A 111,237-nucleotide genomic window follows, 5' to 3' on the forward strand; every position below is an offset into this window, starting at 1 on the left:
CGGTGTCGCGCTGATGCCGGGTTCGGCGTTCGGCCCCAGCGGCGAGGGCTTCGTCCGCGTGTCGTTCGCGACGTCACCGGAGGTTTTGGAGGCGGCGTTCGCGCGGATGGGCCGGGCGCTGGCCGAGCGGTAGGTAAGCGAGGGGCCTTGTTCAGGTCGGGCGGCGGCGCCCCCTTGCGCCGTACGCGCCGCCGCCCTTCCTCACCCGCCGGCACCGACCAGGGAGACGGCGGGAACTCGTGGTCGGCGCGTATCAGGCCCGCATGGGCCGCCCGCTCCTCGTCGGCCTGCGGAGATCCACCAGGGTGCACTTGCGCAGACTCCGGAGCAGCTGGCCGCCGACCGTCCACCGGATCCGCGGCGAGTCCAGCTCGACGACCCCGCGGCCCCGCGCCACGATGCGCCCGCGGTCCAGGCCGAAGTGCCGCCCGTGGACCGCGACCGGCTCCGACTCGCGGACCCGTACGGCGACGCACCCGGCGGCGAGGTGCGGGCAGGCGGTCATCGCCTCCCGGGCGTGGCGCAGGCAGACCGGCGGGTGCGTCGTCATCAGGCCGGAGGGCCAGCCCGCCCAGTCGCCGCGGTTGTCCTCCAGGACCCACAGCATCCCGTCGTCGTTCTCGTCGGCCCTCTCCCCGCACACCTGGCAGGCGAGGTCGCGCATCACCGCGAGCTGTCGCCGCGGGTGCACCTCGCCGAAGTGCGGGCGGCCCTTGCCCGGAGCGTCGACGCACCGCTTCCACAGCACACCGTGGGCGCGGTCGTCCGGCTTCTCGTCGACGTAGGCGAGGCCGGGGACCACGACCGAGAACATGAGCGGGGAGGACGGCACCGTCTCTCCGCTCCACGCGGCGATGTACGGCACCGTCGCCGGCCGGGTGAGTGTCATGACGCGCCTCCGAACTTTTCACGGAGGATTCCGGCGAACGGGCAGGGTTGGACGCGCGGCGAGGAATTTATGTGCGGCGAGGCATGTCAGTGCGCGGGCGGTTCGGCGAGCGCGTCAAAGAGGACGGCGGCCGTCACGCGTGCTGCGGGACGCGCAGGCCGAGCAGGCTCAGGGCGCCCCGGGTCGCCGCGTCGAAGGGCTCCGTGCTCTCCGCCGAGCGGGCCATGACATAACCGCCCTGGACGACCGCGGCGAGCATCGCGCCGACGGCCTGCGGGTCGAGGCCCGCGGGGAACTCGCCGCTCTCCTGCCCCTCGGCGACGAGGTCGGCGAGGCGGCCCCGCAGCCAGGCGAAGACCTCGTCCAGCGGGGCCCGCAGGGTCTCGTTGTCGATGACGTCGGCGTCCATCGTCAGGCGGCCGATGGGACAGCCGCGGAGCACGTCACGTTCGCGTTGAAGGTACGAGGCGATGCGGCGGCCCGCCGTGCCGGGCCCCGAGAAGTGGGCCTCGGCCGTCTCCTTGAGGTCGTGCGCGCTGCGCCGCATCGCGGCGAGGGCGAGCCCCGCCTTGCCGTCGAAGTGGTGGTACATGCTGCCGACCCCGACACCGGAGCGCGCCTGGATGGCCTTGGGGCTGGTGCCGGCGTAGCCGCGCTCCCACAGCAGTTCCCGGGTGGCTTCGATCAGACGTTCCGCACTCGACATGACGGCACTGTATCCACGGTGAGCGGGGCACCCGATCAGCATTTTCGATACCGCCCATCAGGCGTTTCGCTGCGCCCGGCGCCGTACCGAGAGGGCGAGGAGGGTGCCGGTGGCGAAGGCGGCGGCGGCGATCCCCGCGGAGAGGCGCAGGCCCGAGGTGAAGGTGTCCGAGGCGGCGGCGAAGGTGCCGAACAGGGCGACGCCGACGGCGCTGCCGACCTGCCGGGAGACGTTGAAGACGGCGGAGGCGATACCGGCGCCTGAGGCGGGCGCGGCCTCGATGATCGCGGCGGTGGCGGCGAGGGCGGTCATGGTCTGGCCGAGTCCGGTGGCGATCAGGGCGAAGAGGAGCACCGGGTAGGCGGTGTGGGGGCCCGCCATGACCCAGCCGACGAAGCCGGTGGTGCCGAGGGCGAGGCCCGCGGCCATCGGGACGTAGGGGCCGGTGCGGGCGGCGATCCGGCTGAAGAGGGGGGCGGCGATCAGGCCCATGCAGACCGACGGGAGCAGGGCGAGCCCGGTGGCGAGGACGCTGTAGCCGCGCTCCTGCTGGAAGTAGAGGGTGGTCAGGAAGAGCATGCCGTAGTAGCCGAGGCTGATCAGCAGGCCGATGGCGGCGGTCGAGGTGAAGGCGCCGGAGCGGAACAGGGACGGCGGAAGCAGCGGGGCGCGCTCGGTGCGGCCGGTCTTCTCACGGGTTTCGAGGGTGCGCTCGACGAGGGCGAACGCGGTCAGCGCGGCGACGCCCAGGGCGAAGGCGGTCAGGACGAGCGGGGAGGTCCAGCCGTGCGAGCCCGCCTCGTTGAGGCCGCCGGCCAGGGCGACGAGGCCGACGATGCCGAGGACCTGGCCCAGCGGGTCCATGCGGCGGGCGTTCGCCTTGCGGGGCGAGGCCGGGACGTGGCGCAGGGTGAGGAACACGGCGAGGGCGCCGACGGGCAGGTTCAGCCAGAACACCGAGCGCCAGTCGAACCCGGAGACGAGGAGTCCGCCGACGGCGGGGCCCGCGCCGAAGGCGATCGAGGCGACCGCGCCCCAGATGGCGATGGCCCGCGCACGCAGGGCCCGGTCCGGGTAGGTGACCTGGAGCAGCGCGAGCGAGGCGGGCACGAGCAGCGCGGCGCCCGCGCCCTGGCCGAGCCGTCCGGCGATCAGCACGCCCGGCGAGGCGGCGAAGCCGCAGGCCAGCGAGGCGGCGGTGAAGACGCCGAGGCCGGTGAGGAACATCCGGCGGTGCCCGAGCCGGTCGGCGAGCCCGCCGCCGAGCAGCAGCAGCCCCGCGAAGACGGTGCTGTAGCCGTCGACGATCCACTGCATCGCGGAGGCGCCGGTGTCGAGCGAGGCGCGGATGTCGGGGATGGCGACGTTGACGACGGTGACGTCGAGCATGACGAGGAAGTAGCCGAGGCTGAGCGCGATCAGCGGGCCGAGGGCGAGGGCGGGCTTGGGAGCGGCCTTCTGCTGCGGGGCCGGGGCCGGCGCCTGCGCCGTAGGGCAGGCGGCGCTCCCGGTGCTCCCGGGGCTGGGGGTGATCTCCGTGGTGGTCATGGATCCAGCTTCAGGGCCCATTGTTTTGATGCGCGACGAAGTGTCGTTGTCCTAGGCTGGGACCATGCCGAACGCGAGCCGTGGACCGGCCCCCTCCCGTGTCGCAGCCCTCTCCCGTGTCGCCACCCCCTCCCCTGCCGCCGACCGGGAGGGCGAACCGCTCAAGCACCAGACCGACATCGCGCGGGCCGCCGCCCTGATCGCCGATCCCTCGCGGGCCCGCATCCTCAAATGCCTGGCCGACGGCCGCGCCCTGCCCGCGGGCGCGCTCGCGGGCGAGGCCGGGATCAGCGCGGCCACGGCCAGTGTGCACCTGGCCAAGCTGGTGCAGGGCGAGTTCGTCACCGTCGAACAGCAGGGCCGCCACCGCTACTACCGGCTGGCGGGGCCTGAGGTGAGCGCCGCCCTGGAGTCCCTCGCCCTGATCGCCCCGCCGCTGCCCATCACCTCCCTCAAGCAGAGCAGCCGCACCAACGCCCTGCACCGCTCGCGCACCTGCTACGACCATCTGGCCGGACAGCTCGGCGTCGCGGTCATGCGGGCGCTGCTCGAACGCGGCGTCCTCGCCGGCCACGACGGCATCCACCGCCCCCAGGAGGCGGTGCGCGACCGCCCCTCGTCCTACGGCCGCGACCTCCAGTACCGCATCACCGACGACGGCCACCGCCAACTCGCCGACCTCGGCGTCGACACGGACCACCTCCCGCCCCGCCGCCCCGCCGTCCTGTACTGCGTCGACTGGAGCGAACAACAGCACCACTTGGCGGGCGGCCTCGGCGCGGCCCTCACGGACCGGCTGTTCACGCTGGGCTGGGTGCGCTGGGGAGCGGCCCCGAGGGTCGTCCATCTGACGGACGAGGGGGCGACGGGGTTGCGCGATGCGCTCGGGCTTGAGCTGGCGGTGTGAGGGCGGGGCGTTCCGGGACGGCGGCGCTCCACCGTGAGGCCCGCATCTCAGGCCGACGTGCTCAGGCCGACGTGCTCATGCCCTGCTGGGAACGGTTGGTCTTGGCTCCCGGGTCCCTGACGGTGATGGTGCGGGGGTCCACGGCCTCGCCAGGGGCACCTTCGGTGTAGACCCCGTCGGGTTCGCTGTCGCGATCGTGCGGCAGGAGGTAGAAGACACGACGCCGGTACAGCCCGCTGTCCGGATCCGCTTCGGCAGTCTCGTCGAGGACGGCGTAGCCGACCATGCGTCCGTCACGGCCGTACGGCGGCTTGTTGCCTCGGCGCTTCGTCTTGTCCAGGGCCTGACGCACGTAGTCGAGCGGGGCCGGGTCTTCCAGCCACACGATGTCGCATTCGTGTGTGAGGTCGCTCCGTGTCAGCAGCGAGCTCATGGCTGCAGCCTCTCCTGTTCGAACCCGGCGGGCGCGGGTTGCGGCGGCACGCGAAGGTGAGCACGTCGGATGCCGTGTGCTGCCATCGTACGGCGACCATGACACCCGGGCGGGATCGGCGGGCCGGGTCCTGGGTCATTCAGTGTGGGCCAGGGCGAGGCCGGGGTAGAACTTGCGGCCGTTCGACTTGATCATGTCGGTAGGTGAGGCGAGGCCGAGCTCCTGGCGGACCCGGTTGGCGAAGACGCGGGCGGTGGCGGGGCGGATGCCCTCGCCGGCGTGGCACCAAGCGCTGTACTCGGTGTGGAGCAAGCCCTGCTCAACACGCAGTTCGCCGCTGTCCGTCGCGGCGCTGCCGCGGGTGCAGCACTCGGACAGGAAGCGGCCGATGTGGTCCTCGGTGGAGGCGTAGGCGCTGGTGGCCAGGCGGACCCGGTCGGGGCCTTCGAGGGGGTCGCGGGTGGTGAGATAGCGGCGGGCGCCTTCGATCAGCCACTGCAGGATGCCGGGACCTTCATCACGGACGAGTTCAAACGCCAGGTTGCCGATCTTGCGGTGCTCGGGGACGACCCGCTCGAAGGGCAGCAGGCGGATCCGGCGCCAGAACGCGAAGCCTCCGGTGGAGACTTCGGGGCGGTGGTTGCCCAGCAGCCACAGGTGATGGGTGGGAGTGAAGGAGAAGTAGTCCTGGCGCATACGGCGGGCCTTGATGCGGTCGCCGCCGGTCAGCAGGCGCACGCGGGCCTCGTCGAACTTGTCGTTGGGCTTGAGTTCACTGCACACCACCAGGCGCCGCCCGTGCAGCTCGGTCAGCTCGGTGGAGTGTTCGGAGAAAGCACCACGGTCCATGAGGAAGCCGGGCGGGGCGGCATCCGCGTAATCGCCGAGAATCTGAATCATGGTGTCGAGGAGAACGGACTTGCCGTTCTTTCCCTCACCGTGCAGGAACGGCAGGACCTGGGCGCCGACATCCCCTGTGATCGAGTAGCCGAGCAGCAGGTGCAGAAAGTCGATCATCTCCCGGCCCTCGGCATCCTCGCCGAAGGTATCCGCCAGAAACCTGTGCCAGCGCGGCGTCGCCATCGCCTCGGGCGCCACACTGGTGGCTCTCGAGTGGACGTCTCGGGCCGGGTCGGGCTTGCGCAGCGTCCCGGTGCGCAGGTTCACCACCCCGCCCGGGGTGCACAGCGCGTACGGGTCGCCGTCCAGCATGTCGGGGTCGATGGAAAGTTCGGGGAAGGCGCGGGCCTGGGTGAGCATCGCCTTCATCCCGGTGGTCGCCAAGGCCCGCCGTTTGTGCAGGACGAGCTCGCGTTCACCGAACAGGCCGCTGGGGTCGGTCACGGCCAGGTCCTCGGCCATGTCCCCGGCCGCATGCAGGGCGATCTTCTCTCCTGCGGTGCGCTTCCAGCGGTAACCGTCCCAGGTGAACCAGCCCAGGCCCTCGGCGTGGCGGAGCTGTTGGCCGTGGAGGCGGACGAACAGCTTGGCGTTGCCGCGGTCGGTGAGGGAAGTCGGCAGCAGCCCCTGAGGCAACGGCAGGGGCGCAGGCGCGAGGCCCTGTGCGGCCTGGATCGGCAGTAGCCCCGCCCCAGGCGCAGAGCCTGCGGCTTCAGCCTGCTGCCGGTGGATCTGCCGGGCGGCTGCCTGGACGTCGAACGGGAGGGACTCGGCACTGCTCACGCCCGCCCTCCACAGCCACGGGGGCCGCACGCCCCTGAGTGCAGTACCGCGAATCGCACGCCGTTCGTCTCCTCAACCCTCGTCCCGCCTGACGGAGCAGCCGGTCTCCTGCAGGAACCGGAGGGACCGAAGGGACTGTGTTTCCGTATCGGGCACGAGCGTAGGGCTGAGGGGAGCCCTCAGAGCGCAACTTCTGCGACGCGTCACCCATTTGTGGATGCCAGTCCCTTGAGTCCCTGCGGCGTACCAGATGGTGAGGTCAAGCCCCGTTCTGTCGCGCTGAGCGGGGTGATCGTGATGGCCGCTTCGGTCCCTTCCACAAGGGAGCGAAGCCGGGAACATGGCGCTGCAGCAGGCCGAGACCGCTCACGGCCCGTACCCGAGCGGACGGAGGGAAGGCCAGGGACTGTCCGCAAGGGACCTGCCGCCCCTTCGGTCCCTGCGTGTCGCGCCAGGTCAGGGCCTTGAGCGCGCCTGAACAGGGACTGAAGGGACTCAACTCCCCAATGATGAGCGGATCCAGCAGTGATGAGTCGGGTATGCGCGTGCGCACACGTCACGACCTCTTAGTTCACTCATCATTGCGAAGTTCGGTCCCTTCAGTCCCTGCGGCGCAAACTGTAAGTCCTTGACCTGCAGTTTCGACACGTGGGCCGCACAGGGACCGTAGGCGCCCGAGCCCCTTGCCGGCCCCTGGCAGGTGCATCAGTCCCTGGCGCCTCCACTTTGGCGGAGATGTGGCTCGCCGATGGCGTAGGGGGACGCGGGCGGCTCCTCCGACAGCCGATGTGCGGGGTGCCGGGCCGCCGTGAGGATCGCCGTATGGAACCCGTCTACGTACTCTCCGATCCCGAGCGTGAGCAACTGACCGCCGTGCTCGACTCCGTGGCCAAGAACCCGTACGAGGACTACGAGGACTTCTCCCGGGCCGTCGGCGACGTCATCGCCCGTGGTGAGGTGCCCGCCTTCTTCACCGACCTCTGCGCCCGCATCCACGCGGACCGCGCGAGCGGCGCCCGCGACGCGCACGTGCTGCGCAACTGCCCGCTGGACGCGGAGATCCCGCTGCTCGACCTCGACGACCCGGTCGCGGACAAGCACGCGAAGAAGAAGACGTTCGTCGGCGAGGCGTTCCTCGAACTCTTCGCGCAGCTGGTGAGGACCCCGCTGCTGTCCTACGCGACCCGGTTCAACGGGGACTTCTTCACCGACGTCGTCGCCATCAACCGCTACAGCGGCATGCAGACGGGCTTCAGCGACAGCGAGCTCGTCTACCACAACGACCGCACCGCCCACCCGGTCCGCGCCGACTTCATCTCGCTGCTCGGCATGCACTGCCCCGAGGGCGAGTTCATCTACACCGGGTTCGTGGACGGCCGCGACCTCCTCGCGCACCTCAGCGACGAGGAGCAGGCCGAGCTGCGGACGGCGCAGTTCGTCACGCCGTTCGACGTCTTCTCGCGGGACAACAACAAGGATCTGACGGTCTCCGACGTGCATCCGATCCTCGAGAATCATCACAGCTTCCGCTATCTCGATACCTGCACGACCGCCGCGCCCGACGCCCCCGTCGCGGCGAAGGACGCCCTGCTCGCGCTGAAGAACGCCATCGTCCGCGCGGACAAGACCCGCCACCGCATCCGCACCGGCGACCTCTTCACCTTCGCCAACCAGGACGGCCTGCACAGCCGCGACAAGATGGAGATCAACGACGCGGCCGCCGCCCGGCAGCGCTGGCTGCTCAAGACGTACGCCTTCCGCGACGAGGCGGCGGCCGAACGCCACGCGGACCGCTGGCTCGACGGGGTGCGCGGCCGCGTCGGCGACTGACACCCTTCCCCCGAATCTCCGGCCGGCGGTGCCTCCCCCGACCGCCGCCGGCCGGAACACCCCTCTACAGCCACGGCGGCAGGTCCTCGTCCAGCGCCCGACGCATGAGCAGGACCGCCTCGAGCCGGTTGCGGACGCCGAGTTTGGCCAGCGCGTGCGAGACATGGCTCTTGACCGTGGCCGCGGTGACCTTCAGGCGTTCGGCCGTCTCCTTCGTCGACAGACCCTCGGCGAGGCAGGTCAGGACCGCGCGCTCGCGTTCCGTCAGGTCGCGCAGGCGCAGGCCCGCCGAGCGGTCCGGGCGCGGCGGGCGCGGGGGCCGCTCCGGCGCCCTGTGCGCCCCCGGCCACAGGCCGATGAGCTGCGGCGAGACGACCGTGTGCCCGGCCGCCACCGCGCGGACCGCCGCGGCGAGCCGGCCGACCTCGTGATCCTTGACCAGGGCGCCCGCGCAGCCCGCCGACAACGCGGCCGCCAGCGAAGGACCCGTCCACCGGGTGTCGAGCAGCACGACCCGCGCCCCCTTGTGCAGCAGCTCCGTGACGACGGGCGCCGGACGGGGTGCGGCCAAGCCCGCAAGCACGACGACGTCGGCCTCGCTCAGCGGCCAGCGGTGCAGCGGCCGCGCGCTGTCGGCTGTGCCCGCGACCGTGATCCGGTCGGCGCCCGCGAGGGCCCCGGCCAGGACGTGTCGGGACACCGGGTCGGCGTCCGCCAGCAGGACGGACACCTCGGCCGGTTCCGGCGCGCACAGCAGGAACTGGCCGTCGTCGGCGTTGCGTACGGTCCACTCGGTCCATTCCATAGCCGCTCCATAGCCGCTCTCCTGTTGTTCCTCGCGCATAAGTGCCACGGCGGCGGCCGGGGCCGCATGGGGCCGGTCCCGGCCGCCGGCGTGGTCAGGCCGCCGCGAGCGGCTGGGCCACGAGCTCGCGGGCCAGCCGCTCCCTGAGCACGGAGATGTCCTCGCAGTCGCCGCCGGTACGTTCGGCGATGTGCGCGCGGTACAGCTCGGCCAGCTCCGCCTCGCTGACCTCGACGCGCAGTTCGCCGAGGATGTGGCGGAGCACGGCCCGGCCCGAGTGCCGGCCGATGAGGAGCGAGCGCTCGCGGCCGAAGCGGGCGGGCTCCACGTACTCGTAGGTGGCCGGGTTGCGCAGCATGCCCTGCTGGTGGATGCCGGCGGCGGTGCCGAAGGCGTACGTCCCGAAGATCGCCTTGTTGCGGGGCTCCTCCAGGCCGATGTGGCCGCGCAGCGCGGTGTACGCCTCGTACATGGCGGAGACGTCGATGTCGGTGTGCATGCCGAGGACGACGCCCTTGTACGAGAGGAGCGCGGCCAGCTCCTCCAGGGGCGTGTTGCCCGCGCGTTCGCCGATGCCGCCGAGGGTCGCCTGCACCTCGTCGGCGCCCGCCTGGAGACCGGCGACGGCGTTGGCGAGGGAGAGGCCGAAGTCGTCGTGGCAGTGGGTGGCGATCCGGATCGTGTCCGGCAGCCAGGAGCGGAACGCCGTGATGAGCGCGGCGTACTCCTGGGGCAGGTTGCAGCCGGAGGTGTCGGCGACCGCGAAGCAGGTGGCGCCCGCCTCGACGGCGCCGTCCACGATGGCGTGCAGCAGCTCCTCCTCGCCGCGGCTGGCGTCCTCGATCCCGACGGACACCTCCTCCACGCCGAGGGAGCGGGCGTGGGCGACGGTGTCGGCGACCTCCTCGACCGCCTGCGCGCGGCTGATGCCCCGCTTGTGCTTCAGGTGCATGTCGCTTCCGGTGGCCATGATCTGCACCTGGTGGCGGTCGGTGCCGCCGGCCGCCACGGCGGTGTCCACATCGGCGCGCACCGCCCGGCAGAAGGTGGTGAACCTGGCCGACGTCAGCTTTTTTGATATCAGCTCGGTGGCCTCGAACTCGCTGGGCGACGAGGCCGGAAATCCGGCCTCGATGTAATCCGCGCCGAGGGCTTCCACGCGCAGCGCCATGTCGAGTTTCTGGTGCGGGTTCATCGCGTTCGCGGGGGCTTGTTCGCCGTCCCTGAGCGTGGTGTCGAATATCGAGATCCGACGTGATTCCGCTGTGCCTGACATCGTGTCCCTTTCCTGTACGGGGCCGCTCGCGCAGCTGAACCCAGCCGAATCTAGGCGGCGTTGAGCGGGGGCAGGCGGCGCGGAGGTGGCCGGTAAGGGCCATGGCCCCGTTGGGTCCGACGCGGTCACGGAGACAGTCACGTAAGCGGTCACGGAATCGACCGGGGAATCGACCGTGGTCGCTTTCGGTGGCATGTCGCGGCCACGGCACCGTTGTGTCAGATCAACCCATTGCCCGATGGTGGAGGTGGAATGCGAAAGTTTTCCCGGAGGCGTTCGAGGCGCCGGCGTTCACATCGCCGGCTTCGATGCGCTGGAAGGCGCCGCCTCTCCTTTCCTTTCCCCGTACCGAGAGAAGGATTTCTCCCATGCGTATGTCCCGCCCCCACACCGCAGGCGCCGCCGCGAAGCTGGCCCGTCTCCTCTCCGTGTGCGCCGTCGCCGCCGCGCTGTCGGTGGGCGTGGTCGCCGCCGCGCAGTCCGCCCCGGCCGAGCGGACGCACGCGACGGCGGCGGCGAACGCCCCCGGGGACCTGATCTGGGGCTGAACGCCCCCTGAGCAAAGGGGCGTTCAGCCCTTTCAGCCCGTTCAGCCCCAAAGCGGTGCGGGCGGCGGGGCGAGCGCCCCGTCCGTCGGCCGCACCGGACCGGCACCGTCACCGTCGCCTTCGCGCAGGGTGAGGCCGGGCGTGTAGTTCACGTAGTGCGCGCCCGGCGCCGCCTGGAGCGCGGCGGCCCACGAGCGCGGCGTCGCCGGGGGCGAGCCGAGCAGCACCAGCAGGCCCAGTTGGTCGGCCTGTTCCATGAGACGCAGGGCGGTGGTGAGTCCCCCGACGGCGTCGAGGGTGAGCCGTACCCCGTCGTAGCGGGAGACCAGCGGGCCGACGTCGCGGTCGTCCCCGTACGCCGTCCTCGTGATGATCGGGAAGGGCCGGCGCAACGTGCTGAGCACCCCGGACTCGGTCTCCGGCAGGGGCTGTTCGAGCAGCCGCACCCCGTGGTCGTGCAGGACGGGCAGCATGGTGCGCAGCCGGTCCACGTCCCAGGCCCCGTCGGCGGCGGCCATCAGCCACGCGTCGGGGCGGCGCCTGCGCACCGCGGTGAGCCGGGCGAGGTCGTCCTCGACGGCGCGGGCGCCGAGCTTGACCCGCAGCGCGTCGAAGTCCGCGCTCGCATCCAACTCCGCCTTGAGAGAACTGAGTTCGCCGCGTTCGACGGTGTGGACGAGCGGCACGGACCGGGGCCGCGGCGCACCCACCAGGTCCCACACCGGCTGCCCCGTGCGCTTGGCGAGGAGATCCCACAGGGCGGTGTCGAGCGCGCTGCGCAGCGGGCCCGCCGGGAGCAGCGCGGGCAGTTCGGTGGGGCTGACCATGCGGAGCAGCGCGGGGTGCGCCCGGTCCAGTTGGCTGCGCAGGGCGGCGGGCCGGTGGGCGGCGACCCCGGGGCGCAGGGTCGCCTCGCCGTGGCCCGTGCTGCCCGCGTTGCGCGCGGTGATCCGTACGACGGACCAGGCGCCGGGCCACGACGCGGGGCGCAGCGGCCGGGCGGGCAGGATGTCGCACTCGACGCGCAGCGGTGTCCCGGTGAGGGACCGAAGCAGTGCGGGGTCGAACACGTGGGCTCCTGAGGCTGCCGGAGTGGCGGAGCCTCATCATGGCCAGTGGCCCGGCGCCGTCGCCAGGAGCCGGGCACGGCACCGTGCGGCGTGTCCGGTTGCGGTCAGCGCGGAGCCGACTCGGGCATTGCGCGGTCGACACGGGCAGCGCAGGGTCGATTCGGGCAGGCAGCGGGCAACACGGTCAGCGCGGCCCGTCGGACGTGCCCTGGTCGCCCGGGTCGCCTTGGTCGAGCAGCCCCATCTTCGCCGCGGTGATACCGGCCTGGAACCGGCTCTCCACACCGAGACGCGCCATGAGATCGGCCATGACCCGGCGCAGCGTCCGTACGGACACGCCGAGTTCGCGGGCTATCGCCTCGTCCTTGCGGCCGGTGGACATCAGGCGCAGGACCCACAGCTGCTGGGAGGTGAGCCCGGCCTCGGGGGTGGACTCGGCGGCGCTGAGCGGGGCGGCGGAGGCCCAGCACATCTCGAACACCTTGACCAGCAGGGCGGTGACGGCCTCGCCGCGCAGCACCATCATCGCGTTCCTGGAGTTGGTGTGCAGGGCGGGCACCAGCGCCTGGACGCGGTCGACGAGGATGAACCGGAACGGGACGACGTGGGCGATGCGCACCCGCGCCCCCGCCGCCTGCAACTCCTGCAGATGGTTCATCGAGTGGATGATGCGGGTCATCGGCCGCAGGTGGATGCTGCGCATGGTGACCCCGCGATCGAGGACGCGCCGGTCGCGCCGCAGCCCCTCGGCCAGGGCCTCCGGCGCCATCACTGGCCCGGGGTGCATGCTCAGGATCTCGGAGGTCGCGATGTCGGCGGTGTCGCCGAGGACGCGGGCGATCCGGTCGGGGTCGGTGACGACCTCACTGTCGAGACCGCTGCTGCGCGCCGCGTGCAGCGGCAGGAACGCCTCGCGCATCGCGTCGATCTGCTGACGGGTGGAGCGGATCTCCTCGGTCAGCCGGGCCGCTGCCGTCTCCTGCGAGGTGAGCAGGCGGAGCAGGGCGGCCTCGGGCGCGGTGGCCCGTGCGCTGGGCTCGCCGTCGGCGCTGTCGTCCGCGGCCTCGATGAGCAGGCCGAGGCGGATCAGTTCCTGCCGGGCCGGCTCCAGCTCGGCCGCGGTGGCGTCGAGTTGTTCGCAGGCACTGCGCAGGGACCAGTTGCTGCGTGTCGAGGCGTACTCGAACAGCCGCAGGGCCTGGGGTCCAAGGGTCGGCACGCTCATGGCGTCCGCCGCCTTTCCGCGCCGGGTCCGGGCGCGTCGTCGCCGGGTGTGGGGGATCCGTCCTGGCTCATCGGACGAGGCCTCAGCGAATGAGGCTTCAGCGGATGAGGTCTCTTCGGGCGAGGTCTCTTCGGGCGAGGTCTCATCGGGTGTGGTCCAGGAGGTCCCAGAGCCCGTTGAGCCGCGTGCGGCGGTCGGAGCCCGACCGGTCGCCCGCGAAGACGGTGGTGATGAGCAGGTCGGTGAAGGTACGGGCGGGCAGGGCCGCCGTGAGGTGCCCGTCGTCCTCCGCCTGTTGCGCCAGTACGGCGACGTGGGCGGTGACGGCGGCGAGCAGGTCCCGCTCCCCCGGCTCCGGCCGCCGGTCGGCGGCGAACCGGGCGGCGGCGCGGACGTGCGGGTCGCGTTCCATGCAGCGCACCAGCCGTTCAGCCAGCGCCCGGAGCCGTCCGAGCGGGTCGGGACGGGTCGCGGCCACGTCCGCGCGGAGGGTCTCCCAGCGGTGCAGAGCCTCGTCGCGGACGGCTGCGGCCAGCTCCTGCTTGGACGGGAAGTGCCCGTACAGGGCGCCCTTGGTCATGCCGATCCGGTCGACCACGTCGGCCAGCCGCGCCCCGGAGTAGCCGAGCCTGGCGAACTCCTGGGCCGCGGCGCGCAGGAGCCGGCGACGGGTGCGCTGGGCCCGGAGCTGGCTCATCGCGGGCCTCCCGCCGCCGTGTCCGCTGTGCCGCCCCGGCACGGTGAATGCTGCATGAGAACAAAATACCCTCCCGAAGGTATTTTTTCTGCGGATGGATCTGGCCCACAGCGGCCACGGGGGCCCTGCGGGCCGGAACCGGGTCAAATGGGGCGCCGGAACGGGGAGCTGAGCCGCCCGGAGCGGGGTCGGCACTGGTCGCCGGAACCGGATCGGCGCGGGGTCGCAGCCGACGCCGGTCCCAGGTCCGAGCCGGGTTGGATCCGGGCTGGAACCAGGCACCGGGCCTCGCCGGATCCGGGCGCCGGAGCCGGGTCGGAGCTGGTTCGGAGCCGGTTCGGGGACACCAGAACAGGATCCGAGCCGAGACGCCATCGCGTGCCGGACCCGATCCGAGCCGAGCCGGAACCCGGTCGGAGCCGGACGCCGGACCGGATCAGAGCTGGCCGGAGCCGGGTCAGAGCCGGGTGCCCGGACCGGATCGGAGTCGGGCCGGAACCGGGCCTGGCCGGAACCGGATTGGCACCGGATCAGAGCCGGGCCGGGACCTGTCCTGGCCCGGTCAGCCGACCGGTACTGCCTCGGCGGCCCCCCATCGCGAACCCGGAGCCTGTTCCAGGAACCGCCAGCCGTGCGCCAGCCCGTGATCGGTGAGCACCGGGTCATCGCCGACCACAACCGCGTGGCCGACCAGGCTCAGCATCGACAGGTCGGTGCTGTGGTCCCCGTAGGCGTGACAGTCCTCGGCCCGGGCCCCGAGGCGCCGCAGCAGCGCGGTCACCGCCTCCTTCTTGGCGTCGCCGATCATGGACCGGGTCACGTCGCCGGTGAGCCGGCCGTCCGCGTCGGTCACCTGCTCGGTGGCCAGGACGTGGTGGGCCCCGAGGTCGTCGGCGACGGGCTGGACGAGCAGCCGGCCCGCGCCGGTGACCAGGGCGATCTCATCACCGTACGCACGATGCTCGTGCAGGCGGCGCAGCGTGCCCGGCAGATAGGCGCGGGGGCCGCGCCGGTAGCGGGCGTACCAGCGACGGGCGGACTCCTCGAACACGGCGCGGTGGACGCCCGCGAAGTGCGCGAAGTAGGCGCGGTTCAGCGCCGCCCGGTCGGCCCCGCTGGTGCGCAGGTCGCCCGGTACCCGCCCCTCCCGGGCGAGCTGGTCGCTCCAGTGGTGCCAGAAACTGACCATGCTCTTCTCGGCGAGGAGTGTCTCGTCCACGTCGAAGAACGCCACGCGGCGCGTCATCGGACTCCCTCGGTGTCCGCCGCGTGCGCGGCGAGCCGGGCCTGGGCGTAGGCGGCGGCGGCCTTCTCGGGGTCGAGCGTGCCGTGGGCGCGCGCGGTGGTGATGTCCCGCCAGGCCCGCTGCAACGGGTTGGTGTCGTCGAGGGCCCGCGCGCCGGCCGCGTGCAGCATCTCGTCGGCGGCGGTGCCGCACAGCTCGACCGCCGCGGCGACGTCGCGCTGGTTCTCGGCGACGAGGAGCGGCGTGATCGGCGCGGCGTCGGCGCGCTGCGCGGCCCGCTCCAGGAGCAGCCGGGCCGACTGGATCCGCGCCGACGCCGTGGCGAGAACCCGTTGCTGCGCGGGCTGTTGGGCGGCGGTACTGCCGTCGGGCCGGGGCCGCAGGCACTGCTGGTTCCACCAGTGGCGCAGGGTCCCCTCGGCAGCGCCGAGCACGGGCGCGGCGAAGATCAACCCGGCGACCAGCGGGAACGGCACCGTGTGGCAGCGCGCCGCGTGCGGCTTGGCGCGGGCGAGGTCGCGGACGGTGAAGGAGAGGTGCGCGGGGACGAACACCTCGGCCTCGACCGTGTTGCTGCCGGTGCCGCGCATGCCGATGGGGTGCCAGGTGTCACGCACCTTGACGTCCGGGCGCGGGACGGCGAAAACACGGTTCTCCCGCGCCGGACCGGCCGAGCCCACCGGACCCACCGGACCCGCCGGACCCACCGAGCCCGACGGACCCACCGGACCCACCGGACCTGCCGAGCCCGCCGGACCTGCCGAGCCCGCCGGACCCGCCGCGCGCCCCGCGCCCCGCGTCCCCACCACAGGCTCGGCCAGCGAGGCCAGCAGCACCCAGTCCGCCTGGTCGACGCCGCTGGCCATGGTCCACTCGCCGGTGATCCGCCAGCCGCCGTCGACCCGCTCGGCCTTGCCCTGCGGCGGTACGACGGAGGCGGCCACGCACACGTCGGGGCTGCGGCCCCACAGGGCGCGCTGCCCCTCCTCGGGCAGGTAGGAGGCGAGGCGGCCGTGCGCGGCGTACAGGGCGCCGCACCACGCGGTGGACGCGCAGGTCTCCGCCACGCTGGAGACCGCGTCGAGCAGCGCGGTGAACGTCCCCGCGCAGCCGCCTAAGTGCTCGGGCACGAAGTGGCGGGCGAAGCCGTCGGCGACCAGGGCGTCGGCGACCCGGTCGGTCAGCCGGCGCCCCTCGTCGAGCAGGGCCCGGTCCTCGCGGGCGGCGGTCAGCGTACGGTGCAGGTCGCTCAGCATGCGGCGGCTCCCGCCAGGACGGGTGCCGGGCCGGTCTCGTCGGCACATGCGGCGGCTCCCGCCAGGACGGGCGCCAGGACGGGCGCCGGGCCGGTTCCGTCGGCGCATCCGGCCACGCGGGCCGAGGCCAGCGGCCCGGTCCCCTGACGGGCGACGAGCTGGAACGCGTCGTCCCCGACGGGCTCGGCGACGATCTCGACCGCGAGGCCGAGCTGGCCGAACGCGTGGAAGGAGACGTCCAGCTGACGGATGGTCCGGTCGGCGTGGACGTTGGTGTCGGCGTAGGCGTCAGCGTTGGTGTCGGCGTAGGCGTCAGCGTTGGCGTCGGCGTATGCGTCGGTGTCGGCGTAGGCGTCGACGGAGCGCTCGGACGTCAGGGCGAGAACGGCCTGCCGGAACGCCTCGACGATGACCATGCCGGGGGTGTGGTCGCTGGCGTGGTCGAACAGGGCGGGGTGCCCGGTGTCCATGCGCAGCCACCAGCGGCCCGGCGCGGCGGGGGCCTCGGCGAGCAGCACGGCGTCGGCCCGGTCCCGGCCGACGAGCGCGGCGGGCAGGGCGCGCAGCGCGGCCGGGGCCGGCACGGCGGAGGGGTCGTACTCCGGGGAGCCGCCCCTGCTGCGGATGACGGCGTACTGGCGGGGCGCGAACGCGTCCCACTTCATGGTCGCCCGCCCGACGCGGCGGCCGCCGATCACCAGCCACGCCGCGGACTCCATCCGGAACCGTCGGGTGTTGCCCGGCTCGCGCATGACCTGGATGTCGAGCACGGCGTCGTCGCCCGCCCCGCTGTCGCGCACCGGCTCGGTCAGCCGGAAGTCGAAGCGGTGCAGGACGAACGCGTAGTCGGCGGGGACGTCGTGGTAGCGGTGTGAGAGGTAGATGCCCGCCTGGCGCATCGTTTCTGCGACGATCAGGGAGTCCCTGCCGCCGTCGGCGCGGCGGTGGTGGAGCAGGTGCTCTTCGGGCCAGCGCAGCCGTACGGCGAACCGGTCCGCGGTGATCCGGGCGGCGGACCTCAGCAGCACTTCGTCGTCCGCGGTCTTGTGGACCATCATCCGTGGGACGTGAACCTCGGTGGAACCATTGGGGTGCGGAACGGAACCGAGTCGGATGGCAAGGTCTTGCACGTCTTTCCCCTCCCTGGAAGAAGCGGGTGACCTGGAACTCCCCCCGGTCACCGACCACTTGGCGGGTCGAAAATATACCTACGGGAAGGTATATTGCAATGGCGGATCGGAGCCGGGCAGCACTGACCCGCCCCGTCCGCGAGAGCTGCGAGGAGGCTCAACAGTGAATGCAGCAGGCAATGCAGCAGGCGACAACCAGCGCAGGAGCAGCCGGGCGGTGTTCCCGGAACCCGAACGCTCCAAGGGGCAGACCGCACGGGCCGGACGCAGCCCCGAACTGCACCAGGAGCGGGCCGTCCAGACCCGTCTGCAGGTCCTGGAGGCGGCGGCGCTCCTGTTCGACCAGCGCGGTTACGCGGGCACGTCCATCAAGGACGTCGCGGACGAAGTGGGCATGACCAAGGGCGCGGTCTACTTCCACTACCCCACCAAGGAAGCGCTGACCATCGCGGTCGTGGAGGCGCACTACGCCCGCTGGCCGCTTCTGCTCCAGGCCGCGCAGAGCAAGGGGCTCGGCCCGCTGGACACCCTGGTCGAACTGCTCGACCAGACGGCGGCCACCTTCCAGGACGACCCGATCGTCCGGGGCGGCGCACGGCTCCAGATGGAACAGCCGCTGCCCGAGGGCACGCTTCCCACGCCCTACGTCGGCTGGATCGAACTGCTGCGGCAGCTCCTCGCGGAGGCCCAGGAGGCCGGGGAACTGCGCGAGGGCGTCACACCGGACGCCGCGGCACACACCCTGATCGCCACTTTCTTCGGCACCCAGCACATCGCCTCCCGCCTGGACCGCAGGGCGGAACTGGTCCGGCGCTGGGCCGACACCCGCGATCTTCTCTTCTACGCGCTACGGGCCTGACGGCGACCGGGTCGCGGGCCGTCAGGCCGAACGCGCCGGACGGAGGATCAGACCGCCCGCGCCGCCCCCGCCGCCCCCACCGCCCGCGGCCGCTCCGCCAGCGGGATCCGGCAGGACTCCGAGTAGCCCTGCGACGTGATGCCGTGGGCGATGTTGACGCGGGCGGCGAGGTTGGCGAAGCCGATGAACACGGTCAGCTCGACCAGACCGGCCGGGCCGAGCTGCTCGAGGAGGCTCGCCGACAGCTCGTCGGTGACGCTCGGCGGCGTGGCGGACATGGCCTCGGCGTATTCAAGAACCTCGCGCTCCAGCGGGGTGAAGGCACCGGAGTTCCGCCAGTCGGGCACCTGGCTGGCCTTCTCCACGTCGAGGTTCTGGTTCAGCGCGGCGAAGTAGTTGACGTCCAGGCACCAACTGCAGCCGATCTGCGCCGCCACCGCCATGTGCGCGAACGTCTTGAGCCCCTCGTCGACCGCGTCCCACGCCGCCGCCTTCGCCGAGAACTCCAGGTTGGCCGTGGCCACGGCCGGATTGTTGAACACCACCTCGACCGGCTCGGGCACCGACCCGAACTGCTTGAGCAGCGCCTCCTTCATCTCAGCGGGAAGCTCGGCCTTGGGGATACGCGGCGCCATGATGTCCTCCTGTGTCGTCGTGTCGTCGTGTCGTCCAAGGCTCCTTGCGGCCTGGACGACATGAGGACGCCGACCGGACCCCACCTGTGACAACCGCCCGTGCGCACGGAGCGGAGACACTGAGCGGACAAGACAAAGACCGCCGAGCGCGCATGGCGCGTCAGTCGTTCGGCCAAGGCCGCAGCTTCTCCGGGTTGCGTACCGCCCAGATGTGCCTGATCCGGTCGTCCACGACGTCGAAGGCGAAGACCGTCGACAGGTGGCCCTCCTGGTGGGCGATCAGGCCGGGCAGGCCGTTCACCGTGCACTCGGTGAAGGTGGTGCGCGCGCCGGAGACGCGGGCGATCTCGGCGTAGGCGTGCGCGATCCGTTCGCCGCCGACGATCGGATCGAGGTGGGTGACGGCCAGGCCGCCGCCGTCCGCCGTCGCGACGGCGTCGGGGTCGAGCAGGCCGATCAGGGCCTCGATGTCCTTGGCCTGCCACGCCGTCCGGAACCGCCGGACGATGGCGGCCTGTCCGGCGCCGGGGCCCGTCGGGGGCCGCGCCGTACGGACGCGGCGGCGGGCGGAGGAGGCCAGTTGGCGGCAGGCCGCCGGGGTGCGGCCGACGATGTCGGCGACCTCGCCGAACGGGTAGCGGAAGACGTCGTGCAGGACGAACGCGACGCGCTCGGCCGGGGTCATCGCGTCCAGGACGACGAGGAACGCCATCGTCACCGACTCGTCCAGGGTGACCCGGTCGGCCGGGTCGCTGCCGCCCGCGCCCGGGCGGCCGGTGATCCATTCCCCGGGCTCGGGCAGCGGTTCCGGTATCCACTCCCCCACGTACGTCTCGCGCCGGACCCGCGCCGAGCCGAGCAGGTTCAGGCAGATGCGCCCGGCGACCTTCATCAGCCAGGCGCCGGGCACCTCGATGGCCCGCTGCTCCGCCACGGACATGGCGTACCAGCGGGCGTAGGTCTCCTGCACGACGTCCTCGGCGTCGGTGAGCGAGCCCAGGAGCCGGTAGGCGAGGTTGGTCAGCCGTCGGCGCTCGCTCATGATCGCGCCGAGAGCCGGCTCGTCGTACCGGTCGTCGTGCCGGCCGTCGTGCCGGTCGTCCTCCGGGTCGTCGTGCCGTCCGTCGTCGCCGTGCTCGGTCCCGGTGGTCATGACCGGCCGCCCCCTCGTCATCTGCCTCGTCGTCCGCACTGCGGTGTCCGTACGAGTACGACAACGCGGCGCCCGGGAATGTCAGGCCGACGGGGCCGCCGCGCCCCCTGACCACCATCACCTCACATTGCACGGGGCCGCGTTGTCGTACCGGGTGAGGACGACAACCCGATGGACGACATCCCGATGGAGGACAACCCGATGGACGACAGCTCGGTGGAGGAGACCCTCATGAAGGACTTCCGGGCCGTCGCGGACCGCGTCGAGATCGAGGCGCTGCGCGGCGAGTTCACCGACGCGGCGATGATGCGCGACCGGCCCCGCCTCGCGTCGCTGTTCACCGCGGACGGGGTGTTGCGCATGCCGAACATCCCCGTCGAGCAGGTCGGCCGCGAGGAGATCCTGGCCGGGGGCGAGCGGCTGCAGAAGCAGTGGGACTTCTTCGTGCAGAACACGCACCCCGGCACGATCGTGCTCGACGGCGACGAGGCGAGCGGCCGCGCCCACATCCAGGAGATCGCCCGGACGCTGGACGGGCGGCAAGGCCTCAACTACGCGGTCTACCACGACCGTTACCGACGTACAGACGAGGGCTGGAGGTTCGCCGAGCGGGTGTACGAGGTCCGCTACCTCGACACGTCGCCGCTCACGGGCTCGGCGCCCCGGCCCGCGGCACACCCTGCGCCGTCCTTCACCGAGGCGGCGACCGACGCCCGCCTCGACCGGGTGGCCGACGCGCTGCGGGCGAACGGCTTCGCCGCCGAGGTCCTGGAGGACGCCGCCGAGGCCCGGGTCCGGGTCAAGGACCTGATCCCCGAAGGCGCCAGTGTGCTCACCGGGGCCAGTGAGACGCTGCGCCTGTCCGGCATCGACGACGACCTCAACGCCAGTGGGCGCTACGACGCCGTCCGCCCGCGCCTCCTCGGCATCGACCGGGCCACCGGCGCCGACGAGATCCGGCGCCTCGCCGCCACCCCCGACTTCGTCGTCAACAGCGTCGCCGCGGTGACGGAGACGGGCTCCCTCGTCCTCGCCTCGGGCAGCGGCAGCCAGCTCCCCGCCAACGCGGGCGGCGCCGGTCACGCCGTCTGGATCGTCGGTGCGCAGAAGGTGGTGCCCGACCTGGCCGCCGCCCTGCGCCGCGTCGAGGAGCACGCCCTCCCCCTGGAGAACGAGCGCGCCCAGGCGGTGTACGGGATGCCCAGCGCCGTCAACCGCCTGCTCGTCCTGAACGCGGACCCGCGCCCGGGACGCGGCACCGTACTGCTGCTGCGCGAGGCCATCGGGTTCTGACCGACCTCAGGCCGCGCCCCGACGGCGCCGCGCCAGCGCCCCGCACACGCCAGGGCGCCCGCCGCCAGCGTGGCCAGCAGGACCACCAGCGTCCCGATGCCGGGGAGCGCGGCCGGGGCGGAGTCCCGTACCGCTTCGACGGCCGATGCGGTCAGGCGGGTGGCCGCGAGCGAGACGGCTGCCGCCAGCGCGTACGGAGCCGTGGTCAACGCCAGTCGGCCCAACGGCTGGTGGGCGGTGAGGCCGGTGCGCACGCGCAGGGCGTGGGCGGCTATGTCCCACTCCTCGCGGCGCCGGGCGCGCGCATGCGCGCCGTCGGTGGCGTCCCGGAAGAGCTGGGTGATCTCCTCGCCGTGCGCGGCGCGGTAGCGGCGCGGGTAGAGGGCGAGGGCACGGGGGCCGGGCTGCGGATGCGGCTGCGGGTTCGTCATGCTCATATCCGTCACGTTCAACTGGTTCAGTGGGGCGGGGGGATTGCGCGGGTTGGGCGGGTTGGGCGGGTTCGTCACGCGGACGCTCCCGCCGGACCGCCCGCCGCGGCCCTCTTCAGGCGGCGGGTCGCTTCGCGCGCGGTGGCGGCGAGGCGGCGCGCCTCGTCGGCCAGGGGTCCGGCGGCCCTGCGCGGTGAGCGCGTAGGTGCGGCGCAGCCGGCCCTCAACGCGTTCCTCGGCGAAGACCTCGACGAGCCCTTCGTGCTGCAGGCGTTCCAGCGCGCCGTACAGCGTGCCGGTGCGCAGTCTCACCCGGCCCTCGGAGATCTCCGCGACCTCCTGGCCGAGGGCGTAGCCGTGGCGGGGGGCGTCGGCCAAGGCGGCGAGGAGGAGCAGGGTCGGTTCCTGCAGGGGTTTCTTGCGATCAGCTGTAACCATGATCGGAACCATGACCGGAACCACAGTCCGTTGAACGGACTATGCGAAGCGGCTTGATCAGCGGTTGAGCGCGCCGGTCGGGTGGTCGCACGCGGCAGGGGCGCATAGTTACGGGTCGAAGGCGAGAAGGCGTCCGCGCCGGGTAGCCGTGGGGGGAAGAACCGGCAGGAGTGGTGGCCGGCCGCGCCACGGGGCCGCGCCACAGGACGGAGAACGCATGACGACGACGTACCCGTTCGCGCGGGAAGCGGGCCACCGGCTGAAGGTGCCCCTGTCGACCGAGCCGGACAAGGCGGCGGCCCAGCTCAAGGAGCGCCTCGAGGAGTTGGAGCTGACGCACGACCACTTCCAGGTCAGCGTCGAAGGGGCCACGATCGTCGTCGTAGGGGACTCCGCCATGCAGGACCAGAAGGAGAAGATCCTGCTGGCCCTTGGCAACGTGGACGGGGTGACCGAGGTCGAGGACCGGGTCGCGGCGGGGCAGGAGGACATCGCCTCGCGCTTCCTCACGGTCCGGGACGGCGAGACGCTCGAGGAGGTCGCCGCCCGCGCCTACGACACCCCCGACGCCGTCCGGCGCCTGCTGACCGCCAATCACCCCGTACTGATCGGCCCTGCCGACCTCCACGCGGGCTTCGTCCTGCGGGCTCCGGCGGCCTGACACCGCGATCCGCCCGCCGCGTCGGCGCGCACATGTGACGTTCACTCGCCCTCATTGCAATGCAACGCACGCGGCACGTTGCGTTGCCCAGTAACTCATTGCAATGAAATGTGGGCTTCTACCTGGCATTACCTCCTCTCGATGCAATAAATGCGTTGCCAATACTCTGAACGCAACGTAGCGTTTCCAGCATCAGAAACAAGGAACGCGCAACCGAGCAGGAGCCCACCATGCAGACCTTCGCCACCCCCGCCCCCGTCCTCACCGTCCTCGACATCCCCGCCGCCCGCGTCGAGTTCGTCGCCGCGGACCGCGCGGACACCGCCGTGCGGGTCCTCCCCGCCGACGCCGCCAAGAGCCGCGACACCCAGGCGGCGCAGGACATCACCGTCCAGTACGCCGACGGAGTCCTGCGCATCGAGGCGCCCGAGGCGAAGAAGCGCCTCCTCGGGCCGAGCGGGACCGTCACGGTCACCGTCCAGGTGCCGACCGGGTCGCGGGTGCGGGCGAAGGGCGCCGACCTCGAACTGCGCGGCGCGGGACGCCTCGGTGACGTCGACTTCGAGGGCGCGCGGGCCACGGTCCGGCTCGACGAAGTGGCGGGCGCCCGCCTGAGCCTGATGGAGGGTGACATCACCGTCGGCCGACTGGGCGGATCCGCGGAGCTCAGCACGCAGAGCGGGGACATCACCGTCGCCGAGGCCGTGGAAGGCACGGTCGGCCTGCGCACCGAGTCCGGTGCGATCTCCGTCGGCGCCGCCCACGGAGTCTCCGCCGCACTCGACGCCCGTACCTCCTACGGCCGGGTGCACAACGCGCTCAAGAACGCCGACGGCACCCCCGGACTGACCGTCAGCGCCACCACCTCGTACGGCGACATCACCGCCCGCAGCCTCTGAACCCCCGCACCACCCCCGCTCCCCCGCACCGCCTCCACTGCCCCACTCCGCCATCCCAGCCGCTCCCCGTTCCCGGAAGGACACCGCCATGAAGTCGTCGACAGCGCAGGCGCCCGCACGCGCGGCCGTGTCCGACGGGCCCGGGGCGTTCGCCTCCTTCGTCCGGTTCGTGGGGCTGGGGGGCGGGGTCGGGGTCCTGGCCAGCCTGTCCGTGCCGGTGGTGGCCGAGGTCGCGGCGCTGCCGTGGGCCGTCGCCAACGCCGCCGTCACCGTCGCCTCGACCCTGCTCTGCACCGAGCTGCACGCCCGTTTCACCTTCGGCAAGGGGCGCCGCGCCAGTCTGCGGGAGCACTGGCAGTCCGCCGGGTCGGCGGGCGCGGCCTATCTGGCCACCAGCCTCGCCGTCCTCCTCCTGCACCTAGCGCACCCCTCCCCCGGCGCACTGGCCGAGCAGGCCGTCTATCTCGGCGCCTCCGGTCTCGCCGGTGCCGGGCGGTTCCTCGCGCTGCGGCTCTACGTCTTCGCGAGCCGGGCCCGTACCCGTACTGCCGCCCCTATCCGTACTGCCGCCCCTACCCGTACTCCGGTCCCCACCCGTACTCCCTCTCGAATGTGGAGAAGCGGTTCGCCAGAAAACGCGCAACGTGGTGGCTCGAAAGGGTTCTTGCGGGGGCCCGAGGGCGCCCGGGAGTGCGTGGGCGTTGCCTGACGGGCGGGCGGCAGTTAGTCAGGAGCCTTTGCAGCGCCGAGTAGGGAGCAGCAGTTGCTGGAGACGACCGCCGACCATGTCATCGACCTGCTGGTGCGGATGTTCCGGCTCGCGCCGGGCGACGTACGTCCTGACGTACCGCTGTACCGGCTGCACATCGATTCGCTCGAACTGGAGGAGCTCCGGCTCATCCTGGAGGATGAGCTGAGCTGCGACCTGGAGGACGTGCATCTGACGTCCCGCAGCACCGTGCAGCAACTCCTCGACGTCGTCCGCGAGAAGGCGGCGGTGGCGTGAGGCCCGGGACGCGGGGACCGTCCGCCGTCGCGGTCACGGGCATCGGCCTCGTCACCGCCGCCGGCCGCAATGCCAAGGAGACCTGGACCGAGGTCACCACCGCGCGCGTGCCCGCGGGCGTGCGCAGGCCGGAGTCGCTGCGGGACCTGCCGTGCGACTTCATGTACGAGGTCCAGGGCCTGGAGCCGGAGACGGAGCTGGGGCGCGAGATCCGGCTGATGGACCGTTTCGCCCAACTGGCCGTGCTCGCCGCGCGCGAGGCCGTCGCGGACGCCGGGCTCACCCCGGAGACCTGGGACGGCGCCCGCGTCGGCGTGGTCATCGGCTCGGCCCACGGCGGTCTGCGGTTCTACGACGAGCAGCAGGCCGTGCTCGACGGGCGCGGGCCCCGCCGGGTCTCCCCCAAGGTCGCCCCGGTGACCGTCCCCAACAACGCGGCGGGCAGCGTGTGCCGGGACCTCGGCGCCCGCGGCCCGAGCCTCGCGGTCTGCACGGCCTGCGCCTCGGGCAGCGACGCGATCGGCACCGCCCTGGACTGGCTGCGCGCGGGGCGCTGCGACATCGCCGTGGCCGGCGGGGCCGAATCGCTCGCGTCGCGCCTGGTGTTCGCCGGTACGTGCCGGATGAAGGCCCTCTCCACGCGCGTGGACGACCCGGCCGCCGCGTGCCGCCCGTTCGACGTCGACCGGGACGGCTTCGTGGTCGGCGAGGGGGCCGGGCTCCTCGTCCTGGAGGACCCCGAGCACGCGCGGGCCCGCGGCGCGACCGTCCGGGCGCGGCTCGCCGGGTACGGGGCCTCCAACGACGCCTGCTCGGCCGTCGCCCCGGACGAGGACGGGCGGGGCATCGAGCGGGCGCTGCGGGACGCGCTCGCGGACGCCGGGGTCGCCGCCTCCGACGTCGGCCACGTCAACGCGCACGGCACCTCGACCGTCATGAACGACCTCATCGAGAGCGCCGCCCTGCACCGCGTCCTCGGCGACGGCCCGCTCGTCACGTCCACCAAGGCCATGACCGGGCACGCCCTGGGCGCCTCCGGCGGCATCGAGGCCGCCCTGACCGCGCTCGCCCTGGAGGCACAGCTCGTGCCGCCGACGGTCAACCTCGAGACGCAGGACCCGGCCGTGCCCGTAGAGGTGGTGGCCAAGAACGCCCGCCCCGCGCGCCTGGAGTGCGCGGTGTCCACATCGCTCGGTTTCGGGGGCCACAACGCCGCCCTCGTGCTCGCCCGTGCCTGAAGTACCCGTACCTGAGTTACTCGTGCCTGAATTACTTGTGCCTGAAGTACCCGTGCCTGAAGTACCCGTGCCTGAAGTGAAGGAACGCATGCTCTCGGAATCCGTCCGCTCCCTGACCGTGGACGGGCTGTCCTACGCCTACCGCACCGTGCGGACGAGCGCCGCGAGGACCGAGCCCCTGATCGCGCTCGGCGGCGCGTTCCAGGGCATGTACGACTGGGCGCAGATGGAGGACGCCCTGACCGGCGTCACGGACCTGGTCACCACCGACCTGCCCGGCGCGGGCGACTCCGACCCGCTGCGGTCCGAGCACGGCATCGAGTTCCTGGACGCGGCGCTCGAAGCCGTCATCGACGACCTGGGCGTCCCCCGCATCAACCTGTACGGCTACTCCTACGGTTCGGTCCTCGCCTACCGCTACGCGCAGCGGCACCCCGGGCGCTGCGCCCGGCTCATGCTCGGCGGCGTCCCCGCGCAGGTCACCGACGCGGCGATCGCCCGGGGCAGGGACGCGGGGCGGCTCGTCACCGCCGGGGACCTGGAGCGGTTCGCGGACGGGATCGCGGCGGAGATGTTCTGCCTGGACGAGGAGCGCTACGTGCACCGCCGCGACCTGGCCCTGCGCTTCTTCCGGCGCTCCCTGCTGCGCGTCGCCCGCCGTCCGCACGGCGAGCGCCGCCTCGGCCACGCCCTGGGGATGCACAGCAACCCCGTCGGCGGGCTCACGGGTGTGCCCGCGCTGGTCTTCGGCGGTGAGCACGACACCATCACCACCCTCGATCAGCAGCGCGTCTTCGCCTCGGCGATCGAGGGCAGTCACTTCCTGACGGTCCCCGACTGCGACCACATGATGATGCTGGAACGCCCGGACGCCGCCATCGCCCTGGTCACCTCCTTCATCACCGACACCCCGGCCCCCGCACACGCGCTGAGCCGCGTGCCCCGCTGGGCCCAGCGCGACCGCCGGGCCCGGCGCGACCGCCAGCCCACCGCGCACTGACCGGCCCGTAACCGGCCCTCGCGGCGCCTTCGGCGCCCTGAACGCGAAAATGCTCAACGTCGCACACGGGGGGATGCGACGTTGAGCGAGGTCCACGCTAGCCGGGATCGGCGGCCTCACCGACCCGACTTCCGCACAGACGGCGGGAAATGATCCACGGGAAGCCGTGTACGCGGGCAGTCTCGGCGGTGGCGTTCACCGCATATGGCCGAAATCGGGGGTTCAGGAGCCCGCGGGCACTATGTCCGCGGTGCCCTGCGAGCGGGCCGTCTTCTCGCCGACCTTGCCGGGCTCGATCGTGCTCGGGTCGACCGCCTCCAGGGGCGCGCCGACGATGTACGGGCAATCGGGGTCCTCGGGGCAGTTCGGCCGGTCGTGCGGCAGCAGGTAGAACGTGCGCCGGGCGAAGAGGCCGCTGTCGGAGCTGCGCGGGGCGCGCGGGGTGAGGTTGGTGTAGCCGATGAGGCGGCCGTCGCGCTCGTAGCGCGGCTTGCCCTTGCGGGTCCTGACCTTGTCGAGGGCCTGGCGTACGTAGTCGAGATCTTCCGGGTCCTCGAGCCAGACGACCTCGGCCTCCTGGGCGAGATCGCCTTCCTGCGGCATCGCGCTCATCGGGCCTCCTGTGTCCGGGCGGCCGTGCGGCGGCCTGTCCTTGTGGTGTGCGAGCGGCTCTGACCTGCGCGGGCGGGGCGCGCCCGGTCACGGCGGCACTCTCCATCGTACGGTCGGCCGGTGGGCGCTCCCAGTGCGCCTGAAGTGCTCACGGTGCCTTTCCTGCCTGAATGTCGCTTTCGTCGGGAAGCTCGGGAAGCAGGGCGAGACCGGGGTAGAGCTTGGACGCGTTGCTCTTGATCATCTCGGCGGGTGAGGCGAGACCCAGCTCCTGGCGGATGCGGCTGGCGAAGGCGCGCGGTGTGGAGGCCCGGATGGACTCCTCGAAGCACCAGCGGCCGTAGGTCTCGTAGAGCAGCTTCTGCTCCACGCGCAGGTCGGCGTCGGCGCCCTTCACGCAGCGTTCGCTGATGAAGCGGCCGATGTGGTCCTCGGTCGTCTCGTAGGCGGCGGTGGCGATCCGTACGGAAGCGGGCCCGGTGAGCGGGTCGCGGGTGGCGAGGTACTGCTTGGCGCCCTCGATGAGCCACTGCAGGATGCCGGGCCCCTCGTCGGCGACGAGCTCGGCGGCGAGGTTGTCGATCTTACGTTCGTTGGGTACGCGGCGCTCGAACGGGATGATCCGCATACGGCGCCAGAAGGCGTGCCCGCCGGTGCCGACCTCGGGGCGGTGGTTGCCCAGCAGCCAGAGCTTGTGGGTCGGGGTGAAGGTGAAGAAGTTCTGCCGCATCCGGCGGGCGGTGATGGTGTCGCCGCCGGTGAGGAGCTTGACCCGGGCCTCGTTGAACTTGTCGTTGGGCTTCAGCTCGCTGCACACGACGATGCGGCGGCCGTGCAGCTCGGTCAGCTCGGTGGAGTGCTCGGTGAACTTGCCCTTCTCCATGAGGAAGCCGAGCGGGGCGGCGTTGGCGTAGTCGCCGAGGATCTGCATGGCCACTTCGAGCAGCACGGACTTGCCGTTGGCGCCGGAGCCGTAGAGGAACGGCATGACCTGGGCGCCCACGTCACCGGTGATCGAGTAGCCGAGCAGCAGGTGCAGGAAGCGGATGACTTCCTGGCCCTTGTCGTCCTCGCCGAACGTGTCGGTCAGGAACCGGGTGAAGCGCGGGATCGGCATCTTCTGCGGGGCGACGGCGGTGGCCCGGGAGTGCATGTCGGTGAGCGGGTCGGGCTTGCGCAGGGTGCCGGTGCGCAGGTCGACGACGCCGGCCGGGGTGCACAGGGCGTAGATGTCGCCGTCGAGGACGTCGGGGTCCAGGCGGAGGCCGGGGGCGGCCTGGGCCTGGAACAGCAGCGCCTTGAGGCCGGTGGTCGACTCGGAGTGGCGGCGGTGGGCGGCCAGTTTGCCGGCCGTGAAGCGGCCGCTCGGGTCGTGCTCGGCCAGCTGCTCGGCCATGTCCCCGGCGGCCCACACGGCGGCCTCGTCGCCGCCGGTGAGCTTCCAGCGGTAGGTGTCCCAGGAGTGCCAGCCCATGCCGATGACATAGCGGAACTGGTCGCGGTAGAGGCGGGCGAAGAGCTTGGCGTTGCCCCGGTCGGAGAGGGAGTCGGGGAGGAGGCCGTCGGGTGCGGGGGCGGGCGCCTGAGCCACTTCGAGAGTGGCGGTGGCGGTCCCGGCGGCGGGGCGGGCCTCCGTCTGCTGCGCGGGCAGGCTCGGGCCGCCGGCGGGCTCGGACGTGCCCGGCGTGTCGAAGTCGAACGCCTGCTGGCGGATCTGTTCGGCGGCCGTTGCGGCGTCGAAGCGGATGTGCTGCTCGGCGCTCATGAGCGTCCTCTGGGGTGGAACGGGCGCTGGGCGCCTGCGGACAGAGCGGACTCGGTGCCGGATGCGGTGCGGGTCGCATCCGTGGACGCGCGCTCGCCTCGCTCGGGGGCGCCTTGCCCGGAGCGGATGCGCGTAGGGGTGGGCCCGCCGGAGAGAGGGTCCGGGACCGTTGCCGGTGTCGCGGACTCGCGGGCCAATGGATCGTCCTTGTCAGGCTGTTCGGGGCGTACGGGAAGGCCTCGTCCCGGCGAGGAAGTCCTGGTCGGGGCGGGTGCCTGCGGGATCAACGGGGCTGAAGGGGCTCAGGTTTCAAGTTGACGGCCCGAGCGTAGCCCACGGTGACGGGGTCCGGAGGGAGGGGGCTTTGCGTGTCGGAACCTTCAGCCCCTTCAGCCCCACACCCGCGCACGGGCTCACGGGGCTGAAGCACGTCCAGACCCGCGAACGGGGCTCAGTCCCTTCAGCCCCGCCTCGAAAAATAGCAGGTCAGACGGGGTTTCCCAAGGGGCTGCGGGGCTGAAGGGACTGGAGGTCGTAGTTATCAGCCCGCTAGAACAAGGAGGTCATACAAGCATTCGTATGCGCGCGCGCATACGCAGAATCTCTGAGCGGCTGATAACTACAGGTCCCAGCCCCGTCAGCCCCGCAGCGCGCGGGAAAACCGCTCTGACCTGCGCTTTTACGACGGGGCTGAAGCGGGGCCGAACCCCACGGCGCGGTTCGGCCCCGCTTCAGCCCCGCGACAGGCGTGGGCGCGCCGCCGGGTTACCACGTACGCATGACATCGGCGCGGGCGCGCATACGCCCGGGGCGCACGGCTGTACGGGGCTCACCTCAATGTGAAAGTTCAGCCCCGTCAGCCCCGTAACCTCGGGTTTCGTATCGCCTGACCTGCGTTTCTGGCCGCGGGCCGGGATCGTGGGCGTACATCTCGAACGCTTGACCTGCCGCGCCGGCCCGGCCGGGGTCCGTTCCGTACGGGGTTCTCGCCGCCCGCGGGGCAGCCGGAGCGGCGACCGGTGTCCCCGATGATGAGGACCGCCCGCGCAACTGATCATTCAACGCTCGGAGTACGTACATGGCGATGGACGCCACTACGCAGCAAGACCGCGACCGCGGCGACGACGACCGCGGCCGCGATCAGGAACGTGAGCACGACCGTGCCACCGGGCGGGTGTGGGTGCTCCGCCTGGACCCCGACGGCCGCCCCTCCGCCGGGACGGTGAAGCTCTCCTGCTCGCGTCCGGCCTGCCCCGACCGGCGGCTGCCCAACGCCGCGGCGGGCCGCAAGGCCGCGGTCGACCACGTCAACCAGCACCTGGCGCACATCCGCAGCGGCGGCGGCCCGCGCGGCGACGCCCAGTGCGGCTGCCGCGCCGCCGACTGCGCCTGGCACACCCCCGACCCGGGCCCGCTTCCCGGCCGCCGGGGTGAAGCGCGGCCCGCCCCGCAGACGATGCGGTGCGGCGGCGCCATGGTCCTCTCGGTCCACGCGGACCGGGCCGGGCGGCTGTGGCGGATCGCGGAGACGTGCGCCCGCTGCGCCGCCGCCACGGGCGCCCGGGTCCTGGACACGGCCACTCCGGCCCGTACAGCCCGGAGCACGGCAAGGCCCGGCCGTGAGGGCGTCGGGAGCCCTGAGACGGCGCGTGAGGGCGTCGCGGCGGTCTTCTCGGACCACCGGCCCCTCTCCCCCGCTCCGCCGGCGTCCGCCGCCCCGCTGTTCAGCTCACCGGCCCCGGAAGCCGTCGCCGCCGACGTGCCCCGGGCGCGAGGCACCACCCCCGCCGGAATGCCCCGACGCGCGCGACGCGGCGGGAAGATCGCCCAGCGCACCGTGCCGCACGACCTCCAGCCCGACGTCCTGCGCGTGGAGCTCATCGAACTCGGCGACGCCTTCCGCGCCTACCAGAAGTGCGCCGAGCCCGATCTCGCCCGCCTGGCACTTCTGCACGAGCGCAAGGCCCGCGCGTTCGCCTCCTGGGCCGACGTCACCGGCGACCGATCGCTGCGCGCCGAGGCCGAGCGCGCCAGGAGCGCCGCGCAGACCACGCGCGAGATGTACGAGAACCGGGTCGGCCGCCCCTTCGACGGCGCGGGCGACAAGGACGAGCCCGGCGTGGAGCGGCTGCTGACCCGGGGCCAGGCCGTCCAGGCGCGGGCCGTCATCACCTACGTACGGGACAACGCGCCGCACCCCGACGCCGAGGCGCGCCTCGCGGTGCTGCTGCTCACCTTGCGCGCCGCGCGCGCGGGGACCGGGAACGTCACCGGGCAGGACATCACCGGCTGGCTCCAGGACGAGGCCGAGCAGGTGTGCGAGCGGCTGGTGGAGGCGGGCTGGCTGCGGCTGCCCGGGAGCGTCGCGGAGCTGCTCGAGTCGCGGCCGGAGGATCCCACGGCCTTTACCGTTCCTGCTCTGCTGCCGACGGAGCCGCGCCCGTTCACCTTCGGCAAGTCGACCCGTTCACGCCTCTCGGGCTGGGCGCAGCGGACCGTGGGCGACCGCAAGATCCGCAAAAAGAAGCTGGGCGCCACGTCCCGCCTGCTCGCCCTCTACACGGCCGCCCACAGCGCCTTCGACGGCACTCTCCGCCCCGACGGGGACAGCGACAACGACGCCGGGGCGGGCGGCCTGGCCCTGGACCAGGCCGCCATGTTCTGCGCCCTCGCCGCCGACCAGGTCGCCGACCACGCCGAACTCCTTGTCACCGCCGACTGGCTCGCCGAGGCCGAGGTCGATGCGGCGGCGGGGCGGCTGCGCGGCAGGCTCTCCAAGAGGGTGCTGCCGCTGGGGGCTCTGGTGTAGCACTGGCCCGGGGCGACGGGGTCACGCGTCCCGGCGGCCCGGCAGGTACTGGTCGAGGACGACCGCGAGGAACTTGGTGTGGTCCGGCAGCCCGGACTCGGCGACCAGCTGGTCGATGATCCCCTTCTGCGCCCTGGTCGGCTTGTACTGGAGCTGCACCGGGCCGAGACCGCGCAGGTCGGAGTCGTCGGGCTTGACCGTCACGGCGAACAGCTTCGACTGGAACTTGGGCTCCCGGCGCGCGTCCTGCACGACCTGCGCGATGCCCTTCTCGGCGGCCGCCTCGACGGCGAGCAGCACGATCTGGGTGTGCGTGATGTCGTTCTGCTTGCGGTACTTGCGGAAGCGCGCGGCGACGTTCTGCGAGACGTAGAAGCCGACCGGCTTGGCCGTGTCCGCGTCGCTCAGCGGCTCGGGCGCGGGCTCCGGGGCGCTCTGCCGTGCGGGCTGCGGGATGACGGTGGCGGGCGCGGCGACGGCCTGCGGAACGGGCGCGGCAACCGGCGCGGGCGCGGCGGCGGGTGCCGGGGTGGCCCAGCCGGCCAGGGCCGAGGACGGGGCCCCTCCCCCGCTGAACAGGTTGCCGACGCCTTCGTCGGACATGCTCTGCTCGTCGTCCTCATCGGTGCGCTTCTTGCCCTTGGGCGGGGTCATGCGGCAGCTTCCTTCCTCAGCTCGAGAGCCCGAGCGAACATCTCTTCGGTGAATCCTTCATAGTCGGCCGTCAGGCCCTCGACGGTCTCCGGCACGGACCGGTCCCCGCCCCTGCGCCGGTCGGCCAGCTCCTGCACGAGCAGCCCCCGCTTGCGGACGAGCCGGGCCACCGACTCCGTGTGTCCGATGAGGTGCTTGAACATGTGCGCGTCCTCGCCGAGCACCTTGCGCACCTGCTGCCGTACGTCGGCGTGGATACCGGTGTACGTCCGCCCCGTGTCGAACAGCAGCACGCCGAGCAGCTCCAGATGCGGGTTGAGCTGGCTGACGAACCGTACGTAGGAGAACTCCAGGCCGATCTGGGCCAGACCGTCCTCCGCGCCGCCGTCGCTCTTGACCGGGATGACCAGCCAGCGCGCGGTCGACAGGGCGAGCCGCTGCAGCGACGGGTTCTCGGGCGGGGTGTCGAGAATGATGATCTGGTACTGGTGCGCGATCGGCAGCAGGCAGTGCAGCAGCCGCAGATAGGCGTGCGGGCCTTCCTTCGCGAGCAGCGTGTGGAAGAAGATGCCGAACTCGTCGCCCAGGGCCGGGCCGCCCATGACGACGTCCAGGTTCTCCCGCACGTTCTCCCGGGGCTTGAGCGGCGTCCCGGTCCTGAGCGACTCGAGCAGGCCCGCGCCGCCGTCGTTCCAGTCGGCCCGCTTGTAGCCGAGCTCGCGGGCGATGTTGCCCTGCGCGTTGCAGTCGATGATGAGCGTGCGCAGACCGCTGCGCGCCGCCTTGCCCGCCGCGTTGGCCGAGACCGACGACTTCCCGACGCCGCCCTTGCCGTTGCCGAACATGAAGATGTGCGACAACGACGCCCAGGGGATCGGGGGCAGCTGCGTGTGGCTGCCAGGTGCTGCGAAGGGACTGGACATGGGTCCTCTCAGTCTGTTCAGGCCCGAACACGAGTGAAGACACGGGTAACTCGGGTAACGCGGGTAAAGGTATGTCGCTTTTGAGGTTGTTCGTACGGCGAAAACTTCTCTCAGAACGATCCTGCGCTCAAAAACGCTCCGACACGGTGCCGAGTACCCCCTGGAACCCCTCCGTGGGGCTCCCCGAACGCCTCCATGCCACCGAAACAGCAGGCCAAAGGGGGTTCGGTCGATAACGGCCAAGCACGCTCGCCCATCCCGTCCTCCACCTGCACCCTAGCCGGTCCACCTACCTGGCTCCATGCGTATGCCCTAGTGACCTGTCCTGCTTGGTTCACATCTGACGCCCCTGCAGAACTGGCCACGCGCAGCAGAGTTGTGGCGCATGGAGATCGTCAGACTACCAGGGCCACTCCCTCCCCCACGCGAAGACACACGAACCTCTTCCCTTGTGAACAAAGGGTGGGGTGGGATGCTGTGCTCAGGGGCGGGCCTGGTGGGGGGTCAGCGCGCTTGCTGGTGGCCGGTCTTGCGGCTGGGCAGGTGTGGGGGCGGGCAGCCGTGCCGGGTCACTTGGTGATGGGTGGGCCGGGTGGCGGGTGCGTGAGCGGAGAGGCGGCGTAGCCGACTTGTAGTTGGGTGCGCAGGGCGGTGGGGCGGGGCACTCGCTCGTGTGTGGGCGGTGCTGTTTGCGGGGTGAGTGGTGGTGGGGTGTGCGTACAGGCTTGTGGACCGGCTGGGCTGGGGGTCGGTGCGCTTGTTCCCTGACGGGTAGACAGGCGGGCAAGTGACTAGACGCGGCGCCTCGTGGGCGCGTCCGTTGGTGCGCGGGCTTGCGGGTGGGCCAGTGAGCTCGTCGGCGGGTGGGCTACCGGGCAGGTGGTACGTCCCGGCTCCACACTCGTTGGCGCGTGTGCCCGTCCGCTTGTGGGCAGATGGGCTGGTCGTCAGGTGTGTGGATTGGCCTGCGATGGAGTAGGCCCACTGGTGGCTTCGGCAACTCCCGCGCTTGTCTGTCGACCGATTGCAGGACGGACCGGCAAGTGCGTGCGGGGACGTATCTACGGGTACGTCTGCTGGCCGGTGGACAGTTCGACTCACGAGTCGATCCACATGTACGCGAGCGGCTTTGTGGTGGGACCTGCAGACCATCGCATCGTTAAGCCTGGTGGAACCTGCATGAGCAACGCCGTTATGACGCCAGCTTGCCATTGGGTGTGTGCGCAAACCCATCTGCTCATCGCTACTCGGACATTCACGCAGACCGGCAAGCCGACCCGCAAACCCATGGACGACTTGGCTTGGAGTGTGGCCTAGTCGCTCGTCATGCTCGTCGCATGCGCAGGGACTTGATACTAGGCCCACATCTCTGCCCGAACACCACTTGTGATCCAAGGGGGTAGCAGCATTGCGTGCGAGGCGTTAGTCACCGCCTGCTCCAAGGTTTGCACGCAAGCTTGCTCCGATGTTTGCAGCGATGTTTGTTTTGCCTGTTCAGAGGCGGTTTTTGGGCTCTAGATCGATTGCCATCCTACGGGCATACAGTGCGCGGGCCAATGGCAGCACGGCGACCTTCCGGGATCTCCAGGTTGGATCTCATCGGTGTGGCGATCGGTCGTTCCCCTGTCCAGGAACCGCGCACGGCAAGCTCTGGTACGCGCCTGGCGTGTATCCGTCCGGGCCTCGCTGCGGATCACCGGGCCGGTGGCTGCGTCACAGCACAGAGGTGAGCATGCCACCTGCGGGGCGCCTTGCCCGGTGGGGGGTGCCTAGGTGGTAACCCCTTTGCGTGCTTGAGGGTTGGCGAGCCAGCTGCTGTTGCGGGCTTGTACTTACGTTCAGCCATCCCTCACGTGCAGTGCCGACCGCGCGGAGTTTGTGCGGCGGCTCGCACGCGGCAGGTGGTCTGGTCTGATCGCCAGCCGCCTGTCCTCCGGAGCAGACCTCGGACTATCTGCCTAGCAGCCACAAGGCAGATGTTCGTGGGGTGCCTTCCACTCTCGCGAAGCGGGCGCCTTCCGTGCCCCGATGGGCTACGAGGTGCGCTCTGCCGGGGTGTGGTCCTAGCCGCCGACAGTCCCAGGAACGCGAACCATGAGACCTCGTCAGCGAACCTGTCAGGCGGCTTCCACGATGCGCGGCGCGGGGGACTGGTTGCGGGCGGCCCGCTCCCAGTCAGCCGGTCGGTGAGCCGATCTCGTAGCGCTGCGAGCGAACGGCAAAGTGGCCCGGATCGGTCCCGGACGAAGCGTGCCATCGCTCTCGGCAGGCGGCGCCTACCTGGGTGAAGACCAGCTGTCGTCCGGACTTCAGTTGCGTCCCGTGCGCCATCAGTCCTGTGCAAGCCGCGCCAGGAAGAACCCATCCGGTGATCGCGCGACAGCCGTACTCGTCGCAGCGCTCCGGCCGGTGACCCGCCTAGGTGCATGCAGGCGAACGAGCCCTCGTCTACCCACCCGCGCTGGCGGCCGCCGTTCCCGCCCCCGCGCTCGCCGGGCAACAGGGGCCCACTGCTGCACGAGCCACGACCCAGCCACGTTCGCAGCGACCGGATACGCGTCCGCACCTTCAGAAGGCAATGCGCCACGCGGCATCCGAGCACCCGCTGCATCGATCAGAACCGATCTTCATCTCTCCCTGTCCGACGACCTCCCTCAGCAACGGATGGGCGGGGGAGAGGCCCAACGCCCGCGTCCCAGCCCTCGCCCCCGCGTCACCTCCGACGCCCTGGCCCGGCACACCGACAGCTCGCCGGTGCGGCCCCCGCGATCGTCACCGGCCGGCGCGGCACCGGCGTGCCGACCCCGCCGCTCCGTCGAGGCCTCCGACGTCCAGAAGCGCTTCAGGGACCCAGGGCAGCGGAACTGTTCGAACCGACGCACTCGCCGCAGAAGCGTGCCGGGGGTGAGCCCGCCCAGACGCCCCGTCAAGAGCCGGAAACAGCGCAGCCGTCGACGGCAGGCTCGCGTAGGGGAGTGGCGCCCCTGTTCTCGATCGAGAGTTCGGAGCCCCGCAGAAGGCGTTCCGAGGGCGTCCTCCGCGTTTCCGGTCGGAGCTCTCAGAGGCTCTCAGAGAAATCATTGAGAGTTCAAGTAAAGCGGGCAGGGTGAGGGGAAGGGAAGCCGACTCTCCGGTCGCCACTCCCCGCTGTAGTCCCTCGGTGACCCTCAGCGGCCCTCCGTGCCCGTCTGAGGGCCTCTCGCACCCTCGCGCGCCTCCTTGGGCCTCAGGGGGTCCGCAGAGCGCTCAGGGCGGCTCAGGGGGCTTCTGGGGCTGGCGTGGACTTTCCCGCCCCGGGGCGGGGGAGGGGCTGCGTCCATCGGGCCGGGCGGGCGGCGGCGCCCCTTGAGGAACAAAACGACCCAAAACAAGTCGGCGGGGCCAGCGCCGCCGTTCAGTCCCGCTTCAGTCCCGCTTCAGTCCCGTTCAAGAAACCCCAGGTCACAGGCGTGCACGGGCTTCTCTCGGGCTTTTTACGGGACTGACGGGACTGAACCCCCTTGTTCCTAATCATGTGTGTGTGCGGGTATGCGCGCGTACGTAAGGAACACATAAAGACACGTACGTAGCTTATAAGGGGAGGGTTCAGTCCCGTCAGTCCCGTGATTTTTTGGGTGAACCCCCCTGACCTGCGCTTATGTCCACGGGACTGAAACGGGACTGAAGCCCGTGCGGGACTGAACGGGATCGGGGAAGTGCTTCAGTCCCGTGAGAGCGCGCCCGGGATGGGGCGTCTAGTCAGGATTGCGCGGTATGCCCGTACGCGGGACTGACGGGACTGTAGTTTCGACGACGCGCGGGGGCATACTGAGCGGGTCCTGGGGTGCGCTAGTCTCGGCAGCGCATTGTCGGAAACTCAGTCCCTTCAGTCCCGTTGGCCGTCGGGAAACCCCCGCTGGCCACAGGTTTTTGTCAGGAACTGGGCGGCGACGAGTCAACCTTTGACCAAGGACTTCCGAGGACAAGTAGTGCCGCGTCAGCCTGCGTCCAGCTCGCCGGCCCCGGAAAGGGCCGCGGAGCAGCCCCACGCTGTCGCCCGCTGGTGCGCACGGGCGGGGTGGCCCGTGCATCCGCTGGCGCCCCGGCAGAAGACGCCCGCCGCCAACTGCGAGGCCTGCAGGGAGAACCGGCACCCTCCCGCGGAATGTCCGTGCATCCGGGCCGGGCGCTGGTGCCACGGCTTCCACGCCGCCACGACGTCCCTGGAGCGGATCGACGCCTGGTGGGGCGCGCAGCCGAGGTTCGGGGTCGGGGTCTCCTGCGGGCCCGCCGACCTCGTCGTCATCGACGTGGACGCGCACGCCGCGCACGTACCGGACCGCTCCCGCCTGTTGCCTGGTATTCCGATCGGGCCGAAAGTGGATCTAGCCGGTCTGGCCACAGGTTTTGACACGCTGGCACTGCTGGCCGCGCTGCGGGGGACGCCCTCTCCTGCCGAGGACGAGGGCACGCTGCGCATTCGAACACCATCCGGGGGGCTGCACATCTGGTACCGAAATCCTCGTCCGGGGACCCGCTACAGGTCGTCCACCGGATCGAGCCCGAGAACAGCCCTCGCCTGGCAGGTCGACATCCGTTCGGACAACGGCTACATCGTCGCGCCCGCGACCCGTACGGCCGCGGGGCGCTACACGCGCGTGGGGGAGGCCCGTACGCCCGCCTCGCTGCCGCAGTGGCTCGCCGACGAGCTCGCCCGCACCGGGCACGTCCGCGGGGCGCAGGAGCCGCCTCAGGCCCGTTCCGGTGCCTCTGCCGTCTCTGGAGGCTCTGTCGCCACTGGTGTCCCTGTCGCCGCTCGCGTATCGGGGCGGCGTGCCCCCGCCGCGGCGAACCGGATCCTGGAGCCGCTGCTCGCGGAGGTCACGGCCTGTGCGGCGACCCCGGAGGGGGCCGGCTTCACGGAGAAGCTGAACCGGGCCGCGTACGCCGCGGGCGGTCTGGTGCACGGCGGTCATCTCGCGGAGGCGGAGGTGCGCGGCCTGCTCGAGGCGGCGGCGCGGCAGGCCCGGCCGCACCAGGAGCGGCGCAACCTCGCCGTCATCGAGTCCGCTCTGTCCGCAGGCGCCCAGCGCCCGTTCCACCCCCGAGGACGCTCATGAGCAGTGAGGAGCAGCCACCCCGCTTCGACGCCGTCGCCGCCGCCGAACAGATCCAGCGGGAGATCCGGCAGGAGAGCCTCGACCTGGATCTGGATCTGGACCTGGACACGCGTGCGGATTCCGGCCCGGACGGCTCCGGGCGCGGCCGGTCCCGCGTTCCGGCGCAGCAGGACCGGTCCCGCGCCGCGGGCTCCGGTGAGGTCCCCGTGGAGCACGCCGCCGTCGTCGACGAGGGCGCGCCCGGCGGCCTGTTCCCCGACGAGCTGACCGACCGCGGCAACGCCAAGCTGTTCGCGCGCCTCTTCAGCGACCGTTTCCGGCACGTGGAGGGCCTGGGCTGGTACTGCTGGGAGCAGTACCGGTGGAAGCGCACGGGCGGCGAGAAGGCGGCGCTGTGGGCGGCCGGTGACATGGCCGAACAGATCCCGGCGAGCGACCCGCGCGGCCTGTTCAGCAACCGCGACCTGCTCATGCACCGCAGGCGTACGCAGTCCACCGCCGGCATGAAGGCGCTCCTGCACCAGGCGCAGGCCGCGCCCAGTCTGAGCCTCGACCCCGACGTCCTCGACGGTGACATCTACGCCCTGTGCACCCCGGCAGGCGTCGTCGACCTGAAGACCGGCGCCCTGCGCAAGCCCGACGCGCTCACCGACATGCACTCGCGCGCCACGACGGTCGCCCCGCAGAAGATGCCGATTCCGCGCTGGGACCGGTTCCTGCGCGACACCTTCGGCGACGACGAGAAGGGCCTGGAGACGACGCGCTTCCTGCACGTGCTCCTGGGCTACTCGATCACCGGTGACGTCGGCGGCCAGGTGCTGCCGTTCCTCTACGGCTCCGGCGCCAACGGCAAGTCGGTGCTGCTCGACGTCATGACGCAGGTCCTCGGCGACTACGCCAACGCCGCGCCGCCCGGGTTCCTCATGGAGAAGGGCAAGTTCGCCGAACACTCCACCGAACTCACCGAGTTGCACGGGCGCCGGATAGTGGTCTGCAGCGAGCTGAAGCCGAACGACAAGTTCAACGAGGCCCGCGTCAAGCTCCTCACGGGCGGCGACAAGATCACCGCCCGCCGGATGCGGCAGGACTTCTTCTCGTTCACGCCGACCCACAAACTGTGGCTCCTGGGCAACCACCGCCCCGAGGTCGGCACCGGCGGCCATGCCTTCTGGCGCCGTATGCGGCTGATTCCGTTCGAACGTGTCGTGCCCAACGAGCGAAAGATCGACAACCTTGCTGTGGAGCTCGTGCGCGACGAGGGCCCCGGCATCCTGCACTGGCTGATCGAGGGGGCCAAGCGCTACCTCGACACCCGCGACCCGCTGCACGGCCCCGTCTCGGTGCGCCTGGCCACGGCCGCGTACGAGACGACCGAGGACCACATCGGGCGCTTCATCGGCGAGTGCTGCACCAAGGGCGAGGACGGCCGCCCCAACCCCGACCTGCGGGTCGAACAGAAACTGCTCTACGAGACGTACTGCCGCTGGTGCGCCGATGAGTCCATCAGGCCCTCCTCCAGCCGCGCCTTCGCCAGCCGCATCCGCCAGGACCTCGGCCTCGCCTCCCCGGCCGAAATGATCAAGAACAACGACCGCAAGCTCTACCCGGGCCTCGCCCTTCTGCCCGACGGCGCGCAAGGTGCGCACGGTTCGCACGCCGAGTCGAACACGCAGAGTGGGGGAGGGGGCCGGTGAGGCGGGTGAGGCCTGACATCGCCCTGGGCGGGTACGGGTGCTGCCCGTACCATGGCGTTGGCGACCTTAACGCGAGCCAACCCAGGGGGAAGAGAACACATGGCGTGACCGCCACACGCGCGGACCGGTGCCCGGTCCAGGAAAATCAGGAGGGTCTGCGGTCATGAGCTCGATGCTGCAGGACAGCCAGCTCGCCGACGAAGAAGCCGTGGTCTGGCTCGAGAGCACCGAGAACCTCGACTACGTACGCCAGGCCCTCGACAAGTCGACCCGGCGCCGTGGCAAGCCCCGTTACGAGCGCGACGGCCGCATCATCGGCTACGCCAACCTGCTGCCGGGCGCCGACAAGGACCCCGACAGCGGACTGTTCGAGCGCCGCACCTTCTTCCTCCTCCCGCACGACCGCCCCAACGCGCCGACAGGCCCCTACGAGGTCGGCGCCCCGGGCGAGGCCGTCGACCCGCGCACGATCGAGCCCGGCCGGGTCGGCATGAAGACGCCCCGATCGCAGCGGGGGCAGCTCACCGCCGCATCGTCCTAGGCACGGGGCGGGACGTTTCACCCCACCTCTGTTTCAGCACACCGCCGTTCGTACGTCCTGGCGGACGAGCCGTGGCGGACGACAGGTACGAACCGGGGGACGGGCAGCGCTCAGGAGGGCGTCGAGGTGACCGGCGTCGGCTCCCAGGCGAAACCGTCCGGGTCGGTGAAGGGCGCGGCCGTGGTCCCGCCGAGGGTGATGCGGTGCGAGCCGCTGCCGTCGGCGTCCACACCCACGTCCTTGGCGAGGCCGCGGCGCTTGTAGAGCGCGAGCTTCACGGCGCCCTCCTCGGAGGCGAACTCGACGTACTTGCTGCCGAAGCTCTTGCCGACGCTCAGGCCCTGCTCGACGTAGAACTGCTTGCTCGCCTTGACGTCCTCGACGCCGAGGAGCAGCACGATCTGTTCGAACTCCTTCCTGGCCGGTCCGGAGTCCTTCTTGGCCGTGGTCGCGGCCTTCCAGATCGTGCCGTCAGGAGCCTGGACGACACCGCCGTAGCCCCACAGGGACTTGGCGGCGGGCTTGAGGGCCTTCGCGCCGTACTTGAGGGCCGCGCCGAGGTAGGCGTCGACGTCGGCGGGCTGGGCGACGGTCAGCGAGAGGCTGAAGCCGCGGAAGCCGGTCGTGGGCGCCTCGGAGGCGCGCAGCCGCAGCCGCGGGCCGAGCCCGAAGGCGGCGGAGTAGAAGCGTTCGGCGGCTGCGGGGTCGGCCACTTCGAGGGTCACGGAGGTGAGTGAATGCGTCATGCCGATCACGCTAGTTGTGGCTCGGTGGCGGTGGCTTCTTCATTCCTGCTCGATACCGTCGCCCGTCCCGCCACCCGCCAGGGCAGCCCGTCCGGGGCGGTCGCGGCGCGCAGCAGATACGTCTCCGGGTCCATGCCGACCAGCTCGGTGAACCGCTCGCCGAAGGCGCCCGGCGCCGCACCGCAGCCGACCGCCCGGCGGACCGCCGGGACGTCGAGGTCGCCACGGCGCAGCAGCGCCATCGCCCGCTCCACACGCCGCGTCATCACGTACGCGTACGGGGACGCGGTGTAGGCGAGCCGGAACTGCCTGCTGAGCTGCCCCGGGGGCAGGCCCGCGGCGCGGGCCAGCTCCTCGACGTCCAGCGGACGCGCGTACTCGCGGTCGATCCGGTCGCGCACCCGGCGCAGCCGGGCGAGGTCGCGCAGGTGCTGGGCGGCGATCAGCGCGCGCCGTAACGCGGGGTGGCACATCACTTGGCGTCCCCGGCCCGCCGGTCTTCCCGGTCTTCCCGGTCTTCCCGGACTTTTTCGACCTCCTGGATGCGGACCAGGTTTCCGGCCGGGTCGCGGAACGCGCAGTCCCGGACCCCGTACGGCTGGAGCGTCGGTTCCTGGACCACCTCGGCCGTACTGGACTGCAGCTTCTCGAAGGTGGCGTCGAGGTCGCCGGTGGCCAGGAGGATCCAGCCGTAGGTGCCCTTGGCCATCATCTCGGCGATGGTGCGGCGCTCGTCCTCGCTGATCCCGTGGTCGACGGCGGGCGGTGCGAGGAGCAGGGAGATGTCGGGCTGGCCCGCGGGGCCGACGGTGATCCAGCGCATCTTGCCCTGGCCGACGTCGCCGCGGACCTCGAAGCCGAGGACGTCGCGGTAGAAGGCCATGGAGGCGTCCGGGTCGTCGTGCGGGAGGACGGTGGTGTGAATGCGGAGATCCATGACGCCACGCTAGCCGCGGGGGTGGGGGTCGGGCTTCTCCGATCCTGATCGGTCCCTTCCCGTGTCGGTCCCTTCTCGTGTCGGTCCCTTCTCGTGTCGGTTCCTTCGGCGTGACGGGCCTTTCCCGGTTTTCGTGGACTGTCCGAGAATTCGTACAGTCCACGAATTGACCTGCGTCGTGGAATTGCCGACACTGCGTGGGTGACGGTGAAGAGGACGGACCGGGACGGCGCGAGCGGCGCCGACGAGCGTGAACTCGCCGACGCGGTGGCCGATCTGCGCGCGGCCGAGGCCCGCGTCGCCGCGGCGCTGCGTACGTATCTGTCCCGGGACCCGGTGACCGGCCGCCCCGCCCACGGGCGCATCGGCCGCGCCGCCCAGCTCACCGGCTGGGGCGAGCAGCGGGTGAAGGAGACGGTCACCCCGGCCCTCGCGGAACGCCGCCGGGCCAGGCGGAAGGCGGACGGCACGTGAGCGACTTCGACGCCATCGACTCCCTCCTCGCCTCGGTCGCGCCCGAGGTCCCGCTCCCCGCCCCCGAGGTCCGCCGCGCCCTGCGCGAACAGGCCCGGCTGCCGAAGGTCCAGGTGGCGCGGGCGCTCGGTGTGAGCCCGTCGACGCTCAGCGCCTGGGAGTCGGACCGGGACCCGTCGGGTGAGGTCCGTACGAAGTACGCGTACCTCTTGGAGGGGCTGAGCGCGAAGCTCGCCGAGCAGGAGGGTCCGGGGGAGCCGGAGCCGGAGCCGGGGCCGGAGTCCGGCCCCGGGCCAACCGTCCCCGTCGGCGCTGACGATGATGACGTGGAGACCCTGGCTGCGCCCGAACCCTGCGTGCTGTGCGGCGAGTTGGCGGGCCAGAGGGTCGCCGGGTTCGCCCAGCACCTGGACCCGGCGGACTGCGGCGGGGGTACGCGGCCAACCGCACCGGCGCCACTATCGGCACCCGCACCTACGCCTGCACCTATGCCCGCATCCGCATCCGCACCCGCACCCGCACCGGCATCCACACCCGCACCGGCACCGGCACCCGCACCGGCACCGGCACCGAAGAGGTCGGCCCCCGCCTCCACCCCCGTACGCGGGAAGCCGGCGTCGGCATCCCAGGCGCGCTCGAAAACCCGTCCGTCCTCGCAGACCCGCACCACCCCCTCCCCGGCCCGCCGCGCCTTCCAGCCGGCGCCCACCGAACCCTCCGGCCTCATCGCGAAGCGGGTCCGCGCCACCCTCGCCGACCACGGCGGCGACGTCGAAGCGGCCACGGCGGAGCTGCTGAAGAAGGCGATCCCGGACGCCATGGCGCTGCTCGACGAGACGCGCAAAGGCGGCCGGTACGAGGTCATCGCGCACCCCTGGATGCCGGACGTCCTGAAGAAGCAGACGTCGCGCGGCGCCGACCAGATCTGGGAGGCGCGCCCCAAGTGGACGCGGTCGGAGCTGCCCCCGGGCGCCCACGAGGTCACCGCCCTCGACATCAACGGCGCCTACCTCTCCGCCCTGAAGACCCACCTCCCCCTCGGCCAGCTGGAGCACTCCACCGGCTTCGACCACGACCGCCGCCGCGCGGGCGTCCACCTGATCACGCCGCCGCACTGGGACCACGAGGCGGCGCTCCCGAACCCGATCGGCCAGCGCGACGAACCGGGCCCCCTCTGGGTGACGGAACCGACCCTCCGCCTCCTCCTGCGCCTCTCGGGCCCGAAGTACGGCCTGTGCGACCCGCCGGAGATCCACGAGTCGTACACGTCCGGTGCGACCGAGGGCCTCCTGGAGAAGTTCCGGGTGGCGCTGAAGGAGGCCCGCGACACGGCGATCGACCAGAATGACGACGTGACGCTCGAGTACGTCAAGGCCATGTACTCCAAGTTCGTCTCCACGATGGGGGAGTCGAACTACAACCGGGAGCTGTACCGCCCGGACTGGATGCACCTGATCCGCTCGCAGGCGTTCGCCAACCTCTGGATGAAGGCGCTCAAGGCCCACGAGGAGGGCCTGACGGTCGTACGCGCCATGGGTACCGACGAACTCCACGTCATCGGCGACTGGCGCCGTGTCTTTCCCGAGGGACGGGCGGTCACGGAGGTAAAGGTGAAGGACGTGTACACGGCGGGGACCGCGTACGACGACGATCAGGACGACGACGACCAGGACAACGACGATCAGGACGAGGCGGAGGCGTAGCCCGGGATGCCCCAACGCAACCTGGAATTCGGCAAGTTCGGCGCGCAGGGCCTGAAGGGCTACGAGGCCGCGGCCCGGCAGCTCGACACGCTCGCCGGGTTCATCGCCAGCCCGGTCACCACCCGCCGGGGCATGCTGGCCCGCCTCAACTACCTGACCCGCACCCCGCACGCCCGCGCCCAGGCCCGCGAGGCGGGTCTGACGGTGACGGACCGGACGCTGAAGCGCTGGTCGGAGGGGAAGGCGAGCCCTTCCCGCAAGAGCCTCGCGCAACTGGACGCGGCGTACCGCCGTGTGCGCCGCCGCAACGTCGCCCGCCATCTCCTCCAGCGCCTCAACCGCCAGGGCCGCGGCACCCGCGTCGAGTTCCACCCCGTCAACCAGTCCCAGGTCTCCCGCCCCCTCCAGCGCGACGTCTCCTTCCGGACCCTGAACGTCCGCCGCTGGGACCGCATGGTCGAGGCCTGGGCGGCCGACGACGAGGAGGCGATGGACTCGGTCTGGTTCGACGACATCACGGCGGACCTGGGCTCGGAGTACGGCGCGTACGAGTACGTCATGAACATCGGCTTCGCGGCGTAGCGGTTCCACGAGCGATTCTCGCGAGCACGCGAGCACGCGAGCACGCGAGCACGCGGTCAGCACGATCAGCGGGACGCTCAGGAAGGCTGGACCTGGTCGAAGAGGCTGAGGGCCGCGGCCGGGTCCGGGCTGACGAGGCGTTCCAGGCCGGCCGTCGTGATCTCCGCCCACCGGGCGGCCCGGGCCCACATCCGTTCCTCGAAGGCGCGGACCGCCTCGTCCAGCTCCTGCGGGCCGGTGGCGGTGGTGACGGCCTCGGCGAGTTCGGCGCCGTCCAGCATCGCGAGGTTGGCGCCCGCGCCCAGCGGGGGCATCAGGTGGGCGGCGTCGCCCAGGAGCGTCACCCCCGGGACGTGGGTCCAGGTGTGGGCCACGGGCAGGACGTGCAGGGGGCGGTGCACGAACGCGGTGCCGTGGCGGAGGAGGTCGAGGACGGGAGGGGCCCAGCCGTCGAACAGCGCAAGGAGCCTCGCTCGTACGGCCTCGGGGTCGGGGTCGGGGTCGGCCGGGCCCAGGGCGGTGTGCCGGTCCGGCTCCGCGCGGAACTGGGCGTACACCTTGACGTGCCCGCCGCTGTTGCGTTGCGCGACGAGCCCCCGGTTCACGCCGTACACCGCCATGGAGCCGTCGCCGACCAGCCGGGCGAGGGCGGGGTGGCGGGCGTCCACGTCGTCCAGGGAGGTCTCGACGTAGGTGACGCCGGTGTAGCGCGGCGTCGCGGAGGAGACCGCCGGGCGGACCCGGGACCAGGCGCCGTCCGCGCCGACCACGAGGTCGTACGCCTCCTGCCGGCCATCGGTGAAGCGGACCAGGACGCCGCCCCGGGCGCCCGGCACCACCCGCGTCACGCCCTGCCCCCACCGGATGTCGAGCGGGCCGCGCAGCAGGTCGCGGAGGTGACCGCGGTCGATCTCGGGATTGGCCCGCTCGTCGGGGCGGGGGCGCCAGTCGCGCAGGACGGTCCCGTCCGTGTCCAGGATGCGCATGGCCTGCCCCTCGGGCCGGGACAGCGCCTCGAATTCCGCGAGCAACCCGGCTTTGTCCAGCGCCAGTTGGCCCAGCCCTTCGTGCAGGTCCAGCGTGCCGCCCTGGGGGCGCGCGTCGGGCGCGGGATCGCGTTCGAGGATGTCGACGGCGTGGTCGTGACGGTGCAGGACGCGGGCAAAGGCGAGGCCGCCGGGACCGCTCCCCACCACCGCGATACGCGGTCTGCAAGATCTGAGAGGTCGTCTGAGAGGTCGTCTGAGAGGTCTTCTGAGAGTTCTACGGGGTCTCATGGCGATACACTGTATTGACTGGATACGACGTATCGCAACAGTACGATGTGGCCATGACTGTGTGGGACCGGCCCGAGCCGCCGACTCGCCCCGTGCCGCTCGACCGGGAGCGGATCGTCGCCGCCGCCGTCGCGCTGGCCGACGAGGGCGGACTCGACGCGGTGTCGCTGCGCAAGGTCGCCGCCCGGCTGAACGCCGGGCCGATGCGGCTGTACGGATTCATCTCCACCAAGGAAGAACTGTTCGACCTCATGGTGGACGAGGTCCAGGCGGAGATCCTCCCCGAGGGCCGGCCCGCCGACTGGCGGGAGGCGTTGAGCAACCTCGCCCATGGCACCAGGCGGACCGCTCTGCGCCACGAGTGGCTGGCCGATCTGCTCGGCCTGCGCCCGGCTCTCGGGCCGAACGGCCTCGCCGTGGCCGAGGCCACCCTGTCCGCCCTCGACGGCCTCGCCGACATCGACACGGTCATGCGGGCGGTCGAGACGGTCAGCTCCTACTTCACCGGAGCGATCAGGCGGGAGATCACCAACCTCCGGGCCGAGCGGGCCACGGGCCTGTCCCGGCACGCATGGCAGCGCGCTTCCGGACCGTATCTGACGAAGATGCTGGCCACGGGGGACTTCCCGGCGCTGTCGAAGGCCGTGTACGACGGCACGGACACGGACCCCGAGACCTCCTTCGCGACCGGCCTGGAGTGGGTCCTCGACGCCGTGGCCGCCCGGCTCGAACGGCCCTGAACGAGCACGAGGATCGAGCGCGGAACGAGATCGGCCCTGCCCCGGACGTCCGGGGCAGGGCCGATCTCACTCTCGTACGCGGGGACGCAGACCCTACTTCGGGTCCCTGTCGAACTGGGCCCGGGACCAGCGGTACCCCAGGGCGGTGAGCCCCACGCACCACGCCAGCGCGATCCACCAGTTGTCGCCGATCTCCGTGCCGAGGAGCAGGCCGCGCAGGGTCTCGATCGCGGGGGTGAAGGGCTGGTACTCGGCGATCGGCTGGAACCAGCCGGGCATCGAGTGCAGCGGGACGAAGGCGCTGGAGATGAGGGGGAGGAGGATCAGCGGCATCGCGTTGTTGCTGGCCGCCTCGGCGTTCGGGCTGCCGAGGCCCATGCCGACGGCGATCCAGGTGAAGGCCACGGTGACGAGGGCGAGCAGGCCGAACGCCGCGAGCCATTCCAGGGCGGTGGCGTCCGTGGAGCGGAAGCCCATCGCCACGCCGACCGCGCCGACGAGGACGACGCTGATCAGGGTCTGCAGGACGCTGCCCACGACGTGCCCGAAGAGGATCGAGCCGCGGTGGATGGCCATGGTGCGGAAGCGGGCGATGATGCCCTCGCTCATGTCGGTGGAGACCGAGACCGCCGTGCCGATGACGGTGGAGCCGATCGTCATCAGGAGGATGCCGGGGACGATGTACGCGATGTAGGCGTCGCGGCCCGCCCCGCCGCTCATCGTGTCGCCGAAGACGTAGACGAAGAGCAGGAGCAGCATCACCGGGGTGAGCAGCAGGTTCAGGGTGAGCGACGGGTAGCGGCGGGCGTGCAGGAGGTTGCGGCGCAGCATCGTGTTCGAGTCGCGGACCGCGAGGGACAGGGAGCTCATCGGACGGTCTCCTTCGACTGGGCGGGAACGGCGGTGGAGGAGGCTTCGGGGCCGGTCAGGGCGAAGAAGACGTCGTCCAGGTCCGGGGTGTGCACGGTCAGTTCGTCGGCCTCGACGCCGGCCGCGTCCAGGCGGTCGAGGATGGTGCGCAGTTCGCGCTGGCTGCCGTCGCTGGGGATGGAGAGCGACAGGGTGTCGTCGTCGCGGACGGTGCCGTCCAGCGCCTCGACGGCGTGTCGGTAGCCGGCCGGGTCCGAGAACCGCAGGCGGACGTGGCCGCCCGGGACGATGCGCTTGAGCTGCTCCGCGGTGCCTTCGGCGGCGATCTTGCCGTTGTTCAGGACGGAGATGCGGTCGGCGAGTTCGTCGGCCTCCTCCAGGTACTGGGTGGTGAGGAAGACGGTGACGCCGCTGTCGTTGACCAGGTCGCGGATGATGCCCCACATGGTGTGGCGCGAGCGCGGGTCGAGGCCGGTCGTCGGCTCGTCGAGGAAGATGATGCGCGGGCTGCCGACGAGCGTCATCGCGATGTCCAGGCGGCGCTTCATGCCCCCGGAGTAGGTGGAGGCGGGCTTCTTCGCCGCGTCCACGAGGTCGAAGCGGGCCAGGAGTTCGGCGGTGACGCGCCTGCCCTCCGCCTTGGACAGGTGGTGCAGGTCCGCCATGAGGAGCATGTTCTCCTCGCCGGTGATCAGTCCGTCGACGGCGGAGAACTGGCCGGTGACACCGATCGCCGCGCGGGCCGCCTGCGCTGAGGTGGCCAGATCGTGGCCCGCGACGTGGATGCCGCCGGAGCTCTCGTCGGGCGTGATCAGTGTCGAGAGGATCTTGACGGCGGTGGTCTTGCCCGCGCCGTTCGGGCCGAGCAGGGAGAAGACCGTGCCTTCCGGGACGCTCAGGTCGATGCCGTCGAGCACGACCTTCTCGCCGTAGGACTTGCGCAGTCCGTTCGCCACGATGGCCAAGCCGCTCATGAGGAGTGCTCCTTCAAGACGTTGGGGGAGAGGTGCGGGGGTGGCGCGTGGCGGTCAGAGGCTGGTGGCCGTGATGTCGCCCATGGCGACCGTCGCCTTGATGGTCAGGTCGGGCGCACCGCCGTCGTTGCGCAGCGAGTTGCTGACCCGGCCGTACGCGGTGCCCGCGTCGAGCGAGGCGGAGACGCCGCGCCCCGCGGTCACCGTGATGTCGCCCTGCTGTGTGCCGAGGGTGAGTACGCCGCCGGTGGCTTCGGCGATGTGCACGCTGCCCTGCTGCGTGCTGATGTCGGCGGGGCCGGTGAGCCGGCCGATGGTGATGTCGGCGTCGAGACCGCGCAGGCGGGCGCCGGTGGTCTCGTCGATCTTGACCGAGCGGTGGCCGCCGTCGAAGTCGACCTCCCCGAGCCGGCCGACGCCGCGGAACTCGGCGGCCGCGGCCTTCGCCTCGACGCGGGAGCCGGTCGGCACCTGCACGGTGACCTCGACCGAACCGGGGGCGCCGAGGAGCCGGTTCTTGGCCGGGGCGGCCGCGACCCGCAGGACCCCGTCCTCGTACGCGACGCTGACCTGCTCGGCCGCCTTCGTGTCACGGCTCTTGGTGGGGTTCGCCGGCCGGACCTCGACCGTGGCGTCGGCGCGGTCGGCGGCGATGATCTGGATACGGCCCGCGGGGATGTCGAGGACGGCGGAGACGGGGGCGGTGGTGGCGAACTTCTGCGTGGCGCTCATGACGCTCTCCTTCGACTGCTTCGCGCTCCGCCGTGCGGGTCGCTGTTTCCGATGATGGAAAAGCTACGTTGCGTTCATAGTTTTGGCAACACACTCATTGCGTGTCGATGGAGTAAGTGCACGTCAGAGCCCCAAAAATGTTGCAATGGGGACGCGTGTAACGCAACGTACAGCGGGGCAGCTGTTGCAATGAGGTGCGGGGAAAGCTATGCTCCATCCATACGACCCGCACCCCCGAAGGAGAGACCGCGATGCCCGGAGGCAGGCTCAGCCAGCAGGAACGCCAGCAGATCGCGCTGGGCCTCGCCGACGGGCTCGCGTACGCGGAGATCGCCCGCCGCCTCGACCGACCGACCTCGACCATCACCCGCGAGGTCATGCGCAACGGCGGCCCCACCTCCTACCGCGCCGACCTCGCGCACCGCGCCACCGAGCACCGCGCGCACCGCCGCAAGCGGGCGGCCGCACCCCGGGGCGCGCAAGCGGCGCCGCAGCCGTATGGCCGCGACGCCGAGGCGGTACGCGAGTACGAGGAGGTGTTCACCACCGTCATGATGGCGTCGGGCGCGCCGAAGATGATGTCGCGCGTGCTCGCCTGCCTCTTCGTCACGGACGAGGGCAGTCTCACCGCCGCCGAACTCGTCCAGCGCCTGGAGGTCAGTCCGGCGACGGTGTCGAAGGCGATCGCGTTCCTGGAGACCCAGGGCCTGGTGCGCAGGGAGCGCGACGAGCGGCGCCGCGAGCGCTACATCGTCGACAACGACGTCATGTACCAGTCGATGGTGGCGAGCGCCCAGTCCACTGCCCAACTCGCCGTCACCGCGCGGGAGGGCGTCGGCCCGCTCGGCGCCGGGACCCCCGCCGCCGTCCGCCTGGAGAACATGGCGCGCTTCCTCGACTTCGTCTCCGAGAGTCTGCTGCGCGCCGCCGACCAGGCCCGCGACATCCTCCACTCGCAGCCGGCGACGCCTTCCGACGCCTCTATGCAGCCGACCCCGTGAACATGGCGAGCAGCCCTCGCGGGGCGTCCTCGCCGAACATGAACGCGAACAGCTCCTCCCCGTCGGCCGCCGCCCGCGCGCTGCGGGCGAACATCGCCTGCTCGTAGGCGGCGAGCGCCGCCTCGATGCCGGTACGGCCCTCGACGCTCGCGGCGATCGCCCTGCCCAGCTCCGCCCCGTCGTACATGGCGAGGTTCGCGCCCTCGCCGTTCGGCGCCGACAGGTGGGCGGCGTCGCCGAGCAGGGTCACGCCCGGGACCCGGTCCCAACGGTGGTCGGCGGGCAGGGCGTTGAGGGTGCGCAGGACCGGCGCGGTCTCGCCGTCGGTGATGAGCGCGGTCAGCTCGGGCGCCCAGCCGTCGAACTCCCCGGCGATGCGCGCGGTGGCCGCGGCCGGGTCGGTGAAGTCGACGGCGGCGAACCACTCCCGCTCCTCGGTCAGCGCCACGTACGTGTGCAGGGTCCCGCCGCTCTCCCGGTGCGCCTGGATCCCCTTGCCGGGCGCGAGCGCGAACATGGCGCCGCCGCCGACCGCCTTCGCGGCCGCCGGGTGCCGGACGTCGGCGTCGTACAGGTACGTCTCGACGAACGACTTCCCGATGTACGCGGGTGTCGCCTCGCTCAGCAGCGGCTGTACGCGGGACCAGGCGCCGTCCGCGCCGACGAGCAGACCGGCCTCGACGCTGCCGCCGCCGGCGAACGTCACCTCGTGGCGCCCCGCGCCCAGGGCCCGTACGCCGCTGACCTGGTGGCCCCACCGCACCGTGCCCGCAGGGAGCGAGTCGAGCAGGATGCGGCGCAGTTCGCCGCGCTGCACCTCGGGGCGGCCCCCTTCGCTGTCGTCGTCGAGGAGGACGGTGCCGTCCGGGGCGAGGACGCGGGTCGCCTCGCGGCCCTCCAGGATCAGGGAGCGGAACGCGTCGGTCAGGCCGGCCGCTTCGAGCGCGGGCTGGCCGGTGTCGTCGTGGATGTCGAGCATGCCGCCCTGGGAGCGGGCGGTGGCGGAGGCCTCACCCTCGTAGACCGTGCACGGGACGCCGTTCAGGTGCAGGACGCGGGCGAGGACGAGGCCGCCCAGTCCGGCGCCGATGATCGTGACGTGGTGGTCGTGGGCCTGGGGTGTCGTGTGCGGGTTCATGATCCGTCTCCTTCGCTCTGGCTTTGGTACGCCGTTCCAATCTTCGTCTCCAGTGTTGGAACGCCGCTCCATGAATGTCAAGTTGGAACGGCGCTCCAGACATGCCAGACTGGTCGTATGCCACCGCAGAAGCGCAGGTCACCGCGACGTACGGACGCCCTCTCCCGTGAGCGGATCATCGAGGCCGCCGTCGGGCTGCTCGACGGTGCGGGGGAGAGCGGGCTGACGTTCCGGGCGCTGACCGAGCGGTTCGCGACGGGGCCGGGCGCGATCTACTGGCACGTGGCGAACAAGGGCGAGCTGCTGGCCGCCGCGACGGAGGCCGTGGTCACCGACGCGCTGGCCCTCGACCCGGAAGCCCCGGTCGAAGACCCGGAGGACGCGGTCCGCGCGATCGCCCTCGGCCTCTTCGACGCCATCGAGGCCCACCCCTGGCTCACCACCCAGCTCACCGGCCAGTTCGCCCGCAACCCCCGGAACTCCGTCACGCCCCGCATCTACGAGGCCGTCGGCCGCCAGGTGCGGGCGCTCGGCGTGCCGGAGGCGGGCTGGTTCACGGCGGCCTCGGCGCTGGTGCACCACATCCTCGGCGCCGCCGGGCAGAACGCCGCCAACGCGGAGGCGGGGCGCGCCCTGGGCCCCGGCACCGACCGCGACGCATACCTCGACACCGTGTCGCGATCATGGCTGGAACTCGACCCCGAGGAGTACCCGTTCGCGCGGGCCATCGCCGCCCAGCTGCCCGGTCACGACGACCGGGAGCAGTTCCTCGCGGGCGTCGACCTCGTCCTCACCGGCATCAGGGCCTCGCTCGCCGCACCGTCCGTCCGGTCCGCTGTGCCGCCCCTTTGAAGATCACCCGCGACACGCGACACGGCGCCACGCCGGGGAGTTGTACGACTTCCCGGAGTGAGACCGGGAGGTCATCCACGGCGCGTCGCGAGAGCGCGGAGGACGGCTCGGAACAGCACCTGAAACGGCCGCCTCCCCGGGGTTAGGGTGCTGCCTCCAGCCCGGCTCGCAGCCGGGCCCCCGCCGCCCGCACGCGACCCCTCGGAGGTGCCCTCCCGGTGCCGGATTCCTTCGTTCACCTGCACAATCACACCGAATATTCGATGCTCGACGGTGCGCAGAAACTCAAGCCGATGTTCGCGGAAGTGGACCGGCAAGCCATGCCCGCCGTCGCGATGAGCGACCACGGCAACATGTTCGGGGCGTACGAGTTCCACACGGTGAGCAAGGGGTTCGACGGCGTCAAGCCGATCATCGGGATCGAGGCGTACGTCGCCCCGTCCTCGCGCCGCAACCGCAAGCAGGAGTTCTGGGGCCCCGGCGGGCAGCGGGCCATGTCGGACGACGGCGAAGGCTCGAAAGACGTCTCCGGTGGCGGCCGCTTCACGCACATGACGATGTGGGCGGAGAACGTCGAAGGGCTCAAGAACCTCTTCTACCTGTCCACAGAAGCGAGCTATTCCGGCCAGTTCCCGGCGGGCAAGCCGCGTATGGACATGGAGCTGATCAGCGAGCACGCCGAGGGCATCATCGCGACGACCGGCTGCCCGTCGGGCGCGGTCCAGACCCGCCTCCGCCTCAACCAGTACGACGAGGCGCGCGAGGTCGCCGCCGCCTACCAGGACATCTTCGGCAAGGACTCCTACTTCCTGGAGCTGATGGACCACGGTCTGTCCATCGAGCGCGACGTCCGCGAGGGCCTGCTCCGCCTCGCGAAGGACCTGGACATCCCCCTCCTCGCCACCAACGACGCGCACTACGTCCACCAGGACCAGTCCGACGCGCACGACAACCTGCTCTGCATCGGCGTCGGCAAGAACAAGGCGGACGAGAAACGCTTCCGCTTCAACGGCGACGGCTACTATCTCAAGACCGCCGCCGAGATGCGCGAGCTGTTCTCCGAACTCCCCGAGGCCTGCGACAACACACTCCTCATCGCCGAACGCATCCAGTCCTACGACAGCGTCTTCGAAAACGTCGACGAGATGCCGCAGTACCCGGACGTGCCCGAGGGCGAGACGCAGGAGTCCTGGCTGCGCAAGGAGTGCCTGGAGGGCCTGGCCATGCGCTACGGCTCGCCGCTCCCCGCCGAGGTCGTCGAGCGCTTCGAGACCGAGATGACGGTCATCGGCCCGATGGGCTTCTCCTCGTACTTCCTCGTCGTCGCCGACATCTGCCGCCACGCCCGCGACAGCGGCATCCCCGTCGGCCCGGGCCGTGGCTCGGCGACCGGCTCGATCGTCGCGTACGCGACCCGCATCACGGAGCTGTGCCCCCTCGAACACGGCCTGCTCTTCGAGCGGTTCCTCAACCCCGAGCGCATCAACCCGCCCGACGTCGACCTCGACTTCGACGACCGCCAGCGCGACGCCATGGTCCGCTACGTCACCGAGAAGTACGGCGACGAGTACACCGCGATGGTCAACACGTTCGGCAAGATCAAGGCCAAGAACGCGATCAAGGACTCGTCCCGCATCCTCGGCTACCCCTTCCAGCACGGCGAGCGCATCACCAAGGCGCTGCCGCCGGACATCATGGGCAAGTCGATCCCGCTCGACGGCATCTTCGACTCCGCGCACCCCCGCTACGGCGAGGCCGGCGAGATCCGGCAGATGTACGAGAACGAGCCGGACGTCAGGAAGGTCATCGACACCGCGAAGGGCGTGGAGGGCCTGACGCGCGGCACGGGCGTCCACGCGGCAGCGGTGATCCTCTCCAAGACGAAGCTGACCGACCGCATCCCGCTGCACATGCGCGCCAAGGACGGCGTCAAGATCACCGGCTTCGACTACCCCAGTTGCGAGAACATGGGGCTGGTCAAGATGGACTTCCTGGGCCTGCGGAACCTGGGCGTCATCGACCACGCGCTGAAGAACATCCGCGAGAACAGGGGCGTACGCCTGGCGACGGTCGACCCGGGCAACGGCGACGACAGCGTCACGGTCATCCCGTTGGACGACCGCAAGACCTTCGAACTCCTCGGCCGGGGCGACACGTTCGGCGTCTTCCAGCTGGACGGCGGCGGCATGAGGGCGCTCCTGAAGCTCATGGAACCGTCCCGCTTCGAGGACATCGCGGCGGCCCTGGCGCTGTACCGCCCCGGCCCGATGGCCGCCAACGCGCACACGAACTACGCGCTGCGCCAGAACGGGAAGCAGAACCCGGACCCGATCCACCCGGAGCTGAAGGAAGTCCTGGACCCGATCCTCGGCTCCACCCACCACCTGCTCATCTTCCAGGAACAGATCATGGCGATCGCCCGTACCCTCGCGGGCTACACCCTCGGCGGCGCCGACATGCTGCGCCGCGCGATGGGCAAGAAGAAGCCCGAAGTCCTTGCCGCCGAGTGGGAGAAGTTCCACGACGGCATGGTGGGCAACGGCTACTCCGAGGAGGCCATCAAGGCCATCTGGGACGTCATGCTCCCGTTCTCCGGCTACGCCTTCAACAAGTCCCACACGGCGGGCTACGGCCTCGTCTCGTACTGGACGGCCTACCTGAAGGCCAACTACCCGGCCGAGTACATGGCGGCGCTGCTCACCTCGGTCGGCGACGACAAGGACAAGGCGGGCATCTACCTCGCCGACGCCCGCAAGCTGGGCGTCACGGTCCTTCCCCCCGACGTGAACGAATCCCTCGCGGAGTTCGCGGCCGTCGGCGACGACGTCCGCTTCGGCCTGCTGTCGGTGCGCAACGTGGGCGACAACGTCATCGAGTCGATCATCACGGCGCGCAAATCGGCGGGCAAGTACACGTCCTTCACCGACTTCCTCGACAAGGTGGACCTGCCGGCGCTCAACAAACGGGCGGTCGAGTCGCTGATCAAATCCGGCGCGTTCGACTCGCTCGGCCACACCCGCAAGGGCCTCTCGGCCGCCCACGAGAGCGCCATCGACGCGGTGGTCCCCTTGAAGAAGGCGGCGGCGTACGGCCAGGACGACCTCTTCGCGGGCATGGGCGGCGACGGTGACGGTGCCTCCGGCGGCTTCACCCTGGAGGTCCCGATCACCGACGACGAATGGCCGCGCAAGCAACTCCTGGCCACCGAACGCGAGATGCTGGGCATGTACGTCTCGGCGCACCCCCTGGACGGCACGGAGCACATCCTCTCCGCGAACCGCGACACCACGATCGTCGACCTGCTCTCCTCGGGCCGCACCGAAGGCGTGGTCCGCCTCTCGGGCCTGATCACCAGCGTCCAGCCCAAAATGACCAAGCAGGGCAATGCCTGGGCCATCGTCAACCTCGCCGACCGCGACGGCACCACCGAGGTCCTCTTCTTCCCCGCCACCTACCAGCTCGTCGCCGCCGCCCTCGTCGAGGACAGCGTCATCTCCGTCCAGGGCCGCATCAACGACCGCGACGGCGCCATCAGCATCTTCGGCCAGGAGCTCCAGGTCCTCGACGTCACCTCCGCGGAGCGCGAGGGCGCGGCCCCGGTCCGCCTCCACGTGCCCTACCACCGCATCAACGACCACTTCATCGGCGAACTCCGCCGCATCATGGGCGACCACCCGGGCCAGAACCCGGTCCACGTGGCGGTCCGTGGCCCCCGCAAGACGACCGTCTACGAACTCCCCGCGATGGTGAACGCGGCAACGATCGCGTCGGACATCAAGGGGACGTTCGGGGCGGAGGCCTGGGTGGGGGTGGCGTAGGCGGCTCCGTGACCGGCGGATTGTGCACCGGGTGTCCTCCCGGTCCGCACCCTGGCGAGGGCCGTTCGCTACGGCGTCCTGGCTCTCTTCCCAGGGACGACGACGGCCTGGGATGATCTGGAGTGGAACTGAGCACACCACGAGTCACGGCGAGAGGCAGCTGAGTTGACCGGGACGGTGTTTCACCACGTTGAGCTGACGCTTTCAGACCCTGGCGAACTGCGGTCACTGCGTGAACACCTGGACCGGGTCCCCGGCGTGGAGATCACTCAGATACCGGGAAAGCCCGCGGACGAGGAACTCGGAGCCTGGGACGTACTCCAGGTAGCCGCTGTCGGGAGCGGCGCGCTCGCGGTGGCGGTCAAGACACTGCCGGCGTTCATTCGCTCCCGCCGCTCCAGCGTATCGGTCACGGTGAAGACCGCCGACCGCACGGTGACGATCACCGCCGACAACGTGGACGAGGTGATCCCCATCGTGGAGAGGGCCCTGGATGCCTGATGCCCTGGACGGTGATTTCTCCCGGTCCAGAGCCGTACTGATGGGGACCTGGGACTACCGTCACCTCACAGCGGTGCCTGCCGCCAGGCACAGTCTCCACAGAATGCGAACGCTGCTGACCAGCCCCCTGTGCGGCAGCTGGCCACAGGAACGGATTCTCCGCGCCGAAAACCGGAGCAAGCCCGGCGAGCTGCACCACGAGCTGGTGCTGTGGTTACGCGAGGCCATGGACGTCGCCTTCTTCTACTACGTCGGCCACGGCCAGTACGACAGCGACGACAGGCTCTGTCTCGCCGTGGGCGACTCCAGCCCCGATCCCGTTCTGCGCACGACGACCAGCCTCACCTTCGACGCGGTCCGCCAGGCATTTCGGGCCAGCAAGGCAGCCACGAAGATCGCGATCCTCGACTGCTGCTTCGCGGGCCTGGCTGCCGACCGGCACGGCCGGCTGGGTGGTACGCACGACATACCGCGCTCGCCGGGCTTCTACCTGATGATGGCCAGCGGCGAGTTCACCACCGCCTGGTTCGAAACCTCAGCCGAGAATCCCCGGCCGCAGACCTACTTCACCAAGTACCTGGTCGATGTCATTGAAAAAGGCATCCCGAACCACCTGAGGGGCTCACTCTCGGGCCCATTTTCGAAAAGGCCGCCGACGCTCTGGCGCGCGACGGTAAACCCGTACCAGGCTGCCGCGTCAGCGATCAAGCGGCGTCGTTCATCTTCGCGCGCAATCGCGCGGAAGTGCACGCAGATACACCCGGTGAACCTCCTGTCCTCGCAAGTGCGGCGGCACCCCTCCGTTCCGGCATGAGTGCCGATGAAATGTTCGAAGCGGCATATGCTCTCGAATCAGACTGGGACGGAGCGGGCCTGGAGAACTTCGAGAAGATGGAGAAGCTGTACAGAGCCGCCGCCGAATTGGGGCAGACTGATGCGATGGGCAGACTGGGACTCATACTGGAAGGCAGCACGAGAGCCCGGCTCGAAGCCAGCACGCAGCCTCCTGTACCCAGCGATATCGACGGAGCGGAGTACTGGTACAGGCGAGCCGCGGAAAAGGGAAACATTTACGGCGCCTATTGGCTCGGCCTGCTTTGTGAAGACCATCTCGGGGACACCGTCGAAGCGCTCAAGTGGTACGAGACGGCGGCACGCGGCGGACACGGGGGGGCCGAAAAAGCACGGGACGGACTGAAGGAACGACTTTCGCGCGGGCTGGGACCGCTGGCTCACGCCCGAACATTCCAGACAGAACCCGTGCAGGATCACGTACCGCGAACCAGACGGCAGGGGGAGACCATGGCAAGCAAACGAGCAGACGCACAGGGCGACATCATCTCCAAGATCTCGAAACGCACGGCAACGCAGAGTGACGTGGAGCGCCTTTTCGCCAACCGCGAGCGCTGGATCAAACAGGAATGGCGGAGCGAGATTCTCGCCAACGCCGCACTGATCGACGAGGTGGCCCGAGCCTGCGGAGACTCCCGCGGCGAGTGGGGAACTCTCGCGGAACAGGAGAGGGCCGCCCTGTCCTACTACTTCGGTCTCGCGTTCCTGCCCACAGAGGACAGCATCGAACACGACGCCGCCGAGTTCCGGGAACTGATCCGTAGCGCAGGCGCGTCCCCGCGTACTTTCGCGCAGAGTTGCATCCGCTTCCTCGGATGGTCGTAGCCAACCTTGAAAGGGCCCGAGCGCGGCGCGTTCGAGGCATACGCAGTGTCCACCATCTCCGGCGCGGGCGTGCGGGCGGCCTGCGCCCCAGTCACGGTTGCGGGTAGCGCTTGAGGACGGACGTGTCGAGCGTGAAATCGCGGCCGAGGTCGACGTGGTCCCCGTAGGAGTGCTCCGTGTGGTTGGCGTAGACGGCGCCGGCGCCGTGGCCCTTGATGTTCCAGTGGTGGTGCACGGTTCCGTCGCGGGGATCGACGATCAGGTAGCTCTCGATGCCCATGGCGGGGTAGTCGCGGAGCTTGCCGACATAGCCGTTGTCCGGGTGGGCGGAGTATGCGCAGCGACCTGCGGGTCGAGCTGCTGGCGGATCCGGGTCGCGATCAGTCCGTGCATTCCGGGCGGGCGCTTCATGCTGACCACCTGGCCGCGGGAGATCTCGGCCGCGCTGAAGCCGGCGTCGCGCCTGTTGATCAGGTCGGCGTGGTCGCTGAGCTGCTGGAAGATCGTCGACTCGGCCATGCCCGCAACGATATGCGGCGTCGTCCTGTCGGCCGCGACGCTGCGCCTAAGTCCGAGAACGCGCTGACCGCACGCCCAGCAGGGGGCATGCGGTCAGTGGAGCGTGAAGTGGGGCGCTGTTCAGGCGGCGCTGTCCGTCGCCTCGACATAGGCGCGGGCCGCGACCATCACGTCACGCGCGCGGTCGTCGGCGATACACATGGCCGGGGCCATGTCCTCCAGTTGCGGGTTCATGCCGATCATCCAGGCGCGGGCGGTGTAGACGGACTCCGCGGCCTGGATCAGGTGGAAGATCTGGATGGCGTCGATCAGGCGGGCCTCGGCCTCCGGGCGCGGCCTGCTGGTGCCGGCGGCCCAGCGGCCCACCTGCTTGGCGTCGCTGATCCCGGCCATCCGCGCGGTCAGGCGCTGGCCGAGATTGTCCTGGAGGAATCGCGCTATGTCGGCGATCGGGGTGCTCACGGCGGCGCTGTGCGCCTGAAGGGCCGCGGAAGCGCTCCGGGGCGGCTTGGCCTTGGTCGCGGACATAGGGGTCTCCCTCGTACGGAGTAGGAAGGACTGGGTGGGCACGGTGGCCGCCCCCTGTGATCGCGGCGACGTCCGCCGCACGGCCTGCTTCATGGTGCCCTTGCCCTCCCTCTCGAAGTCTCTGGGGCTCTCCAATAGAACCGATTTCCAAAAGGGTACCCACGCAGGTAGGTCAACTCCACCTGTCGACGTCCACTTTGAGGAAATGTCATATGCCCTGACGCGCGCCGGAAGTCGTCGTTCCAACGGCTCTCACCTGCGCATTCTTCGCGGTGGTGACTGTTTCCGGCCATGGTCGACAGCGCGGACTTTGGCTGCTTTCCGTCGGATGGCAGACCCCTTTGCGGGTGGGGTTCAGGTGTGTTCGAGGTGGGGTTGGAGGGTGGGTAAGCCGGGGATCCCGGGGTTCAGAACATCTGCAGGCCGTACTCCCGCGCCACCATGGCGAGGGGCACCGACTCCGGGAACACGTACGTCGACTCCAGGCGCTCGACGGTCGTGTTGTCGAAGATGGCCCAGCACTGGCGCATCCCGAACCGCGACTTGTACGCGATCCCGTGGATGCTCGGCGTGCCCTGCGGGGTGCGCTGGGCGTGGGCCCAGCGGGCGATCGCGCGGGTCAGGCGGCGATGGAAGCCGTGCGTGTGCTCGCGGGTGAGTTCGGGGCGGGTGACTCCCAGTTCCTGGAGCCGCGGGGCGAGGAGCTCGGTGAGCGCCTTGAGGGTGGTGTCGTCGTCGACGTCAAGGAAGCGGCTGTCCTTGGCGGGTTCTAATCGCAGCAGGGTGTGCTTGGCGCTCCAGTCGCGCACCATCTTCCCCGGACCGACGAAGTACGGCTCGTGCCAGTCGTGGTCGACGAGTTCGCGCATGTCGGGGTGGACGCGGAACGGGGCGAGCGCCTCGGCGAAGCAGCCGTCCTGCTGGGAGGCGCAGTAGAGGGTGCCGTAGGTGCTGGAGCTCCAGGCGTTGCCCGCCGTGCTGGTCTCGTCCGCGGGGGCGAGGGTGTCGTAGCTGAGCGGGTCAGGGGTTTTGCCCAGTCGCCATACGCCGTCGGCGGGGGCCGGTATCAGTCTGACGTCGGCTGTGGGACTGGGGATCATGGTTCTCGGCTCCGGTCGTCGTCCGTCCAGGCCGTCTGAACGGGGCGGCCCGCCGGCGCCGGCCGGCTGGCTCGGGTGGTTCGCTGGACCGCCTGCCCCGACCAAAGACCCGACCAAAGACCCCGGCCAGAGAAACTGACCAGAGAAACTGACCAGAGACCCCTGACCAGAGACCCCTGACCAGAGACCCCTGACCAGAGACCCTGACCGGGAGGTCAGAGACAGGGCGGCAGCCAATTGATCAATTGTGCTCGGCCGGACGGCCGGGGCGCGAGTCACTTGCGAGACATCCCGGGGGCGCACGAGGCATTCCGGGGGGCGCATAGGCCGAAAGCATGTGTCGCCCCCGGCCGCGAGCCTCTCAGCGGGCCAGCGCCGGATGCGAGAGGTCCAGGCTCGTCAGCGCCGCCCCCGCCGGTCCCGCCATCGCCAGGTCCGCCGTGGCCGTCCCTGGATGCGGCGTGGCGTCCAGCCAGGTCAACGGGGTCGCGGTCGCCACGGTCAGCAGGCGGCGGCACGTCGCCGCGTCCCACAGCAGGACGATGCCGTCGCGGGAGGCGCTGACCACGTACGTACGGTGCTCGGCGGTGAAGGTCGCCACGGCGTGGACCGGCGCGTGATGGCCCGTCAGGCGCGGCCCGAGCGGCTGCGTCGTGGCCAGGTCCCACAGCCGTACGTCGGCCTGGTCGCCCGCGGTGACCAGGAACGGCGGGAGGCCGTCGGCCGGGGCGGTGTTGATGGCGAGCGCGTGGAGGATGCCCTGGTCGCAGCGGATCAGGTCGGCGCTGTCGTCGGCCAGTTCCGGGTCCCACAGGCGGACGACGCCCTCGGTGCCCGCGCTGGCGAGCCACGGCGCGCCCTCCTCCGTGCAGGCGGCGGCGAGCGCCTTGACGCTCATCGCGTGCCCCTCCCAGGTGCGCAGAAGGCTCGCGGTGTGCAGGTCCCACAGGCGGATGCGGTAGTCGTCGGAGGCGGTCAGGAGCAGGGCGAGGGCGCCGTCCGGGCTCGCGCAGGCGGCCAGGTGGCGGGTGGGCGCGCCGTCGCAGTCGAGGGGGGCGAGGGGGCAGCGGTCCGGGGCCGCCGGGTCCCAGGCCGTGACCGTGCCGGTGGTGTCGGCGGACAGCAGCAACCGCTGCGCGCCGCCGCGCCGCGCCCACGTCACGCCGAGCACGGGCGCGGGGCCGGTCAGCGCCGTCGTCGTCTCGCCGCTGCGCGTGGCGGTCAGGCGTACGGAGGTGTCGTGGGCCGTGGCGATGAGGGGGCCCGCGTCGCTGTGCCAGAGGGCGGTGCCCGCCGTGGGGCGGGGCGCGGGGGCACCAAGGGGGCTGTCCTCGCCGAGTACGCGGTCGATGTCGGCCGCCGTCCACAGACGCAGCGTCGCGTCGGCGGCGCCCGACAGGAGCGCGCCCGGGCGGTCCGGGCTCTCGGGCAGGGCGGCGAGCGCGGTGACGGTGTCGGTGTGGCCGCGCAGGTCGGCGACGCTGCCGGTGGCGGGCTCCCACAGGGTGACGGAGTGGCCGCGGGCGGCGGCGAGGACGACGTACTCCTCGTCGTCGTCCAGGGCGAGCAGGCACAGATCCTTCACCGGCTCACCGTGGCCGGGCGCGGTGCCAGGCAGCCGCCCTTCCGTGACGGACCAGGAGGTCATGCTGCCGTCCGCGTGCCCGCAGTGGAACAGGCCGGGCCCGGCACCCGGCGTGACCGTACGCGCGGGCGACGGCAGGCAGTGGGTGGCGCGGACGGTGCCGTCGAGGTGGTGCACGGTCAGGTGGTGCGCGGCGTGGACGAGGACGCGTTCGCCGTCGGTGTCGACGAGGGTGGTCAGCGCGCCGCGCAGCACCGGGGGAGCGGTGACGACCGTACGGGAGGACTCGGGCGGAGCCCAACTGGCCAGCTCGCTGCGCCCGTTGACGGTCCACACCACATGCTCGCCCTGGTCGTCGAAGCAGGACACGGCGTCGTCGAACCAGGTGGAGTCGGTGTGGTGGCCGAGCGCCGCGTGCCGGTGCGCGTCCCACAGCCGTACGGTGCCGTCGGTGCTGGCGGTCACGAGGTACTGGCGCCCGCCGGGGCCCGGCGGGCTGACGTGCAGGGCGCGGATCTCGCCGGTGTGCGCGGCGAGCGGGGCCCCTGCCGGGTGGGCGGTCGCGGCGTCGAGGAACTCCAGGGTGCCGGTCGCGGTGGCGACGGCGATCTGGAGCCCGCGGCGCGGATGGACCAGGGTGAGCAGCCGCGTCGGGGTGGCGGGGAGCGTGGCCCAGATGTTCGCGGACAGGCGCCAGTCGGCGTAGTGGGCGGTCAGCGGGGAGTCGGCGGGCGGTGCGGCCTCCGGCGGCATCCGGGTGCGCGGCGTGTCCGGGAAGGTCAGCGCGGTGTGGGCGAGGTGCAGGCTCGCCATGCGCGACGGCAGCGGCTGCTCACGCAGGTAGGGCTCTATCGCCGACCAGGCCGTCAGCCAGTGCCGTGGCCCGCCCGCCGGGGTGTGGTGCAGCAGCGCGCGGATCCCGCCCCCGGTGTCCCAGGCGAGCGCCTGCGGCGGCACCCGCGCGTCGTCGAGGACGTGGCCGAGCGCGGCGTGCCGGGTCAGGTGACGTCGTACGTATGGGGGTGGGGGCTGATCCGTGTCGCCGCCGAGGCGAGCCAGTTGCTCGGCGATGCGCGCGTGTACGGCGGCTTCGCCGTCGGCGGCGTCACCGGGCTGGTCGATCACAAGGGGCCTTTCGCGTATCAGGTCGTGCCTCGGGGTGTGTGTCGGGGCGTGTGTCAGGGTGGGTGTCAGATCGTGTGCCGGGCCGTGTCGTGGGCCAGCGGCGCAGGATCTGGGCCAGTTGTTCGTGGGCGGGGCGGTAGACCACGCGGTCGTCCTCGTGGTCAGTGGTGAGATACCCGGCGAGGCGGCTCTTCAGCAGCTGGCGGATCTTCTCGTCGGGGTCGTCGAGGGGCGCTCGAAGCACGGCGGCGGTCAGCGCGGGCCACACGTCCCCCCACGCGACCCCGCGCCCCAGCGCGAACGCGCTGGCGCGCAGCAGCCCGACGGCCTCCTCGGCGGTGAGCCCGCTGCCCGCGGCGACGGCGAGTTCGATGTCGGTGCGGAGCAGGCCCGTGATGCCCTCGCCGACGCGGTCCAGCCAGTCGCGGTCGGTGAGCAGCGCGGGGCCCTCGGCCCGCAGTTGTTCCACGGCGAGCCGGGCGTGCAGGAAGGAGCCGGCGGCGCGGGCGCCCACGACCCGGGCGGCCCGTGTGACGGCCGCCGCGCCCCACTGCTCCTGGTCGCGCAGCAGCACCCGTACGTAGGCGTCGATGTCCTCGTCCGGGTCGGTGTCGCAGCGCACGGTGCGGGCGTGCGGGAAGCGGTCGGCGAGTTCGCGGAGGAGGTCGTCGGCGGCTGGTGACCGGGGCGCGCCGTCGCCCGCCTTCGCGGGGGTCGGCCGGGCGCTGCGGACGCCGAGCAGCAGCCGCACCTTGCGGCGCCGCGTGGCGGGGCCCCGTCCGGCGGGCGCGGGCACGCCCGCCCCGCGCCGCGCGGGCCGGGTCGCGGTGACGAACGGGGCGAGCGCCGTGGTGATGAAGTGCGTCGGGTCGTACGCCTCGTCGAGACCGTCCACGACGACGGTGACGGGCGGGCCGGGACGGGAGAGGAACTCCTCCAACGCGCCCTGCCAGTCGCCCAGTTCGACGCTCCCTTCGCCGGGCGCGCAGCCCAGCGCCTCGCCGAGCTGGCGCAGGGCGCTCAGCGCGGTGTGGTTGCGGGCGGAGATCGCCGCGCTGACCGCGCCGGGCGGCGGGATCGTCTCGGGCGGCCCGTCGAGCGCGGTCTTGTAGCGCTCCTCGCCGCGGAACAGCGGGTCGCTGAGCGTCACCATCCGGCCGAGCAGCGCCGACTTGCCCGTTCCCGCGCCCCCGGTGACGATCATCGCGCCGCGCGGGCTCTGCACGAAGTCGACGAGGAGCCGGTTGAGGCGGGTGCGCCCGGAGAAGTACCAGCCGCCGTCGGCCTTGTCGAGCCTGCCGCTCGCCTTCTCCAGCCAGTGCTCCAGCTCGTCGAAGGTCGCCGCGACATCGCTGACCGCGTCCTCGGCGACCCGTGGCGAGGGCTCGTAGCCGGGATTGGGCAGCGCCCGCGAGCGCTCGTGCTGCCACTGGGTGAGCAGCGGCTGGGGGATGTTGACGCGGGCGTGGGCGCGCCGCGCGTTGCGCCGTACAGGCCGCTCGTCCTCCAACAGCTTCGCCGCGCGGTTGAGGAGCTGCGTGAACTCGCTCATCGTCAGATGCGGGTGCGCGATCTGCTCGCTGGTGGTGGCCAGGAGGTGGGCGCGGGAGAGGACGCGGGCCAGTTCGAGGCCGAGGACCGTGCGGCCGCGTTCGGTGGTGGCGAGGACGTTGAGCCGGGCCTCCTCCTTGCGGGAGGGCGCCAGGTCGTCCTGGAGCGAGACGAGTTCGCTCTGCACGGCCGCCGACTCGCACATGTTGAGGATGACCAGGACGTCGTGGGCGCGGGAGTCGAGGGCCGCGTAGGCGAGCGCGGACGTGGGCACGGCGGTGGCGAGGAGGCGTTCGTCGGAGGTGTCGGGCAGGCGCAGGTAGTGGCGGCTGGACTTGGCGGACAGGCCGTGCGCGCTGACGAAGAGGATCAGCGGGGTCGCGGCGTCGGTGTCGCGCAGGCCGCTCGCGCTCAGGTAGGCCTCGACCTCGTGGCGCGTCGACAGCGGCGTACCGTGCGGCGTCTCGGACAGCCGCCAGTCGAACGCCTCCTCGTGGCGCGGCCACCACAACTCCAATGCCGCGAGTTGCTGCTCCACCGCCTCGTCGAAGGAGGGGTCGCCGTCCGGGACGACCAGGCCGACGAGCAGTCCGCGCGGCCCTGTCTCCAGCGGCCCGTGCGGCCACTGCGGTACATCCGGTACGTCCGGCTCGGCAGCAACAGCCATGACCGGCCCCCGTTGCTCGCTCATCTTGCCTATTGTTCCCGTCCATGAGCTTCCAGCGACAGGTCGGCGAGGTCCGACCCGCCTCGGCACAGGCAGAGTTACCTCATCATGTGACGCAGGACGCGGTCGTCATCGTTCCCGGGATCATGGGCAGCGAGTTGCGCCTGGCCGAGACCGGCGAGGTCCTGTGGGGCCTGTCGGGCGCACGCTGGCTGCTGCGCGCATGGACCCGGCGCGACGGCCTGGCCGGCCTCCACCTCACCGAGGACGAACTCACCGGCAAGACGGGCCGCGTCCAGGCGACCCAGCTCCTGCGCCACGGCACGTGGACCCCGTACCTGCGCGGCCAGGAGCCGTACACCGACCTGATCGACACGGTCCGGGACTACGTGGCCGACCCCGCCGCGATCATGACGTTCCCGTACGACTGGCGCCTGCCCGTCGCGACGAACGGCAAGCTGCTCGCCGCGCGGGCCCGCGCACACCTCACGGCCTGGCGCACGCACCCCGCGCACCTGGCGGCCCTCCGCCACCGCGCCGACGGACGCCCGGCCCGCCTCGTCTTCCTCGCGCACTCCATGGGCGGCCTGGTCACGCGCAGCGCCCTGGACGGCAGCCACTTCGACGACCTGGCCGCGGACACCCGCACGGTCGTCACCCTGGGCACGCCCTTCTACGGCTCGGTGAAGGCGACGGTCATCCTCAACAGCGGGCGCGGTGCCCCGGTCCCGCTCCCGCACGCGCGACTCCGTGACCTCTGCGCCACGATGCCGGGCCTGCACGACCTGCTGCCGCTCTACCGCTGCCTGCGCACGACCGACGACGTACGCCGCCTCGACGTGTCCGACGTGACGGCGCTCGGCGGCCACCCGGACCTGGCCCGCGACGCGTTGGCCTTCCACGCAAGCCAGCAAGCAGTCCCCCTCCCCGACCACCGTGCGGTCGTAGGCACCCGCCAGCCCACCTACCAGAGCCTGTCCCTGACGTCCGGCCAGGTGACGGCGTACGAGGCTGGGGCCCGCCAGCACTCCGACGGCACGCTCATCCGCGACGCCGCGGGCCAGATCCTGCACTTCTCGGCACACGGCGACGGCACGGTCTACCGCGACGCGGCGTCCCTGTCCCGGCACGTCTCTCTGCTCCCCGTCCAGCACGGCGACCTGGCCCGCGCCGACAGCGTCCTCGACACGGTCGCCGACATCCTCCTGGAGGACATCCCCCAGGGCCCGCCCCTCCCCGGCGACGGCGGCCCCGGCGCGGCCCTCTCCGTCCCCGACTTGGCCGAGGCGGGCGTGCCCTGGGAGGCGACGGCCCCGGACGTCGACACGATGCAGGGCCTGACCTTCACCCTGACCGACACGGAGACGGGCACGGAGCGCCCGCTCCGGGCCCAGATGCGGGACGGATGCCCGACGGCGACGGTCACGGTGGACGCGCCGGGTTTGTACAGGGTGGCGCTGCACACCCGCGACCGGTACACGGTCAGTCAGTTGGTGCTGGTGGGGGAGGCGGGTGCGGCTGCCATGGAGACGGAGGACTGACTCCTGGTCGCTGTATCGGTGAGCCGCGAGGAGCACCTCGCGGGTGAGAGAGCCGCAATCGGTGCACCGGATGCCACGGACGTGCAAGGTGGGATCACCGGCTCAGCCGCGCGCGCCCTCTCGGCGGAGCCGACTCGCACGCTGTTGACCTCAAGTCCGGTTGAGTTTCTACGGTCGATCTCGTCGAACCGATTCGGACAACGGCAGGGAGCCCGGCCATGGAGTACTCGCACGGCGACACCGACCTGATCAAACAGCCCATCGGCTACTGGAGCTGGGCGGCCTACAAGGCCGTCGTCGACCGGACCCGGGCCGCACTCGCCGGGATCGGCACCACCCAACCGCAGTGGTGGGTCCTCGCGCAGGTGGCACGCGCGGACACCGTCAAAACCCGTGACGAAGTGTCCCGCCTTCTCCGGAACTACCTCGACGTCGGCCGGGAGACCCTGGAATCGGAGCTGGACGCGACCATCGGCCAGGGGTGGATCACTGAGGACGCCGAGGGCCGCCTGGGCATCACGGCCGAAGGGAGGGCGTTCTACGAGAAGGCCGCGCTCCTCCAGGACGAGCTCTGGGCGGAACGGCACGCGGGCGTCTCCGACGAGGAGTACTTGACCACCCTCAAGGTGTTGCAGCGGTTCATCCGCAATACGGGCGGGCGAGCTTGGCACCACTAGTGTTTCGGCCCCGGTGGTGTCGGGGTGCGTGCGTGGTGACCGAGCAAGGGCGGCGGCACAGGTTCTGCGGCGAACCGGGCCAGCAACGTGAGCAGGGCCGCCGCTTCGGCAGCCCCCGCGCCTCGAACGTGTCCAGGGTCAGCTGCCAGGTGTGAGGGCGAGCGGCAGCCGCCACTGAGGGCCCCCTGTTCCGCCGTAAGTAATCACTTGCTCCTCAGGGATGACAGTGAGGCTGAAGTCCTCCCGTTCGCACTGCTGCGGCAGGGCAGAGGCCACCTGTTCCACGGTGTCCCACACACGCCGCGCCCCTGTCTGCCGCACCTCCCCCGACGCGTGGACGAGCGCGGTCGATCCGTCCGGTGTCCAGATCCCCACAGCTTCGAGCCGTCCCCCGTTCCCCCGCCAAGTGCAGGTGGTGTGTCCGGGCAGGGCGAGAGACAACGCGAACTGAAGGCGGCCACAGACCTCTTCGGGGGCCACCCCGGTCCTGGGGGGTTGCGCCAGGCTGACTGCCTCGAAGTCCGGATGCGAAGACGGTCCGCGCACGGTCATGAACCGCGCGGGCAGGGGCAGGAAGCGGCCCTCGGCGCAACCGTCGCCGGTCAGCGTGAGCCGGATGATGCCGTGACCGAGCGGCGCGACGATGATCGTGCCGCTCATGCCTTGCGCCAGGAGGGCGTGCGGGATGTGGGACAGGCCCACGGTCGCGATGATGCGGTCGTACGGGGCCCCGGGCGGATGGCCGAGCGTGCCGTCCCCGGCGACCACTGTGGGCCGGTACCCGGCCTGCTCCAGATGCCGGACAGCGGCCTGGACGATCGCCGTGTCCGGCTCGATGCTCACCACATTCTCGTCGCCGAGCCGGTCGGCGAGCAGCGCGAGGTTGTAGCCGGTGCCGGTGCCCAGTTCCAGCACGCGCTGTCCGGGCAGGGCGCCGAGGGCGTCGAGCATGCTCAGCATCAGCGAAGGCCGGCTGGAGGAACTGGTGGGGATGGATTGGCCGTCGAGCTGGGTGGTGAGCGCCGTATCCGAGTAGACGGCCTCCAGGTAGCCGTCGTCCTCCCGCTCGACCGGCTGCCAGGACATATCCGGGAGCTGCCGGTAGAAGCGGGGCACGAACACGTGCCGGGGCACTCGTGCGAACGCCGTGCGCCAGGGGGATGCGGAGTCGGGCGCGAGGTCGGCGGCGAATTTCTCGCGCCGAGCCCGGGCGATGGTGGCGTCGGCGTCGGGCCGGTTCATCGGGCGGCTCCAAGAAGATGGTCGGCGTGCGCGGCGGCGATCGGAAGGCCGGTGCGATTCTCGACCCAGCCCCAGGTTCCGGCCGGGTTGTTCTCGAAGAACACCCACGCGTCGTCCGGGGTGACGGCGAAGTCGAAACTGCCGAACGCGATGCCGTACGCGGCAAGGAAGCGGCGCACCCCCTGTGCGATGTCCTCGGGGACGGAGACCGTGCCGTAGTCGATGTGGTGGTAGTCGGTGCGCCAGTCGGTACCGGCCTTCTCGGAGCTGGTGTGCAGCGTCCCGCCGAACAGCCGGTCGCCGACGGCGACCAGGCGCACCTCGTACGCCTTGGGGACACGCTCTTGCAGGTAGTGCGCCGTGGTGGCGAGCGTGGCGTCGATCGCGGCCGGATCGACTTCGTGGGTGGCGACCATCAACTGCCGGTCCCGGCCGACGTCAAGGCGTCCGCCCAGGATCGGTTTGCAGATCACCGGTCCTTCGATCCGCTCGGCGAACGCGCGTGCCACCTCCGGATCGTTGGTGATGATGCTGCGTGGCACGGTGAGTCCCGCGCGGGCCGCGGTGACGAGCTGCTGCGGCTTGTGTGCGGCGATCCGGTCGATGTGCGGGTTGTTGAGCCACGGCACCGGCAGTGCGGCGAGCAGGTTGAGCATGGCGGCGTCCGCCTGGTTCCGGGCCCAGGAGCGGTAGGGATCGGGGACGGTGTCGGCGATGTGGGGGCGCCCGGGCCGCCTCCAGTAGACGGCCCGGACCTCCTCCAGCCGCGCCGTCCGGCGCCCGTCGTCCAACGTCCCCGTCCAGCCCGGCGCGCCGCCCCGATGCGTGGCGGTGAGGGTGAGCTGTTGCGGAAAGTCGGCGACATCGAAGCGCAGGACCGGCACGTCGCGCTGGTTGAGCTGGTCGACGACCATGTCGGCCGACGCGTCGAGCCGCTCGGCGACGACGAGCACGGGGCGGGCGGCGGCGCTCACGACGCGGAGGCGTAGTACGGGTCCTGGACGTCGTCGCCCTGCCCGTCGAGGTTGGTGTCGGTCGTCGAGGCGGCCTGCGGCAGCGTGTGCCAGGGCGTGCCGTCACTCCGCTCGTTGAGCTGGCGCTCCGCGTTCCAGGTGATGCCGTCGACCGTCGTGGTCACCAGGCAGGGCAGTTCGGCCGCCTGGGCGGCGAACGGGATGGTCACGATTGACATGGAACTCCTTTTGAGGGGTGCGGATGGTGCTACGGGGTCGTAGTCGGCGGGGTCACGCGGGGCACCGCCCTTCCTGGCGCGGGGCGGTCATCCGACAGGACAGGTGAAGGACGCTGCCTCCGGGGGGATCACCTTCAAGACGCTCCTCCGGGCATTTCGACCCGGACGGTCTTGCCGACGTGCTCACGAAGGAACCACGACACCTCACCGCCGACGGCGCGAACCAGACGCAGTCCGCGACCGCACTCGTCGAGACGGTCGACCGCAGCATGCACGCCGAAGCCGGGGAACGCGGGCACCGGGTCCGACACGTCGATGACGAGTCCGCCGTTCTCGAGCACTGCCAACCGCAGGAGCATCGTGTGCCCGACGATGCGCGCGTGGTTGATCGCGTTGGTGGTCAACTCCGAGGTGACCAAGGTCGCTTCCTCCTGGTCACCGGGCCACCCCCACATCACGAGCCTTCGGCGGACGTGGAGACGGGCCAGAGGCACGCTCTTGTGGACCATCGTGTAATCCGTCGCCCATTCCCTGGCGACGGCCGCACATCCGTTTTCTTCCAAAGAGGTCACCCCGAACTCAACTCCCCATGCAGCGTGCAGTCGAGGCTCACCGGCCCCATGTCTTCGGGTGTGATCCAGGTAACCGCTACCAGTAGGTGATCTCCACGCCGCATTCGTCGGGCGTATCCGAGTATGCGCAGCACGCATATGAGCGCCCGGGACGACGTGCCATGCTGGTTACCGTGGGGACACAGAGCATCGACTGGGCCTCGTTCGGAGACCTCAAGGACGCGGCATATACGGGGGACTACGGCTACGTGATCCGCCGCGCGAGAAAGATCGCGGGGCTCGCACAAGGCCAACTCGCCACGGCATGCGGTCTCTCTCAAGCCGCCATCTCGCGGCTCGAGAACCGCGGCTTCGGCACCTACAACATGGAAACCCTGGCGCGCGCCGCCACAGCGATCGGATTCCCATTCGAGCTGGTCGGCCTCGCCAATCAGCAGACGAATGGGACCTCGCCAGTGGAACGGCGCGCATTCCTGAACCTGTCGGCGGCTTTCGTCGCCGCCCCCAAGACAAGCAACACAGCCCCCGATGCGTCCGCGACCTGGGAGGACAGCTCGCACGCGGCGACCCTGCGCATTGCCACCAGCTCGTTCCGGAGGCTGGACGCCACTGTGGCGTCCAGAGACCTGGCCGAGTCGATGAAGACCCACCTGCAGCTCATCCAGACCATCGCGAGCGAAGCACCTGACAACGCGCACCGCGCGCGCATGGCATCCGTGGGATCCGAAGCCGCCTCGTTCGCCGCATGGCTGTTCTGGGACATGGCTGATCATGGCTCCACGCGTCGTTGGTACGGGGCGTCGATCAAGGCAGCACGCAGTGCGGGTGACACCCTCCTGGCCGCCTACCAGACTGGCAGCCTCGCTTCGTTCGAGGCCGAGACCGGCAACCCGCACGAGGCGCTCCGCCTGATCACACAGGCACGGCATGACCTCGGACGTGATCCGTCACCGCTGGCTTCTGCCTGGCTCTTCGCCATCGAAGCCGTCGCGCACGCGTCGAATGGGCAGAGCCGATCATGCGAACGGGCGCTGCACGCCTGCGAGAACAGCGCCGCGCAGATCCCCGACGCCGAGCCTGTCTCGTGGCCGTGGATCTTCGCCTTCGACGAGCAGAAGATCGCGGCATGCCGCATCGCCTGCACGGCCCGGCTCGGCCAGCCGCTCCATATCCGGACCGGAGAACGGGAGGTCGCGGCTGCCCTGAGCGGCGGTCATGACAAGCAACGGGCTCTCCTTACGCTCGACGTGGCGACCGCTCACCTCGCTACGAAGGAGATCGATGCCGCGTTCACGCTGGCTTCCCGATCCCTTGCCGAGGGCGTCCGTCTGCGTTCCGGCAGAATCGTCGAACGAGCCCGCACACTCCGCCGGGCCTACCCCACCCACCGGCCACCGACTGTCGTGCGTGACTTCGACGACCAGCTCCACGCCGCTCATCTGTAGGGGAGTGCCTTTTATGCGTGTCGGGATCACAGGACACCGTGGCCTGCCGCAGCCCGTCGAGGGCCAGGTTCGCGCCCTGCTCCTGGAGCACGCCCGGACGTACGTGGCCCGCGATCTCGTCGCCATCAGCTGCATCGCCGATGGCCCCGACACCTGGTGGGCCCAGACCGTGCTCGCTGCGGGCGGCCAGGTCGAGGTGGTCACGCCCGCAGCCGAGTACAGAGATGGTCTGCCCGGGTGGCACCACTTCGACTACGACGCGCTGATGAGGCGTGCCAAGGACGTACACCACACTGGGCTCAAGGAATCGACCTCCGAAGCGCACCAGGCCGGAAGCGAAATCCTGGTGGGTCTTTCCGACCGGCTCATCGCCGTCTGGGACGGCCTGCCGGCGCGTGGCTACGGTGGCACGGCCGACGTCGTGACATACGCGGAACGTGCAGGCGTGCCCGTCACTGTCATCTGGCCGACCGGGGCAACCCGGTAGCCGGAACGGCCATGGGCCGGCTCGGAGATCGTCAGTCGCTGTGTGAGGTGTGCTGCTTCAGCAGGGAGAGGAGAGCGGAGAAGGCGGCCGGAGTGGCGGTGAGTATGGATGCGCTGGAGTCGGCGGATTCAGTTATGTGGAGGCGGTCGGTGTCGACGGCGGCATGGAGGCATGCTTCGCCTTCGCCGCAGTAGGACGACTTCTGCCAGCTATAAGTGGGCACTTCGTTCCTTCACAGGTTGTCGTCGATGGAGAGAGTCGGGCCTCGAGAAGCGCTGGGCGACAGCGCCGCGCCTTTCCCTCGGGTGTAGAGGCGGTCGGGGTCCTCCAAGCTGTTTTCGTCCAGGGCGTCCGATGGCGCCCACGTCCCTGCGCGGCACACGCCGACGCGTCATCGCCCCGAGCAGTACGTGTCCAGGAGCTGCCGGCCCGCGACCGTGAAGGGGTGCTCGGGGCCCAAGCCGGTCTCCCGCCGGGCGACGACGTCGGTCATCAGCTCGACGGCCTCCTCCACATGACCGAGCGCGGCGCGGGTCCGGGAGAACAACTGCCGGGCCGCGAGCACGATCGGGTACTCCGGCCCGAACCGCCGCTCGTAGGCGTCGGCGACCAGCCGGATCTCACGGTCGGCCTCCTCGAACCGGCCCAGGAGGAACAGCGCCCACGCGTGGTTGTGCCGGGCGCCCAGGGTGACCGTGTGGTCGGAACCGAGGAGCCGGTCGCACTGCGCGGGCAGGGAGAGGAGCGCACCGTCCTGCACGGTGGCCACCTCACTCGCGGGCAGCATCTCCAGCAGGCTGGCACGGGCGCGCAGGGTCAGCGGATGCGCGGGGCCCAGCGCCGAGAGCCGACCGGCGACGGTGGCATTGAGCAGCGCGACCGACTCCTCTCGCTTCCCGAGGTTGGCCAGCACGAGCTGAAGGCCGTAGGAAGTGTCCAATGTGTCGGGGTCATCGGCCCCGAACAGGCGCTCCTGAGTGGTACGGACACCGCGCAGCAACGCCTCGGCCTCGGCGAACCGGCCCAGCCGGAACAGCGCCCGTCCGGCTCTGGAACGGGCGGCCAGCACCGTACGGTCGTCCGCGCCGAGCAGCCGCTGCCCGAGGTCGGCGGCGGTCCGGGACGTTTCCCAGGCGGAGAGGTAGTCACCGGTCCGGTGCAGTGCGACCGAAAGGCGTGTCGCCACGGCCAGGGCCTCGGCGGCGAGCGGCACCATGCCGATGCGCCGCAGCAGGGCCAGCGCGTGCGGGACCAGCAGACGCAGCCGCGGCTCATGCGGTCCGGCATCGGGGACGGCAGGCACGGCGGCGTCGAGCAGGCGGACGGCCACTGCGTCGAGCGTGGGCCTCAGCTCGACGGGTGTCGCCGCGTGGACGCTGTCGAGCAGGACGCCATGGCTCTGCACACAGCGCGCGCCGACGACGTCGACGAGCTCGGACAGCGACTGGTCGAGCAGGGCCCGCAGGGCTGTCTCGGTACGGGCCCGGGGAAGGACATCGGCGATGTCCTCCTGGTTGAGCAGGGCCAGCGGCAGAGGTTCTGCGGCGAACCGGGCAAGCAGCCTGAGCAGGGCCGCCGCCTCGGGCAGCCCGCGCGCCTCGAAGGTGTCCAGGGTCAGCTGCCAGGTCAGGCCGACCAGATGCCGCGGGTCCGCCTCGGACAGCGCGTCGGCACCGCGGTCGATCAACTGAACCCGTTCGTCCTCGTCGAGATGGTGTCCGTAGGCGTCCATCGTCCAGGGGTCGAGCACTTGGTGGGAGAGGAAGCCTCCGGCCAGGGTGAGAGCGAGCGGCAGCCGCCCGAGCCGGTCCGCGATGCGCGCCGCCTGCTCCGTCGTGCCACTGTGCGGGGCGAGGTCGCGCAGCACGAGCGCGGCGTCCTCCCGTGGCAGTACGCCGATGTGCTGGAGTTCCGCCCCGGGCCACCAGCGGGCCGCCGCCCGACGGGTGGTTACCACGACGATGCCGCGCGGGCTGGTGCGCAGCCAGCTGCCGTCCCGCAGGATCTCCGGCTCGTCCGCGTTGTCCAGGACAAGGAGCCAGGGTTCGGCGGAGCGGTCGAGATGGTGCCAGACGAGATCGGCGGCGGGACGGAGCCCATTGCGAGCGGCCAGCAGTTCACCGTCGCCCGCTCCGCGGTCGGCGGCCACGGCCAGCATGCCGCCGCGCAGGCTCGCGCGGTCGGCGACGTTGACCCACAGGGCCACCCGGGCCTGTTCGCCGGTGGCTTCCTGAGCGACCTCTTGGAAGAGTGCGCAGGCAACTGCCGTCTTGCCCGCGCCGCCCATCCCGTACAGCACGTAGACCTCGCCGCCACGCCCCGCCGCGACACTCGCCCGCAGGCGCTCCATCACTTCGCTGCGGTCCCGCAGTACGACTGGGGGCCGCCCTACGGCCGGTCGGCGCACCGAGTCCGGCCCACTGGGCTCAGGGCCGTCAGCGCCGTAGTGGTGGTGCTCGTTGATGTGCTGGTCGCCGGATGACTGGAAGACCCGTCCACGGTCCTCGGCACGCCCGTCCATCCCACCCGTCATCGCTCTGCGATGTGCTGGTCTCGTCCCGCTTGGTAGACCCGGGCCTGGCCCGAAGCGGTGGCGTGCTGCGTGACCTGGCGAGCCGCCGAACCGTCGGGGTCGAGTTCGTCGAGGAGACGGCGCAGCTCGGCGGCGGCGTCGGGGCGGGCGACGATCAGACGCCGTAAGAACCCCTGCCATTGCGCGCGCAGTTCGGCCAACGTCTCCTGGTCGTGCGCCGCCACGGCCGCCAGCACGTCCTCGCGGCCCGCCTCCAGTTCGGCGGCCACGGTCTCGGCCCGATCGGGATGCATCCGACGCCAGAGCTGCGTGAACCCGTCACGCGTGCGCTGCCAGGCATCTGCTGCCATCAATGTGACCAAGGTGGTTCCCGCGCTCTGTGCGAGCGAGGTCACTTCCGGGTCCACACTCGTCCCTCCGTTCACCCGATTTTCCGACACCGCGGCAGGAAAAACGTGCCTGCCAGGCATTGGCATGATTCTATTTCCGACCAGCATGATTCCACCCCCGAAGGGCATGAAACAAGGTGGAGTCAATCCTCGCCATTACCGTTGCGGTCTCGCTTGACACATCGTCAGGCGGGGCCGTTGCACGCTACAGTGGCGCCATCCGTCCAACCGAGGGGGAGAAGAACATGGCCAGGCCTTGGGAAGCAGACCCGGACACGCATTTCAAAAGGCGCTTGGGGAAATCACCCCAAGAACTGGGTAATACGACTGGCACTCCCGACTGCCCCGACATCTGGGAACTGGCCAACGGCGACATCGCCGTCATCGGGCGCGACCTCACGGAATCACTGGCCAAGAGCCTGCCCGACGGGGTCTCCATCGGCTCGGACGAACGCCTCGTGGTGATCCCCAGGAACATGCTCGTCGCGGCGAAGCCGGATATCCCCAGTGTTTGACTCCTTCCCCACCGGCGCCCCGCAGCGCATGGATCGCCCCACGTACCACACGGATCTCGGCCGGTTCTACACCAGCGGCATCGACTTCCTGAACAAGCTCGAACGCGGCCAGCACTTCGCGGAGCGCGGCTTCGCCAGCTGGGAGGCTTTCGCCGCGGGTGACTGGAACGGGGCCCTGTCCCTGGCCGACGAGAGCCGCGAGGAGTACGCGGAGGAACTGCGTCGGGCCGGGCAGTTGGGAGTCCGGCATCGCCGCCTCCGCGTGGTGGAGTTCCCGATCACGCCGTATGTGCAATGGGAATTGTTCGTTTTACGCGTACGTGTGGAGGTCGGCGACGACATCAGGGTTCTGGACGCCCGTAGCATTTCGGACATCGAGCGGAGGCGTCCGGTTCCCGAAGTGGTGGTTCTCGGTAATGCGGTGGTGTACGAAGTTGTCTATGACGCCGACGGAAACCCGGATGGAGCCAACCGCTACACCGACCGGGATCTGATCCAGGAAGTCAACTCAGGTTTTGATGCGCTCTATGCGCGCGGTGAGGATTTCCACGCATTCTTCGAGCGGGAGATCGAACCGCTTCCCCCGCCGGATGTGGCCAGAAGCGGAAGCGGGGCGCCTTGCTCGCCGTCATAGTCGGTCGTGCCGCCCAGCACCTCACACTGAGTAAGACGAACCCCGCGCAGGCCCTCGGCGACGTGCACGCGCCGAGGGCCCCGTACGCCTCAGAGCGCCGCGAAGTCGACGAAGGCGGACCATCTAACACGGTCCGCGCGTACGGTCGGCCTGCAAGAGCCCTGGCACAGTCTCAGTGGCGTACACATGCAGAACAGCCGCCTCGGCCTCTCACTTGGCCGCATCACCTCACACGTTGAGCAGATGCCCGTGGTCGTGCAGCAACTCCCGGACCTCCGGGACGCCTTCGAATTCCTGGAGCCGTAGCAGCACGACTCTCGCCCGTCCGGCCGTCCGGTCGCTGGCCAGGTCGGCGGCCACGGACGCCACGCGTCGGGCCTCGTCCGCCGCCTGCTCAGGTTCGTTGGCGTCGGCCAAGGCCACGGCCAGCCATGACCGGTACAGGGCCACTTCGCGCGCATGCGTGGCGTCGTAGCGCGCGAGTACGTCCCTGAGCAACGGCACCGCCCGCAGCGGCCGTCGTAGCTCCGTGAACACCCGGGCGTCCATCATCTTGAGCTCCGCGCGGCTCACCCAGTATGACCACTGCGGCGCCGCCTCCCGCTCCTCCTCGGTCAACGCGTCGTGAGCCCGACCGAGCGCTTGCATGGCCGCCTGCGCCTCTCCCGCGCGGGTGTACGCCCACGCCACCCGGTCGTGGAACAGGGCGCGGGTCTTGGGCGGTGCCTCCGGTCCCGCCTCCTCCAGGGCGGCGCGGGCGAGCTCCAGTCCCGCCCGCTCCTGGCCGGTGTTGCTCATCTGGTAGGCGAGACTCCCCGCGAGGTTCGCCACCAGCGGGGCATCCCCAGCCTGCCGCGCCGCCTCGATCCCGATGCGGTACGCGCGCTCCGCCTGCGCGTGCTGCCCCGCGTCGCTCGCGATCCATCCGGAGATCTGCGCCAGCTCCCCGACCTGTACGAGCAGCGCCCGCCCCACGTCTTCCGGGTGGCTGGTCCCGCGGTACAGGCGCATCGCGGAGTTCAACTCCCGGAAGACCGGGGCCAGCAGATCGCCGCCCGCCAACACATCGTCGGCAAGCCGGTACCCGTGTACCCGGGCAGCCAGGACCGCCACGTCGTCCCTGCCGATGCGCCGTCCCGTGCGCGTGCCGAGCGGGGCCAGTGGATCACCGGGCGGGATCAACTCGGCGAGCACCACCGCGCCGCCGAACGGTGCCCGGTCCACGTCGCTCCGGGCGTACGCCGCAGCGTGGTCCAGCTCGTCGTCGGGGACCTCGAGCACGCTCGCGATGAAGGGCAGCCAGGAGTCCGGTACGCGTTCTCCGCGCTCCCACCTGGAGACCTCGTTCCGCGTCACGGACCGCGTGCCCGAGGCGGCGCACAGCCTCTCGGCCAACTGCCGCTGACTTATCCGAGCGTCGCGCCTCATGCGCGTCAAATAAGCGCCGAATCGCCGCCGTCGTTCATCACTGCTCACAGGCCGGCCCCCTATCCCCTCCAGTCTGGCCCCTCCCTGGCCCCCTGTCCGGCTCCTCCGCCAGCCCCCACCCGAACGGTTCGATGGAGCTTCTGTCACCCACGACAGACCCCCGCGACCGTGCGACCGGTCCGGGGACATGGCCAACCTGAAAGAGCAGGTCGACATGGGCCACGGCATCGCCCGCCTCTTCGCTTCGTCGGTGGGGCTTGTACTACCCGCACGGGGCCGCCATCGATCGCTCCCGCAGCGACCGGACACTCACCCCTCACCCGTACTCACCCGACGCCCGCCGCTCGCTCCCGCGCTGAGTGGTGAGGACATCGGCATCGTCCGGCCCTACCTCGTCGCCTTCGAACGGCGCCAGGAAGCCGAACGCCAGAAGTCCTGGCGTCGCGCGATGTGGGTCGCCGTACATGGCATCGACGTCGGCCCCCGCCTCGTCAACGGCATTCAGGGGGCCGCATGACGACCACACCTCGCCAGGGCCCGCGCCAGCTGCCTTGGACGACACCCGAGGGCAAGCCCTGCTGGCTCAGTACAGACGGCGGAGCGGCCAGCTATGTGTCCCGACTCGCCGACAACCTTGAGGACACCCAGCTCAGCATGGGTGCGGGGGTACTCGCTGCCGCTCGCACCGTGCTGGACGACCCCGCCTCTCCTCTCCGTATGCCGTGATCCGTTACGCGGGGCTGCGCCTGGCCGAGTGCCTCGACGACGCGCTGCGCGTCGCGAAGAGCCGTGGCGCACGTGTCCCGCTACCAGCCGAAGATACGGAGACCACCCCGGACGACGACGGTCCGTCTCTCCCGGCGGAGGCTTTCGGATGATCACCGAAGCTGACATCGGCGCACGCGTGCGCGAATGCGCGGGCAACGTTGGCATCCTCGCCGCCCTGGTCTCGGAATACGTGGACCCCGAAGTTGTGGCCCGGGGCCGCCACCCCCGCGGAGCGGCGTTCCTGCGTCCCGAGCACGGCGGCGGGCGGGAGTGGCTGGTCTCCCCCAGAGATGTCAGCCGCACATGAGACACCCGCCCCGACCGGAGCGGAGCTCTTGACCAGGCCGACCGGTCCGGACGGGCTGTGCACAACGGCGCGGGGGCCGTCTCCCCGTAGCGCGAGAAAAGGAACGCACCATGACCGTACGACCCGACTTCGAGTTCGTGAGCGCGGCGGCCTGCCGTGACAAGAAGGTGGGCAATTGCATGGAAGTCGCCGTCAACGCCCCTGGCGTCGTGGCGCTGCGCGAGAGCAACAACCCGGACGTCGTGATCGAGACGACCCCGGAGAAGTGGATGTCCTTCGTCGAGGCCGTGCGCGGGGGAGAATACGACCTGCGCGTGTGACCTGAGGAGGCCGACCGTGGAGCCCTGCCCGCACTGCGGTGCCCCCGGCACGACAGACCCGGAGAACGGGCTCCGGTGGTGTTTCGCCTGTCGCTGCTTCTACCCGGCCGATCCGGGCACGGGCTCGTGCGCGGGTGGCAGTCGGCTGGAACGCTTCACGAACACCCGGACTCCGTACTCGGTGCGCGAGCACTGAGACACAGGCTCGGACGCTTCAACGCCTCTGTCGTGCTCCTCACTTGATGCTCGGCAGGGGCATTCTCTCGTCGGCAAGCTCGGTAGCTCTGCGCATAAGAGTGAAGAAGGCGTTGCGGGTGTCTGGGAGGACAGATCATATGGCGACAGGCCAGGCGGGAGTTGGAGTCCCTGCATTACGGTCTCACCCTGCACACGTGAGCACCCTTGGAGAGGTACCGGATGACCGACGCCGACAGCCACCCCGACACAGGCACCGCCGGACTCATCATCGAGATGGGCATGCTGAAGCGCGCCAAGAGGAGCGGCTGGTGGATCGCCGGGATCAAGGACCCCGAGACCATCGCCGAGCACTCCTTCCGGACTGCGCTGATCGGCTCCGTCCTCGCCATGATGGAGGGAGCCGACCCGGGCAAGGTGGCGCTCCTGTGCACCTGGCACGACACCCAGGAGACGCGCGTCGGTGACATTCCCTGGATCGGCCGCCGCTACCTGGACGCGGCATCCAACGAGAAGGTCACCGCCGACCAGGTCGCCGACGCCCATCCCGCGGTCGCCTCCGGCGTGCGGGCCATCGTGGACGAGTACGAGAACGGCGACAGCCTCGAAGTCCTCGTAGCGCACGACGCGGACAAGCTGGAGTGCGCGATCCAGGGCATCGAGTACTTGCAGCAGGGCTATCCGGCCGCGCAGGAGTGGGTGGACTCCACGCGCGCCAAGCTCAAGACCCCCAGCGCCCAGCGGCTCGCGGAGGCCGCCCTCACCATGCCGATCGCGGAGTGGCAGCGCACCTACCTGCGCTGATCGCCTCCAGCGCGGCGTGCCGCATTCCTACGCGCCCGGCATCAGCAAGCTGACGCCTGCTGCACGTGCGTCGGCTCCGTCGGCCCTCGGCAACGTGCTCGGCCGCGGATCGTCAGTCGCTGTGGGAGGCGTTCGCCCTCACCACTGAGAGGAGCGCGGAGAACGCGGCGGGGGTGGCGGTGAGTATCGCTTCGCTGGGGTCTGCGGATTCGGTCATGTGGACGCGGACGGCGGTGCCGGCGACGTGCAGGCACGACTCGCCCTCGCCGCAGTAGGTCGACTTCTGCCACGTGTTGAGCTCGATCATGGGTGCCTCTCAGGTGGTTTGGAGGATGCGGTGGATCAGGGCGCGTGAGTCGATGTCGGGCAGGCTGAGGGCCAAGAGCCGTTCGAGTACGGTTCGGTACTTGCCCAGTTGAGTCTCGGCGTCGAGTAGGACGATGCCGTGGGACTGGTCGAGTTGAACGGTGTCCAACTCGGGAACGGGGCCGTGGACGTAGTAGATGGGCTGTCCGGCTCCGGGGTAGCCGCCCGCGTCGAACGGGATGACGCGGATCGAGATGTTGGTGTGTTCGCCGAGCCTGAGCAGGTGCCCGAGTTGATGGTGGGCACAGTCCCGGCCACCGAAGCGCATGTGAAGGGCGGCCTCGTGGATGATTGCCTGGTACGGGACTTGAGGAGGCTTGCCGAAAAGTACTGCCTGGCGCTTGATCCGGAACGAGGCGCGGTGTTCCACCTCAGCCGGTGACAGTTCGGGCACGACTTGGCGGAAGACCTCGCGGGCGTGGTCCATGGTCTGGAGCAGGCCTGGGATGCCGGAGGTGTGAGCGGTTCGCAGCGCCGTTCCATGGTGCTCCAGTTCCGCCAGGTCGAGCAGGCCCGGTGGGAGGAGTTCGCGATACTCCTCCCACCAGCCGCGCTTGCGCTCCCCGGTCATTCCGGCGAGGGCTTCGACCAGGTTCTTGTCCGGGCATTCGTACTGGCAGGCCAGAGTGCGCACGCGCTCGGCACTCACGCCCAGACGGCCCGTTTCCATGTTGCTGACCTGAGCCTGTTTCATGCCGAGGAGTCCGGCGGCCTCGGTCGATGTCAGTCCTGCCCGTTCGCGCAGTCTGCGGAGTTCGGCGCCGAAGCGAAGTTGGCGGGCCGTCGGGGTGGACCTTACGGGCATGCCGTCATTCCTCCGTGCTGTCGCGTCACCCACACGGGTGGGCCGCAGTAATTATTGAGCGGAGTGGGATGAAGAATATATCCCGTATCACTACCGTCAGTTTCGGCGCCGCACCCAGAAGCACCCCGCTCGACGGAGCGACCTGGTCGCTGGGCAATCTCCAACTCCCCCTCCGAACAAGGGAACCGCCGTGAACAAGGTAACCCCAACCTGGGCCTACACCCTCCAACTACCCCGCGACCCCCGCGCGCCTGGCATCGCCCGCGGGCTGCTCCGTTTGGTGCTCAAAGCGCACGGCGAAGGCAAGCTCATCGAAAGCGCCGAGCTGTTGAGCTCCGAGCTGCTGACAAACGCGCAGTTGCACACCACAGGCCCGTACGCCCTGCGGCTCGGTCCCAGCGCCGTCGAACCCGGCCGGGTCCGCGTGGCGGTCTGGGACGGTGACCCGAAGATCCCACCGGGCTTCGAGCGGGGCGGGACGCGGGCCGACATGGACGCGGAGAGCGGGCGCGGGCTGTTCCTCGTCCGGGCCTACGCGGATGACTGGGGCGGGTACTCCTTCCCGGCCGGGCAGGGCGGAAAGCTGCTCTGGGCCGAATGCGGGGGCGCCGACTGACGGTTGGCCGGAAGTCGCCGGGCGCATGGACCCGGCGCCCCAGGGCAGAACAAAACAAGATCGAGTTCGTGGCCGAACCCCACCCGTAACTCCCCGTTCAACCCCTGGTGATGGGGTGCTTGACCTCGGGTGGGTGGCGTACTGTCACCCGCCAACTGCAACGAGAGACCAGAGATGATCAAGGGGCGGGACGTGACTGACAGCCTGGACACCTGGTGGGAACGAGCGGCGTGCCGTACGGCGGACCCCGAGGAGCTGTTCGTCGAGGGTGCCGCGCAGACCGGCGCCAAGCGGATCTGCGGCGCCTGCGAGGTCCGCACGGAGTGCCTGTCGCACGCGCTCGACCAGCGCATCGAGCACGGCGTCTGGGGCGGCATGACCGAGCGCGAGCGCCGCGCCCTGCTCCGGCGGCGTCCGACCGTCACCTCCTGGCGGCGCCTCCTGGAGACGGCGCGGGCCGAGCACGACCGCCGTCCCGACGGCCGCCGCGAGGAGGACGCGGCGGCCTCCTGACCAGCGGGCCCCGCCGGTCGTTTGCCGCGGTCGCCGTCCGTGCGAGCCTTGCACCATGCACGGCAGCACACGCGACGCGACTGGAGATGTTCCCTGATGGACTGGCGCGACTTTGCCGTACACATGGCGTCCATGGCCCGCGGGTTCCTCGCCGACGACTCGGTGGAGACCACCCTCGACAAGATCTCGCGCGCCGCGGTCGAGCGCGTCGAGGGATGTGACGCGGCCGGTGTCCTGGTGCTGCGCAAAGGCCGGGCGGAGACGCTCGCGGCCACCGAGAAGCTCGTCGACGACAGCGACAAGTTGCAGGAGGAGTTGAGGGAGGGGCCGTGTTTCGACGCAGCCCGCACCGGCCACCCCGTCTTCCGCATCCACGACGTGAGCACCGAGACGGTCCGCTGGCGCAGCTACGCGCCCCGCGCCCACGCGCTCGGCATCGGCAGCATGATGGGCTTCCTGCTCTACACCGACGACAAGCAGGACCTGGGCGCGCTCAACCTGTACTCGCGCAAGCCCGGCGCCTTCACCGAGGACAGCGAGACCGCGGGCTGGCTGCTCGCCTCGCACGCGGCGGTCGCCTTCTCCGGCGCCCGCGAGCACGACTCGCTGGCCCACGCCCTGGAGACGCGGCACGTCATCGGTGAGGCCATGGGCATCCTCATGGCCCAGTACCGGCTCGACGAGACGGACGCCTTCGACGTGCTGCGCCGCCACTCCCAGGAGCACAACGTCAAGCTGCGCGAGGTGGCGCGGCAGGTGTGCGAGCGTGGCTCCCTCAAGGACACTCCCTGAGATACGCCCCAGAACGCCTCAGAACACCCCAGATACGCCTCAGAACGCCTCAGATACGCCTGAGCCGCGCCCGCGTCACGCACGCAAAAACGCCAGGACCGCCAGCACCCTGCGATGCCCCTCCGTGTCCACCGGCAGGTCCAGCTTGGCGAAGATGTTGCCGATGTGCTTGTGCACGGCCGCCTCGCTGAGGAACAGATGCGCGGCGATGTTGCCGTTGGAACGGCCCTCCGCGAGCAGCCCGAGCACCTCGCGCTCGCGCGGGCTCAGCCGTTCGAGAGGGTCCCTCTGCAGACGTACGAGTTGCGTGATCACCTCGGGGTCGACCACGGTGCCGCCGGCCGCGACCCGGTCGATCGCCGCCGTGAAGTCCGCGACCTTGCCGACCCGCTCCTTGAGCAGGTAGCCGACCCCGGCTCCGCCGCCCGAGTCGAGCAGGCGCAGCGCGTAGGACCGTTCCACGTACTGGCTCAGGACCAGGACCGACAGGCCGGGGAACTCCTCGCGCAGGAGCACCGCCGCGCGCAGCCCGTCGTCGCCGAGCGAGGGCGGCATCCGTACGTCGGTGACGATCAGATCGGGCCGCTCGGCGCGGACCGCGGCCACGAGCGCGTCGGCGTCGCCGACCGACGCGACGACCTCGTGGCCGAACCGCCGCAGCAGTCCTACGAGGCCCTCGCGCAGCAGCACGGCGTCCTCGGCCACCATCAGGCGAAGCGACACGGCACCTCCACGTGCAGCAGGGTGGGGCCCCCGACCGGGCTGGAGACGCGCATCCGCCCGTCGAGCGCCGTGACGCGGTCCGCGAGGCCCGTCATGCCGCTGCCCGCCGGATCGACCCCGCCGCGGCCGTCGTCCGTGATGTCGAGGAACAACAGGTCGGCATGGTAACGCCCGTGCACGCGCGCGCTGGTGGCGCCGCTGTGCTTCGCGATGTTCGTCATGGCCTCGTTGATCAGGTAGTACATCGTCGTCTCCAGCTTCCTGGGCAGCCGCTCGGGCAGCCGCAGGTCCACCGTGACGGGGATGGGGAACCGTCCCGCGTAGTCCTCGACGGCTGCCACGAGGCCGTGGTCGGCCAGGACGGGTGGGTTCAGACCACGGACCAGGGAGCGCAAGTCCCGGTGCGCTGCGCCCAGTTGGTCCTCCGCCCGCGTCAGCAGCTCCGACTGCGGGGAGTCCTCCGGGAGGTCGAGCCGCAGCATCGCCAGCGTCATGCCGAGCGAGACGAGGTGTTGTTGCGCCCCGTCGTGCAGATCGCGTTCGATCCGTACGCGCTCCGCGTCGAAGGAGTCGAGGAGGCGGGACTGCGAGGCCCGCACCTCGCGCAGCTCCTCGCCGAGTTCCCTGTCGCGCGGCGCGAGGAACGTACGGGCCATGGCGGCCCGCGCACCCGCCCAGGAGGTCACCGTGTACGGGGAGGCGAGCAGCACGATCGCGCCGAACACCGTCCACGGCCAGGTGTCCCCGGCGGTGGCGGCGAAGAACGCGGCCGGGAGGCCGAAGGAGAAGCCGAGCACCAGCAGATCCAGCCACCACAGCGCCGCCGCCGAGAGCAGCGTGAACATCAGCTCCCGCCAGGTCACCTGCTCCTTCAGCCGGGTCGCCGCCCACGCGCGCAGACCGGGGGCGTCCGGCGCCCGGTGCGGGTCGGGCAGCGGGTCCTTGTCCACGAGGCGCAGGCGGCGCCGCTCGACCCGCGCCACGAGCGTCGCGGCGAACACCGTGCCGATCAGCGGCGCGATCCCGATCAGTACGACGAGCAGCGCGATCCCCGCCGCCAGGCCCAGGGCGAGGACCAGGACGGCGGCGGCACCGACCACGACGCCGCCGCTCAGGTAGGCGAGCGAGCGCCAGGGCCAGCTGGAGGTCAGGAAGCTCAGCGGGCGCCGAGCCATGGCCTGCCAGGCCGTTGTGGGTTGCATCCGATCAACGTAACCGCCGGGGGGCGCCGAGGAAGTAGAGCCGGCTCTACCTTCGAAGTAGAGGGCGGGTCAGTGCCCCGGACACCCCCGCCGACGTGGAATGCGGGGCATGACGACAACGACAAGGACTTCCGTCCAGGACGACGCGGTCGAACTCCACGGTGTGCGCAAGGTGCACGGCACCGGCGGGCGGCGCGTGACCGCCCTGGACGGTGTCTCCCTCGGCTTCCCGCGCGCCACCTTCACCGCGATCATGGGCCCGTCCGGCTCGGGGAAGTCGACGCTGCTGCAGTGCGCGGCGGGTCTGGAGCAGCCGACCGGCGGCCGGATCGTCCTCGCGGGCGTCGACATCGGGCAGCTCCGCGAGAAGGAGCGCACGGAGCTGCGCCGGAACCGCATCGGCTTCGTCTTCCAGGCGTTCAACCTGGTCGAGTCGCTGACGGCCGCGCAGAACGTGCAACTGCCGTCCCGGTTCGCCAGCCGCAAGGTCAGCCGCGTACAGGTCGCGGACGCGCTCGACGCCGTCGGCCTCGCGGACCGCGCCGGGCACCGCCCGAGCGAGCTCTCCGGCGGCCAGCAGCAGCGCGTCGCCCTCGCCCGCGCCCTGGTCACCCGCCCCGACGTGCTCTTCGCCGACGAGCCGACCGGCGCCCTGGACACCGTCACCTCGCGCGAGGTGCTGGCGATGATGCGGATGTTCGTCGACCGGGAGGGTCAGACGACGCTCATGGTGACGCACGATCCGGTGGCGGCGGCCCACGCCGACGTCGTCGTCCTCCTCAAGGACGGCCGGATCGCCGACCGCGTCTCCGGTGGCTGCGACGCCGCCGCGATCGCCGCCCGCATGGCCCGGCTGGAGGCGTGATGCTGATTCTCGCCAACGTACGGGAACGCTGGTCGTCCTTCCTCGGCGCCTTCATCGCCGTCCTGGTCGGCGTCGCCCTGATCACGACGACCCTCGTCATCTACGACTCCGCCCGCGCGAAGACCCTGCCCCGCTACGCGGGCGCCGCCGCCCTGGTCCTGCCCCGGCAGGCCGTCGATGTCGACGGCAGCCCCGAGGACCGGATGCCGTGGAGCAAGGCCGAGGCCGCGCCGCTGGTCGCCGGGCTCGGTGACGTTCCCGGCGTCGCGCACGTCGTCGTGGACCGCTCCTTCTACGCCCAGGCCGTCATCGACGGCGAGCCTGTCGCCGATGAAGGCGCCCTGGAGTCCGGGCACGGGTTCGACAGCACCCTGATGGGCCCGTACGTGCTGGTCGCGGGGCGTGCCCCGCGCACGGACCGCGAGGTCGTCGTGGGCCGCGACCTCCGCGTCGCCGTCGGCAGCGAGCTGACCGTCAACATCAGCGCGGGGCGGCGGCAGTTCACCGTCGTCGGCATGGTCGACGGACCCGGTTACTACTTCAGCGAGCCGTTCGCCGCCCGGCAGCAGCCCGGCGTGCGCGCCATCGGTCTCGTCGCAGCGAAGGGGGCCGGTACGGGGGCGCTGGTGAGCGCCGCCGAGAAGGTCCTCGGTGACAAGGGCGGCGACGTCGTCTCCGGTGACGGCCGCGCCGAACTCCAGCCCCGGTACCTCGCGCACAAGCGGTTCCTGGGCGTCCAGCTCATCAGCGCCATGGCCCTGCTCGCCCTCTTCACGACGGTCTTCGTCGTCGCCTCCATGCTGGTCCTCGCGACCGGGATGCGCCGCCGAGAGATCGGCCTCCTGCGCACCATCGGCGCCGCCCCGCGGCAGATCAGACGCATGATCCTCGGCGAGGCCGCCGCCGTCGGCCTGCTCGGCTCGGTCGCGGGCTGCGGGGCGGGTGTCGCCGCCGCACCCCTGCTGCGGGACATCCTCGACGGCCTGGACGTGACCCCGCCGGACCTGCGGGTCACCGTCGCCGCGTGGCCGCTGCTCACCGGCTGCGCGGTCGGTGTCGGCGTCAGCGTCGTCGGCGCCTGGGCAGCAGGCCGCAGGGCAGCACGCGTCGCACCCGTCGAGGCGCTCCTCGACAGCCGTACGGGCAACAAGGCGATGGGTCGCGGTCGGTGGGCCGCCGGGCTCGCCGTCCTCGGCGCCGGTGTCCTGCTCGCCGTCGGGACCGCGGCCTCCCGCGCCGACGACCGGGTCACCATGGCGATCCTCGCCACGATGGCGCTGATCGTCGCCGCAGCGCTGCTCACCCCCGCGTTCATCGGGCCCGTGGGCCGGTTCCTCACCGCGCCGTTCCAGCGCGGCGGCGGGGCCGCCCCGGTCCTGATCCGCGCCGCACTCCTCGCCGACCCGCGCCGCGCCGCCTCCCTGGCCGCCCCCGTCGTCGCCGCCGTCGGCTTCGCCGTCCTGCTCAGCGGCGCGGTGGAGACGATGCGGGTCGCCTATCCGGCGGGGGAGGCATTGAAGGTCGCGGGGCAGACGATCGTCACGCCCGACGGCACGCCCGGCAACACCGACGAGGTGGTCGCCGCCAACCCGGTCGGCAAGGCGGCGCTCCCGACCCGCGCCTTCGTCTCCTTCGCCACCGAGGACGCCGTCGTCCTCGACGTCCTCGGCAGCCGTGACCGGCGATGGAGCAGGCGCGGCGAAGCCGTTCTCGGCGAGCGCACCGCCCGTGAGCTGAAAGTGCGGCAGGGGGACGCCATACCCGTCCGGTTCGCCGACGGCGCCACCGTCACCCTGCGCGTCGCCCCGGTCCTGCCCGACGATCCGGCCCGCGGCGACTTCGTCGTGGCCCGCGACCTGGTCCGCGCCCACGACCCGGCCGCGCTCACCGACGACATCTTCGTCCCCCGCGACGCCGAGGCGTCCGGCGCCGTGCCCGGCACCGCCCTGCACGACGCCGCCGCCTACGCCCTCGCCGACTACGAGACCGACGCGAGGCTCACCGACAGCCTCGCCATGATGCTGATCGTGATCGCGGTGGGCTACAGCGTCATCGCCGTCGCCAACGCCATGGCGCTGTCCGCCCACGTCCGGCGCCGCGACTACGGCGTCATGCGGTCCGCGGGCGGCACCGACCGCCAGCTGCTGCTCACCGCGATCGGCGAGACGGTCCTGGTCGTGGCCGTGGGCGCCGCCCTCGGCGTCCTCGTCACGCTGGCCCCGCTGGCGGGCATGGCCTCCGGGCTCGCGCAGGCCGGTTCCGCCGACGTCGGCCTGCACCTGAGCACCGGCACCCTCGCCACCGCCGTCCTCGGCACCCTCGTGGCCGCCGTCCTCGCGGGGGCCGGGGTCACCGCCAGGACGTTGCGCCCATCGCGGCCCGCCGCACCGTCGCGCCGACGAGACGCCCGTACGGGACCCTGGGGGAGCGCCGGGCCGGTGCGGAGGCGGCGAGGAAGCGGGAGGTGACCCCCAGCAGACCGCCGAAGACGGTCAGCAGGAGCAGGGCCACCCACATCTGCCGGCTGCCCGGATGCGTCCACGCGGTCCACGCGGCGGAGGCCGCCCACAAGGCGGTGCCCGCCGCGTAGAAGACGCGCACACGGCGCAGGCCGTGCTCGGGGCGCTCCGCCCGTTCGGTCCGCTCCGCCCGTTCCACACGCTCCGCCCGCTCCACCGAGGAACGTGCGGGGATATCGGTGTCGACTGTTGTCATGCGCGCCCGTGTACCCCGGAATCGATCACTCAGCACTCAGTGCTGCGATTGCCGGACAAGATTGTCAGCAGGTGTGCGCGGCCGAACATGGTCGCCGCCTCGCGGGCGGTCGGGGTGCCCGCGTCCAGGTCCGCGCCGGCCTCGACCAGGACGGCGACCACCTCGTCCTCGCCCTTGAACAGGGCACCGGCGAGGGCGACTTGGCCGCGGTCGTTGGGCAGGTCCGGGTCGGCGCCGGCCCGGAGCAGGGCCCGTACGGTGTCGGCGTGGCCGTGGTAGGCGGCGAGCATCAGGAGCGTGTTGGACTGCGCATCGGTGATGTTCACCGGCAGTCCGTGCTCGACGAACTCCGTCAGCTGGGCGGTGTCCCCGGCGCGGGCGAGGTCCATGGCGATGGCGACGACGCGCTCGGTCTGGTCGGGGGTGAGCTGGCTCATGAGGTGCTTCTCCGGAGCCCCGGACGAGGGGCGAGGGGTGTGTGACGGGGGGTGGGTGACGCGGAGTGTGTGACGTGGGGTGTGTGACGTGGGGTGGGTGCGGAACGGGGACGCCCCGCACACCCGAGACAGGTGTGCGGGGCGTCGCCGACAAGGTGTGAGCCGTGTGTCTTAGAGGGTGCCGGCGGCCAGCGCCTCGATCGCCTTGCGGACACCCTCGCCGTAGGCCGGGTCGGCCTGCGTGCAGTTGTGGATGTGCCGCTCGACGGTCTGCTCGGAGGCGCCGTTGATCGCGCGGGCGGTGTTCTCGAAGAGCACCTGCTGCTGCTCCGGGCTCATCAGCCGGAACAGGTTGCCGGGCTGCTCGAAGTAGTTGGCGTCGTCCTCGCGGAAGTTGAAGCGGTCCGCGACGGAACCCACGGCCTGGCTCGGCTCGCGGTAGGCGGGCTGCTCCTGCCAGCGGCCGTAGGAGTTCGGCTCGATGCCGGGGGTGGCGCCCTGGTTGCCGTCGACGCGCATGGCGCCGTCGCGGTGGTAGGAGTTCACCGGGTTCTTCGGGGCGTTGACCGGGATCTGGTGGTGGTTGACGCCGAGGCGGTAGCGCTGCGCGTCACCGTAGGAGAAGAGGCGGCCCTGGAGCATCTTGTCGGGGGAGTAGCCGATGCCCGGCACCACGTTGGCCGGGGTGAACGCGGCCTGCTCCACGTCGGCGAAGTAGTTGTCGGGGTTGCGGTTCAGCTCCCACTCGCCGACCTCGATCAGCGGGTAGTCCTTCTTCGACCACACCTTGGTCAGGTCGAAGGGGTGGAAGCGGTAGTTGTCCGCCTCGGCCTCCGGCATGACCTGGATGAACAGCTTCCACTTCGGGAAGTCGCCGTTCTCGATCGCGTCGAAGAGGTCGCGCTGGTGCGACTCGCGGTCCTTGCCGACCAGGGCCTCGGCCTCGGCGTCGGTGAGGTTCTTGATGCCCTGCTGGGTGCGGTGGTGGAACTTCACCCAGAACCGCTCGCCCTCGGCGTTGACCAGGCTGTAGGTGTGCGAGCCGAAACCGTGCATGTGCCGGTACGAGGCCGGGATGCCGCGCTCCGACATGACGATGGTCACCTGGTGCAGGGCCTCGGGCAGGTTGGTCCAGAAGTCCCAGTTGTTCTCGGGGCTGCGCATGTTGGTGCGCGGGTCGCGCTTGACCGCGTGGTTCAGGTCGGGGAACTTCAGCGGGTCACGGAAGAAGAAGACCGGGGTGTTGTTGCCGACCAGATCCCAGTTGCCCTCCTCGGTGTAGAACTTGAGGGCGAAACCGCGGATGTCGCGCTCGGCGTCGGCCGCGCCGCGCTCACCGGCGACCGTGGAGAACCGGGCGAACATGTCGGTCTTCTTGCCGACCTCGGAGAAGATCTTCGCGCTGGTGTAGCGGGTGATGTCGTGCGTCACCGTGAACGTGCCGAACGCGCCCGAGCCCTTGGCGTGCATCCGGCGCTCGGGGATCACCTCACGGTCGAAGTGGGCGAGCTTCTCCAGAAACCACACGTCCTGCAGGAGCATCGGCCCCCGCGCACCGGCGGTCAGCGAGTTCTGGTTGTCGGCGACCGGGGCGCCGGCCGCTGAGGTCAGGGGCTTCTGGTTGTTCTCGGGCAGCAAGGCGTGCTCCTCGTTCGGCATGTCGGCATGTCTCGTATGGAAGCCATCCTATGTTGGACTGGTTCTAAGTCAAGGCGACGCCTATTTTCCGGCCATTCACCGGTCGGAGGGGTTACGGGAACGGTGTAGGTGTTGACGCAAGCGTTGGCGTGCGCGGCGGCTCTCCGGTTGACGCGCGCGCTGACGCACATGCATGTGTGCGTGTATGTGTACGAAGACCGGGCCGGGGCCGGGGCTCGTCAGCCGGTCTTCTCCGTCAGGGTGTACATCACCGACCGCTGCTGCTTGTGGCGCCGGATCCGCCCCTTGGCGACCAGCGACTCCAGGGTGTTGCGCACGACCTGCGGGGTGGGCGTCCGGTCCGGGTGCTCGCGCATCAGCTCGTCGCGCAACTCCTTGGCCAGGCGCGGCTCTTCGTGGGCCGAGAGCAGGTCCATGAGCAGGGTGCCGAGCAGCGGCCGGCGCGCCTCACCGCGCGCGGCGGCGGGCCTGGCGGTGGCGGCGGCCGGCCCGCCCTGTGCCTGCTGGGGCAGCGGGGCGCGCTCGGCGAGGCCGATGATGTCGACGAGGAGCGCCTCCTCCTGCTCCAGCATCCGGACCTTTTCGGCGAGTTCCTGCTGACGGCGACGGTTCTCTTCCAGGTCCGACGCGGCTTGCGCCACGTACCGCGACCGGAGCGTGTCGGCTGATTGGCTGGTCACCATCGGTCACTCCCTCGTCATGGTGGATGCGGGGCATCGTACTCACGCGGGGGCGTCGCCGGAGTGTGTACGTCACACACACAGTCGTACATGTGTTCATACGTACCGCGTCGGAAGTGGCCCTCGCCTCATGGGCCTCATGGGCTCAGGCGGCGGCCAGGGCGTAGAACCGCATCGGCGAGTTCGGCACGAACCCGATCCGCGGGTACACCGGCGCGCCCGCGGCCGTCGCGTGCAGCGTCGCCCGGGTCAGCCCCGTGGCCCGTGCCCCCTCGTACAGCGCCTTGCGCGTGACCGCCTCGCCGTAGCCCCGCCGCTCGAAGGCCGGATCGGTGGCGACGAGCGCGACGAACAGACGCCCCTCCGCCTCGAGGGAGGCCGCACACGTCACCGGCGTCCCCTCGCGCAGTCCGAGATACGCGTGCACACCCTCCCGCCAGAGCGTGGAGCCGGCGAGGCCGTCGCGTCCGTCCTCCGGGGCGAACCCGTAGGCGCGCGAGTTGAGGTCGGCGTAGGCAAGCAGGTGTGCGTCGGTCGACACACGTACGAAGGTCAGGTCGGGGTGTGACGGCTCGGGGAGCGGCAGGAAGTCGCCCGCCATGCCCGTGCCGGGGAAGGCGTACGTGAGCCCCGCGCGCTGCGCCGCCTCGTCGAGGGCCGCGCGGGCGTCGTCCTGGAAGAGGTCGTCGAAGACCCAGAGGAAGCCGGGCCGCTTCTTCGCGCGCATGATCTCCGCCGCCTCGCCGAGGCGCCGCCGCATGAGCGCGGGGTCCACGCCCGACTCGGTCAGCGTGAGGCAGTTCCAGAACGGGAACCGGCAGTCCGCCCACCGGACGGCGATACCCGGCAGATCGCGTACGTCCGCGTCCGGGTCCCGGTCGAGCACCATGGCCCGCCAGACCACGGCGAGCTGTTCCATCGATTCGACCGAGTCCGCAAGATCGTGCGCCACAGCAACACCACTCCTCAGGTAGACACGTCGTCCCCAACCTTATTCAGCGGTGTATGCCGCTGATAGTCCGTTATGTCGCGTTGGACATGTGAACGAACTGTGGATTTGAATAGCCCGGCACATGTGTATGGCATGTAAAGCGGCTGACGCGCAGAGGGAAAACAAAAGTGAAGATCGCGTTTCTCATCAACAACGCGTACGGCATCGGCGGAACCATCCGCGCCACCGCGAACCTTTCCCGCGCCTTCGCCGCCCGCCACGAGGTGGAGGTCGTCAGCGTCCACCGGGTGAAGGACGAACCGGCGATCCCGCTCGACGAGCGGGTCGCCCTCTCCTCGCTGATCGACATGCGTGAGGACGCCCCCACCTACGAGGGCGGCCACCCGCTCACGCAACAGCCGTGCACGATGTTCCCCGACACCGGCGCCGCCGCGAACTCCGCCCGCCTGCCCTACTCCGCGCTCCAGGACGAGCGGATCGGCGCGTGGCTGCGCGACACCGACGCCGATGTCGTCATCGCCACCCGCCCCGACCTCAACGGGTACCTCGCCCGCGACGGGCAGCCCCGCTACCTGCGCGTCGGCCAGGAACACCTCAGCCTCGACGCCCACAACCCGACGCTGCGCGGCCACCAGAACCGGGCCGTCGCCGGCCTCGACGCCTTCGTGACCGTCTCCGAGGCCGACGCCGCGCAGTACCGCGCCGCGCTCCCGGACGTCGGCGCCCGCATCCTGTGCGTCCCCAACAGCGTTCCGGTGCCCGACGTCGAACCCTCCGACCGCACCTCGAACGTCATCGTGGCCGCGGGCCGGCTCGTCTCCGTCAAGCGCTACGACCGGCTCATCGACGCCTTCGCCAAGGTCGCGGACGCCCACCCCGAGTGGACCCTGCGCATCTACGGACGCGGCCCCGACAAGCCCGCCCTGCGCGCCCGCATCAACAAACTCGGCCTGTATCAGCGGGTGTTGCTGATGGGCCCGGTCTCCCCCATCGAGACCGAATGGGCCAAGGGCGCGATCGCCGCCGTCTCCTCCGACATGGAGTCCTTCGGCATGACCATCGTGGAGGCCATGCACTGCGGCGTCCCGGTCATCGCCACCGACTGCCCGCACGGCCCCGCCGAGATCATCGACCACGACGTGAACAGCGTCCTCGTCCCGCTGGACGCCGGTGTCGACGGCTACGCCACCGCCCTGGACCGCCTGATGGGCGACGCGAGCCTGCGCTCCAAGCTGGGGGAGGGGGCCCGCGAACGCGCGGCGACGTTCGCGCCCGACGCGATCGCGCGCCGCTACGAGACCCTCTTCGAGGAGCTGTCCGCCGCCAAGCGCCCCGCCAAGGGCTCCCTGTGGAAGCGGCTGCGCAACGCACTGCCCACCCCCTCGGCCCCGTCGCGCACGGCTGCCCCCGCCGAGCCGGCCGAGCCCGAGCCGCCGCGGCCCGCCGCGCACGCCCGCGCCACCGCCGACGGCGCCGTGACCGTCACCCTCGACGCGGCGACCCTCCCGGAGGGCAAGCTCGACTTCCTCGCGCGCCTGCGCCGCGACAGCGAGGGCCGCGAGCTGCGCCTCCCGGTCGAGGAGGTCGCCACCGCCACCGGCCGCGTGTTCCAGGTGACCGTGGACCCGGCCCGGCACCAGCTCGCCGAGGGCCGCTGGGACTGCTACGTCGTACGGCGCGGCACGAAGGACAAGCGAATACGGCTCGCCGTCACCCTCGCCGAACAGGCCCGCCGCGTCGGCCGCCCGCCGCTGACCGCACACGGCCACGTCGTCTCCTGGCTCCCCTACGCCACCACCGACGGCTTCCTCGCCCTGCGCACCTGGCAGCGCCCCGCGCACGCCGAGATCACCGCTCTCGTCCAGGACGAGGACGCGGCCACCGTCACCGCGCGCCTGCTCACCGGGGACGCGACGGGCGCCGCGCTGACCGACGCGGCCCGTGTCGTCGTCGTCTCCCGCCACGACACGACCCACGACTTCACGGTCCCCGTCACCAGGCGGACAGGTGACGGTGACGGCACGTACTTCACCTTCACCCTCCCCTACGCGCAGGCCCTCGCCCTGCGCGTGGACGAGCACGACCTGTGGGACCTGCGCCTGCACCCGGGCGGCCCCACCGAAGGGCCGGTGCCCGTCGGACGGATCGGCGGCGACATCGTCGACCGCAAGAAGGCCGACACGGTGCCCGCCGTCCACCTCACCCACCCGGAGCGGGGCCGCACCCGTACGAAGCCGTTCTTCACGGTCAACAACGACCTGGCGCTCAGCCTGCGCGACGACGACAGGGACAAGGACAAGGCCGACGAGGAGTAGGGCTGCCCGTCAGAGCGCCGCGTCGAGCGGCTCCGGTCGTCCGAGGTCATCGGGCCGCTCGAAACCCTCGCGGAGCACCCGCTCGGCACCCCAGACGCCGAGCGGGCCGAGCGCCTGGTTGAGCGTGTGCCCGTGCTCGGTCAGCGAGTACTCCACCCTCGGTGGCACCTCGGCGTACACCTCGCGGTGCACGAGGCCGTCCTCCTCCATCTCGCGCAGATGCTGCGTCAGCATCTTCTCGCTGACCCCCGGCGTCCCGCGCCGCAGCTCCGCGAAGCGGCGTACGCCGTGCGCGTGCAGCTCCCAGAGGATCAGCCCCTTCCACTTGCCGCTGACGACGTCGAGCGCGGCGTCGATGCCGCAGATGTAGGGCCCGCGTCTGGCTGCTCTCGCCACGAGTTCCTCCCCCTTACTAAAAGGTAAGTACCGCAGGAAATAGTAGGTACTTCCCGAAGGCGGCGTCCCTGTCCAGCATGGAGAGGTGAACAAGATCGAGCACGCGCAGCCCTCCGTCACCGTCATCGGCCTCGGCCCCATGGGCCGGGCGATGGCCCGCACCCTCCTCGCCGCGGGCCACCCCGTCACCGTCTGGAACCGCACCGCGAGCCGCGCCGACGACCTGGTCGCCGAGGGCGCGACGCGCGCGGAGACACCCGCCGAAGCGGTCGGGGCGAGCGGCCTCGTCCTCCTCAGCCTCACCGACTACCAGGCGATGTACGACATTCTCGGCACTGCCACGGCCACCGGCTCCCTCAGCGGCCGGACGCTCGTCAACCTGAGCTCCGACACCCCCGACCGCTCGCGCGAGGCGGCGCGCTGGGCGGCGGAGCACGGCGCCGCCTTCCTCACCGGAGGCGTCATGGTCCCGGCGCCGATGGTCGGCACGGAGGCGGCCCACGTCTACTACAGCGGCCGCCCCCAGGACCTGGCGGACCACGAGGCGGCGCTCGCCCTCCTCGGGGCGCCGAGGTACCTGGGCGAGGACCCGGGCCTCGCCCAGATGATGTACCAGGCCCAACTCGCAGTCTTCCTCACCACGTTGTCCGCCCTGATGCACGCCACCGCGATACTCGGCACCGCCGGGATGAAGGCCGAGGAGGCGCTCCCGCAGCTGCTCGCCTTCACCGACTCGATCGGCGCCATCCTGCGGGCGGGGGAGGAGCACCCGGGCGCGGCGCTCGACGCGGGTGAACACCCCGGCGACCTCAGCACCGTCACGATGATGGGCGCGACCACCGACCACATCGTCGAGACGAGCACGACGCTCGGCCTCGATCCGGCACTGCCCCGGGCGGTCCAGTCCCACTACCACCGCGCCCTGGCAGCCGGCCACGGCGGCGACAACTGGACCCGCATCATCGACAGCATCCGGACCGCCGCGCACTGACTCCGGGCGCGGGTCCCTGGCGCCCCGCGCGCATCAGAAGATCACCGCTTTGCCACAATCGCAGGCACCCGGTCTCCATCGACGGGTGCAAGAAGGAGCCGCCGCCCGGAAGGTACCGCCATGAACACAGCCGCCACGACCGTCCAGGACACGCGGGACGCACTCGCCTCGCTCCACGACGAACTCGTCCGCCGCAACCCCGCGCAGCCCGAGTTCCACCAGGCGGCGCACGAGGTCCTGGAGACCCTGGCGCCGGTCCTCGCGGCCCGCCCCGAGCTGGCGGAGGCCGCGCTCGTCGAGCGGCTCTGCGAGCCCGAGCGGCAGATCGTGTTCCGGGTGCCGTGGCAGGACGACAAGGGCCGCACGCACGTCAACCGCGGCTACCGGGTGGAGTTCAACAGCGCGCTCGGCCCGTACAAGGGCGGCCTGCGCTTCCACCCCTCGGTCAACCTGAGCGTCGTGAAGTTCCTCGGCTTCGAGCAGATATTCAAAAACGCGCTGACCGGCCTCGGCATCGGCGGCGGCAAGGGCGGCAGCGACTTCGACCCGCACGGGAAGTCGGACGCCGAGGTCATGCGGTTCTGCCAGTCGTTCATGACCGAGCTGCACCGGCACATCGGCGAGAACACGGACGTGCCCGCCGGTGACATCGGTGTCGGCGGCCGGGAGATCGGCTACCTGTTCGGCCAGTACCGGCGCGTCACCAACCGCTGGGAGGCCGGCGTGCTGACCGGCAAGGGCATCGGCTGGGGCGGCTCGTCCGTCCGCACCGAGGCCACCGGCTACGGCAACGTCCTCTTCCTCGCCGAGATGCTGCGCAAGCGCGGCGAGGACCTGGCCGGACGCCAGGCGCTGGTCTCCGGCTCGGGCAACGTGGCCATCTACACCGTCGAGAAGCTGCAACAGCTCGGCGCCGTCGCCCTGACCGTCTCCGACTCGCGCGGCTACGTCGTCGACGAGAAGGGCATCGACCTCGACCTGCTCAAGCAGATCAAGGAGGTCGAGCGCGGCCGCGTCAGCGACTACGCGGAGCGCCGCGGCGCCTCGGCGACCTACGTCCCCGGCGGCTCGGTGTGGGAGGTCCCGGCCGACGTCGCCCTGCCCTCGGCGACCCAGAACGAACTGAACGCCGCCGACGCCGAGACGCTCGTACGGGGTGGGGTGCGGGCGGTGTCGGAGGGCGCCAACATGCCCGTCACCCCGGAGGCGGTCCGCGTCCTGAAGGAGGCGGGGGTCGCGTACGGGCCCGGCAAGGCGGCCAACGCGGGCGGCGTCGCCGTCAGCGCGCTGGAGATGCGCCAGAACAGCGGCCGCGACACCTGGTCGCGCGAGCGCGTCGAGGACGAACTCGCCACCGTCATGCGCGACATCCACGACGTGTGCTGGGAGACCGCCGAGCGCTACGGCACGCCGGGTGACTACGTGAGCGGCGCCAACATCGCCGGGTTCGAGCGGGTGGCGGAGGCGATGCGGGCGCAGGGCCTGATCTGACCCGGTCCGAACTGCGGCCCCCGCCTGAGCAGGCCGGGGCCACGGTGCCGGGCAGGGGTGGCCCCGGGCAGGGGCGGGGGCGGGACGCCTGCGGAGATCACTGAATCCCCTCGTCCTGACCCCGATCGACGCGGGCGTCCAGGGGCACTGGGACGACCTCGTCAAGGAACTGCGGGAACTGGGCCGCCCCGTCGAGGACATACGCGGCGTCGTGCTGACCCACGGCGACACCGACCACCTCGGTGTCGCCGAACGGCTGCGCCGCGACCACGGCGTGCCGGTGCACGTGCACGCACTCGACGCGGCGCGGGCCCGCCGCGAGCCGAAGCAGCCGAACGGCAAGCCCGGCAGGATCGGCGTCGGCGCGCCGGCGCAGTTCCTCTGGCACGGGATGCGCAACGGCGCGTTCCGCGTGCCGGGCGTCAAGGAGGTGACCACGTTCACCGGCGACGACGCGACCCTCGACCTGCCCGGCGCACCGCGCGTCATCCGGATCCCCGGGCACACCCCGGGCAGCGTCGTCGTGCACGTCCCCGGCATCGACGCGGTGTGCGTCGGCGACGCGATGACCACCCGCAATGTCCTCACCGGCGTCAGGGGCCCGGTCCCCGCCCCGTTCACCCTGCACCCCGACGAGGCCGTCGCCTCCCTGGACCGTCTTGACCGCATCGAGGCCACCTGGGTGCTGCCGGGCCACGGCGCCCCCTGGGACAAGGGCCTGCCCGAGGCGCTCGACCGGGTGCGCGCGGCGGCGAAGTAGACGGCCGGGGTGACGGCCGGGGTGACGGAGGCTGTCACCGGGCTCTCACTCGAGGAGCTTCAGCACCGCCTCCTCGATCGGCCCCTGCGTCGCGGGGTGCCCGAACGCGGCGCCGTCGCCCAGCTCGTCGAGGTCGTCGGCGATCGTGCGGCCCTGCTCGAAGAGTTCGATGACCCGAGGGTTGATGTAGGAGGCCCGGCAGACCGCGGGCGTGTTGCCCAGATAGGCGCTGACCTCGCGCACGGCCCGGACGACCGCGCCCTTGCGCGCGGTACGGGACTCCTTCGCCATCCGCTCGGACACGGCGAGGGCGACCGCCGCGAGGACGGTGGCGTGCCAGGTGCGGAAGTCCTTCGCGCTGATGTCCCGGCCCGCGCTCTCGCGCAGATAGGCGTTGAGCTCGGCGGCGTCCAGCTCGTGCCAGGTGTTGCCCTTGCGGTAGGCGAAGAGGCGGTCGCTGTCGCCGTCCCGCCGCAGCAGGGAGCGCAGCACCTTGCAGGCGGGCGGGTCGACGAGCGCGCGGCTCTGCGTCTTGGAGAACTTCGCCGGGTACGTCAGACAGACCTCGCCCGAGCTGCAGGTGGCGTGCTCCTTCAGCAGGGTGGTCAGGCCGTACGTGCCGTTGTCCCGCCGGTAGGACTCGTTGCCGATGCGGAAGAAGCCGAGGTCGAGCAGGCGTACGGCGCAGGCGAGGACGCGCTCGCGGCACAGGCCGCGCCGGTCGAGATCCTCCGTCACCCGCGCCCGTACGTCGGGCAGCGAACGGGCCACCTCCAGGACGTGGCCGTGCTTGGCCAGCTCCTGCTGCTCACGGAAACGCGGGTGGTAGAGGTACTGGCGCCGGCCCGCGGCATCCGTGCCGACGGCCTGCAAATGCCCGTTGGGCCACGGGCAGATCCACACGTCGCGCCAGGCCGGCGGGATGACGAGCTTCTGCAGGCGCTCCTTCTCCGCGGGATCGGTGATCGGGTGCCCCGAGGCATCCTTGTAACGGAACCCGCGCCCCGAACGGATCCGGGTGATGCCCGGCCTGTCGAGATGGCTCGTCCGCAGCCGCCGCTTCTCGTGCATATCCCAGGACTGCCCCGGGACCGCGGCGTCAGACCTCGGTCCGACACGTTCGGCGCAGCGGTACGGGCGCCCGTACGGTCAGGAATGCGGATGCGCGGCGTCCACGAGCCGCCAGCCGTGGCCGCGGCAGCCCGGTGGCGGGGGCGGGAAGCGGTGGCCGCGCACGTCGGTGCTGAAGCCGTGGTGCTCCGGGCAGTCGCACGCGTAGATCCCGGAATCGGGGACGATCTCGCCGGGGTGGAACACCTGGGGCCGGCCGTCGTTGCTCTGGCTTTCGCTCATGGGCCCGGTCTACGGCCGGGCCCGCCCCGTGCGCGACTCGGGTGAGCTGGACGGAGCAGCAGGTGTCGCGTCGCCGAGGGACTCCTGATAGACGTCCGCGTAGGTGCGCGAGTCCTTGATGAGGTCGTCGCAGAACGCGGCGACATCGGCGCCGATGAGCTCGATGACGCCCTTGCCCGAGGCGGCGCCCTCCTCGAAGAAGTCGACGATCCCGGGGAGCAGCGGCCCGTCGGGCAGATCGACCGGGCCCACCTTGAACAGGTACTTCTGCATCTCCCCGTAGACGATCCGGTAGTCAGGGGGGAGCGCCTTCACCCGGGCCACGTGCGCCCGCCACTGCTTCTTGCCCTCGATGATGTCCTGGATGCCCACGTCAGCCTCCGAGCCGGTTCAGTTTGCGTGCGACGTTCCTGTTCAACTGCTCGCGCCACCGGTCGCGGTAGGTGCGGGCCCCTTCTCCGCCGGCCAGCGCCGTGCAGAACCCCGCGATGTCGTCACCGAGGACCTCGTGCGCGCTCTGCCCCTCCGCCGCCGTCTCCTCCAGGAGCCCGAGGGCGGCGTCGAGGATCGGCATGAGGTTGCGTCCGGTGAAGTCGCCGTGCGGCATGAGGCGGATCTTGATCTGCTCCCACGCCGCCCGGTGGTCGTCCGGCAGGGCGGCGGCCCTGGCCTCGAACGCCTTCCAGTCCCGGGTCAGATCGCTGCCCGTGATGGTCTCCCAGAAGTTCATCTGCCGCCCCCCTTGAGCGTGTCTTCCTTGAGTCGGTCGATACGTGTCGACACGTACTGCCACTTGGTCCAGAACTTCGCGAGCTCCTCGCGCCCGGCGTCGTTCAGCGCGTAGAACTTGCGCGGGGGGCCGACCCCGGACGGCCGCTTCGTCACCTGCACGAGCTTGTTCCGCTCCAGCCGCAGCAGGATGGTGTACACCGTCCCCTCGACGACCTCGGTGAAGCCGAGCTCGTTCAACTGCCGCGTGATGGCGTAGCCGTAGGTCTCCTCACTGCCGATGATCTCCAGCACGCACCCTTCGAGCGTGCCCTTCAACATCTCGGTCAGACCCTCCAACGAGAACCCTCCTCGGCATCGGTGCGTCGGCGCTGCGCTCGGCATTGCGTTCGGCGCCGCGCCCGGTACTACGTAGTACCGAGTACGGCTACAAAGTAGCACCGAGTACCGACGGCCGCCAGGGCCGCCGCCGGGCAGACCGCCATCCGCCCGCGCTACGTTCGAGGTATGCAGCCGCCACCGGAGAAGGCCCAGGCCTCCGCACTCCTCGACGGCCCGCCCGTCGACGTCTCCGACACCGGACAACTGCTCCTCGGCTACCTGCGGTGGTACCGGGCCGCCCTGATGCGCAAGCTCGCCGGGCTGTCCGACGATCAACTCCGCACTGTCGTCGCGCCTTTGGGCTGGTCCCCGCTCGGCCTCGTTCGGCACCTCGGGTGGGTCGAGCGCCGGTGGATGCGCTGGGGGTTCGCCGCCGAGGACGTCCTCCCGTATCCGCCCGGAGCGGACGAGGAGGAGTGGATCATCGCCGACGGCGTCTCCACCGCGCAGGTCATGGCCGCGTACGAGGCGGAAGTGGCCCTGACGGACGCGCTCGTCGCGCAGGCCGACCTGAGTGACCGAGCCCGGCCCGGGGGCCGCTTCGCCACGCCTGAGCAGGCGCCTTCGCTCGGGCGGATCCTCTTCCACCTGCTCCAGGAGTACGCCCGCCATGTCGGCCACCTCGACATCGCACGCGAACTCCTCGACGGGGCGACCGGGGAGTAGGGGCTCCTCGTCGCCGGGCGCGAGCACCCGTCACCCGTCCACGCGCGCCGCGGCGATGACCGACAACCGACCGACGGCGATCGCACCCCCTTGACGTGTCCCTGCCCCCTCTGCCTATATGGGAGCGCTCCCACACGCATCACGCTCCACGCCAGTCGCACCACACCCCCGCACCCTCACCCTCACCCTCACCTTTCCGGAGCCGCAGTGAGAAGAAGAAGTGCGACCCTGACCAGTCCGGCCAAGGCGATCATTGTCGCCCTCGCCACCCTCCTCGGCCTGCTCGCGCTGACGGCCCCCGCCGCGCACGCCGCCCCCGCCCCCGAGGCCGCCGCCGCGACGGGGCTGCACATCAGCAACGGCCGTCTCCTCGAACGCAACGGCAACGACTTCGTCATGCGCGGCGTCAACCACGCCCACACCTGGTACCCGGGCGAGACGCAGTCGCTGGCCGACATCAAGGCGCTCGGCGCCAACACCGTGCGCGTCGTCCTCTCCGACGGCTACCGCTGGAGCCGCAACAGCCCCGAGGACGTGGCCGCCGTCGTCGCCGACTGCAAGAAGAACCGCCTGATCTGCGTCCTGGAGGTGCACGACACCACCGGTTACGGCGAGGACGCCGCCGCGGGCACGCTCGACCACGCCGCCGACTACTGGATCAGCCTCAAGGACGTCCTGGCCGGCCAGGAGGACTACGTCGTCGTCAACATCGGCAACGAGCCCTGGGGCAACACCGATCCGGCGGGCTGGACCGCCCCGACGACCGCCGCGATCAAGAAGCTGCGCGCGGCCGGGTTCGCGCACACGATCATGGTGGACGCGCCCAACTGGGGCCAGGACTGGCAGCAGGTCATGAAGGCCAACGCCAAGGAGGTCTACGCCGCCGACCCGACCGGCAACCTGATCTTCTCGATCCACATGTACAGCGTGTACGACACCGCGCAGGAGATCGCCGACTACCTCAACGCCTTCGTGAGCGCCAAACTGCCGCTGGTGATAGGGGAGTTCGGCGGTCCGGCCGACCAGTGGGGCGACCCCGACGAGGACACCATGATGGCCACCGCCGAGCAGCTCGACCTCGGCTACCTCGCCTGGTCCTGGAGCGGCAACACCGACCCCGTCCTCGACCTCGCTATCGACTTCGACCCCGCGCGCCTCAGCTCCTGGGGCGAGCGGATCTTCCACGGCGCGAACGGCATCGCCCGGACCGCCCGTGAGGCCACGGTCTTCGGCGGCTCCACCCCGGACACCCAGGCCCCCACGGCTCCCGGCACCCCGGTCGCGTCCGCCGTCTCGTCCACGTCGGCGACGCTGACCTGGCCCGCGGCCACCGACAACAAGGGCGTGACCGGCTACGACGTCGTCCGCGTCACCGGCACCACGGAGACCGCGGCGGCCTCCACGACGACGACGAAGGCCACCCTCGACTCCCTCACCCCGGCCACGTCCTACACCTTCGCCGTGTACGCGAAGGACGCGGCGGGCAACCGCTCGCCCCGCTCGGCGACGGTCACCGTGACGACGGACAAGGACACCGGCACCCCGGGCGGGACCTGCGCGGTCACCTACCGCACCACGAACACCTGGCCCGGCGGCTTCCAGGCCGACATCGTGATCCGCAACACCGGCACCGCCGCCGTCAACGGCTGGACCCTCGGCTTCGCCTTCCCCGGCGGCCAGACCATCAGCAACATGTGGGGCGGCACCCCGACCCAGACCGGCGCGCAGGTGAAGGTGGCCGCGGCGGCCTGGACCGCGACGATCCCGGCCGGGGCGTCCACGTCCGTGGGCTTCACCGGCACGACGGCATCCGGCACCAACCCCGCCCCCACCGCGTTCACCCTCAACGGCGCCACCTGCACCTCCGCCTGACCTGACGGGCCGACGGCACCCGGCACCCGGCACCCGGCACCGCTCCCGCTCACACGAAGAGCGGTGCCGGGTTCACGTCTCGCCCCGGGGCCGCCCCCGCAGGACCGCCCCCGCCGCGAGCAGCGTCGTGGTCAGGGTCAGGGCCACGGCACCGGCGAGGACCGTGACGAGGATCCAGGGGGAGCCGCCGGGCAGGGCGGTGCCGAGGACGCTGATGCTCAGGGGCACCAGCGTCGCCCCCGCGACCAGCAGGCCGAGGACGATCCCGGCCAGCGCCACCAGGAACGCCTCGACCGTCATCATCTGCAGGACCTGCCGGCGCGTCGCCCCGATCAGCCGCTGCAGCATGAACTCCTTGCGCCGCTCGGTCGTCGCGAGGACCTGCGTGTTGACCAGGGCGAGTGTCGCGTAGCCCACGACGACGCCCAGGACCAGATACGCCATCCACTCCTGCGTGTCGTCCGCGTCGGCCTGCGCCGCCTCCAGGACCTCCTTGCCGGAGACCTGCAGACCGGGCTGGTCCTCCGCCAACTTGCCCAGTGTGGAGCGCAGTTGGGCCGGGTCGGTGCCGTCGGAGGCCCGCACCGAGATCTGCGGCACCAGACCGCCGTCGGTGTGGCCGACCAGCGTCGACGCGGGGACGAGGGCGGTCTCGTAACCGCGCCGCCCCTCGACCGTGGCGACGAGCTTCAGCTCGACCCGGGTGCCGTCGCCGAGCCGCATCGGGACCAGGTCGCCCAGCTCGTGGTCCTTCGCGTACGCGGCGGGCAGGGCGACGGAGTCGCCGCGCAGCGCGGCCAGGGAGCCGCTCGCCGCCTGGAACGCCGTCGTGCGGTCCAGGCCCTGCGGGGTGACCCCCTGCATCGCCATCTCGGTCGGCTGCGGCCCGGTGTCCTCGCCCTCGCTCGGCCGCATCGGCTCGTCCGGCTCCAGGTATCCGGTCGTCGGGATCTGCGCGGACGCCGCCGCCACCCCGGGCTGTTCCCGGATCGTGTCGACGAGGCCGAGCGGCAGGCCGCCCGAGGCCGACGTCACCACGAGGTCCGCCCGCAGGTTCTCGTCGAACGCCCGCTTGGCGCCGTCGGACTGCGTCGTCTGCAGGTAGATGAGGCCGACCGCCAGGCCGCTCGCCAGCATCACCGGCATCACGGCAGAGGCGAGGCGCGCCGTGCGGGCCCGCGCGTTGTGCGCGGCCAGCTCACCGGCGAGCCCGGACACCTTGCCGACGGGGCGGCGCAGGACGGCGACCAGGGCGCGCACGACCACGGGCCCGAGCAGGCCGAACGCCGCCGCCCACACCATCGCGGCCGGGGTGGCGACACCCGCCGCGTCCGGGCCCGCCGAGCCCGCGGTGCCCCAGGCGAGGGCCGCGCCCCCGGCCAGGCACAGCACCCCGACGATCAGCCGGAACGCGCTGAACCAGCGGCGCTGCAGCGTCGCTTCGGCCAGCGCCTCGGTCGGCCGGGTGCGCGCCGCGGCCTGCGCCGCGATGGAGGCGGAGCCGACGGCGGTGAGCAGCGCCGTGCCCACGCCGACGATCACCGGTACGGAACCGGCCCGGTAGGCGATGGAGTCCGGCACGGCCCCCGCGTCGGCGAACGCGCTCAGCAGCCAGCGCCCGAACCGGGGCCCGGGGACGGTGGCGAGGCCGGTGGCGACGACCGCGAGGAAGAGCGTCTCGCCGAGGACGAGCCGGCGCAGCTGCCCCGGTGTCGTGCCGATGGTGCGCAGGAGCGCCATCTCGCGCTGCCGCTGCTGGATGGAGAGGCCGAGCGTGCCGGCCACGACGAACACGGTGACCATGGCGGAGAGACCGCCGAACGCGGCGGCGAGCGGGATCAGGTCGCTGCCGTCGGCCACCACGCCGGGGTCCTCGGCGCGGCCGCGCTCGTCACCGGTGAGCACCGCGATCGGCGCGCCGTCGACGACCTCGCGCACCGCGGAGGCGACCTCCTGGGTGTCCGCGCCCGGGGCGGGGAAGACGCCGATGCTGTCGGTCCTGCCGACGAGTCCGGCGACCTGGGCGGCCACCGCGTCGGCGAGGAAGACGTCGTCGCCGTCGTCGGGTCCCGTGGCGATGCCCGCGACCCGGTAACTGTGCTGCGCTCCGTGGACGAGGAGCTGCACCCGCTGGCCCGTGCGCACCCCCGTACGGTCCGCGAGCGCCTTGCCGAGGACGATCTGGCCGTCCGCGGCGGGCGCGGCGCCGTCCGTGAGCTCGTACGGGGAGAGCTTGGCGGAGGACCAGCCGTGGCCGGTGACCTTGCCGCCCTCGGCGAGGGCGGCCGGGAACGACAGGTCCTCGACCGCCGATCCGACCCCCGGCACCTTCTCGATCTTGTCGGCCAACGCGGCGTCCATGCGCAGGCGTTCGGGGAAGACGAGCTCCTGCTGGGTGTACTTGTAGCTCTGGTCGCCGGTGACGACGACGGGGGCGGCGGCGAGCCGGTGCGGCGGCGCCGCGTTGTGGATGCCCGTCTCGAGCAGGCCGCCGGAGCCGATGACGATGACGGCACCGAGGAACAGGGCCACGAAGGAGGCGACGAAGCCGCCCGTGTGGTGGCGCAGGGTGCGCAGCGCGATCCTGATCATCGGCGCACCTCGTGCCCGGTGGAGCGCATCGCGAACGGGTCGCCCCACGTGCCCAGCTTCTGCATCTGCTCCGTGACCTGCTCGACGCTCGGCCGCTCCAGGGCGCCGATCAGCCTGCCGTCGGCGAGGAAGACCACCCGGTCCGCGTAGGCGGCGGCGACCGGGTCGTGGGTGACCATGACGATGGTCTGGCCGACCGCGTCCACCGACTGCCGCAGCAGCGTGAGGACCTCGGCGGCGGTACGGGTGTCCAGGGCGCCGGTCGGCTCGTCGCCGAAGATCACCGCGGGCCGGGTGACGAGCGCCCGCGCGATGGCGACCCGCTGCTGCTGGCCGCCGGAGAGCTCGCCAGGGCGGCTGCGCCGCTTGTCCGCCAGACCGACCTGCGCGAGGACCTCGTCGACCACGGCCCGCTTGGGGCGGGTGCCCGCCAGGCGCAGCGGCAGTGTCACGTTGTCCACCACGTTCAGCGCCGGGAGCAGGTTGAACGCCTGGAAGACGAAACCGATGCGCTCGCGGCGGAACTTGGTGAGGGACTTCTCGCGCAGGGAGGCCAGATCCACCCCGTCCAGGTGCACGGAGCCCGACGTCGGCCGGTCGAGGCCCGCCGCGCAGTGCAGGAAGGTGGACTTTCCCGATCCGGAGGGGCCCATGACGGCGGTGAAGCTGCCCCTCTCCAGGCTGATGCTGACGTTGTCGAGTGCCGTCACACGGTTCTTCGAGCCGCCGTAGAGCCGGCTGACGGTGTCGAGCCGGACGACCGGCTGGGCATGCGGGTCCTGTGTCCCGTTCATGGGTGTCCTCACGGGCTCGGAGAAGGGTGCCCGACGATCGTCGGGGCCCGCGCTGGCGCCCTGCTGAGGGCCTACTGAGGTTCCGCTGAGGGGATCCGGAGGGGGTCCACCACCTGGTGGACCCCGAGTTCAACCGGTCGCCGCTGTCGGCACCACGCCCCGCGCGACGACGATCGACGGCATGAAGAATCTCCCTGTACGCATGGCCCGTTGGAGCGCCGCCCGCCCCTGGCGCGGCATCGTCGGATGGCTCGTCTTCGTCGTCCTGTGCCTCGGCATCGGCATCACGGTCGGCACCAACCCGGCGACCACCGAGGACTTCCGGATCGGCGAGGCAGGACGCGGCGAGGAGATCGCCGCCGAGGGCGGACTGCAGCAGCGGCCCGTCGAGCACGTCCTCATCACCGCGAAGCCCGGCGGCTCCTTCGACGTCTCCGCCGCCGACGCGGCCGCCGCCGATGTCGCCGCCCGGATGAAGAAGCTGCCCGAGGTGCGCACCGTCGCCGACCCGGTGCGCGACGGGGCAGGGACCGCCGTCCGCGTCACCGTCACCATGAAGGGCGCCGAACTCGACGGCAAGAAGCACGTCGACCCGCTCCTCGCGCAGACCGCCGCCGTGCAGAAGGCCAATCCCGAGCTGCGCGTCGAGGAGACCGGATCGCCCTCCATCAGCAAGGGCGTCGACGGGCTGCGCAGCGACGACCTCTCCCGCACCGAGGTCATCGCCCTGCCGGTCACCCTCGTCACGCTGCTGCTCGTCTTCAGCTCCGTGGCGATGGCCCTCGTACCGCTGCTGCTCGCGCTCTCCTCGATCGCCTCGGCAATCGGCCTGTCGATGGTCGCCTCGCACGTCTTCCCCGACGCGGGCGTCGGCACCAACGTCATCCTGCTCATCGGCCTCGCCGTCGGCGTCGACTACACGCTCTTCTACCTCAAGCGCGAACGCGAGGAACGGGCCCGCGCGGGCGGCAGGCTGAGCCCCCAGGCCGTCGTCGAACTCGCCGCCGCCACCTCAGGGCGCGCCGTCGTCCTGTCCGGACTCGCGGTCGCGATCTCCAGTGCCACCCTCTACCTCGCCGACGACGTCATCTTCTCCTCCATCGCCACCGGCGCGATCCTCGTCTCCCTCGTCGCCGTCGTCTCCTCCCTGACCGTGCTGCCCGCCCTCCTCGCCTCCATGGGCAAGCGCGCCGAGCGCCGTGCCGAGCGCCGCGCGGCCCGCGGGCTCGCGCCGAAGAAGCAGAAGACGCACAAGAACGGACCCGGCCGGCTGACCGCCGCCGTGCTGCGCCCCGTCGCCAAGCACCCCGCCGCCACCCTGCTGGCCACCGTCGTCGGGCTGCTCGCCCTCGCCGCCCCCGTCCTCAACCTCAAGCTCACCGACATGGGCCGCGAGACGCACTCCCGCTCCATCGTCGCCATGCAGGTCTACGACCGTCTCAACGCGGCCTATCCGGACCTGAAGTCCATGCACCAGATCACCGTCCGCGCCGACGCCGGCCGCGCGCCCGAGGTGAGCGCCGCCCTGCGCGCACTCGCCGCCGACGTGAAGGACGACCCGCGCCTGAGCGGCACCTCCACCCTGCGCACCTCGCCGGACCAGCGCATCAGCATGCTGCAGCTCCAGGTCCCGCACTACGTCAGCAGCGACGAGGCGCAGTCCTCCCTCAAGGACATCCGCGACAGGTTCGTGCCCGGGACCGTCGGCAAGGTGCCCGGCGCCGAGACCGCCGTCACCGGCGACGTCGCCCGCTACACCGACTACCCCACCCACCAGGAACAGAAGCTGCCGCTGATCATCGGCGCCCTCCTCCTGGTCACCTTCGCCATGACCGTCTGGGCGTTCCGCTCCGTCGTCCTCGGCCTCGTCGGCATCGTCCTCAACCTGCTGTCCGCCGCCGCCTCCCTCGGCATTCTCGTCCTGGTCTTCCAGGACACCTGGGCCGAAGGGCTCGTCGACTTCACCTCGACCGGCTCCATCGGCTCCCGCGTCCCGCTGTTCCTCTTCGTGATCCTGTTCGGCCTGTCGATGGACTACCAGGTCTTCGTGATCAGCCGGATCCGTGAGGCGGCGCTGAGCGGAGTCCCCACCCGCAAGGCCGTCATCGAGGGCATCGGCTCCTCCGCCGGGGTCGTCACCAGCGCCGCCGTCGTCATGGTCACCGTCTTCGCCAGCTTCGCCGCCCTGCACCTGATCGAGATGAAGCAGATCGGCTTCAGCCTCGCCGTCGCCGTCCTCCTGGACGCGTTCATCATCCGGATGCTCGTCCTGCCGTCCCTGATGCTCCTGCTCGGCGAGGCCAACTGGTGGCCCTCGCACTCCGTACGCCGCGCCCGCGCCCGCGTGGACGAGCGACCGACGTCGCGCCCTCTGGAGCCGGTGAGCTGATGGCATCGGAACGAATCCCTACGTGATCCACATCCCCCTCGCTTAAGCTCCCGCACGGGTGTACGGAGCCCGGGGGAGTCGGGGGAGAAGGGGGAAGCGACCATGGTGCGCCGACAGCGAGCCCTGAAGGCGACCGAAGCGGGCGGGGACCCCGGGCCACCGGCCGAACCGCTCGTCAGGAGCGGCGACTTCCCCGCCCCCAGGCTGGGCCGCCTGGTCCTGATCGCGGCCCTGCTGTGCTACTTCAGCATCACCCTGCTCAACATCCTCAGCTCGCACAGTTCCATCGCCGAGGTGAGCGCCGCCGTCCTGTGTCTGCTCGCCATCCTCGGACTGCAATGGCTGCACTCCCGGCCCGGCGCCCACCTCGCCTCCGTACGCCGCAAGACCCTCACCCTGTCCGCCCAGGCGCTTCTCACCTATCTCCCCCTGCTCGTCTTCCGCACCCAGTGGGGCTCGATGGCGGGTTTCCTCGCGGGCTCGCTGCTCCTGCTCCTGCCACCGGCCCGGGCCTGGCTCATGTACGGGGCCGTGGGCGCGTCGATGCTGGTGCCGCCGCTGGTCGGTGATCTCGGCGTCGTCGAGACGTTCTACTACGTCCAGTCCACCCTGCTGACCGGCCTCGTCGTCTTCGGCCTGACCCGGCTCGCCGACCTGATCCGCGTCCTGGACGAGACCCGCACCGAGCTCACCCGCGCGGCCGTCACCAAGGAGCGCCTGCGCTTCGCCCGCGACCTGCACGACCTCCTCGGCTACAGCCTCTCCGCGATCACGCTCAAAGGAGAGCTGATCCACCGGCTGCTCCCTGCGCACCCCGACAGCGCCAAGGCCGAGGTGGAGGACGTGCTCACGATCTCCCGCCAGTCGCTCGCCGACGTGCGCAGCGTCGCCAGCGGCTACCGCGACATGTCGCTCAAGGACGAGATCGACTCCGCCCGGACCGTGCTCGGCGCCGCCGACGTGCGGGTCGACGCCCACATCCGCATCGGCGGGCCGGGACCGGAACTGGAGCAGGAACTGGACACCGTGCTCGCCACCGTCCTGCGCGAGGCGGTCACCAACGTCCTGCGCCACAGCC

General features: G+C 71.2%; 107 protein-coding genes and 1 pseudogene (2 of these 108 running past the window's edge). 49 read left to right on the forward strand and 59 right to left on the reverse strand.

Annotated elements, in window-relative coordinates; genetic code table 11:
• Positions 1 to 133, forward strand: the 3' portion of a protein-coding gene (locus N5I75_RS39715) for a pyridoxal phosphate-dependent aminotransferase (RefSeq protein ID WP_476685343.1). The gene continues 1,046 nt to the left of window position 1, outside the view; 133 of the gene's 1,179 nt are visible here — the last part of the coding sequence; its start codon lies off the left edge, out of view; it ends in the stop codon at positions 131 to 133.
• A 120-nt stretch (positions 134 to 253) separates the two neighbouring features.
• Here N5I75_RS39715 and N5I75_RS39720 read toward each other — a convergent pair whose 3' ends face one another.
• From N5I75_RS39720 to N5I75_RS39730, 3 genes are all read right to left on the reverse strand, one after another.
• On the reverse strand, positions 254 to 889 hold the full coding sequence (locus N5I75_RS39720) for a hypothetical protein (RefSeq protein ID WP_476685344.1): 636 nt from the start codon (positions 887 to 889) through the stop codon (positions 254 to 256).
• Between the two features lie 133 nt (positions 890 to 1,022).
• A complete protein-coding gene (locus tag N5I75_RS39725) occupies positions 1,023 to 1,595 on the reverse strand; it encodes a TetR/AcrR family transcriptional regulator (RefSeq protein WP_476685345.1) in 573 nt (190 codons plus the stop codon).
• A 57-nt stretch (positions 1,596 to 1,652) separates the two neighbouring features.
• Positions 1,653 to 3,143 (reverse strand): MFS transporter, encoded by a 1,491-nt coding sequence (locus tag N5I75_RS39730; RefSeq protein ID WP_476685346.1) that lies wholly within the window; start codon positions 3,141 to 3,143, stop codon positions 1,653 to 1,655.
• Between the two features lie 64 nt (positions 3,144 to 3,207).
• Between N5I75_RS39730 and N5I75_RS39735 the strand changes: the two genes are divergently transcribed.
• Positions 3,208 to 4,050: an ArsR/SmtB family transcription factor gene (locus N5I75_RS39735; RefSeq protein ID WP_476685348.1), complete on the forward strand. Its 843-nt coding sequence runs from the start codon at positions 3,208 to 3,210 to the stop codon at positions 4,048 to 4,050.
• 61 nt (positions 4,051 to 4,111) lie between these two features.
• Here N5I75_RS39735 and N5I75_RS39740 read toward each other — a convergent pair whose 3' ends face one another.
• Both N5I75_RS39740 and N5I75_RS39745 read right to left on the reverse strand, forming a co-directional pair.
• Positions 4,112 to 4,483, reverse strand: coding sequence for a DUF6009 family protein (locus tag N5I75_RS39740; protein WP_476685349.1), 372 nt, complete (start codon positions 4,481 to 4,483; stop codon positions 4,112 to 4,114).
• A gap of 135 nt (positions 4,484 to 4,618) precedes the next feature.
• Positions 4,619 to 6,166 (reverse strand): DNA primase family protein, encoded by a 1,548-nt coding sequence (locus tag N5I75_RS39745; RefSeq protein WP_476685350.1) that lies wholly within the window; start codon positions 6,164 to 6,166, stop codon positions 4,619 to 4,621.
• Between the two features lie 822 nt (positions 6,167 to 6,988).
• Between N5I75_RS39745 and N5I75_RS39750 the strand changes: the two genes are divergently transcribed.
• Entirely contained in the window at positions 6,989 to 7,996 is a 1,008-nt protein-coding gene (locus tag N5I75_RS39750; RefSeq protein ID WP_476685351.1) for a TauD/TfdA family dioxygenase, read from the forward strand.
• A gap of 64 nt (positions 7,997 to 8,060) precedes the next feature.
• On the opposite strand, the gene N5I75_RS39755 is transcribed toward N5I75_RS39750, so the two are convergent.
• Positions 8,061 to 8,801, reverse strand: coding sequence for a response regulator transcription factor (locus N5I75_RS39755; RefSeq protein WP_476685352.1), 741 nt, complete (start codon positions 8,799 to 8,801; stop codon positions 8,061 to 8,063).
• A 94-nt stretch (positions 8,802 to 8,895) separates the two neighbouring features.
• Positions 8,896 to 10,077, reverse strand: coding sequence for a LeuA family protein (locus tag N5I75_RS39760; protein WP_476685353.1), 1,182 nt, complete (start codon positions 10,075 to 10,077; stop codon positions 8,896 to 8,898).
• A 368-nt stretch (positions 10,078 to 10,445) separates the two neighbouring features.
• Between N5I75_RS39760 and N5I75_RS39765 the strand changes: the two genes are divergently transcribed.
• Positions 10,446 to 10,625, forward strand: coding sequence for a hypothetical protein (locus N5I75_RS39765; RefSeq protein ID WP_476685354.1), 180 nt, complete (start codon positions 10,446 to 10,448; stop codon positions 10,623 to 10,625).
• Between the two features lie 41 nt (positions 10,626 to 10,666).
• On the opposite strand, the gene N5I75_RS39770 is transcribed toward N5I75_RS39765, so the two are convergent.
• The 6 genes from N5I75_RS39770 to N5I75_RS39795 form a co-directional block, all read right to left on the reverse strand.
• Entirely contained in the window at positions 10,667 to 11,695 is a 1,029-nt protein-coding gene (locus N5I75_RS39770) for an enolase C-terminal domain-like protein (protein ID WP_476685356.1), read from the reverse strand.
• Between the two features lie 184 nt (positions 11,696 to 11,879).
• Positions 11,880 to 12,920 carry a helix-turn-helix transcriptional regulator gene (locus N5I75_RS39775; protein ID WP_476685358.1) on the reverse strand — a complete coding sequence of 347 codons (1,041 nt, stop codon included), beginning with the start codon at positions 12,918 to 12,920 and terminating at the stop codon, positions 11,880 to 11,882.
• A 142-nt stretch (positions 12,921 to 13,062) separates the two neighbouring features.
• Positions 13,063 to 13,617, reverse strand: coding sequence for a TetR family transcriptional regulator (locus N5I75_RS39780; RefSeq protein ID WP_476685359.1), 555 nt, complete (start codon positions 13,615 to 13,617; stop codon positions 13,063 to 13,065).
• Between the two features lie 562 nt (positions 13,618 to 14,179).
• Positions 14,180 to 14,863, reverse strand: a complete 684-nt coding sequence (locus N5I75_RS39785) for an HAD family hydrolase (RefSeq protein ID WP_476685360.1) — start codon at positions 14,861 to 14,863, stop codon at positions 14,180 to 14,182.
• Positions 14,860 to 16,119 carry an acyl-CoA dehydrogenase family protein gene (locus N5I75_RS39790; protein ID WP_476685362.1) on the reverse strand — a complete coding sequence of 420 codons (1,260 nt, stop codon included), beginning with the start codon at positions 16,117 to 16,119 and terminating at the stop codon, positions 14,860 to 14,862. The genes N5I75_RS39785 and N5I75_RS39790 overlap by 4 nt, the downstream gene beginning before the upstream one ends.
• The gene (locus tag N5I75_RS39795) at positions 16,113 to 17,177 is read right to left on the reverse strand and encodes a ScbA/BarX family gamma-butyrolactone biosynthesis protein (RefSeq protein ID WP_476685363.1); all 1,065 of its coding nucleotides are present in this window, start codon (positions 17,175 to 17,177) and stop codon (positions 16,113 to 16,115) included. Before N5I75_RS39795 ends, N5I75_RS39790 begins: the two co-directional genes overlap by 7 nt.
• A gap of 289 nt (positions 17,178 to 17,466) precedes the next feature.
• Between N5I75_RS39795 and N5I75_RS39800 the strand changes: the two genes are divergently transcribed.
• Positions 17,467 to 18,108: a ScbR family autoregulator-binding transcription factor gene (locus N5I75_RS39800; RefSeq protein WP_476685365.1), complete on the forward strand. Its 642-nt coding sequence runs from the start codon at positions 17,467 to 17,469 to the stop codon at positions 18,106 to 18,108.
• 47 nt (positions 18,109 to 18,155) lie between these two features.
• On the opposite strand, the gene N5I75_RS39805 is transcribed toward N5I75_RS39800, so the two are convergent.
• Entirely contained in the window at positions 18,156 to 18,743 is a 588-nt protein-coding gene (locus N5I75_RS39805) for a carboxymuconolactone decarboxylase family protein (RefSeq protein WP_476685366.1), read from the reverse strand.
• 160 nt (positions 18,744 to 18,903) lie between these two features.
• Positions 18,904 to 19,896 carry an RNA polymerase sigma factor SigJ gene (sigJ, locus tag N5I75_RS39810; protein WP_476685368.1) on the reverse strand — a complete coding sequence of 331 codons (993 nt, stop codon included), beginning with the start codon at positions 19,894 to 19,896 and terminating at the stop codon, positions 18,904 to 18,906.
• A gap of 171 nt (positions 19,897 to 20,067) precedes the next feature.
• On the opposite strand from sigJ, the gene N5I75_RS39815 reads away from it, so the two are divergent.
• Positions 20,068 to 21,189: an LUD domain-containing protein gene (locus tag N5I75_RS39815; RefSeq protein ID WP_476685370.1), complete on the forward strand. Its 1,122-nt coding sequence runs from the start codon at positions 20,068 to 20,070 to the stop codon at positions 21,187 to 21,189.
• A gap of 505 nt (positions 21,190 to 21,694) precedes the next feature.
• Here N5I75_RS39815 and N5I75_RS39820 read toward each other — a convergent pair.
• Positions 21,695 to 22,058: pseudogene (locus N5I75_RS39820) on the reverse strand (PadR family transcriptional regulator).
• 217 nt (positions 22,059 to 22,275) lie between these two features.
• On the opposite strand from N5I75_RS39820, the gene N5I75_RS39825 reads away from it, so the two are divergent.
• The 6 genes from N5I75_RS39825 (at position 22,276) to N5I75_RS39850 (ending at position 26,862) form a co-directional block, all read left to right on the forward strand.
• Positions 22,276 to 22,719, forward strand: a complete 444-nt coding sequence (locus N5I75_RS39825; RefSeq protein WP_476685372.1) for a BON domain-containing protein — start codon at positions 22,276 to 22,278, stop codon at positions 22,717 to 22,719.
• Positions 22,720 to 22,949: 230 nt separating this feature from the next.
• Entirely contained in the window at positions 22,950 to 23,618 is a 669-nt protein-coding gene (locus N5I75_RS39830) for a DUF4097 family beta strand repeat-containing protein (protein ID WP_476685373.1), read from the forward strand.
• 88 nt (positions 23,619 to 23,706) lie between these two features.
• On the forward strand, positions 23,707 to 24,327 hold the full coding sequence (locus tag N5I75_RS39835) for a GtrA family protein (RefSeq protein ID WP_476685375.1): 621 nt from the start codon (positions 23,707 to 23,709) through the stop codon (positions 24,325 to 24,327).
• A 54-nt stretch (positions 24,328 to 24,381) separates the two neighbouring features.
• Entirely contained in the window at positions 24,382 to 24,624 is a 243-nt protein-coding gene (locus N5I75_RS39840) for a phosphopantetheine-binding protein (protein ID WP_476685377.1), read from the forward strand.
• Positions 24,621 to 25,862 (forward strand): beta-ketoacyl-[acyl-carrier-protein] synthase family protein, encoded by a 1,242-nt coding sequence (locus tag N5I75_RS39845; protein WP_476685378.1) that lies wholly within the window; start codon positions 24,621 to 24,623, stop codon positions 25,860 to 25,862. Before N5I75_RS39840 ends, N5I75_RS39845 begins: the two co-directional genes overlap by 4 nt.
• Before the next feature lie 88 nt (positions 25,863 to 25,950).
• Complete coding sequence (locus N5I75_RS39850) at positions 25,951 to 26,862, forward strand: alpha/beta fold hydrolase (protein WP_476685380.1); 912 nt, start codon at positions 25,951 to 25,953, stop codon at positions 26,860 to 26,862.
• A 222-nt stretch (positions 26,863 to 27,084) separates the two neighbouring features.
• Here N5I75_RS39850 and N5I75_RS39855 read toward each other — a convergent pair whose 3' ends face one another.
• Together N5I75_RS39855 and N5I75_RS39860 are read right to left on the reverse strand one after the other, a co-directional pair.
• The gene (locus tag N5I75_RS39855) at positions 27,085 to 27,474 is read right to left on the reverse strand and encodes a DUF6009 family protein (RefSeq protein WP_361075653.1); all 390 of its coding nucleotides are present in this window, start codon (positions 27,472 to 27,474) and stop codon (positions 27,085 to 27,087) included.
• A gap of 148 nt (positions 27,475 to 27,622) precedes the next feature.
• Positions 27,623 to 29,239: a DNA primase family protein gene (locus N5I75_RS39860; RefSeq protein WP_476685382.1), complete on the reverse strand. Its 1,617-nt coding sequence runs from the start codon at positions 29,237 to 29,239 to the stop codon at positions 27,623 to 27,625.
• A 1,084-nt stretch (positions 29,240 to 30,323) separates the two neighbouring features.
• Between N5I75_RS39860 and N5I75_RS39865 the strand changes: the two genes are divergently transcribed.
• The gene (locus N5I75_RS39865) at positions 30,324 to 32,048 is read left to right on the forward strand and encodes a hypothetical protein (protein ID WP_476685384.1); all 1,725 of its coding nucleotides are present in this window, start codon (positions 30,324 to 30,326) and stop codon (positions 32,046 to 32,048) included.
• Positions 32,049 to 32,069: 21 nt separating this feature from the next.
• Here the strand turns inward: N5I75_RS39865 and N5I75_RS39870 are convergent, their stop codons facing one another.
• The gene (locus N5I75_RS39870) at positions 32,070 to 32,702 is read right to left on the reverse strand and encodes a hypothetical protein (protein ID WP_476685386.1); all 633 of its coding nucleotides are present in this window, start codon (positions 32,700 to 32,702) and stop codon (positions 32,070 to 32,072) included.
• On the reverse strand, positions 32,699 to 33,625 hold the full coding sequence (locus N5I75_RS39875) for a ParA family protein (protein ID WP_476685388.1): 927 nt from the start codon (positions 33,623 to 33,625) through the stop codon (positions 32,699 to 32,701). The genes N5I75_RS39870 and N5I75_RS39875 overlap by 4 nt, the downstream gene beginning before the upstream one ends.
• Positions 33,626 to 37,593: 3,968 nt before the next feature.
• Here N5I75_RS39875 and N5I75_RS39880 point away from each other — a divergent pair.
• The 3 genes from N5I75_RS39880 (at position 37,594) to N5I75_RS39890 (ending at position 40,959) form a co-directional block, all read left to right on the forward strand.
• Positions 37,594 to 38,724: a bifunctional DNA primase/polymerase gene (locus N5I75_RS39880; protein ID WP_476685390.1), complete on the forward strand. Its 1,131-nt coding sequence runs from the start codon at positions 37,594 to 37,596 to the stop codon at positions 38,722 to 38,724.
• Entirely contained in the window at positions 38,721 to 40,418 is a 1,698-nt protein-coding gene (locus tag N5I75_RS39885) for a DNA primase family protein (RefSeq protein ID WP_476685392.1), read from the forward strand. Before N5I75_RS39880 ends, N5I75_RS39885 begins: the two co-directional genes overlap by 4 nt.
• Positions 40,419 to 40,581: 163 nt before the next feature.
• A complete protein-coding gene (locus N5I75_RS39890) occupies positions 40,582 to 40,959 on the forward strand; it encodes a DUF6009 family protein (RefSeq protein WP_476685394.1) in 378 nt (125 codons plus the stop codon).
• 110 nt (positions 40,960 to 41,069) lie between these two features.
• Here N5I75_RS39890 and N5I75_RS39895 read toward each other — a convergent pair whose 3' ends face one another.
• Genes N5I75_RS39895 through N5I75_RS39905 form a run of 3 tightly spaced genes read right to left on the reverse strand, consistent with a single transcriptional unit; the run spans position 41,070 to position 42,642 of the window.
• Entirely contained in the window at positions 41,070 to 41,705 is a 636-nt protein-coding gene (locus tag N5I75_RS39895) for a glyoxalase (RefSeq protein WP_476685396.1), read from the reverse strand.
• A gap of 5 nt (positions 41,706 to 41,710) precedes the next feature.
• Positions 41,711 to 42,178: a helix-turn-helix domain-containing protein gene (locus N5I75_RS39900; protein ID WP_476685398.1), complete on the reverse strand. Its 468-nt coding sequence runs from the start codon at positions 42,176 to 42,178 to the stop codon at positions 41,711 to 41,713.
• Positions 42,178 to 42,642, reverse strand: coding sequence for a VOC family protein (locus tag N5I75_RS39905; protein WP_476685400.1), 465 nt, complete (start codon positions 42,640 to 42,642; stop codon positions 42,178 to 42,180). The genes N5I75_RS39900 and N5I75_RS39905 overlap by 1 nt, the downstream gene beginning before the upstream one ends.
• 201 nt (positions 42,643 to 42,843) lie before the next feature.
• On the opposite strand from N5I75_RS39905, the gene N5I75_RS39910 reads away from it, so the two are divergent.
• Genes N5I75_RS39910 through N5I75_RS39920 form a run of 3 tightly spaced genes read left to right on the forward strand, consistent with a single transcriptional unit; the run spans position 42,844 to position 45,401 of the window.
• Positions 42,844 to 43,116 (forward strand): hypothetical protein, encoded by a 273-nt coding sequence (locus N5I75_RS39910; RefSeq protein ID WP_476685402.1) that lies wholly within the window; start codon positions 42,844 to 42,846, stop codon positions 43,114 to 43,116.
• Complete coding sequence (locus N5I75_RS39915) at positions 43,113 to 44,819, forward strand: helix-turn-helix domain-containing protein (protein WP_476685404.1); 1,707 nt, start codon at positions 43,113 to 43,115, stop codon at positions 44,817 to 44,819. Before N5I75_RS39910 ends, N5I75_RS39915 begins: the two co-directional genes overlap by 4 nt.
• 6 nt (positions 44,820 to 44,825) lie before the next feature.
• Positions 44,826 to 45,401, forward strand: coding sequence for a transcriptional regulator (locus N5I75_RS39920; RefSeq protein ID WP_394425806.1), 576 nt, complete (start codon positions 44,826 to 44,828; stop codon positions 45,399 to 45,401).
• Positions 45,402 to 45,478: 77 nt separating this feature from the next.
• Here the strand turns inward: N5I75_RS39920 and N5I75_RS39925 are convergent, their stop codons facing one another.
• On the reverse strand, positions 45,479 to 46,597 hold the full coding sequence (locus N5I75_RS39925; protein WP_476685406.1) for an FAD-dependent oxidoreductase: 1,119 nt from the start codon (positions 46,595 to 46,597) through the stop codon (positions 45,479 to 45,481).
• Positions 46,598 to 46,731: 134 nt separating this feature from the next.
• Here N5I75_RS39925 and N5I75_RS39930 point away from each other — a divergent pair, with 134 nt between their 5' ends.
• Positions 46,732 to 47,418, forward strand: coding sequence for a TetR/AcrR family transcriptional regulator (locus tag N5I75_RS39930; RefSeq protein WP_476685407.1), 687 nt, complete (start codon positions 46,732 to 46,734; stop codon positions 47,416 to 47,418).
• 93 nt (positions 47,419 to 47,511) lie between these two features.
• Here the strand turns inward: N5I75_RS39930 and N5I75_RS39935 are convergent, their stop codons facing one another.
• The 3 genes from N5I75_RS39935 to N5I75_RS39945 are packed head-to-tail and all read right to left on the reverse strand — an operon-like array spanning position 47,512 to position 49,994.
• A complete protein-coding gene (locus tag N5I75_RS39935; protein WP_476685408.1) occupies positions 47,512 to 48,288 on the reverse strand; it encodes an ABC transporter permease in 777 nt (258 codons plus the stop codon).
• Positions 48,285 to 49,262, reverse strand: a complete 978-nt coding sequence (locus N5I75_RS39940; RefSeq protein WP_476685410.1) for an ATP-binding cassette domain-containing protein — start codon at positions 49,260 to 49,262, stop codon at positions 48,285 to 48,287. Before N5I75_RS39940 ends, N5I75_RS39935 begins: the two co-directional genes overlap by 4 nt.
• Positions 49,263 to 49,316: 54 nt before the next feature.
• The gene (locus tag N5I75_RS39945; protein WP_476685412.1) at positions 49,317 to 49,994 is read right to left on the reverse strand and encodes a DUF4097 family beta strand repeat-containing protein; all 678 of its coding nucleotides are present in this window, start codon (positions 49,992 to 49,994) and stop codon (positions 49,317 to 49,319) included.
• A 251-nt stretch (positions 49,995 to 50,245) separates the two neighbouring features.
• Here N5I75_RS39945 and N5I75_RS39950 point away from each other — a divergent pair, with 251 nt between their 5' ends.
• Positions 50,246 to 50,995 (forward strand): helix-turn-helix domain-containing protein, encoded by a 750-nt coding sequence (locus N5I75_RS39950; RefSeq protein ID WP_476685414.1) that lies wholly within the window; start codon positions 50,246 to 50,248, stop codon positions 50,993 to 50,995.
• Here N5I75_RS39950 and N5I75_RS39955 read toward each other — a convergent pair.
• Positions 50,976 to 52,133: an FAD-dependent oxidoreductase gene (locus tag N5I75_RS39955; RefSeq protein WP_476685416.1), complete on the reverse strand. Its 1,158-nt coding sequence runs from the start codon at positions 52,131 to 52,133 to the stop codon at positions 50,976 to 50,978. The genes N5I75_RS39950 and N5I75_RS39955 overlap by 20 nt on opposite strands.
• Before the next feature lie 117 nt (positions 52,134 to 52,250).
• Between N5I75_RS39955 and N5I75_RS39960 the strand changes: the two genes are divergently transcribed.
• The 5 genes from N5I75_RS39960 to N5I75_RS39980 all read left to right on the forward strand — a co-directional run bounded on the left by N5I75_RS39960 (position 52,251) and on the right by N5I75_RS39980 (position 58,981).
• The gene (locus tag N5I75_RS39960; RefSeq protein WP_476685417.1) at positions 52,251 to 52,985 is read left to right on the forward strand and encodes a TetR/AcrR family transcriptional regulator; all 735 of its coding nucleotides are present in this window, start codon (positions 52,251 to 52,253) and stop codon (positions 52,983 to 52,985) included.
• Between the two features lie 218 nt (positions 52,986 to 53,203).
• Positions 53,204 to 56,803 (forward strand): DNA polymerase III subunit alpha, encoded by a 3,600-nt coding sequence (gene dnaE, locus N5I75_RS39965; protein WP_476685419.1) that lies wholly within the window; start codon positions 53,204 to 53,206, stop codon positions 56,801 to 56,803.
• Between the two features lie 165 nt (positions 56,804 to 56,968).
• Positions 56,969 to 57,304, forward strand: a complete 336-nt coding sequence (locus N5I75_RS39970; protein WP_476685421.1) for an effector-associated constant component EACC1 — start codon at positions 56,969 to 56,971, stop codon at positions 57,302 to 57,304.
• Complete coding sequence (locus N5I75_RS39975) at positions 57,297 to 58,118, forward strand: caspase, EACC1-associated type (RefSeq protein ID WP_476685422.1); 822 nt, start codon at positions 57,297 to 57,299, stop codon at positions 58,116 to 58,118. The genes N5I75_RS39970 and N5I75_RS39975 overlap by 8 nt, the downstream gene beginning before the upstream one ends.
• Positions 58,115 to 58,981 (forward strand): tetratricopeptide repeat protein, encoded by an 867-nt coding sequence (locus N5I75_RS39980; protein ID WP_476685424.1) that lies wholly within the window; start codon positions 58,115 to 58,117, stop codon positions 58,979 to 58,981. Before N5I75_RS39975 ends, N5I75_RS39980 begins: the two co-directional genes overlap by 4 nt.
• A gap of 91 nt (positions 58,982 to 59,072) precedes the next feature.
• Here N5I75_RS39980 and N5I75_RS39985 read toward each other — a convergent pair whose 3' ends face one another.
• The 6 genes from N5I75_RS39985 to N5I75_RS40010 form a co-directional block, all read right to left on the reverse strand.
• Complete coding sequence (locus N5I75_RS39985; RefSeq protein WP_476685425.1) at positions 59,073 to 59,261, reverse strand: hypothetical protein; 189 nt, start codon at positions 59,259 to 59,261, stop codon at positions 59,073 to 59,075.
• Positions 59,240 to 59,500, reverse strand: a complete 261-nt coding sequence (locus N5I75_RS39990; RefSeq protein ID WP_476685427.1) for a hypothetical protein — start codon at positions 59,498 to 59,500, stop codon at positions 59,240 to 59,242. The genes N5I75_RS39985 and N5I75_RS39990 overlap by 22 nt, the downstream gene beginning before the upstream one ends.
• Before the next feature lie 120 nt (positions 59,501 to 59,620).
• Positions 59,621 to 60,028, reverse strand: a complete 408-nt coding sequence (locus N5I75_RS39995) for an XRE family transcriptional regulator (protein WP_476685429.1) — start codon at positions 60,026 to 60,028, stop codon at positions 59,621 to 59,623.
• 407 nt (positions 60,029 to 60,435) lie between these two features.
• Positions 60,436 to 61,128, reverse strand: a complete 693-nt coding sequence (locus tag N5I75_RS40000; protein ID WP_476685431.1) for an RES family NAD+ phosphorylase — start codon at positions 61,126 to 61,128, stop codon at positions 60,436 to 60,438.
• 361 nt (positions 61,129 to 61,489) lie between these two features.
• A complete protein-coding gene (locus N5I75_RS40005) occupies positions 61,490 to 63,838 on the reverse strand; it encodes a WD40 repeat domain-containing protein (protein WP_476685433.1) in 2,349 nt (782 codons plus the stop codon).
• A complete protein-coding gene (locus N5I75_RS40010; RefSeq protein WP_476685435.1) occupies positions 63,819 to 66,080 on the reverse strand; it encodes a hypothetical protein in 2,262 nt (753 codons plus the stop codon). The genes N5I75_RS40005 and N5I75_RS40010 overlap by 20 nt, the downstream gene beginning before the upstream one ends.
• A gap of 86 nt (positions 66,081 to 66,166) precedes the next feature.
• On the opposite strand from N5I75_RS40010, the gene N5I75_RS40015 reads away from it, so the two are divergent.
• Positions 66,167 to 67,597, forward strand: coding sequence for an esterase/lipase family protein (locus N5I75_RS40015; RefSeq protein WP_476685437.1), 1,431 nt, complete (start codon positions 66,167 to 66,169; stop codon positions 67,595 to 67,597).
• A gap of 218 nt (positions 67,598 to 67,815) precedes the next feature.
• A complete protein-coding gene (locus tag N5I75_RS40020) occupies positions 67,816 to 68,274 on the forward strand; it encodes a MarR family winged helix-turn-helix transcriptional regulator (RefSeq protein ID WP_476685439.1) in 459 nt (152 codons plus the stop codon).
• A 138-nt stretch (positions 68,275 to 68,412) separates the two neighbouring features.
• Here the strand turns inward: N5I75_RS40020 and N5I75_RS40025 are convergent, their stop codons facing one another.
• The 4 genes from N5I75_RS40025 to N5I75_RS40040 form a co-directional block, all read right to left on the reverse strand.
• Positions 68,413 to 69,516 (reverse strand): methyltransferase domain-containing protein, encoded by a 1,104-nt coding sequence (locus N5I75_RS40025; protein WP_476685440.1) that lies wholly within the window; start codon positions 69,514 to 69,516, stop codon positions 68,413 to 68,415.
• Positions 69,513 to 70,490: an ATP-grasp ribosomal peptide maturase gene (gene tgmB, locus N5I75_RS40030; protein WP_476685441.1), complete on the reverse strand. Its 978-nt coding sequence runs from the start codon at positions 70,488 to 70,490 to the stop codon at positions 69,513 to 69,515. Before tgmB ends, N5I75_RS40025 begins: the two co-directional genes overlap by 4 nt.
• On the reverse strand, positions 70,487 to 70,708 hold the full coding sequence (locus N5I75_RS40035) for a hypothetical protein (protein WP_476685442.1): 222 nt from the start codon (positions 70,706 to 70,708) through the stop codon (positions 70,487 to 70,489). The genes tgmB and N5I75_RS40035 overlap by 4 nt, the downstream gene beginning before the upstream one ends.
• A gap of 134 nt (positions 70,709 to 70,842) precedes the next feature.
• Positions 70,843 to 71,280: an ATP-binding protein gene (locus N5I75_RS40040; RefSeq protein ID WP_476685444.1), complete on the reverse strand. Its 438-nt coding sequence runs from the start codon at positions 71,278 to 71,280 to the stop codon at positions 70,843 to 70,845.
• 173 nt (positions 71,281 to 71,453) lie between these two features.
• On the opposite strand from N5I75_RS40040, the gene N5I75_RS40045 reads away from it, so the two are divergent.
• Positions 71,454 to 72,725: a helix-turn-helix domain-containing protein gene (locus N5I75_RS40045; RefSeq protein WP_476685445.1), complete on the forward strand. Its 1,272-nt coding sequence runs from the start codon at positions 71,454 to 71,456 to the stop codon at positions 72,723 to 72,725.
• 13 nt (positions 72,726 to 72,738) lie between these two features.
• On the forward strand, positions 72,739 to 73,212 hold the full coding sequence (locus N5I75_RS40050) for a hypothetical protein (RefSeq protein ID WP_476685446.1): 474 nt from the start codon (positions 72,739 to 72,741) through the stop codon (positions 73,210 to 73,212).
• Positions 73,213 to 73,243: 31 nt separating this feature from the next.
• Here N5I75_RS40050 and N5I75_RS40055 read toward each other — a convergent pair whose 3' ends face one another.
• The 3 genes from N5I75_RS40055 to N5I75_RS40065 form a co-directional block, all read right to left on the reverse strand.
• A complete protein-coding gene (locus N5I75_RS40055) occupies positions 73,244 to 73,435 on the reverse strand; it encodes a DUF397 domain-containing protein (protein WP_476685447.1) in 192 nt (63 codons plus the stop codon).
• Positions 73,436 to 73,603: 168 nt separating this feature from the next.
• A complete protein-coding gene (locus N5I75_RS40060; RefSeq protein WP_476685448.1) occupies positions 73,604 to 75,745 on the reverse strand; it encodes a tetratricopeptide repeat protein in 2,142 nt (713 codons plus the stop codon).
• The gene (locus N5I75_RS40065) at positions 75,742 to 76,152 is read right to left on the reverse strand and encodes a hypothetical protein (protein WP_476685449.1); all 411 of its coding nucleotides are present in this window, start codon (positions 76,150 to 76,152) and stop codon (positions 75,742 to 75,744) included. Before N5I75_RS40065 ends, N5I75_RS40060 begins: the two co-directional genes overlap by 4 nt.
• Before the next feature lie 227 nt (positions 76,153 to 76,379).
• On the opposite strand from N5I75_RS40065, the gene N5I75_RS40070 reads away from it, so the two are divergent.
• Both N5I75_RS40070 and N5I75_RS40075 read left to right on the forward strand, forming a co-directional pair.
• Positions 76,380 to 76,649 (forward strand): hypothetical protein, encoded by a 270-nt coding sequence (locus N5I75_RS40070; RefSeq protein ID WP_476685518.1) that lies wholly within the window; start codon positions 76,380 to 76,382, stop codon positions 76,647 to 76,649.
• Positions 76,642 to 77,283: a DUF6879 family protein gene (locus tag N5I75_RS40075; RefSeq protein ID WP_476685450.1), complete on the forward strand. Its 642-nt coding sequence runs from the start codon at positions 76,642 to 76,644 to the stop codon at positions 77,281 to 77,283. Before N5I75_RS40070 ends, N5I75_RS40075 begins: the two co-directional genes overlap by 8 nt.
• A gap of 228 nt (positions 77,284 to 77,511) precedes the next feature.
• On the opposite strand, the gene N5I75_RS40080 is transcribed toward N5I75_RS40075, so the two are convergent.
• Entirely contained in the window at positions 77,512 to 78,759 is a 1,248-nt protein-coding gene (locus N5I75_RS40080; RefSeq protein ID WP_476685451.1) for a helix-turn-helix domain-containing protein, read from the reverse strand.
• Between the two features lie 139 nt (positions 78,760 to 78,898).
• Here N5I75_RS40080 and N5I75_RS40085 point away from each other — a divergent pair, with 139 nt between their 5' ends.
• From N5I75_RS40085 to N5I75_RS40100, 4 genes are all read left to right on the forward strand, one after another.
• Positions 78,899 to 79,228 (forward strand): hypothetical protein, encoded by a 330-nt coding sequence (locus N5I75_RS40085; RefSeq protein WP_476685452.1) that lies wholly within the window; start codon positions 78,899 to 78,901, stop codon positions 79,226 to 79,228.
• Positions 79,229 to 79,585: 357 nt separating this feature from the next.
• On the forward strand, positions 79,586 to 79,786 hold the full coding sequence (locus tag N5I75_RS40090; RefSeq protein ID WP_476685453.1) for a hypothetical protein: 201 nt from the start codon (positions 79,586 to 79,588) through the stop codon (positions 79,784 to 79,786).
• A 110-nt stretch (positions 79,787 to 79,896) separates the two neighbouring features.
• Positions 79,897 to 80,106 carry a DUF397 domain-containing protein gene (locus N5I75_RS40095; RefSeq protein WP_476685454.1) on the forward strand — a complete coding sequence of 70 codons (210 nt, stop codon included), beginning with the start codon at positions 79,897 to 79,899 and terminating at the stop codon, positions 80,104 to 80,106.
• A 417-nt stretch (positions 80,107 to 80,523) separates the two neighbouring features.
• Positions 80,524 to 81,105 (forward strand): HD domain-containing protein, encoded by a 582-nt coding sequence (locus N5I75_RS40100; RefSeq protein WP_476685455.1) that lies wholly within the window; start codon positions 80,524 to 80,526, stop codon positions 81,103 to 81,105.
• Positions 81,106 to 81,217: 112 nt separating this feature from the next.
• Here the strand turns inward: N5I75_RS40100 and N5I75_RS40105 are convergent, their stop codons facing one another.
• A complete protein-coding gene (locus N5I75_RS40105; protein ID WP_476685456.1) occupies positions 81,218 to 81,412 on the reverse strand; it encodes a DUF397 domain-containing protein in 195 nt (64 codons plus the stop codon).
• A 9-nt stretch (positions 81,413 to 81,421) separates the two neighbouring features.
• Positions 81,422 to 82,276, reverse strand: a complete 855-nt coding sequence (locus N5I75_RS40110; RefSeq protein ID WP_476685457.1) for a helix-turn-helix domain-containing protein — start codon at positions 82,274 to 82,276, stop codon at positions 81,422 to 81,424.
• 190 nt (positions 82,277 to 82,466) lie between these two features.
• On the opposite strand from N5I75_RS40110, the gene N5I75_RS40115 reads away from it, so the two are divergent.
• The 3 genes from N5I75_RS40115 to N5I75_RS40125 all read left to right on the forward strand — a co-directional run bounded on the left by N5I75_RS40115 (position 82,467) and on the right by N5I75_RS40125 (position 84,197).
• Positions 82,467 to 82,892: an ATP-binding protein gene (locus N5I75_RS40115; RefSeq protein ID WP_476685458.1), complete on the forward strand. Its 426-nt coding sequence runs from the start codon at positions 82,467 to 82,469 to the stop codon at positions 82,890 to 82,892.
• 192 nt (positions 82,893 to 83,084) lie between these two features.
• On the forward strand, positions 83,085 to 83,405 hold the full coding sequence (locus N5I75_RS40120) for a WhiB family transcriptional regulator (protein WP_377650387.1): 321 nt from the start codon (positions 83,085 to 83,087) through the stop codon (positions 83,403 to 83,405).
• A gap of 96 nt (positions 83,406 to 83,501) precedes the next feature.
• A complete protein-coding gene (locus tag N5I75_RS40125) occupies positions 83,502 to 84,197 on the forward strand; it encodes a GAF and ANTAR domain-containing protein (RefSeq protein ID WP_476685459.1) in 696 nt (231 codons plus the stop codon).
• A gap of 75 nt (positions 84,198 to 84,272) precedes the next feature.
• Here the strand turns inward: N5I75_RS40125 and N5I75_RS40130 are convergent, their stop codons facing one another.
• Together N5I75_RS40130 and N5I75_RS40135 are read right to left on the reverse strand one after the other, a co-directional pair.
• A complete protein-coding gene (locus N5I75_RS40130; protein ID WP_476685520.1) occupies positions 84,273 to 84,905 on the reverse strand; it encodes a LuxR C-terminal-related transcriptional regulator in 633 nt (210 codons plus the stop codon).
• The gene (locus N5I75_RS40135; RefSeq protein ID WP_476685460.1) at positions 84,905 to 86,122 is read right to left on the reverse strand and encodes a sensor histidine kinase; all 1,218 of its coding nucleotides are present in this window, start codon (positions 86,120 to 86,122) and stop codon (positions 84,905 to 84,907) included. Before N5I75_RS40135 ends, N5I75_RS40130 begins: the two co-directional genes overlap by 1 nt.
• A gap of 109 nt (positions 86,123 to 86,231) precedes the next feature.
• Between N5I75_RS40135 and N5I75_RS40140 the strand changes: the two genes are divergently transcribed.
• Both N5I75_RS40140 and N5I75_RS40145 read left to right on the forward strand, forming a co-directional pair.
• On the forward strand, positions 86,232 to 86,987 hold the full coding sequence (locus N5I75_RS40140; protein ID WP_476685461.1) for an ABC transporter ATP-binding protein: 756 nt from the start codon (positions 86,232 to 86,234) through the stop codon (positions 86,985 to 86,987).
• A complete protein-coding gene (locus N5I75_RS40145) occupies positions 86,987 to 89,455 on the forward strand; it encodes an ABC transporter permease (RefSeq protein WP_476685462.1) in 2,469 nt (822 codons plus the stop codon). Before N5I75_RS40140 ends, N5I75_RS40145 begins: the two co-directional genes overlap by 1 nt.
• Here N5I75_RS40145 and N5I75_RS40150 read toward each other — a convergent pair.
• From N5I75_RS40150 to N5I75_RS40170, 5 genes are all read right to left on the reverse strand, one after another.
• Positions 89,337 to 89,702 (reverse strand): hypothetical protein, encoded by a 366-nt coding sequence (locus tag N5I75_RS40150; protein WP_476685463.1) that lies wholly within the window; start codon positions 89,700 to 89,702, stop codon positions 89,337 to 89,339. The genes N5I75_RS40145 and N5I75_RS40150 overlap by 119 nt on opposite strands.
• 29 nt (positions 89,703 to 89,731) lie before the next feature.
• The gene (locus N5I75_RS40155) at positions 89,732 to 90,139 is read right to left on the reverse strand and encodes an ankyrin repeat domain-containing protein (RefSeq protein WP_476685464.1); all 408 of its coding nucleotides are present in this window, start codon (positions 90,137 to 90,139) and stop codon (positions 89,732 to 89,734) included.
• Between the two features lie 171 nt (positions 90,140 to 90,310).
• Positions 90,311 to 91,798 (reverse strand): catalase, encoded by a 1,488-nt coding sequence (locus N5I75_RS40160; RefSeq protein ID WP_476685466.1) that lies wholly within the window; start codon positions 91,796 to 91,798, stop codon positions 90,311 to 90,313.
• Between the two features lie 218 nt (positions 91,799 to 92,016).
• Positions 92,017 to 92,478, reverse strand: a complete 462-nt coding sequence (locus tag N5I75_RS40165; protein WP_476685521.1) for a hypothetical protein — start codon at positions 92,476 to 92,478, stop codon at positions 92,017 to 92,019.
• A 145-nt stretch (positions 92,479 to 92,623) separates the two neighbouring features.
• The gene (locus tag N5I75_RS40170; protein ID WP_476685522.1) at positions 92,624 to 93,397 is read right to left on the reverse strand and encodes a GNAT family N-acetyltransferase; all 774 of its coding nucleotides are present in this window, start codon (positions 93,395 to 93,397) and stop codon (positions 92,624 to 92,626) included.
• Between the two features lie 200 nt (positions 93,398 to 93,597).
• On the opposite strand from N5I75_RS40170, the gene N5I75_RS40175 reads away from it, so the two are divergent.
• Positions 93,598 to 95,745 (forward strand): glycosyltransferase family 4 protein, encoded by a 2,148-nt coding sequence (locus N5I75_RS40175; protein WP_476685467.1) that lies wholly within the window; start codon positions 93,598 to 93,600, stop codon positions 95,743 to 95,745.
• Positions 95,746 to 95,754: 9 nt separating this feature from the next.
• On the opposite strand, the gene N5I75_RS40180 is transcribed toward N5I75_RS40175, so the two are convergent.
• On the reverse strand, positions 95,755 to 96,141 hold the full coding sequence (locus N5I75_RS40180; protein WP_476685468.1) for a winged helix-turn-helix transcriptional regulator: 387 nt from the start codon (positions 96,139 to 96,141) through the stop codon (positions 95,755 to 95,757).
• 85 nt (positions 96,142 to 96,226) lie between these two features.
• On the opposite strand from N5I75_RS40180, the gene N5I75_RS40185 reads away from it, so the two are divergent.
• From N5I75_RS40185 to N5I75_RS40195, 3 genes are all read left to right on the forward strand, one after another.
• The gene (locus N5I75_RS40185) at positions 96,227 to 97,132 is read left to right on the forward strand and encodes an NAD(P)-dependent oxidoreductase (RefSeq protein ID WP_476685469.1); all 906 of its coding nucleotides are present in this window, start codon (positions 96,227 to 96,229) and stop codon (positions 97,130 to 97,132) included.
• A gap of 120 nt (positions 97,133 to 97,252) precedes the next feature.
• On the forward strand, positions 97,253 to 98,623 hold the full coding sequence (gdhA, locus tag N5I75_RS40190; protein WP_476685470.1) for an NADP-specific glutamate dehydrogenase: 1,371 nt from the start codon (positions 97,253 to 97,255) through the stop codon (positions 98,621 to 98,623).
• 124 nt (positions 98,624 to 98,747) lie between these two features.
• Complete coding sequence (locus tag N5I75_RS40195) at positions 98,748 to 99,383, forward strand: MBL fold metallo-hydrolase (protein WP_476685523.1); 636 nt, start codon at positions 98,748 to 98,750, stop codon at positions 99,381 to 99,383.
• A gap of 45 nt (positions 99,384 to 99,428) precedes the next feature.
• Here N5I75_RS40195 and N5I75_RS40200 read toward each other — a convergent pair whose 3' ends face one another.
• The 5 genes from N5I75_RS40200 to N5I75_RS40220 all read right to left on the reverse strand — a co-directional run bounded on the left by N5I75_RS40200 (position 99,429) and on the right by N5I75_RS40220 (position 101,804).
• Positions 99,429 to 100,454 carry a DNA topoisomerase IB gene (locus N5I75_RS40200; RefSeq protein WP_476685471.1) on the reverse strand — a complete coding sequence of 342 codons (1,026 nt, stop codon included), beginning with the start codon at positions 100,452 to 100,454 and terminating at the stop codon, positions 99,429 to 99,431.
• Between the two features lie 78 nt (positions 100,455 to 100,532).
• Positions 100,533 to 100,736 (reverse strand): hypothetical protein, encoded by a 204-nt coding sequence (locus tag N5I75_RS40205; protein WP_476685472.1) that lies wholly within the window; start codon positions 100,734 to 100,736, stop codon positions 100,533 to 100,535.
• A 9-nt stretch (positions 100,737 to 100,745) separates the two neighbouring features.
• Complete coding sequence (locus N5I75_RS40210; protein WP_476685473.1) at positions 100,746 to 101,108, reverse strand: DUF1048 domain-containing protein; 363 nt, start codon at positions 101,106 to 101,108, stop codon at positions 100,746 to 100,748.
• Between the two features lies 1 nt (position 101,109).
• A complete protein-coding gene (locus tag N5I75_RS40215; RefSeq protein WP_476685474.1) occupies positions 101,110 to 101,466 on the reverse strand; it encodes a DUF1048 domain-containing protein in 357 nt (118 codons plus the stop codon).
• Positions 101,463 to 101,804 (reverse strand): PadR family transcriptional regulator, encoded by a 342-nt coding sequence (locus N5I75_RS40220; protein ID WP_476685475.1) that lies wholly within the window; start codon positions 101,802 to 101,804, stop codon positions 101,463 to 101,465. The genes N5I75_RS40215 and N5I75_RS40220 overlap by 4 nt, the downstream gene beginning before the upstream one ends.
• 168 nt (positions 101,805 to 101,972) lie before the next feature.
• Between N5I75_RS40220 and N5I75_RS40225 the strand changes: the two genes are divergently transcribed.
• Both N5I75_RS40225 and N5I75_RS40230 read left to right on the forward strand, forming a co-directional pair.
• A complete protein-coding gene (locus N5I75_RS40225) occupies positions 101,973 to 102,512 on the forward strand; it encodes a DinB family protein (protein ID WP_476685476.1) in 540 nt (179 codons plus the stop codon).
• A gap of 207 nt (positions 102,513 to 102,719) precedes the next feature.
• Positions 102,720 to 104,384 (forward strand): cellulase family glycosylhydrolase, encoded by a 1,665-nt coding sequence (locus N5I75_RS40230; protein WP_476685477.1) that lies wholly within the window; start codon positions 102,720 to 102,722, stop codon positions 104,382 to 104,384.
• Between the two features lie 72 nt (positions 104,385 to 104,456).
• Here the strand turns inward: N5I75_RS40230 and N5I75_RS40235 are convergent, their stop codons facing one another.
• Positions 104,457 to 106,976: an ABC transporter permease gene (locus N5I75_RS40235; RefSeq protein ID WP_476685479.1), complete on the reverse strand. Its 2,520-nt coding sequence runs from the start codon at positions 106,974 to 106,976 to the stop codon at positions 104,457 to 104,459.
• Positions 106,973 to 107,770, reverse strand: coding sequence for an ABC transporter ATP-binding protein (locus N5I75_RS40240; protein ID WP_476685480.1), 798 nt, complete (start codon positions 107,768 to 107,770; stop codon positions 106,973 to 106,975). Before N5I75_RS40240 ends, N5I75_RS40235 begins: the two co-directional genes overlap by 4 nt.
• A gap of 181 nt (positions 107,771 to 107,951) precedes the next feature.
• Between N5I75_RS40240 and N5I75_RS40245 the strand changes: the two genes are divergently transcribed.
• Together N5I75_RS40245 and N5I75_RS40250 are read left to right on the forward strand one after the other, a co-directional pair.
• Entirely contained in the window at positions 107,952 to 110,159 is a 2,208-nt protein-coding gene (locus N5I75_RS40245; RefSeq protein ID WP_476685481.1) for an MMPL family transporter, read from the forward strand.
• Between the two features lie 102 nt (positions 110,160 to 110,261).
• Positions 110,262 to 111,237: the 5' portion of a sensor histidine kinase gene (locus N5I75_RS40250; RefSeq protein ID WP_476685482.1), read on the forward strand. Its footprint extends 224 nt past the window's final position; the window shows 976 of its 1,200 coding nt (coding positions 1-976); its start codon is at positions 110,262 to 110,264; its stop codon lies beyond the right edge, outside the window.

This window comes from Streptomyces sp. R818, from assembly GCF_056172735.1.

What these genes read in the sequence shown, in the direction of transcription:
- N5I75_RS39720 (WP_476685344.1), bottom strand. Translation starts at nt 889, where the DNA reads ATGACACTCACCCGGCCGGCGACGGTGCCGTACATCGCCGCGTGGAGC.
- N5I75_RS39725 (WP_476685345.1), bottom strand. Translation starts at nt 1,595, where the DNA reads ATGTCGAGTGCGGAACGTCTGATCGAAGCCACCCGGGAACTGCTGTGG.
- N5I75_RS39730 (WP_476685346.1), bottom strand. Translation starts at nt 3,143, where the DNA reads ATGACCACCACGGAGATCACCCCCAGCCCCGGGAGCACCGGGAGCGCC.
- N5I75_RS39735 (WP_476685348.1), top strand. Translation starts at nt 3,208, where the DNA reads ATGCCGAACGCGAGCCGTGGACCGGCCCCCTCCCGTGTCGCAGCCCTC.
- N5I75_RS39740 (WP_476685349.1), bottom strand. Translation starts at nt 4,483, where the DNA reads ATGAGCTCGCTGCTGACACGGAGCGACCTCACACACGAATGCGACATC.
- N5I75_RS39750 (WP_476685351.1), top strand. Translation starts at nt 6,989, where the DNA reads ATGGAACCCGTCTACGTACTCTCCGATCCCGAGCGTGAGCAACTGACC.
- N5I75_RS39755 (WP_476685352.1), bottom strand. Translation starts at nt 8,801, where the DNA reads ATGGAATGGACCGAGTGGACCGTACGCAACGCCGACGACGGCCAGTTC.
- N5I75_RS39760 (WP_476685353.1), bottom strand. Translation starts at nt 10,077, where the DNA reads ATGTCAGGCACAGCGGAATCACGTCGGATCTCGATATTCGACACCACG.
- N5I75_RS39765 (WP_476685354.1), top strand. Translation starts at nt 10,446, where the DNA reads ATGCGTATGTCCCGCCCCCACACCGCAGGCGCCGCCGCGAAGCTGGCC.
- N5I75_RS39775 (WP_476685358.1), bottom strand. Translation starts at nt 12,920, where the DNA reads ATGAGCGTGCCGACCCTTGGACCCCAGGCCCTGCGGCTGTTCGAGTAC.
- N5I75_RS39780 (WP_476685359.1), bottom strand. Translation starts at nt 13,617, where the DNA reads ATGAGCCAGCTCCGGGCCCAGCGCACCCGTCGCCGGCTCCTGCGCGCC.
- N5I75_RS39785 (WP_476685360.1), bottom strand. Translation starts at nt 14,863, where the DNA reads ATGACGCGCCGCGTGGCGTTCTTCGACGTGGACGAGACACTCCTCGCC.
- N5I75_RS39790 (WP_476685362.1), bottom strand. Translation starts at nt 16,119, where the DNA reads ATGCTGAGCGACCTGCACCGTACGCTGACCGCCGCCCGCGAGGACCGG.
- N5I75_RS39795 (WP_476685363.1), bottom strand. Translation starts at nt 17,177, where the DNA reads ATGATGGTCCACAAGACCGCGGACGACGAAGTGCTGCTGAGGTCCGCC.
- N5I75_RS39805 (WP_476685366.1), bottom strand. Translation starts at nt 18,743, where the DNA reads ATGGCGCCGCGTATCCCCAAGGCCGAGCTTCCCGCTGAGATGAAGGAG.
- sigJ (WP_476685368.1), bottom strand. Translation starts at nt 19,896, where the DNA reads ATGACCACCGGGACCGAGCACGGCGACGACGGACGGCACGACGACCCG.
- N5I75_RS39815 (WP_476685370.1), top strand. Translation starts at nt 20,068, where the DNA reads ATGGACGACATCCCGATGGAGGACAACCCGATGGACGACAGCTCGGTG.
- N5I75_RS39825 (WP_476685372.1), top strand. Translation starts at nt 22,276, where the DNA reads ATGACGACGACGTACCCGTTCGCGCGGGAAGCGGGCCACCGGCTGAAG.
- N5I75_RS39830 (WP_476685373.1), top strand. Translation starts at nt 22,950, where the DNA reads ATGCAGACCTTCGCCACCCCCGCCCCCGTCCTCACCGTCCTCGACATC.
- N5I75_RS39835 (WP_476685375.1), top strand. Translation starts at nt 23,707, where the DNA reads ATGAAGTCGTCGACAGCGCAGGCGCCCGCACGCGCGGCCGTGTCCGAC.
- N5I75_RS39850 (WP_476685380.1), top strand. Translation starts at nt 25,951, where the DNA reads ATGCTCTCGGAATCCGTCCGCTCCCTGACCGTGGACGGGCTGTCCTAC.
- N5I75_RS39855 (WP_361075653.1), bottom strand. Translation starts at nt 27,474, where the DNA reads ATGAGCGCGATGCCGCAGGAAGGCGATCTCGCCCAGGAGGCCGAGGTC.
- N5I75_RS39860 (WP_476685382.1), bottom strand. Translation starts at nt 29,239, where the DNA reads ATGAGCGCCGAGCAGCACATCCGCTTCGACGCCGCAACGGCCGCCGAA.
- N5I75_RS39865 (WP_476685384.1), top strand. Translation starts at nt 30,324, where the DNA reads ATGGACGCCACTACGCAGCAAGACCGCGACCGCGGCGACGACGACCGC.
- N5I75_RS39870 (WP_476685386.1), bottom strand. Translation starts at nt 32,702, where the DNA reads ATGACCCCGCCCAAGGGCAAGAAGCGCACCGATGAGGACGACGAGCAG.
- N5I75_RS39875 (WP_476685388.1), bottom strand. Translation starts at nt 33,625, where the DNA reads ATGTCCAGTCCCTTCGCAGCACCTGGCAGCCACACGCAGCTGCCCCCG.
- N5I75_RS39885 (WP_476685392.1), top strand. Translation starts at nt 38,721, where the DNA reads ATGAGCAGTGAGGAGCAGCCACCCCGCTTCGACGCCGTCGCCGCCGCC.
- N5I75_RS39890 (WP_476685394.1), top strand. Translation starts at nt 40,582, where the DNA reads ATGAGCTCGATGCTGCAGGACAGCCAGCTCGCCGACGAAGAAGCCGTG.
- N5I75_RS39895 (WP_476685396.1), bottom strand. Translation starts at nt 41,705, where the DNA reads ATGACGCATTCACTCACCTCCGTGACCCTCGAAGTGGCCGACCCCGCA.
- N5I75_RS39900 (WP_476685398.1), bottom strand. Translation starts at nt 42,178, where the DNA reads ATGTGCCACCCCGCGTTACGGCGCGCGCTGATCGCCGCCCAGCACCTG.
- N5I75_RS39905 (WP_476685400.1), bottom strand. Translation starts at nt 42,642, where the DNA reads ATGGATCTCCGCATTCACACCACCGTCCTCCCGCACGACGACCCGGAC.
- N5I75_RS39920 (WP_394425806.1), top strand. Translation starts at nt 44,826, where the DNA reads ATGCCCCAACGCAACCTGGAATTCGGCAAGTTCGGCGCGCAGGGCCTG.
- N5I75_RS39930 (WP_476685407.1), top strand. Translation starts at nt 46,732, where the DNA reads ATGACTGTGTGGGACCGGCCCGAGCCGCCGACTCGCCCCGTGCCGCTC.
- N5I75_RS39935 (WP_476685408.1), bottom strand. Translation starts at nt 48,288, where the DNA reads ATGAGCTCCCTGTCCCTCGCGGTCCGCGACTCGAACACGATGCTGCGC.
- N5I75_RS39940 (WP_476685410.1), bottom strand. Translation starts at nt 49,262, where the DNA reads ATGAGCGGCTTGGCCATCGTGGCGAACGGACTGCGCAAGTCCTACGGC.
- N5I75_RS39945 (WP_476685412.1), bottom strand. Translation starts at nt 49,994, where the DNA reads ATGAGCGCCACGCAGAAGTTCGCCACCACCGCCCCCGTCTCCGCCGTC.
- N5I75_RS39950 (WP_476685414.1), top strand. Translation starts at nt 50,246, where the DNA reads ATGCCCGGAGGCAGGCTCAGCCAGCAGGAACGCCAGCAGATCGCGCTG.
- N5I75_RS39955 (WP_476685416.1), bottom strand. Translation starts at nt 52,133, where the DNA reads ATGAACCCGCACACGACACCCCAGGCCCACGACCACCACGTCACGATC.
- N5I75_RS39960 (WP_476685417.1), top strand. Translation starts at nt 52,251, where the DNA reads ATGCCACCGCAGAAGCGCAGGTCACCGCGACGTACGGACGCCCTCTCC.
- N5I75_RS39975 (WP_476685422.1), top strand. Translation starts at nt 57,297, where the DNA reads ATGCCTGATGCCCTGGACGGTGATTTCTCCCGGTCCAGAGCCGTACTG.
- N5I75_RS39980 (WP_476685424.1), top strand. Translation starts at nt 58,115, where the DNA reads ATGAGTGCCGATGAAATGTTCGAAGCGGCATATGCTCTCGAATCAGAC.
- N5I75_RS39985 (WP_476685425.1), bottom strand. Translation starts at nt 59,261, where the DNA reads ATGGGCATCGAGAGCTACCTGATCGTCGATCCCCGCGACGGAACCGTG.
- N5I75_RS39990 (WP_476685427.1), bottom strand. Translation starts at nt 59,500, where the DNA reads ATGGCCGAGTCGACGATCTTCCAGCAGCTCAGCGACCACGCCGACCTG.
- N5I75_RS39995 (WP_476685429.1), bottom strand. Translation starts at nt 60,028, where the DNA reads ATGTCCGCGACCAAGGCCAAGCCGCCCCGGAGCGCTTCCGCGGCCCTT.
- N5I75_RS40000 (WP_476685431.1), bottom strand. Translation starts at nt 61,128, where the DNA reads ATGATCCCCAGTCCCACAGCCGACGTCAGACTGATACCGGCCCCCGCC.
- N5I75_RS40010 (WP_476685435.1), bottom strand. Translation starts at nt 66,080, where the DNA reads ATGAGCGAGCAACGGGGGCCGGTCATGGCTGTTGCTGCCGAGCCGGAC.
- N5I75_RS40020 (WP_476685439.1), top strand. Translation starts at nt 67,816, where the DNA reads ATGGAGTACTCGCACGGCGACACCGACCTGATCAAACAGCCCATCGGC.
- N5I75_RS40025 (WP_476685440.1), bottom strand. Translation starts at nt 69,516, where the DNA reads ATGAACCGGCCCGACGCCGACGCCACCATCGCCCGGGCTCGGCGCGAG.
- N5I75_RS40035 (WP_476685442.1), bottom strand. Translation starts at nt 70,708, where the DNA reads ATGTCAATCGTGACCATCCCGTTCGCCGCCCAGGCGGCCGAACTGCCC.
- N5I75_RS40050 (WP_476685446.1), top strand. Translation starts at nt 72,739, where the DNA reads ATGCGTGTCGGGATCACAGGACACCGTGGCCTGCCGCAGCCCGTCGAG.
- N5I75_RS40060 (WP_476685448.1), bottom strand. Translation starts at nt 75,745, where the DNA reads ATGACGGGTGGGATGGACGGGCGTGCCGAGGACCGTGGACGGGTCTTC.
- N5I75_RS40070 (WP_476685518.1), top strand. Translation starts at nt 76,380, where the DNA reads ATGGCCAGGCCTTGGGAAGCAGACCCGGACACGCATTTCAAAAGGCGC.
- N5I75_RS40085 (WP_476685452.1), top strand. Translation starts at nt 78,899, where the DNA reads ATGGCCAACCTGAAAGAGCAGGTCGACATGGGCCACGGCATCGCCCGC.
- N5I75_RS40090 (WP_476685453.1), top strand. Translation starts at nt 79,586, where the DNA reads ATGATCACCGAAGCTGACATCGGCGCACGCGTGCGCGAATGCGCGGGC.
- N5I75_RS40095 (WP_476685454.1), top strand. Translation starts at nt 79,897, where the DNA reads ATGACCGTACGACCCGACTTCGAGTTCGTGAGCGCGGCGGCCTGCCGT.
- N5I75_RS40100 (WP_476685455.1), top strand. Translation starts at nt 80,524, where the DNA reads ATGACCGACGCCGACAGCCACCCCGACACAGGCACCGCCGGACTCATC.
- N5I75_RS40105 (WP_476685456.1), bottom strand. Translation starts at nt 81,412, where the DNA reads ATGATCGAGCTCAACACGTGGCAGAAGTCGACCTACTGCGGCGAGGGC.
- N5I75_RS40110 (WP_476685457.1), bottom strand. Translation starts at nt 82,276, where the DNA reads ATGCCCGTAAGGTCCACCCCGACGGCCCGCCAACTTCGCTTCGGCGCC.
- N5I75_RS40125 (WP_476685459.1), top strand. Translation starts at nt 83,502, where the DNA reads ATGGACTGGCGCGACTTTGCCGTACACATGGCGTCCATGGCCCGCGGG.
- N5I75_RS40130 (WP_476685520.1), bottom strand. Translation starts at nt 84,905, where the DNA reads ATGGTGGCCGAGGACGCCGTGCTGCTGCGCGAGGGCCTCGTAGGACTG.
- N5I75_RS40135 (WP_476685460.1), bottom strand. Translation starts at nt 86,122, where the DNA reads ATGCAACCCACAACGGCCTGGCAGGCCATGGCTCGGCGCCCGCTGAGC.
- N5I75_RS40140 (WP_476685461.1), top strand. Translation starts at nt 86,232, where the DNA reads ATGACGACAACGACAAGGACTTCCGTCCAGGACGACGCGGTCGAACTC.
- N5I75_RS40145 (WP_476685462.1), top strand. Translation starts at nt 86,987, where the DNA reads ATGCTGATTCTCGCCAACGTACGGGAACGCTGGTCGTCCTTCCTCGGC.
- N5I75_RS40150 (WP_476685463.1), bottom strand. Translation starts at nt 89,702, where the DNA reads ATGACAACAGTCGACACCGATATCCCCGCACGTTCCTCGGTGGAGCGG.
- N5I75_RS40155 (WP_476685464.1), bottom strand. Translation starts at nt 90,139, where the DNA reads ATGAGCCAGCTCACCCCCGACCAGACCGAGCGCGTCGTCGCCATCGCC.
- N5I75_RS40160 (WP_476685466.1), bottom strand. Translation starts at nt 91,798, where the DNA reads ATGCCGAACGAGGAGCACGCCTTGCTGCCCGAGAACAACCAGAAGCCC.
- N5I75_RS40170 (WP_476685522.1), bottom strand. Translation starts at nt 93,397, where the DNA reads ATGGAACAGCTCGCCGTGGTCTGGCGGGCCATGGTGCTCGACCGGGAC.
- gdhA (WP_476685470.1), top strand. Translation starts at nt 97,253, where the DNA reads ATGAACACAGCCGCCACGACCGTCCAGGACACGCGGGACGCACTCGCC.
- N5I75_RS40200 (WP_476685471.1), bottom strand. Translation starts at nt 100,454, where the DNA reads ATGCACGAGAAGCGGCGGCTGCGGACGAGCCATCTCGACAGGCCGGGC.
- N5I75_RS40205 (WP_476685472.1), bottom strand. Translation starts at nt 100,736, where the DNA reads ATGAGCGAAAGCCAGAGCAACGACGGCCGGCCCCAGGTGTTCCACCCC.
- N5I75_RS40215 (WP_476685474.1), bottom strand. Translation starts at nt 101,466, where the DNA reads ATGAACTTCTGGGAGACCATCACGGGCAGCGATCTGACCCGGGACTGG.
- N5I75_RS40225 (WP_476685476.1), top strand. Translation starts at nt 101,973, where the DNA reads ATGCAGCCGCCACCGGAGAAGGCCCAGGCCTCCGCACTCCTCGACGGC.
- N5I75_RS40235 (WP_476685479.1), bottom strand. Translation starts at nt 106,976, where the DNA reads ATGATCAGGATCGCGCTGCGCACCCTGCGCCACCACACGGGCGGCTTC.
- N5I75_RS40240 (WP_476685480.1), bottom strand. Translation starts at nt 107,770, where the DNA reads ATGAACGGGACACAGGACCCGCATGCCCAGCCGGTCGTCCGGCTCGAC.
- N5I75_RS40245 (WP_476685481.1), top strand. Translation starts at nt 107,952, where the DNA reads ATGAAGAATCTCCCTGTACGCATGGCCCGTTGGAGCGCCGCCCGCCCC.